We start from the raw sequence: 113568 nt of genomic DNA, 5'->3' as shown, positions 1-113568 counted from the left end.
ATCGCGCGGATTTCGCCTTCGCGAATATCCAATGAAATATCCTTGATCGCCTCGACGCCGCCGAACCGCAGGGTGATGTTTTTCATCTCCATCACCACCGGGCCGATCTGGCGACCATCCGCTGTGACGTAGCCGTCAGCCTGATCCTTCATGCTACACCCTCTTTCCAAATGGTCTTAAAATCCACTGCGCAGCCATTGCGTCCAAACACGCCGCTCATGATGTTCATGCCGCAGCCTTCTTGCGATTGTCTGCAAATACCTTGGCATCACGCACCTCCAACGTAGCCGCAATCGACCCTTTGCGCCCGTCCTCATAGGTCACTTCCGTAACCGTGCTGACCGACGTCGATCCATCGTAAAGTGCCGTGATAATGTCGTCGTATTTCTCGCCAATCACCTTGCGGCGCACCTTGCGGGTGCGGGTCAGCTCTCCATCATCCGCGTCCAGCTCTTTATGCAGCACGACAAAGCGGTGCACCTGACACCCGGACAGCATCTCGTCCTCAGCGATCGAGGCGTTAACTTCTTCCACGTGGCCTTGGATCTGATCCATCACCAGCGGGTGCCGGGCCAGTTCCTGATAGGATGCATAGCCGATGTTATTGCGTTCGGCCCAGTTGCCCACCGCCGTCAGGTCGATGTTGATGAAAGCGGTGCATTCCGTCCGACCATTTCCAAAGACCACAGCCTCCAGAATATTCGGGAAGAACTTCAGCTTGTTTTCCACGTATTTCGGCGCGAACAGGCTGCCGTCGGCCATCTTGCCCACGTCCTTGGCCCTGTCGATGATGCGCAGATGGCCTGTGCTTTCCTCGATAAAGCCCGCGTCGCCAGTCGCAACCCAGCCTTCGGCATCCTTGGTATCTTTGGTGCTTTCGGGGTTCTTGTAATACTCGACGAACACGCCGGGGGAGCGGTAAAATACCTCACCATTGTCGGCGATCTTCAACTCTACACCCGGGCATGTCACGCCCACCGTATCACTACGCACTTCGCCATCGGGCTGCGCTGTGATGAACACGGTCGCTTCGGTCTGGCCGTATAGCTGTTTCAGGTTGATCCCCAGCGAGCGATAGAAATCGAAAATCTCGGGGCCAATCGCCTCACCCGCCGTATAGCCCACGCGCACGCGGCTTAAACCAAGCGTGTTTTTCAGCGGGCCGTAAATCATCAGCTCGCCCAGACCGTATTTCAGACGGTCCATCAGCCCCACGGGTTTGCCATCCAAGATGGCCGGACCAACCTTGCGTGCGACCTTCATAAAGCGGTCGAACAACCACTTCTTGAAACGGCTCGCGTCTTCCATGCGGATCATCACGCTGGTCAGTTGCGTTTCAAATACCCGTGGTGGGGCAAAGTAATATGTCGGCCCGATTTCGCGCAGATCGACATGCATGGTATCGGCAGATTCAGGGCAGTTTGTGCAAAACCCTGTCCACATCGCCTGTCCCACGGAAAAGATGAAATCACCAACCCATGCCATCGGCAGATAGGCTAGGATGTCATCGGTCTGGCGCAGATCATCAAATTCAGAGGACGACTTGGCCGTCTCGATGATATTGCGGTTGCTGAGCACAACGCCCTTGGGCTTGCCTGTTGTGCCGGATGTATACAGCATGACGCCGGTGCTGTCGTAATTCAGCTTGGCCTGACGCGCCTCAAGCTCTTTGACGTGCTTGTCTTTTGCTTTGCGACCCATATCTTGCACGGCGCTGTATTGGCTCAATGCGCTGTGGTCGTATTTGCGCAGGCCGCGCGGATCAAGATAGATGATGCGTTCGAATTGGGTCAGTTGGTCTTGAACCTCAAGCACCTTGTCGACCTGTTCTTGATCGCCAGCGATGACAAATCGTGCACCGCAATGGTCCAGCACATAGGCCATTTCTTCGGCGTTGGCGTCTTGGTACAGCGGCACCGGCACAGCCCCGACCATCTCGGCGGCCATCATCGCCCAATAAAGATAGGGGCGGTTGCGGCCGATGATGGCGATGAAATCACCTTCCTTGGCACCCAGCTCAAGCAAGCCAAGGGCAAGCGCTTCGACCTCGTCACGCGTTTGAGACCAGGTCCAGCTTTGCCAAATACCAAATTCCTTTTCGCGATACGCAGGCGCGTTCGCGAATTGCTCTGCATTGCGATGCAGCAGCGCCGGCACGGACTGTGGTCCGTCGGCGCTTACAAGCTTGTAAGCCAAATATCTTCCTCCCAAGTCCTGCTCTTTATCGGCAGGTCGATCGCTGGTGCGATTCTGATGTCGCACCATGATGTTGATGATAGTTTGTGCGTCAACTTATTCTTAATGATTTCCCAAACCTTACGAATTGTTACAAGGCTGATTTTACCTGCGCGGGCTTTGCGCAGCCCCAAGGATGGTGATAGCCATTGACCGACGAAAGGGGGATCAGATGCAGTTCAACGACACGCAAACAAGCGCGATGACCGCTGCCGGGCTGAACCTGATCGCCCAAGCGTTAACCATTTACGACGCGGATTTACGGCTGGTCCTGTGCAATGCGCCGTTCCAGCAAATGTTCAATCTGCCGTCCGCCTTTGTGACACCCGGCGCGACGTTTCAAGAAACAATCACCCATCTGGCAAAGGCCGGTGAATATGGTGATGTGCCCGACGTCGACGCGTTTGTGGCGGAACGCGTTGTTCAGGCCCGCGCGTTTGAGCCGCATTATATGGAACGCACCCGCGCCAATGGCCGCACCATTTCCGTCGAAGGATCACCCCTGCCCCAAGGCGGTTGGGTCACCGTCTATACCGATATTTCACGCACCAAGCAGCAAGAAGCGTTGCTGCGCGCCCGCTCGGACGCGCTGTCTGGTCAGGTCATCGCCCATGCCGAAGAACTGGCCGCTACCAACCGCGAACTGGCCGCGATGAACAGCGCGTTGGAAGAGGCCAAGCGCCAGTTGACCCTGTCAGAGGCGCGCACCCGCCTGACCACCGAAATGATGCCCGCGCATATCGCGCATGTGGATGCCCAAGGCCGCTATACCTATTCAAACCGCCGCTTGTCTGCGGTGATGCCGGGGCGGCCCACCGAACTAGTCGGACACACAATTCGCGAGATTCTGGGCCCCCAAGCCCACGATAGCATCACCCCGTCTTTGACCCAGGCCTATGCGGGCAAGCAATCAATTGTCGAGTTCACGGACGAGGCAAGCGCCCGCCGTATCCGCGGGGCCTTTACCCCCGATCACAACGGCGGCGTCTATATTCTGTCGATGGATGTAACCGAAGAAACGCAAAACCGGACCGCCCTGCAACAGACACGGCGGCGCGAATCCGCAGCGCAGGTTATTTCCGGCCTCGCGCATGATTTCTCGAACCTGCTGACCATTATTCTGGGGCTGCAATCCCGGCTGGGCCGTATCGATGCCTTGCCCGCCGCCGCCGGCCCCCTGATCGAAGGCACCTTGGCAGCCGCCCGGCGTGGCGGCACATTGCTTAGCACGATTGCAGATATGACCGGTGCCCGCCCGCTGCGCCCTACCGCCACAATGATCGATTGCATGCTATCCGACCTTAGCCTGTTGGCCAAACCCACCCTGCCCAAAGCCGTCGAATTGCGCATCAATAATCGCATGCCCGATCACCCTGTGTTGCTGGACAGCGGGTTGCTCCAAGACGGATTGCTGAACCTGATCCTGAACGCCCGCGACGCCTGTGGCATGGCCGGTGTGATTACGCTTGAGGTCCGGCTGGTGCATGACACGTGGATCGAATTCATCCTACAGGACGACGGCCCGGGGTTTTCACCCTCTGCACTGGAACATGGCTTTGCGCCCTTTTTCACCACCAAAGGGGCCGAAGGGTCGGGCCTTGGGCTGCCTATGGTCTATGACATGACCAAATCAGCCGGCGGAGATTTGCGGCTCTCGAACACCCCCACGGGGGCGCAGGTTACCATGCGGCTCCCCTACCGCATTGCGGTGCCTGCGACGACAGGTTTGGTGCTACTTGTCGAAGACGCCGACGATCTGCGCGCCTTGGTCCGTGACATGCTGATGGGCATGGGCCACTCCGTGATCGAGGCCTCCAGCGCGGACGAGGCAACTGCCCTGCTCGCTGATCTGTCCGATATATCGCTGGTGCTGTCCGACATCCAATTGGTGGGCGAGGCAACCGGCCTTGACCTCGCCCAACGGCTCGGCCCTGATGCACCACCCATGGTATTGATGACATCGCTTCCCGCAGATGACCCGTTGTTTCTAAAGGCGCAAACCCTTGCCCCCGTCTTGCGCAAACCGTTTGATGTTAAAGATTTGACCGCGCTGATCACGCCCGAAGGAATGGCCGCCCAATGACCCGCCCCCTTGTCACCATTCTGGACGATGAACCAGAAATCCGCAGCCTCCTGGCCGACGTGCTGGAAGAGGCAGGTTTCGACACCCTCAGCTTTGGCCGCGCCCGCGCGTTCGAGGCCGCATTGGCGACCCATACGCCCGATGTCTGCCTTGTCGATTTGTCCTTACCCGATACCGATGGGCTAACGCTGGTGCACCGCTTGGCGTTAGAACGCGGCGCAATTGTCATCATTATCTCGGGCCGCGCGCAGGTGCAGGACCGCGTGACGGGGCTCGAACTCGGGGCCGACGACTATATCATCAAACCCTTCGATCCGGCCGAGGTTGTCGCGCGCATCCGTGCCCGCATGCGCAGCGTCAAACCCGCAACAAAGACAGGCAATGTCGCGACGTTCAACGGCTGGACCGCCCATTTCGAACGCTACACACTGGAAGACGAGGCCGGCACCGAAACCACATTCTCTCACGCCGAAGGTGAAGTGTTACGCCTGTTTCTAGACGCACCCAAGCGCCTGATCAGCCGCGCGCAAATGCAATCCAGCCTCGGCGGCGTGGCGTCAGAAAGCTTTGATCGCGCCATGGATGTCCGCATTTCCCGCCTACGCACCAAGCTGCGCGAAGATCCCAAAAACCCGCAACTGATCAAAACAATTTACGGCGCCGGGTACATCTTTTTAGGTGACGTGACATGGATCTGACCCCCTATCAAATGGGCCCTGATGATCCGGCCTTGGCCGATCTTCTGACCCTCATGCGCGACTGTTTTGCTTATATGGAAGGGCGGATCGACCCGCCCAGTTCTCTTGGAAAAGTCACCCAAACCGCCTTGCAAAAGACCGCATCCGAGGCCGAGATTTGGTGCATCGGCACCCCGCCCATTGCCTGTATGATCCTGACACCCAAACGCAGCAGCCTGTATCTGGGCAAGGTGTGCGTCGCACCGACCCACCAACGCCTTGGCCTCGCGCGCCATTTGATCGATCACGCAAATACCCGCGCCCGCGCAATGCGGCTTACCACGCTAAAGCTTGAGACACGCGTCGAACTGACGAACAATCACGCGACCTTCAAGGCGCTAGGGTTCCGCGAACACGCCCGTACTGCACATCCCGGATATGATCACCCAACCAGCATCACCATGCGTAAACCCGTGGTCTAAAGGCCCACAACATTACAATTTCCCATTGCATTTTCAGCGATATAACAGCTAGATTCATAAGATGATCGAATGCCTTCTTTACCGGACCAGCGCCGCAGAACGGCGATTATTCTACCGCGTTGAAATCGCGATGAACCTGTTCAGCGAAGTATCCGTCATGCGGGAATGGGGATTGGCCGGCGGACGGCCCAAAGCGGTGGTGCAATGCTTTAGCAACCTACGCGACGCATCCCGCGCCGCCGACCGCCACCGCAACCTTGCAGAAAGACGCGGATACCTGCGCGCCTGACCGCCACAATTTGCGGCAATCTGCATCTTCTCTGGCTCTAAAATATCCTAGGGAGTTTGAGGGACAACGTCCCTCATTCCCAAAAACAGATCGCATGTGCCCAAAGGGCACGCATTCAAATGGCCCCGCTACTGGGCCGCGACAACATCGGTAACGGCCTCTACCTTCACAGCCGAGTATTTGAACTCAGGGATTTTCCCGTAAGGATCCACAGCCGGGTTTGTCAGGATATTTGCCGCCGCTTCGACATAGGCAAAAGGCAGGAACACCATATCAGGCGACACCGCCCGATCTTCACGCGCCATGATTTCAATCGCCCCGCGTTTCGTCGACAATCGTACATACTCACCCGCCGTCACGCCAAGCTTGCGCAAGGTCGATGGGTGCAGGGAACAGTTCGCCTCGGGCTCCAACCCGTCCAGCACATGCGACCGGCGGGTCATTGATCCGGTGTGCCAATGCTCCAACTGGCGCCCCGTCGTCAGGATCATCGGATAGTTCTCGTCCGGCACATCATCGGGTGCAATGATGCTTGCCGGTGTGAAACGCGCCCGTCCGTCCTGGCGCGGAAAACCATCGCCAAAAACAATATCCTGACCCGGGTCCACCGGGCTCAACGACGGATAGGTCACCGCGCCCTCGCTCTGCAACCGGTCCCATGTAATGTTGTTCAGCGACGACATGTTCAGCTTCATTTCGGCAAACACCTCGCTGGGGTGCGTATAGGTCCAGTCCAGCCCCAAACGTTTTGCCAACTCGACCTCGATCCACCAATCTTCTTTGGCCTCACCGGGCGGCGTCACGGCAGGTCGGCCCATTTGTACCTGACGGTTGGTGTTCGTTACGGTTCCCGTCTTCTCGGCAAAGGCCGATGCGGGCAAAATCACATCTGCGAAATTTGCGGTTTCCGTCAGGAAAATATCCTGCACGACCAGATGGTCCAACTGCGCCAAAGCATCGCGGGCGTGGTCCACGTCCGGGTCCGACATCGCGGGGTTTTCGCCCAACACATACAGGCTGCGGATGTCACCATCATGGACCGCATCCATGATTTCCGTCACCGTCAGCCCTTTTTGATTGCTGAAATCGCCGCTTTTCCAAACCTCGGTAAAGGCCGACCGCACACCATCATCCGAAACCGGTTGATAATCCGGCAAAAACATCGGGATCAAACCCGCATCCGACGCCCCTTGCACGTTGTTTTGCCCGCGCAACGGATGAAGCCCTGTACCCGGCCGCCCAATTTGCCCCGTCATCAGCGCAAGACTGATCAGGCAACGCGAATTATCCGTCCCATGAATGTGCTGCGACACCCCCATACCCCAAAAGATCATCGCCCCTTTAGCTCCGGCAAAGGTCCGCGCGACATCGCGCAGCACATCCGCCTCAATCCCGCAAATCTTGGCCATCTTTTCGGTGGTAAAGGTCTTGAGATGCGCCTTCTCGATCTCCCAATTCTCGGTGTAGGCTTCGATATATTGCTGATCAAACAGCTTTTCTTCGACGATGACATGCATGATTGCGTTCAACATCGACACATCGGTGCCAGGGCGAAATTGCAGCATATGCGAAGCGTGCCGCTTCAAGGCTTGCCCGCGCGGGTCCATCACAATCAACTTGCCGCCGCGTTTGGCGAACTGCTTGAAAAACGTTGCTGCAACCGGGTGGTTTTCGGTCGGGTTCGCCCCGATCACAATCGCCACATCGGCGTTATCGATCTGGTTGAACGTGGCCGTCACGGCCCCCGATCCGACATTCTCCATCAACGCAGCAACGGATGACGCATGGCACAGCCGCGTACAGTGATCGACGTTGTTATGACCAAACCCTTGGCGGATGATCTTTTGGAACAGATAGGCTTCCTCGTTGGTGCATTTCGCCGACCCGAACCCGGCAACACCGCGCCCGCCGATCTTCTTCATGCCATTGGCCGCAAAGTCCAACGCCTCATCCCATGACGCCTCGCGGAAATGGGTGTGCCAATTGCCGGGGTCCACATTCAGCCCCTTGGCTGGCGCATCATCGCGGCGGATCAATGGCTTGGTCAGCCGGTGCTGGTGGTGAATATAGTCAAACCCGAACCGCCCCTTGACGCACAAGCGGCCCTCGTTTGCCGGGCCATTGATGCCCTCGACATATTTGATTTTGCCGCCTTTTACCTTCAACGATACCTGACAGCCCACCCCGCAAAACGGGCAAATACTGTCAACTTCACTGTCAAAATCCGCGCGATCCCCAACCTGATCAGCATCGACAACAGTGGCCTCCATCAGGGCCCCCGTCGGACAGGCCTGAACACATTCGCCGCACGCCACACAAGACGACGCCCCCATGGGATCGGCCATATCAAAGGTGGGATAGCTGTCATGGCCACGCCCTGACATGCCAATCACGTCATTCACCTGAACCTCGCGGCAAGCGCGGACACATAGGTTGCACTGAATGCAGGCATCCAGATTGACCCGCATCGCCACGTGGCTGTCATCCAGCAGCGGAATACGCCCCTCTTCCAACTTGGGAAACCGACTCGTCTCAACCCCTTCAAGGGCCGCCATATCCCACAAATGGCTCGACTTATCATGGGCAATATCTTGCGACGGCTGATCCGTCACCAGCAATTCCATCACCATCTTACGCGCATTCTCGGCCCGTGCGTTGTTGGTCGTCACCACCATCCCCTCGGCCGGCTCGCGCAGGCACGACGCCGCCAAGACACGCTCCCCCTCAATCTCGACCATACAGGCGCGGCAATTGCCATCGGGACGATACCCCGGCTCTGGCGTGTAACACAGATGGGGTATTTTCAGACCACGCCCGTTGGCAACTTCCCAAATGGTCATCCCGGCCTCGGCCTCAACGTTTTCGCCGTCCAGCACAAATGAAATTGTTTCAGCCATTTAGAGTTCCTCCTCCTACGCGCCTGCATATCATAGACCGCATCGAAAAACGACGGCAGTCACAATCCCGACGCCCCGCCCCGATTTTGCGCCACGGGCGTTTCCGATACGCGTCCACCTGTTTCTCTGGCTAAAAAATATCCTCGCCGAAGGCTCCGGCCCTTTCAACCGGTGTCAGCCTTGCCTATCAAAGCGGTAACAGCAAAAGGCGCACAAATGTCCCACATCACCCTTATCCGCCACGGCCAAGCCAATTCAGGGGCCACAGACGAAGCCGACTATGACAAGCTTAGCCCGCTGGGTCATCAGCAAGCCGCATGGCTGGGAGACCATCTGCGCCATTCTCAAACCCATCATACCCGGCTTTATACCGGAACCTTGCGCCGCCACATTGAGACGGCCGAGGGAATGAACACAGCGCTGGAACCGGTGCGCGACGCACGCCTGAACGAGCTTGAGTATTTCACCCTTGCAACGCTGTTGGAGCAACAACACGGCGTGCCGATCCCTGAAGATCAACACGGGTTCAGCATCCACCTACCGCTGGTTTTCGAAACATGGAAAAATGATGCCTTCGAGAATCCTCCCGAAAGCTACGCAAGCTTTGAAAACCGCATTCAATCCGTCCTTGAGGAAATCGCCGAAGGCGACGGGCCCGCGCTTGTGGTCACCTCCGGGGGGCTGATCTCTATGGCGATGGCTCAGGCGATGGGACTTGGCGTACCCGCTATGGCGCGCATGGCACTGGCCATCATGAACACCTCAATGCACCGGCTTTTCCCGATTGGTGGACACTGGTCGCCGGTGCTGTTCAACGCGGTGCCGCATCTCGACACACCGGATCGGCGCACCGCGCAAACCCATATTTAAAAGGTCGCACGATGCTAACACTCTATTATGCGCCGGGCACGATTTCGATCGCCGTCGCCCTCACGTTGGAAGAGGCCGGGCTGCCGTATGAGGCGGTAAAGGTCGATTTCAAATCGGCCGAGCAAACCCTGCCCGATTATCTGGCGATCAATGCCAAGGGGCGCGTCCCCGCATTGGTGCTTTCGGATGGCACTGTTCTGACTGAAACCGGGGCCTTGCTGGAATATATCGCAGATGTGGCCCCGTCAGCAGGGTTGATCCCAACGGACTCCACCCTTGCCGCGCATATGCGCAGCGCGATGTATTATCTGGCCTCGACGATGCATGTGGCCCATGCCCATAAAATGCGCGGGTCCAGATGGGCCAGCCAGAAATCCAGCTTTGACGACATGACTGCTATGGTTCCTCAGACCATGGCCGCCTGCGCATCCTATGTGGAAACACATCTGCTGCGTGGTGACAGCGTATTGGGGCAAAACTTTAGTATCGCCGACCCCTATCTGTTTGTCGTGTGCACCTGGCTGGAAGGTGACGGTGTTCGCATCGCAGACTACCCGAAAATTCAAAACTTCATGACCAAGATGGAAGGGCGGCAAAGCGTCAAAATCATCCGAGAAAAGGCAATGCTATGACACATCTTTGGGTCCGCGCCGAACAGCGCGACAATGAAACCCGTGTTGGCATCACCCCCGAAGGTGCGGCAAGCCTGCTAGAACGCGGCTTTGAGGTCACGGTTGAGGCATCAGATACCCGCGTGATCCCCACCGACGCCTATGCGCAGATCGGGTGCACAATTTCACCGCAGTTCAGCTGGCCTGACGCGCCATCCGACGCGATTATCTTTGGGCTCAAAGAGCTCCCCGCCGACGGCCATCCCCTGACGCATCAGCACATCATGTTCGGCCATGCCTACAAGGGACAATCTGCGGGCCGTGTCCTGCTTGAGCGGTTCAAAGCCGGCGGTGGGACGCTGTATGATCTTGAATACCTGACAGATGACACAGGCCGCCGCGTCGCCGCCTTTGGCTATTGGGCGGGGTTTGCAGGGGCTGCTGTTGCCGTCAAATGCTGGGCTGCTCAGATACGTGGCGAAGTCGCCACCCCCATCACGCCATCCGCCAATGCCGACGAGCTGACGCAAGATCTGCGCGGCGCGCTTGCCCCGTTAGATAGGAACCATCTGGACGCATTGGTGATCGGCGCGCTTGGCCGGGTCGGCACGGGTGCCTCGGATCTATGCAAGCGGTTGGATATTCCTGTGACCAGTTGGGATATGGCGGAAACCGCCAGCGGCGGGCCCTTTCCGGAAATCCTGAACCATACGCTGTTCTTTAACTGTATCCTCGCCGGTCCGAACACGCCGGTCTTTGTTCCCAAATCAGCGCTCACCGCAGAACGCCAGCTGCACGTGGTCGGGGATATCGCTTGTGATCCCGACAGCACATTCAATCCCGTGCCAATCTATAGCGAAGCAACCAGCTGGGAAACGCCTGCCCTGCGGGTTCATGAACACCCGCCATTGGATGTCACCGCGATTGATAATCTGCCGTCCATGCTGCCCTTGGAAAGCTCGGAAGACTACGCCGCGCAACTGCTTCCCACGTTGCAGGGGCTTGCGGAGAACACAGCGGTTTGGCAGCGGGCGAAGCGGCTTTTCGATGAACATCTTTTGGATATTTAAGAGCCAGAGAAGCAGGGTACCCGCTAAACATGTAATGTCGACGCAAGACGACACCTTGGGATCAGGGCTGCCTAGCCGAACAGGCGGAAATAGATGGCATCGGGCAGCAACCTTGAAAAGCGGAACAGTAGCGAAAAGACAAAGGGGAAGCTTTTCTTGAACTTGTCGCTGTCCATATGATCAAAAGTCTGTTGTGCGGCCTCTTCCGGTGTCATCAGGAACGGCATCTTGAAGTCGTTTTTATCCGTCAGTTGAGTTTTGATAAAACCCGGGTTGATCACCTGAACCTGAACGCCGGTCTTGCGCAGATCTGCATACATGCATTCGGCCAGCGACATTGTTCCAGCTTTGGACGCCGTATATCCGATTGATTTTGGCAATCCTCGAAATGCGGTCAGGCTTGATGTAATGACAATGTGACCGGCATCTTTCTCGACCATGCCGGGCACGACTTCGCCCATCACGCGCACGAGACCGGTTAAGTTGACGTCGATCATTGTCGTCGCGTGGTCTGCTTCCCATTCCTGCGCACCAAACGGCCAATAGGCACCGGCCAGATAGATGATGCCGTCAAGGTTGCCCACGTTTCGGACGGCTGCGCGCACGCTGTCGATGTCTTGCACATCCATCGTCTCAAATCGGGCTTTGCCCGGCAGCGCTTTGACCAGCTCGGAAAGCTTGTCTTCTGAGCGCGCCGATACAATCACCTCAGCCCCGGCGTGGCTAAGCTTGTGGGCCAAGGCCTCGCCGAGGCCCGCGCTTGCGCCGACCAGCCAATACCGTTTGCCCTGCCAGGATTTCATTGGGGGTCTCTTTTACGGATGGTCGCGACCAGCTCTGCGACCTTGATGCCGAACTTGCGGAACTGGCTGCGGTTGATCAGCGTGCCTTCGGGCGTCAGGTACATCCAATCCACCGTTTGCAGGGTGTGGCCGCCGACGTCCTCGGGCAGTGTAATCGGGTATCGGATTTGTATCGTCGCGCCCGAGTTACAGCCCTTTCCGACACCGGGCACATCGGGTGCGGTTGCGGTAAACTTGCCGCCCTCACCCATTTGGATGGTCCAAACCCGGTCTTGAGTGGATTTATCATCGTAGATAAAATGTTCGTTGATCGTCGCGACATCGCCGTCCCAGTGCACATTGAAATCTGCAACGAATGTGCTGGTGACCCGTCCCATCGGCCCAAAGATAACACCTTCGCAAACCATCTCTCCGTCCAGATCTTTGCGCATGTCCAGCACTTTAAGATCGTCGGCGTAATCCTCCGGCCCCTGTGCCGGGAAGCCGGCAATGAAGTGGCGGGCCAGCATGACGCATATAACGCATCCGGCCCCGATCAAGAAGAACACTAAATCCATTACCTCTTGCCCTTTTCAAGTTCGGTTCCGGCCAACAGCCCAATTGCAAGCAGCTTGAGGATGCAGGGAAGCCCGGCATAAAGCCACATCAATGTCCTAATTGCCGATTGTGAATGAACTGTGGCATCGCTGCTAAATCCGGACATCTGCAGTATTGGAAGTAGCGTCACAGCGGCAAAGGCAAGTGTGAATTTCGACACAAGGGACCAAAGTCCGAAACCTTCGGCCGCAGAGGGTGAAATTGCTGCCATGCGTGCGGCAAACATCGCCGGCAGGAGCGTCAGATCGGCCCCAAGCGCCGCGCCAGAGCCGATGCACACCAATGCAAACAGCGCAACATCGCCCGCGCTGAGGAACAATGCGCCCCCGAATGCCAAGATCGCAAGGACCATTGCGGCCAGAAGGACAGGCTTGGCGCCAAGCCGTTCTGCCAGATACCCCCACAGCGGGGCAGCAGCGGCAGCCGCCAAAAAGAACAGCAGCAAAAGCGGCCCTTCCCAGCCCGGTGCCTGCAAAGCGCTTTCCACGTAGAACAGGAATAAAGTCGAGGATACCGCCACGGGTGCGGCGTTCAAAAGCGCGATCAGCAATAGCATTCGGGCAGTAGGATCGCGCAAGACGACAGAAAAACCAGGTGCCGCAGGCGCATCAACCTGTTGCCATTCGTTGCGCATCATCATGACTGACGCCAGTGCCAACACGCCAAACCCGATGGCAAAGCCGGCAAATGGCGCGCCCATAACGGCACCCAAACCCACCGGCGCAACCGAAGCCGCGCAGACCCCCAGCAATCCACCGGTTTCCCGCCAGCGGGCCAAAGATAGATGGCCCGCACCGGGCAAAGTTGCGGCCTTAGCCACACCTTGAGCGTAGAAACAGATCGTCAGGAAGCTAAACGATGAAAATACGCCTGTCAGGGTGATCGCGAACCACAGCAATGGCGGCACCGGAGGGGACAGCGCGAACAACGCGTACATCGACATGGCCATCACCCCGCAGGCAATGGCGACTGAAAACCGCCGATGGTCCCTAAGCCGTTCAGAGAGCCGCCCCAGCAAGGGGTCTTGGACCACGTCCAGCAGACGAAGGCCAAATAAAACAGAGCCTAATGCCGCGAGAGACACGCCGTATTCGTCTACAAAGAACTTCGGCGCATGAATGTAGATCGGCAGCCCCGCTGACGCCAGAAGCGCCGCGAACAGCGCATAGCCGGCCAAGTTATGCGGGGCGGCCTGCGTCAACGTGATACGTCCTGTCGGGGCGGTTCGGGGCGCGGTCTGTATCCGCCGCCCTTCCACCACAGTTTGACCGCTTGCCAGTGGATCAACGCCAACACACGCCGCGCGCCAAAGGGTCTGCGCAACATGGCCCACATGATGCCCGCATTGGTCAGCGGCTTGCGCTTGCCTGTCAGGGTCGCGATCAGCCCACCCTCGGACTGCGTGTAGTCAATCCAGATGCCCACGCGATCCTCGCGGATGTCAAAGCGAAAGACATAACTCCCCTCGACCGGTTGAAACGGCGACACGTGAAAAACCTTGGTCGCGTGCAGATGATCATCGGGTTTAATTTCAGACAGGTCGTCGTGATGGCAAAGATAGCTGTGCCGGTCGCCAAATGTATTCGACACCTCGGCAATAACAGTGATCAGCGCGCCGTCTTGCCTGCGGCAAAGCCAAAAGCTGACGGGGTTAAATACGTGCCCCAAAACTCGTGGTTGGGCCAATAGTTCGATCTTGGCGACACCCGTAATCTGATGTTGCGCCAGGACATCGCGCACCCATGCAGCACCGCGCCCTGCGCCCTTATCCCCGCCATGGTCGATATCTTGCAGCGAGGTTACCCCACGACCATTTCGAGAGAACAACAGCGGCGTTTCCAACCTCGCTTCGGCATCGACCAAGACATAGTCAACCGAATAGCGGAACGCGTTTTCAACGCGGCCTTTGCGCCCGTGATAGGTGAACCCCGCTATATGATCGACGCCAGCCGTCACTCTGCCGCCAGCGGCACCTGAACCTCGCCGCGGATCGCGCGCACGACATCGACCGCGCTCGAGAGTCCATCCTCGTGAAAACCGTTTTTCATCCATGCCCCGCAGAACCATGTGTTGTTCGTCCCGTTGAAGCCGCGCACCTGCTCTTGGGCGTTTAGGGCTGCAATATCATAAACCGGGTGGCGCAGGGTAACCTGATCATAGATCAACTCTTCGCGGATCAGGCGTTTGGTATTCAAGGTCACAAAATGTAAATCATCCATGGGGATCGGTTGCAGGGAATTCATCCAATAGGTCAGGTCAATTCGGTCCGATTGTTGGCCCTTATCCTCGCAATAGACCCATGACGCCCAAGTTTTGCGGCGCTTTGGCATGATGCTGGTATCTGCATGCAGCACGATATCATTGGGTTGATATTTGATCGCACCCAGTGCCGCGTTTTCTTGCGTGCTTGGGTCGGACAGCATGGCCAATGTGTCATCGGAATGGGTTGCGAATACCACCTCGTCAAAGGCTTCCCAATCGCCACCGTTCGATTTCACCTCGACCCCGGTGGGAGTGCGGCGCACGGACTGCACAGCGGCGCTTAGGCGGATATCGACACCCTTAGCGGTGAGGGACGCGCCCAAACGGCTAACATATTCATGCGATCCGCCCTTTACGGTGTACCATTGGTGCTGGCCTGTGTGGCTAAGCAATGCATGATTTTCAAAGAAGTCGATCATCGAATAGGCCGGGAAATCCATGATCTTTTCAACCGGCGTTGACCAGATCGCACCGGACAAGGGCGCAAGGTAGTATTTGCGGAAATAAGGACCTGCGCGCAGTGCATTCAAAAACCCATCGATGGTCAAAGACCGGTCTTGGGCAATCTTGGTGGCGCTGTTGTTGAACCGCAAAATATCGCTGAGCATGCGCAGGAATTTAGGATTAGCCAGATTACGGCGCTGCGCAAAGATCGCGTCCATTGTCGTCAGCGCATATTCAAGCCGCCCGCCATCAATCGACGCGCCAAAGCTCATGTTGGATTTCACAACAGGCACATCCAGTTCGTCAAACAGCGCGGCCAGATGCGGATAATTGGCATAGTTAAAGACGATAAAGCCGGTATCGACAGGCTGATCGCCATTTTTACCAGCCATCTTTGTGCGCGCATGACCGCCCAGCCGTGCTTCGGTCTCAAAGATCGTGACGTGATGATCATCTGCCAACATATGCGCCGCCCCCATCCCGGAAATCCCGGCACCGATAACAGCGATTTTACGTGGTCGTGTCAGGGTGCCGTGGCGTGGCGGGTCGATGGCTTCAAACGGCATGATGAGGCAAAATCCAATATATTAGGTAACGTGCATGTAGTCCGAAAAAGACCAAGGCCAACACATAAATGGATTCCCGCTCAATTATATTAATGGATATCCTTATAAAGGGGCCAACACAAAGCTAGGGCGCACCATCGTGGCCTGGCTTGGCTAATGGCACAATCGTGCTGTCCTGTTCGGAAACTTCTTCAAAATCAAAGTTATCCAAGCGGGCGGCACGCTTGCCAGCACGTTCCGCCGCAGTTCCCAACCCTTCCAGGTCGGCCCGTGCTTGCCCGAAATGTGTGTTCAGCTTGCCAACGCGTTCCACGACAATCTCGACGTCGCGATGCAGCATTTTCAACGTTTTGCGAATGGCACCCGCCTGTTCACGCATACGCGCATCTTTCAGGATGGCCCGCATCGTGTTCAGCGTCGCCATGCAGGTGGTCGGCGACACGATCCAGACTCGCGAGGCAAAGCCTTCACGTACCAGATCGGGGAAATTCGCATGCAACTCGGCATAGACGGCCTCGGACGGCAGAAACATCAGCGCGCCATCAGCGGTTTCGCCTTCGATGATATACTTGCTGCTGATCGCGTTGATATGCGTTTTGACGGCAACCCGCATCGCCCGCGCTGCGTCTTTGACCTCGTAATCCGACTTGGCTTTGCGCAAGGCCTCATAGGCTTCCAGCGGGAATTTGCTGTCGATCACGATGGGGCCGGGCGGGTTTGGCAGATGGATCAGGCAATCGGCACGCTTGCCCGATGAAAGCGTCGCTTGCATCGTATAGCTGTCGCTTGGCAAGGCCTTGGACACGATATCGTTCAGCTGAATTTCCCCAAACGCCCCGCGCGTCTGTTTGTTGCTCAGAATGTCTTGGAGCGACAGCACATCACCGGACAGTTTGGTAATGTTGTCCTGCGCCTTGTCGATCGCGGCCAGCCGTTCTTGCAGCTGGGTCAAACTTGTCGTGGTTTGCTTGGATGACCCATGCAGGGTTTCGGCCATACGTTCCTGCATTTCCGCCAGACTGCGGGCCGACCGCGCGGCGTTTTCCGCCAGCCGGTCCTGCATCTGCTGCTGCACATGGGCCATCCGTGCCTCAATGCTTTGCACCATTTGGGTTTGCGCATTTGCCTGTGTATCCGACACCGTTTGCAAGCCGCCGCGCAATTGTTCCTGCCCCATGCCAAGCTGCTGCACGTGGCCGCCCATGGCCTGCATCTGCCGCGCCAAAGGTTCGACCATGCGCGCCGACCTACCCGCTGCGCGCACGGCCATGATGAGCAGGATCAGAACCAACACGCCAAGCGTTGCCGCCCCAATTACCATCAAAACGCGCGGATCATCTAACGCGTAGCTCTGTGCGCCGATCTGGATCATGTGCGCCCGAACAACCGTTCAATATCGCTCAGCTTCAGCTCCACATAGGTGGGCCGCCCGTGATTGCATTGGCCGGAATGCGGGGTTGCTTCCATCTCTCGCAGCAGCGCGTTCATCTCTTCGCCGCGCATCCAGCGACCCGACCGGATCGACCCGTGACAGGCCACACGGCTTAGGATCGCCTCGATCCGGGCCTGAACCGTGTTGCTTTCGTTTTGATCGGCAAGTTCATCTAATACGTCGAGGATCATCGCCTTGGCATCCACCGTACCTAGGATCGCGGGGGTTTCGCGCACAGCGATGGCGCTGCCGCCAAAGGCCTCGATGCTCAGGCCCAGCTTGGCCAGTTCCTCCGTGATATCCAGCAGACGCGCGCAATCCGATGCCGACAAATCAACAATCTCGGGGATCAGCAACGCCTGTGCGGCGACGCCGTTTTCGGCCATCTGCCGTTTCAGTTTTTCATAGACCAAACGTTCATGCGCCGCGTGTTGATCGACGATGACCATGCCCGTCGCGGTTTGGGCGATGATGTAGTTTTCATGCACCTGACCACGCGCCGTGCCCAGCGGATAATCGGGGGGCTCTTGCGGTTCTTCGGTCACGGGGTCCGCTGGCGCTTCCACCCTGCCCCACATGCCGGCAGTCTCAGCAAATCCGGGGGATTGCGCCTGATATGCCGCGGTGCGCGCGCCCAGCGAAGGCCGGTCCATCTGATAGACACGCGCGCCTGTTTGCTCGGGCCGCATTGCCCCCAATGTCGCATCTGCCACGGTGGTCGACGCGCGGTGCCCTGCCTCTGCCAAGGCATGGCGAAGGGCCGATACGATCAACCCGCGCGCAAGGCCGGGATCGCGAAAACGTACCTCTGATTTAGCGGGGTGCACATTCACATCCACCAACGTGGGATCACAATCGATAAACAGCGCCGCCGCCGGATGCCGGTCGCGGCTGAGAAAATCAAAATACGCCCCGCGCAAAGCGCCGACCAGCAGCTTGTCCCGCACCGGACGTCCGTTCACGAACAGATACTGCGCCACCGCAGTGCCGCGCGAATAGGTGGGCAATGCAGTAAAGCCGGTCAGATGCAGCCCCTCGCGTTCCGCATCAATGGGCAGGGAATTATCGGCGAACTCGCGCCCCAAGACCTGCGCCAGACGCCCATGAAGTGCGGCAAACATATCGCCTTGCTCGGCCTCGGCACGAAAGACTTCGCGGCCCGGCCTGTCGCCTGACACATCGCGTAACGTGAAACGCACGAACGGTTCGGCCATGGCCAGACGTTTGATGATGTCGGCAATGGCCTGCGCCTCGGCCCGGTCGGTGCGCAGGAATTTCAATCGCGCGGGTGTGGCGAAAAACAAATCGCACAGGGTGACGACAGTGCCCCCGTTCAGCGCGGCGGGGCGAACGGGGCCGGTTTGCCCACCATTCACCGTAATTTCGGCCCCGTCTTGGCCCGCAACGCGGCTGGTGATGGTCAAACGGCCCACAGCACCCAGCGAGGGCAATGCCTCGCCCCGGAATCCGAAGGTGTGGATGTTCAACAGGTCCGAGCCGTCGATTTTGGAGGTCGCGTGGCGGGACAGGGCAAGGGTTAAATCCCCCGCCGCAATGCCGCAGCCATCATCGGTCACGCGGATCAGCGTCTTGCCGCCATCGGCATATTCCACAGTGATCTGACGCGCGCCCGCATCGATGGCGTTCTCGACCAGTTCCTTGACCGCCGAGGCAGGGCGTTCGACCACCTCGCCCGCTGCGATGCGATTGATTGCCGATTCATCAAGCTGCCGGATTACCGGTGCTACATCGCGTATATTGGGGTTTGGGTGTGCCATAACGCTAGAACTAGCATAGTCGCACGCGATTCTGAAAGTGGCAAAGGAGGCCAGCATGGGTTGTCACCCACCCTACGGGCGCATTGCCGCCTGATACCACGCAACGATCTGCGCACGTTCTTCGGCGCGCATATAGCTCAGGTTTGCGGGAGGCATCGCATGGGTCACGCCCGCTTGCAGATATATCTGTTTTGCCGCTTTGGCGATCTGGTGTTCCGTCTCAAGACGCACACCTTTGGGGGCCCAAAGTAGACCATCCCAAGACGGCTCTGCCGCGTGGCACATGCTGCACCGACCCATTACAATGTCATGAACTTCGTCAAACCCCTCAGCGGCGGCAAAGCGCAGCGCAGGACCTGATGCTTCCTCGGGTTCAGTGATGCGGAACATGGGGGCTGTGGACAGCCATATGATCGTGATGAACAACAGCGCTGTGGCCAGCCATGTCCATGTGGGATTGCCTGCGCGTGAATGCAGGCTGTTGAAATAATGACGGATCGTTACGCCCATCAAAAACACCAACGCTGCGATCAGCCAGTTCATTTCAGACGCGAAGGCCAGCGGGTAGTGATTGGACAGCATCAAGAAAATCACCGGCAGCGTGAGGTAGTTGTTATGCGTGCTGCGTTGCTTGGCGATCTTGCCGTATTTCGCGTCCGGCGTACGTCCGGCCTTGAGATCGGCCACAACGATACGCTGGTTCGGCATGATGATGAAAAACACATTGGCCGACATGATCGTGGCGGTAAACGCCCCCAGATGCAGCAGCGCGGCACGGCCGGAAAACACCGAAGTGTAGAAATACGCCATTCCGACAAGGATCACATAGAGGCCGATCATCAGCCGGGTGTTATTATCGCCGAATTTGCTTTTGCAGATCAGGTCATAGACGATCCAGCCGAATGCGAGCGACAGCATCGAAATGCCCACCGCTTGCCAAATGGCCAGATCGGCCACCGCCGGATCGACAAGGTAAAATTCAGCGCCCAGATAGTAGACGAGGATCAGCAGCGCGAAGCCCGAGAGCCATGTTGAATAGCTTTCCCATTTGAACCAGACCAGATCATCGGGCATCTGCGCCGGGGCGACGAGGTATTTTTGCACGTGGTAGAACCCACCGCCGTGCACCTGCCATTCCTCTCCATCCGCGCCGGATTTCAAATTCCGGTCCCGGTGCAGCCCCAGATCAAGAGCAATAAAATAAAATGAGGACCCGATCCACGCGATGGCCGTGATGACATGCACCCAGCGGACAGCAAATTCAATCCAAGCGCCCATGGCGGCCATATCGTACATTTCGGGGTCCTTGCGTTGATAATCGTAATAGGGCCGCCGGGGACGCGCGTGGTCGAGAACGCGGATGCCTCCGGCGGGGATATTAAGAGCCAGAGAAGACAGGGGCCCCTCTGGCTGGTTTCTTAGTGTGGCAAGCTGCCTTTGGAACTGCCTGACATCCCGCCCGAGACTTCTTCGGTCGATTCCTCGGCCAGCTCGTTGGGAAGCAGAAGGTTCAGAACGATGGCGATCAGGGCTGCGGGAAGCAAGCCGCTGGTCATCAGGATTTTAAGCGTTGCTGGTAGGTGTTGAACAGCACCCGGTTCCAATTGCAAGCCCAGACCGATGGAGATGGAAATCGCAAAGATCACCATGTTGCGCCGGTTCCAGTTTACGTCCGACAGCATCGACATACCTGCCGCGACCACCATGCCAAACATGACGATCACGCCGCCGCCCAGAACCTCGATCGGGATTGTGCGGATGATCGCGCCTACCTTGGGCACAAGGCCGCAGATGATCAGGAAGATGGCACCGATTGTCACGACGTGGCGGCTCATGACGCCCGTCATCGCGATCAGGCCGACGTTCTGGCTGAACGAGGTATTTGGCAGACCGCCAAAGATGCCTGCAACGGCAGTACCCACACCATCAGCATAGGTCGCCCCCTGGATTTCTTTATCCGTTGCCTCGCGACCCGCGCCACCTTTGGTGACGCCAGATACGTCGCCCACGGTTTCAATGGCCGAGATGAAGGCCATTAGGCAGAAGCCGATGATCGCTGCCGCAGAGAATTCAAACCCGTATTTAAAGGGGTTCGGCAGGGCGAAGGACGCAGAGCGGCCCCAAGAGCCGGTAATCGCATCAACGGTCAGCATCCCCACGCCCAGCGCGTAAAGGTAGCCCACGATCAGGCCGATCAGTACCGCCGAGATGGACAGCATGCCCTTGGTGAAAAACTTGATCCCCAAGGTAACGACAATCACCACCAGCGCGGCAGACCAATTCAGCAGGCTGCCATATTCCGGCGTGCCAATCGCAGGAACACCACCTGCAGCGTATTGGATACCGACCTTGACCAAGGCAAGACCGATCATTGTGACCACGAGGCCCGTCACCAGCGGTGGCAGGGCAAAGCGGATTTTACCGATGAACAAGCCCAACAAGGCGTGGAAGATACCGCCGATGATAACGCCACCGAACAACGCGGCAAGGCCATCAACGCCCTTGCCCGCGACCAGCGGGATCATGATCGGAATGAAGGCGAACGATGTGCCCTGAACGATAGGCAGACCTGCGCCGATGGGCCCAAGTGTAAACGTCTGCAGCAAGGTCGCGACGCCCGCAAACAGCATCGACATCTGGATCAGATACAGCAGTTCCGGAAAATCAGGTGAGTTGGACCCAAATCCGAAACCGGCGGCCCCCGCAACAATAATCGCAGGCGTCACATTGGACACAAACATCGCCAGAACATGCTGGATCCCCAGCGGAATGGCACGGCTGAGTGGCGGGGTGTAATTTGGATCGCGCAGCTGTTCTGGCGTCCCGATGGCGTTACTAGTCATAAGTATTTCCCTCGTTGATAAGTGGCCGCAATTTTGCGCGGTCCGTGTTTTTCTACCTTAGGTCGTGACCATATAGGGACGATCCAGCACGAATTCGTCAAGGTTTGCCGTATTTCCGATACGGTCGATCACAGCAAATATTCCCGGCGTTGCCAATGGCGTAAGCACGCCATGCCACGTACCGCGAAAGAAATTAATGCCCTGATATGGGGCCGTTAGAAAGGCCCGAGGAGTACCCGGAGCATCACCTTCGTCTGGGGCCACGATGACTAGGAACGGGGCTGCCGACATGGGAATGAATGCTTGTGATCCGTCAGGATGCCGTTCGAGAAGGTCAAGCGTATAGGGCAAACTGCGCGCTTGGGCGTTAAAGACGCTGATGCCCGCGCGCCCCTCCGGTCCGAAATCAAGCGTCGCAATATCGTGGTACCGGCCGCACATCCCGCCGTTGATCATTTTGTCAGGATCGCCTGACGCATCCACAATGTCCCCGAACGGGGCAAAGGCATCCGCCGTCAGTGGTTCAGCTTTGATAACGCGGCTCATAAGGACAGCGGCATGTGGCGGTTCACATCCTTGTACAGAAGATAACGGAACGGTTCGCTCCCAGTCGCGACACAAGCTTGGGGGCAGAACGCGCGCAGCCACATGAAATCGCCCGGGGTCACCGGCACCCAGTCGCGGTTCAGTAGATAGTCCGCGGTCCCTTGCAGCACGTATAATCCGTGCTCCATCACATGGGTTTCGGCAAAGGGGATCAGCCCACCCGGCTGAAAGGTCACTATGTTCACATGCATGTCGTGGCGCAAATCTGATGGATCGACAAAGCGTTGCGTGGCCCAAGCGTCGTTCGTATCTGGCATCGCGGTTTTGGGCGCGTCGTTGTCGTGGGTCACGAATGCTTGCGGTGGTTCCAACCCCTCGGCTGCGACATAACGTTTGCGTACCCAGTGAATACCGCAAGGCGCATCGGCAGTGTTCCACAGTGTCCAGTTCGCAGCAGGTGGCAGATAGGCATAGGAACCGGGGATCAGATCAAAGGCGTCTTGCCCGATGGTCAGACGTGCCGTGCCATGGGCCACAAATAGCACCGCCTGAGCATCGGGGTCAGGTTCGGGCGTATCGCTGCCGCCGCCGGGGGCCAGCTCAAGCGCGTATTGTGCGAATGTTTCCGCAAACCCGCTAAGCGGACGCGCCAGCACCCAGACCCGCGCATTCGTCCATCCGGGCAGAAAGCTGGTGACGATATCGCGCTGCACTGACGCGGGTATCACCGCATAGGCGTCTGTAAATACCGCCGTGCTTTCTGGTGATTGTGACTGATCCGGCAATCCACCGGGGGGAAAGGCATAGGTCATAGCATGGTTTCCAATCGCAGGCGTGCGATACGTTCGACCTGCGCACAGGCGGTTTCAAATTCGGTTTGCGTATCATTGGATATCCGCGCCTCAAAGTGGCGCAAGATACCATCCTTGTCGTGATCTTTCACAGCGATGATAAACGGAAAGCCGTGCTTGGCCACATATGCCGTGTTCAATTCAGTGAACTTTGCGCGTTCCGCATCGGTAAGCGCATCAAGCCCCGCGCTGCCCTGTTCCGCCGTGCTTTCCGCGGTAAGGCGTTTGGCTGCTGCCAGTTTGCCCGCCAGATCGGGGTGCGCGGTCAGCACACCCATGCGTTCCTCGGGGCTGGCCGACCGGAACATGCGCGCCAAGGCGTTGTGAATGCCCGCAACGCAGTTATGGGCGGGGCCAAGTTCCAGATCATGCGCACGTTCGGCGATCCACGCGGAATGTTCAAACACGCCACCGAACTTTTCTACAAACTCAGCGCGGTTCATTTGGTCGATCCGCAAGGGATGCTTGGGCGGGTGTGTCGCGCGCCAATGATCCGCAATGTCGATGCGGCGGGGCGCCCAGACCCCTTCGAAGCCTTTAATATAGTCGATAAACCGTTTCAGCGCTTGGATACGGCCCGGACGGCCAACAAGACGGCAATGCAGACCGACCGACATCATCTTGGCCGAGCCATCGCAGCCTTCGGCATAAAGCGCGTCGAATGTGTCGCGCAGATAGGTGTAAAACTGATCCCCGGAATTGAACCCCTGAGCCGTGGCAAACCGCATGTCGTTGCAATCCAGCGTGTAAGGAATGATCAACTGATCGCCGCCCGCAACCTGCATCCAATAGGGCAGATCGTCGTCATAGGTGTCCGAGATATAATCGAACACGCCCGTCTCTGCGGCCAAAGCAACCGTGTTGACCGAGCTGCGCCCCGTGTACCAACCACGGGGGGGCGCGCCGACGACTTCGTTATGCAAACGGATCGCCTCGGCGATGTCTGCGCGTTCGGCGTCAGCGCTGTGATCCTTGTAGTCGATCCACTTGAGGCCATGGCTCGCTATTTCCCAATCGGCATCTTTCATCGCCTCGACCTGCTGCGGCGACCGCCCCAGAGCACTGGCAACGCCATAAACCGTCGCGGGGATACCTGCACCGGTAAACAAACGATGCAACCGCCAAAAGCCTGCGCGGGCACCGTAGTCGTAAATAGATTCCATATTCCAATGACGCTGGCCCGGCCAAGGGGCGGCCCCGACGATCTCGGACAAAAACGCCTCGGATGCGGCGTCGCCGTGCAGGATATTATTCTCTCCGCCCTCTTCGTAATTCACCACGAACTGAACTGCGATGCGGGCACCGCCGGGCCATTGTGCATCGGGCGGTGTGGGGCCATAGCCATGAAAATCACGAGGGTAGCGGTTCATTGTGCTGTCCTTTATTCGACACCGCGCACAGTGCCTTGGCAATAGGACCAATTGCAAGAATCCAACCCGCAAAAATACGACAGACGGACCGGTTCAAAAGGTCAGCCTGTTGCCAGACCCGCGCGTCTTGGTCGTGATCGCTTGTTTTCCGGGAGTTCCTGAGTCGGGGTGGCGGTGTTGAACTTGGACAGGGGCCGCTGACAATACACATGGTATGTTCAGTCCTGCCGCCCCCTGTCCTAAAGTCGCCATTTTGACATGGCCTGCTCGAATATCGAAATTCTGTTCACCGGCGTGCAAGCCTCAGACTTGTTATTCCCGCTGGCAGGCGGTGCATCTGATCGCTTGTGACATCCATATAAGCCAAGGATGATTCGCGGGTCAAAACAAAAACGAATCAGTTTGCCATTTTCCTTGGGTAAAACGCGTAATTTCGGCGCAAGACAGCCATTGACCCTGTATCTGCCGCCCCTATCCTCCACCCCAAGCAATCAACGAAAGACCCACCCCATGGCAAATGGCTACCTAACGACCCACGTCCTTGATACCGCGCGCGGCATGCCTGCCAGCGGGCTTGCGATCACGCTATATCGTATTGAGGGGGAGGCGCGCGTACAGCTTTCCCGGATGGTGACTAACGCCGACGGCCGCACCGACGCGCCGATCCTGCCAAAAGATCAATTCGCCCCCGGCACATACGAGCTGGTATTCGAAGCCGGCGATTATCTGGATGCAATCGGAAGCCAGCCGGAAACACCACGGTTTCTGGATCAAATCCCGCTGCGTTTTGGCATCTCAGACCCCGACGCGCATTACCACGTGCCGCTTTTGCTTTCCCCTTTCGGTTATTCCACCTATCGCGGCAGCTAACAGCGGCGTGACGTCGGGGGCGTTGTGGTTGCAATACAAGCGTCCCCCATGTCATTTTACACTTCTGACCAAACAGGAAGACGCCCATGTCCACACATGTGACAACCCCGGCAGGCATCGCGCAAAGCCATCTGCCCCAAGTGACAGAACCGCGCAATCCGGGCATGCCCCTCGACATGGATTGGGTCCGATCCGTTCAGGTAAATACATCCGCCGTCGAACGACGCGCCAGCAGCATCGCCGCGCGCAGGTCTGTGAAGAAAGATCACCAAGCCGCGTGGCTGCTGCGGGCCATCACCTGTATCGATCTGACGACACTGTCCGGCGATGACACCGCGCGCAGAGTTGAGCGTCTGTGCGCCAAAGCGCGGCAACCTGTATCCCCAGATTTGATGAAAGCCTTGGGTATGGGGCCGATCACCGTCGGTGCCGTTTGCGTCTATCATGAAATGATTGCGCCGGCGAAAGCCGCCCTTACTGGCACCAACATCCCCATCGCCGCTGTTTCAACCGGGTTTCCAGCAGGGCTGTCCCCGTTCGAGCTGCGCATCAAAGAGATCGAGATGAGCGTGGCCGAAGGTGCTGCAGAAATCGACATCGTCATTTCACGCCGGCATGTACTGTCGGGTGACTGGCAGGCGTTGTATGACGAGATGCGCGCGTTTCGGACGGCCTGCGGCGATGCACATGTAAAGGCAATTCTGGCAACAGGCGAATTAGGCAGCCTGCGCAATGTCGCGCGCGCATCACTGGTGTGCATGATGGCAGGGGCGGATTTTATCAAAACCTCGACCGGCAAGGAAAGCGTAAACGCCACCTTGCCTGTCACGCTGGTGATGATCCGCGCCATTCGCGACTATTTTGACCGGACCGGTATCCGCGTCGGATACAAGCCTGCGGGCGGGATATCAAAGGCGAAAGATGCGATCACATATCTGGCCTTGATCAAGGAAGAATTAGGCGATCGCTGGCTGCGGCCCGATCTGTTCCGCTTTGGCGCGTCATCCCTACTGGGCGATATTGAACGGCAGCTAGAGCATCATGTGACAGGCAGTTATTCCGCAAGCTACCGCCACGCCATCAGCTAAACCGCATGTGGCGGGCGTAGAATTTGAGTATTTGAAAAAGGGTGAAGCCATGAGCGTTTCCGAAATCTATGAGACCATGGACTATGGGATGGCCCCGGAATCCGCTGCTGATGCCCTGGCATGGTTGGTCGATCAGGGCAGCCGCTTCGGCCATTTCATCGATGGTGCGTTCACAGAGCCCCGCGATGACTTTGAAAGCCGCAATCCGGCGAATGGCAACGTGTTGGCCAACCTTACCCAAGCTACCCAGGGCGAGATTGATACCGCCGTCGCCGCAGCCCGCAAGGCGCAGCCCAAATGGGCCAAGCTGTCAGGCCATGAACGTGCGAAATACCTCTATGCGATTGCGCGACTGCTGCAAAAACACAGCCGTCTGTTTGCAGTGCTTGAGACATTAGACAACGGCAAACCGATCCGCGAAGCCCGCGATGTTGATATCCCCTTGGCACAACGCCATTTCTATTATCACGCCGGGATGGCGCAACTGATGGAAAGTGAACTGCCGGACGCGCAGGCGCTAGGTGTGTGTGGCCAGGTTATTCCGTGGAATTTCCCGTTGCTGATGTTGGCGTGGAAGGTGGCACCGGCATTGGCCATGGGCAACACCGTGGTGTTGAAGCCTGCGGAATACACTTCCCTGACCGCGATGATGTTTGCCGATCTCTGCCAACAGGCAGGGTTGCCAAAAGGTGTCTTGAATATCGTGACCGGTGATGGCGCTGTTGGTGAGATGATCGTGAACGCCGATGTAGATAAAATAGCGTTTACCGGGTCGACAGCCGTAGGCCGCCGTATCCGCGAAACAACAGCAGGCAGCGGCAAGGCGCTAACCCTCGAGCTGGGAGGGAAATCCCCTTACATCGTGTTTGACGACGCTGATCTGGATTCCGCGGTCGAGGGGCTGGTGGATGCGATCTGGTTCAATCAGGGACAGGTCTGTTGCGCCGGTTCACGGCTTTTGGTTCACGAGCCCGTTGCCGACCGCTTTTACGCCAAGCTGCGCGCCCGGATGGCAAAACTGCGCCTTGGCAACCCGCTGGACAAATCCATTGACGTCGGCGCGCTGGTAGACCCTGTCCAAGTGCAACGGGTCACTGATTTGGTCGCGTCGAACACCGCTGGCGACGTCTTTACTGCAGGCGATATTCCAAGCAACGGTTGTTTCTACCCACCCACGCTTATCACGGGCCTCAACCCTGCCGACAGTTTGATGCAAGAGGAAATTTTTGGCCCCGTTCTTGTATCAACGACCTTCCGCACCCCAGAAGAGGCCGTTGCCGTCGCAAATAACACCCGTTACGGCCTTGCCGCGACGATCTGGTCCGAAAACATCAATCTTGCCCTTGATATTGCACCCAAGCTGGTTGCAGGTGTGGTCTGGATCAACGGCACCAATATGCTGGACGCCGCAGCCGGGTTCGGTGGCGTGCGCGAAAGCGGCTTTGGCCGCGAAGGCGGCTGGGAAGGTTTGGCCGCCTATACCAAGCCTAAAGCTGATCCGAAGCACCTGAAAACACCTGCGCCGATGCAGGGAAAGGGTAGCCCAGAAAGCGGCATAGATCGCACCGCAAAACTTTACATCGGCGGGAAACAGGCGCGCCCGGACGGCGGGCAATCCGCGCCGGTCTGGGGCAAATCCGGCGGGCTGTTGGGCCATGTATCCTTGGCCAGCCGCAAAGACGTGCGCAACGCAGTCGAAGCCGCCCATGCCGCAAAAGGATGGAGCAAAACAACAGGACACCTGCGGGCGCAAATCCTGTATTACATCGCGGAAAATCTCGCCGCCCGAAGCGACGAATTCGCGGGGAGGCTTGACGCCATGCAAGGCGGCAAATCCGGCGCAAAAGAGGTCGCCGCATCGATCAGCCGCCTATTCACCTATGCCGCATGGGCCGACAAATATGATGGGCAAGTACACGGTGTCCCCATTCGCGGCGTAGCGCTCGCCATGAAAGAACCGGTGGGCGTTATCGGCACCATCTGCCCGGACGAGGCCCCCTTGCTTGGCCTAATCTCGTGCATGGCCCCCGCCATCGCCATGGGCAACCGCGTCATTCTGGCCGCCAGCTCGCCATTCCCACTATCAGCAACCGATTTCGTGCAAGTGCTGGAAACTTCAGATGTCCCAGCAGGCGTGGTCAATATCCTGACGGGCCCGCACCCTGACCTTGCCGAAACCATGGCGCGTCATATGGATGTCGATGCGGTCTGGAGCTTTGGTGCCGAACCGCTCAGCCAGTTGATCGAACAGGCCTCGGCGCAAAACCTCAAACGGACATGGGTCAACAACGGCCAAGCCCGCGACTGGTACAGCACATCCGGCGAAGGACACGCATTCCTTCAGGCATCCACGGAAGTGAAAAACATCTGGATCCCCTACGGCGAATAAGTCCGAATATCTTCTCTGGCTTATAAATATCCTCGCCGAAGGCACGCCGGACCCACAGGGTCCGGCAAAACATCATGCGGCGCGTCAGCGCCTCATTTGGGTCGCGGCCTAGTTGGCGGCCGTCGTCTCAAGCCCCTCGGGCTGGCCGACAATGACAAACGCCAAACCATCGGGGTCCAGCAGCTCCCCCGCGACGCGGCGCACATCTTCTAGGGTGACTGCGTCAACTTTGTCGTTGCGGGTTGCGATGTAATCGATGGGCAGGCCCAGCATCTGCATCCCAACCAGAATACCCGCAATCTGCTGGTTTCCGTCAAAGCGCAGCGGATAAGATCCTGTGATGTAGGTCTTGGCGTCTTCCAGCTCTTGCACGGTGGCACCGTTTTCAGCCATCTTTTGCCATTCATCGCGGATCACGCTTATGGCATCTGCGATGCGATCATTGGCCGAGCTGACGGACCCTTGGTAGGTTGCAGCCAACTCCATCGGGACCAGATAGGAATAAACCCCATAGGTCAGCCCGCGTTTTTCGCGCACTTCGGTCATCATACGGCTTTCAAAAGATCCCCCGCCCAAGATCTGGTTCATAACGGTGGCGGCGAACCAATCGTCATCCTTCTGTTCGATCCCCTTTTGCGCAAATAGCGCCACAGATTGCGGCGTGGCGAAATCAACGACAGTGATCCCTGAGGGAATGCGCAGCTTTGCAACCGGCGGCATTGGGGCGCCTGTTTTTGGTAATCCGCCCAGCAACTCATCCAGCAGCAGGCCCAATGCTTGCGGGGTTATGTCGCCCGCTGCACCAATAAAAATACGATCGCGGGCCAGCACATCACGATGTGCGGTCACCAGATCATCGCGGGTCAAGGCCGTCACCGTCTCGACCGACCCACTTAAAGAAGTGCCATAGGGATGATCACCATAAAGCAATTCATCCATGGTTTTACGTGCGATGTCGCCTGGGTCTTTTGCGCTCGACCGGATGTTTGACAACACCTGATCACGCACCCGCTCAATCGCGTCTGCATTAAAGCTGGGGTTTTGCAGGGCTTCTTTTAGCAGTGCCACCGACGCATCCTGATTTTCGGTGAGGAACCGCGCCGATACGTTCAGTTCATCATCGCTGACGCTGAACCTGAAACTTGTGGCCAGCCCCTCCGCTGCGCGTGCGAATTCCCGCGAATCCATGCTGCCTGCGCCTTCTTCCAACAGGGCCGTCATCAGATTGATCGCGCCTCGTTTATCGGCTCCCTCAAGAGACGCACCACCGCGAAAAGAAATGTCCAGCGCGACAAAGGGAATCGATGGCTCTTGCACCAGCCACGCCGTCAAACCTCCGGGTGATGTCACCTCTTGAATGTTAACCTCGGCCCGGGCTGGCACGGCCAGCAGCACGGTCACAACAAATGCGTAAATCAGTCTCATTGGGTCACCTCTTCGCGCATCAGCCATCCGGTAACTGATGCCTCGCAGTCAAACACATCGCGGGCGGCTTGCATGATATCCTCGGCTGTGACGGCTTCAAGGATATCCGGCCAGTCTTGCACATCCTGTACGCTCAACCCGATCGCCAATGCACTGCCATAACGGTTGGCCACCTTCTCTGCACTGTCACGAGAGTATACCTGATCGGCCCGCAATTGCGCTTTAATACGCTCCAGTTGCTCGGGGTCAACGCCCTCTTCCAGAAAGGTCGAAACCGCAGCATCCATAGCGTCTTCTGCCGCTTCCAATGTCACGTCCAAGCGCGGCACAACCACCAAATTAAACGTTGTGTCATCCAAAGCCTGACCTCGGTAATAGGCCGAAGAATAGGTGGCGATCTGTGTATCAAACTGCAGCTTTTCCGCCAGATAGGACGTTGTACCACCGCCCAGAATTTCGGCAAGTATCGTCAAAGCGGCAGCTGTCTTTTGATTGCCCGGATCACGTTCCTGCGCCAGATAGGACCGGCTGATGTATTCCTGCGCAACACGCGAGTCCCGAAAAATGACGCGCCGTTCGGCGGTTTGTGGCGGCTCTTGGGTGCGCAGCCGCTCTGGCAGATCGGGGTTGGCCGGGATCACGCCGTAATATTGCTTGGCAAGGCGATGGACTTTCGCTGGCTCCACATCGCCAGACACCACCAAAATCGCGTTGTTGGGCGAATAATACAGCTCGTAAAAACCAAGCGCGTCTTCCAGATCAAGCGTTTGCATTTCGTGCATCCAGCCAATCACCGGCGCGCCATATTGATGGTTCAGATATTGCGCCGCGCTCATCTGTTCTTGAAACAGGGCACCTGGGCTATTTTCGGTACGTTGATTGCGCTCTTCGATGATAACGTCGCGCTCGGTTTCGATGTCGTCATGGGTCAGGCGGATGTTGCGCATCCGGTCCGATTCCATTTGCATCATCAACTCCAAACGGTCGGCGGCAACACGTTGGAAATAGGCCGTATAATCATAGCTGGTAAATGCGTTGTCACGGCCACCATTCTTGGCCACCGTTGCCGAGAATTCACCGGATTCCATTTTATCAGTGGCTTTGAACAAGAGATGTTCAAGGAAATGCGCGACGCCGGACGATCCTTTGGGCTCGTCCGCAGATCCTGCCCGATACCAGACCATTTGCTGAACCGAAGGGGAGCGGTGATCTTCGATGACCACAACTTCCATCCCGTTGTCCAAGGTGAAATGGGTTACGGCCTCATTCTGCGCCGCAAGGCCCGCCGAGGAGGGCAGCAAAAACGAAACGAACGCGGCGAGAGCCGGAAATCTGATCATGGTTGGTCCTTTAAGCAGGGTCCTGTGCGACCTTACTTACGCCTCCGTGGCGGGCGATCAAGAGACCTAACAGATTTGTAATGACGCAGGCCCCGCCAGACGCGGCAGGATGCGCAGAAACGATTACTCGGCCGGAGGGGCAGAAGGCGTGCGTGCGCCAGCCCGGCGCCAGCGCGCGGCCTCGGTTTCAGCATCTAGAGATTGACGGCGGTACACTTGATTGTAGCGATCCGTCGAGACGATTTTGAACTGCGTGAACCGCCCTCTGCGTTTGCGGAATGCCGCGTCCTCTTCGGCCAGTTCCTGGCGGATTGAAGGGGCGACGCCAAAGCGGCTGGCCTGCTGAACCAACGCGCCATCACTGGCCGGAATGCCGCCCGCTGTGGCCTCGGGGCGACCTCCAAAGGCTACGATACCTTCGGAAATCGCACTGCGGTCTGTCAGATTGGCCTGACCGGGTGTGGGCGGTGGTAAATCCGTGTAATTGGCGGGTTCAGCCAAGGGTTTCACAGGCTGAACCAGGAATTCGTCAGGGCCCATTGCCGATCCACGAATGTCGCGCAGGCCATCGTTGGCACAGCCCGCAAGCGCGAGCGATATCAAAACAAGAGCGGCGACAATGCGCATGACGGATCTCCTTGAGGTCTGCACATACCTAACGCAGGCAGATGGCTATTGTCACTGGCCTTTTTTGGCGGACTTACGAGGCGAAACCCTGGGATCTGGGGTCAAGAAAATCAACCCGATCGCGCCTGCAAAGATAAACACATCCGCGATGTTGAACACGAAAGGGTTGTTGATCCCGCAGCAGGACATATTCAGGAAATCGAGGACATAGCCATAGAGCAGCCGATCAACGACATTTGCCAATGCACCACCAATCAGCAAGCCCGCGCTGACCTTGGCCCAATAGCCCAAGGTATGGCGGTAGGCCCAAACCAGAATACCGACACATATCGCGCAGGCCAGCGCGATCAATATCCACCGGCTTGCGTCGGACCCATCGCCAAACAGACCGAAATTGATACCGCGGTTCTCGCCATAGCGGAAATTGATCAGGGGCGGCAGCACATCAATCACACGGATGCGGCTTAGCTCCATCATGTGGATCACGATGTATTTACTAAGCTGATCCAGAATGAAGGCGGCAAAACCCGCCCAGAAAATGATACGCATACCGACCCTTTTTGCTGTGCTTTGACCGTTAGTGCCGGAAATGGCGCATGCCGGTAAAGACCATAGCCAGCCCAGCCTCATCCGCCGCTGCAATCACTTCGTCGTCGCGCATGGATCCGCCCGGCTGAATAAGCGCAGTCGCGCCTGCTTCGGCCGCGGTGATCAAACCGTCCGCAAAGGGGAAGAACGCATCAGATGCCACAACCGACCCTTGCGTCAATGGCGCGGGCAAGCCCATGACTTCGGCCATATCTTGGGCCTTGCGGGCCGCGATGCGCGTGCTGTCGACGCGGCTCATCTGGCCGGCACCCACACCCACGGTTGCGCCGTCCTTGACATAGATGATCGCGTTGGATTTCACGTGTTTGGCAACCGTCCAGGCAAACATCATATCCGCCAGTTCCTGATCCGATGGTTGGCGCTTGGTCACGATTTTCAGATCATCCATGGCGATCCGGCCAACGTCCTTGTCCTGCACCAGATAGCCGCCCGACACTTGGCGAAACGCCAGCGCAGCCACCGAAGGGTCCGCCAGACCATTGGTGGTCAGCAGGCGCAGGTTCTTTTTCTTGGCAAAGATCGCTTTGGCATCGTCAGTCGCGCCAGGGGCGATCACCACTTCGGTAAATATTTCGCTGATCGCTTCGGCGGTTTCACCATCAAGCGTCTGGTTCAATGCGATAATACCACCAAAGGCCGATGTCCGGTCGCAATCGAATGCACGCGAATAGGCATCCACCATCGACGTACCGCGTGCCACACCGCAAGGGTTCGCGTGCTTGATGATCGCACAGGCCGGCCCTTGGGCCGGATCAAATTCGCTGACCAGCTCGTAAGCCGCGTCGGTGTCGTTGATGTTGTTATAGGACAGTTCTTTGCCCTGATGCTGTGTTGCTGTGGCAACGCCGGGGCGGTTCGATCCATCGGTGTAGAACGCCGCCAACTGATGCGGGTTTTCGCCATAGCGCAAGGTCTGCGCCAATGTGCCACCCACCGTGCGACGCCGGGGCGTGCCATCCACCTGTGCTGCCATCCATGTGCTAACGGCGGTGTCATAGGCCGCCGTGCGGGCATAGGCTGTTTGTGCCAAACGCTGACGCAGGGCGTAAGATGTCTGACCGTTGTTTTCGCCCAACTCCTTGATCACCACATCGTAATCTTCGACATCGACGATCACATTCACAAAGCCATGGTTTTTCGCGGCAGAGCGGATCATCGCAGGGCCACCGATATCGATGTTCTCGATCACCTCGTCGTATTCGGCCCCTTTGGCGACTGTTTCTTCGAACGGGTACAGATTGACCACGACCAAATCGATTGCGCCGATCCCGTGCTGATCCATCGCCGCGACATGTTCGTCATTATCGCGCAAGGCCAGCAATCCACCGTGTACCACCGGGTGCAGCGTCTTGACGCGGCCATCCATCATTTCAGGAAAGCCTGTAACCTCGGACACGTCTTTGACGGCCAACCCTGCATCGCGCAATGCTTTGGCGGTCCCGCCGGTGCTAAGCAGTTCGACCCCGTGGGACACCAACGCCTGCCCCAGTTCGACCAATCCGGTCTTGTCAGAAACAGAAAGAAGCGCGCGGGATACGGGGTGCAGATCGGGCATAATGGGGTTCCTTGGGTCAGTCTTGGTCATCATACGGATCGTCTAACGACAGATCTCGCACGCCAATCGCAGTTTCCTGCGCTTTGGACAAGGACCACCTGACCCGCGTTGCATATGTTGTCGCGTGCCCGGCAAGCACAATTTGCAATGATGCGCGGGGGCGCAGGCGATTGCGTTCAAGGTAAACGCTTGGTTCCAAAGACAGTTTATAGGTGCCGTCATGGCGGAATACCCAAATCTCTCCGCTTTTCTGCGCCATCGAAATTGCGGCACCGCCCAGATCAAGCGTGGCATCAACATCCGGATGCAAATGAAAACGAATCTCGAACGGGATGCCTTTCAGTTTTACCGCGTCCATTTCACGATCAAACCGACGCTTTTCGGGATCGTCCATGGCCAGCAGCATGTCTTCGCCAGCAACGGCGCGGCCATCATGGGTCAGCTCAATGGTACGGGCGTGGGTTAATCCAAACGCCGGGACATAGCCATTGTGGCCGCCCTGAAATTTGGTGCCGTCACCGACGGTCTCAATCTCGACTGGGACATATGTCGGCGCTTCAATCAGCGCCTCGTGGCCCGTGTGGCGATCCGGGTCCGCCAATCGTGCGCTGGAATACCCTCCCAGCGACAATGTGGAATGCGACGGCGTCGCGCGCCCCGCCCTGCGCCATTCAGCGCCAAAGGATGCGCCCGACCCGCAGTTCACGATCAAGGGCCTGCGCCCCGATGTCAGCTCAAACGCGAGGGCAGAGGCATGGGCGTTCATCGATTCCGCACCGCTGGGCGGTATGCTTGCATCAATGATGACACTGGTGCGGCCCGCAGAAAGCCGCGCATACCCCATCGACAGTCCGTCGGGCTGCCGCGTTTTGATCTTGGCTGTCGATAACGCGTGATCCAGCCACCCCTCGGCCCCGCGTCCGCCGCCGTGAAACCGTGCCAGACTGCCGTCCGAATGGCGCAGGGTCCGCAAGGTTGGCGCGATACGTTCGATCGCGGCCATATGCGCCTTGGGCGTGCCGCGCCCTGCATCACTTAGCGCCGCTGCAGCCCAGCTGAGCAACATAAATACCTGCAACAGTTCTTCGGGGTTGCGCGTGGGTAATCCGCCCTGTTCATCGATCCTCGCATCGCATTCCCGCGCCAAGGCTTTGATCGCCGGGTCGGCAAGGTTTTCCAGCCCCTCCAATGAAAGAGCCGCGTAAATCAACCCGGTTAACGCCTCAAAACGGGGCAATCCGGGGGCCGTAGCCTGCCAACGGCGCGACAGAAAATAGGTCTGTCTGGCCAACGACCGGTAAAAAGCATCGCTTTGATCCTGTTCCGTGCCACGCAGCACAAACAAGGCGTGGTTGATCCAGCGGATCAATCGCCGCCCAGTCAGATCGGGCGTCCAGCCAATACCGCGCCCTTCGCCGAACTGATCGATCCAGCCCCAAAGCCATCTTTGCGCCGTTTCGCGGGCTTTTTGATCACCGACAGCGGCCAGATCATCCAACCACGCGAACCCATGCATATCTTCGGCAAAATCGTGATCCGGGATGGCCACGTCCCATAACGACGCAGCATTGGGCGCTTGGATCAACGTGCCCGAAAATAGCAGATTGCCAGCAATAAGCTGTCTGCCACGGGCAAAAGAGCCAATCGTGCGCGGCTCGGGCGAGGATACGAATCCCTTCGCCTGAACGTTCATCTTGGCCGCTGAACGCGCGTGCCACCGATTCAAAAAACGCGTCTTTCGCGCGTGAAAACTGGTACTCATCATTACTGCTGTCCCTGTACGCTCTGGTGGCGTTTGAGAAACCATACGCGCAGATTTCCCCCAAGTCACCGCATTTTGACCGACAGTTTTTGCAGCCCAGCCTTTTCAGGCAAAACCATCAGCCCGCTTTGCGCAAACACGCAATATAAAAGCCGTCCATACCGCCACGATCCGCCCAATAATCAGGCCGCAACCGTAACCCCCCCTCGGAGCTTATCCAAGCAGGATCGACGCCGTCCACCTGCACCGCACTGCGATCAACCGACATATCAGGATGCCGCTCAAGCGCCTCGTCCACTTGAACTTCACCCTCGTCCGGCAATAGCGAACAGGTACAAAACACCAAACGCCCGCCAGGGTTAAGCAACGACCATGCATGGTCGATCATCTCGGATTGCAGCTCGATCAGCTCCGCAAATTCGGAACCGTCTTTGGCATGGGGCAGGTCCGGATGGCGGCGAATTGTTCCGGTTGCGGAACACGGCGCATCAAGCAAGATCGCATCAAACTGCCCCTCAAACCGGCGCGCATCAACGACGACGACCTTGGCGGGCAGATGCACACGGGCAAGGTTTTCACGCACACGCTGCATCCGTGGTTTTGAGCTGTCAACGGCCGTAACCTGCGCCCCTGCGGCCGCCAATTGCATCGTTTTGCCGCCGGGTGCCGCGCATAGATCCAGCACGGCCTCGCCTTTTTGCGGGGCGAGTATTTTCACGGGCAAGGCCGCAGCGGCGTCTTGAACCCACCAGTCGCCCTCGGCAAATCCGGGCATCGCGGTCACTTGGCCCGCCTCCTTTACGCGGACCGATCCGGTGGGCAACACCACGCCGCCCACAGCTTCGGCCAAGGCTGCCGGGTCTTTCTTGGCCGTCAGATCAAGTGGCGCACCTGCGAAATGGGCAGCTTCGATGCCAGCCATCGCCTCGGGTCCCCACGCTTCGGTTAATGGGCCGCGCAGCCATTTGGGTAAACGGGGGGAGCGCAATGCCACCCACGCTTCGGGTCCTTCGGTTGCGATCTTGCGCAGAACAGCGTTGGTCAGCCCCTTGAGGTGGCCCAGCTTTTTGTGACTGGCGACCAGTTCGACCATTGCGTTCACAACGCCATGGGCCGCACCGCCTTGGCATAGCTCTACCGTCCCGACACGCAGCGCATTGCGCACGGTCAGCGGCGGGTATTTCGACAGATGTTTTTGCAACAACCGATCCGCACGCTCCATCCCGCGCAAAGTATCCAATGCAAGCCGTTGTGCACGGGCACGATCATCGGGGGGCAGCTTGTCCAAGGCCCCCGCAGCGAGCAGTTCGGACATCAGGCTTTCTTCTCCTAAAATCATATCAAGAAGATAAACCGCACTTCTGCGGGCCTGAACGCCGGTATCTGACATGCGAAACGCCTTTTTGCTTGGACCGCCCGGGTTGTCTGAGCGCATGTACGGCGTATATCAAGGGGGCCGTAGCCTCAAGAGGATGAGATGATGACCAAAGCTGGCCAAAAACCGATGCCACGCCCGCCCCATGATCCCCAGCCCATGCCGGAACCCGGCCCCGATTTGCCGCCGCAGCCGACGCCGGGGCCAAATCCGATGGTAACCCAAGACCTGCCCGCCGCCGCGCAGCGCGCATTGGCCGAGGCGGCAGAGCGCCGCAAAAAAGCGCAAGAGATGGAACTGCCACCCGAATTGGGCGGTAGAGACGGGCCAGAGCCCGTACGCTATGGCGATTGGGAGAAAAAGGGAATCGCTGTCGATTTCTGATCAGCGGCTGTGGACGGCGAGCAGATTTTGGCGACAGACCGGCTACGTCAGCGCAGTGTGAATTCGGCCGACTCACCCGCCCCTTTGTTAGAGGTAAAGCGGATTTTACTGCCCTTTAATGCCACTTCCTGACAATTATAGCCCAAGTCATCGCCACCCCAGATAAGACGACGGCAAAAATAGCCATCTTTCCATGTCCAATTTCCTGAAACGTCCCAAACCGCGCCGGTGCCGCTGATAGCGCCTGCGGGCGTCACGTTTAATTCGACCAACATCCGGTTCAGGGTTTTCCCGTTCACTGCGGACACGAATTCGGCCTCGCTTTCAACCCGTTGAAACTCCGCCTGCGCCGATGTGGCAAGCACAGTCATGGCAATACAGGCGATAATGCGAACGTTTTTCATTCTAAGCTCCGAAACGGTTTCTTTGAGAGATACCTTCGAAACATTAAGCTAGTTTTGCCGCGCCCTAAGTAAAGCCGCAGGCGTCAGTCGTTCAGTCCCAAGACATCCAGCATGTCATATTGACCGGGTGTTTTGCCCTGCCCCCAAAGTGCGGCTTTGATCGCGCCGCGCGCAAATACCGCGCGATCCGATGCGACATGCCGCAATGTGATCCGTTCACCTGCCGCAGCAAATAGCACGTCATGTTCGCCGACGATGTCGCCACCGCGAATCGCTGTAAATCCGATATCGCCCCGTTTGCGCGCGCCCGTAATGCCGTCGCGACCGCGATCCGAGACATCTGCCAATGCAACGCCACGCCCTTCGGCCGCCGCTTCGCCCAACATCAGGGCCGTGCCGGAGGGTGCATCCACTTTCTGGTTATGATGCGCCTCGATGATCTCGATATCGAAATCCTCGTCCAGCGCGGCGGCGACACGTTTCGTGAGCTGCGTCAGCAAGTTGACGCCAAGGCTCATGTTACCAGCGCGCACAATGACCGCCTGATGCGATGCCGGTTCAAGCTGGGCGATCTGGGCGTCGGTCATACCCGTCGTGCCGATCACATGAACCGTACCCGCTTGCGCCGCAATCGCGGCAAATCCCAGCGTCGCCTCGGGCGCAGTAAAGTCGATGACCGCCTGCGCAGGCGCAATCGCGGCGTGCGCATCATCCGTCACGATCACACCCAAGGCAGCACCGCCCATGGCCACGCCAACGTCCTGGCCCACCCATGGGTGCCCCGTACGTTCCACCGCGCCCACCAAACGCACACGGTCATTGGCAAAAACCTGCCCAATCAACATCTGGCCCATTCGGCCCGAAGCGCCTGTAATCGCGATGCCTGGTGTATTGCTCATGCTGTGCTCCTTTTTCATGCTTGGTTTAGCGCGTGGCGACCTGCTTGGCAAAACCTCAGCGACCCCTTAGATGAAGCATATGGCAAAGAACAGAACACATGAGGGCTCCGGCCCCACTCAACGGCAACTCCGCGTCGGCGAAACCATTCGCCGCGCTTTGTCCGATGTATTGGCGCGCGGCGATGTCCACGACCCAGAACTCAACCGGTTGTCAATCACGGTAGGCGAGGTCCGCGCCTCGTCCGACCTAAAGGTTGCGACGGCATTCGTTTTGCCATTGGGCGGCGAAGGACGCGAAGATGTTCTAAAGCTGTTGGCCCGCAACAAAGGCGAACTGCGGCGGTTGCTATCAAAGAAACTGGTGCTGAAATTTGCGCCCGATCTGCGCTTTCAACTGGACGAGACATTTGACCGGATGGACGACACCCGGCGGATGCTGGCGCAAGACGTGGTTCGCCGCGATGCTGAAGCACCCGATACGGACCCAAACGACACGATCCCCGACGCGTCATGAAACGGCTGCTGGCCATTGCTGTATTGCTGGGCTGGACGGCATGCCAAGCTGGCGCTGAAACATGCAGCAATGAGATTTACGAGAACAACAGGTATAGTGTCTGCGAGGTCGATCTGACCCGTGATACGCTGGGGTTGTTTCTCTATGCCGCCGACGGCAACCCCTATGGGTATTTCAGCAGCTTGGACAAAGCGCTGAAAGAACAGGGCAAACGTCTGGGCTTTGCGATGAATGCGGGCATGTATCACGACAATCGCGCGCCGGTTGGCTATTACCTTGAGAACGGCAAGCAAGTGCAACGGGTGATCAGCAGCGCCGGGCCAGGCAATTTCGGCCTGGTTCCCAATGGGGTTCTATGCCTGCGTGCGGGCCGCGCCGATGTGTTTGAGACCAAACGTTTCATCCACCAAGCCCCCGAATGCACAAGCGCCACACAATCCGGCCCCATGCTGGTAATCGACGGCAAGCTACATCCAAAGTTTCTGAAAGACAGCACCTCGCGCTATGTGCGCAATGGTGTCGGGACCAGCACGGACGGCAAAACGGCGTATTTCGTGATCTCGAACGGGGTGGTGAACTTTTATGATTTCGGCGTGTACTTCCGCGATCGGCTAAAACTATCCAACGCGCTGTATTTTGACGGTAATATCTCGCGGATGCGTGCACCCGAACTGGGGCGCAGCGATATCGGGTTTAGCCCGTTGGGGCCGATTATCGGCGTTGTGGTCGACCAATAGGGTCGCAAAACAAGAACTTTTATGCCTTCGGCGAGGATTTTTTTCCATTTGGAACTAAGTCGGTCTGGGCAAAGCCAACTGCGCTTTGATAGGACGCAGCCAAATCAGATAGGGTTGAAAACATGGCGCGCAGACGCAAGGGACGGGATATTTCAGGTTGGCTGGTGGTGGATAAGCCCGCCGGGCCAACATCGACCACTGTGGTGAACAAGGTCCGCTGGGCGCTGAATGCCAACAAGGCCGGGCATGCCGGCACGTTGGACCCCGATGCCACAGGCGTGTTGGCTGTTGCCGTGGGGGAGGCGACGAAAACCGTTCCCTTCATCACGGACGCGTTGAAAGCATACGAATTCACCGTTCGTCTGGGCGTGTCGACCAATACCGATGACGCGGAGGGTGAAGTGTTGGACACCAGCGACCTGCGCCCCGATGACGAAGCGATCAAGGCGGCACTAGCGGCATTCATAGGTGATATTGAACAGGTCCCGCCGCAGTTTTCAGCCGTAAAGGTCGACGGGCAACGCGCCTATAAGCTTGCCCGTGAGGGCGAGGCAATGGAGCTGGCGGCGCGGCCCTTATGGGTGGAGAGCCTTTTGCTGATTGACCGCCCCGACGCCGATCATGTCACGTTGGAAATGATCTGCGGCAAAGGCGGCTATGTCCGGTCGATCGCGCGTGATTTGGGGCAGGCATTGGGATGTCTGGGCCATGTCCGCGAACTGCGCCGCATTTGGTCGGGACCCTTCGATGCCAGTGATGGCCTGACAATGGACCAAATCGAAGAAATGGCCCGCACGGATGCATTGGATGCGCATCTTTTGCCTTTGGAAAAGGGGCTGCAAGATTTGCCCGAGGTAAAAGCAACGCCGGAAGGTGCGGTGCGGCTGCGCAACGGCAACCCCGGCATGGTGATCGCCCATGACGTGGAATATGGCGACGAGGTTTGGGCGTCCTTTGAGGGACGCGCGGTGGCTGTTGGCCGCTTCAAAGCGGGCGAGTTGCATCCATCGCGTGTGTTCAACCAACCCCAACAACCCCAAGAGCCGTGATTACCCGCCGCCACACAAAAGGCGACGCGCCATCGGTCGCGGTCTATTCGGACTGTGAAAAATACCGCTACAGCCTAAGCCGGGTTTGGGATCCCGCAGGGACCAAGGTGTTGTTCGTGATGCTGAACCCGTCCAAGGCCACCGAGGAAGCGAATGACCCCACCGTGGAGCGGTGCGAGCGCCGTGCACGCGCGTTGGGTTTTGGCGGGTTTCAGGTGACCAATATTTTTGCGTGGCGCGAAACCAGCCCGAACTTGATGCGCAAAGCCAAAGACCCGGTGGGGACCGAGAATGATGCGATATTGCTGAAAGCTGCGGCTTGGGCGGATACGGTGATTGCCGCCTGGGGCACCCATGGCGCACATCAGGGCCGGGGCCCGGCGGTTAAGGCATTGCTACAAAATCAGCGCATACCGATGTACCATTTGGGCCTGTCCAAAGACGGACACCCGAAACACCCTTTATATATTTCCTATGCACAGCAACCGGTTGCCTGGCTGGATTAGGGCGGGGTTAACCGTAAAGTCATTCTGGTTTTGACCTGAGGTCATGAATTTGGGATTTTCAGCTTGGTGCAATGCGTCTTGCGCGGGTCAGTAAAGTTGGAATTCTGTAATGTTGCTATTAGCGGGTTTGATGGGTTTGGCGGCAGTTGGTGCCGCGGCCTTTGTTGATCTCAGTCCAGATGACGAGGAAAGCGAAGAGTCCCTACCCGAGGACGCGAATGCCGCCAACGGGCTGATACTCTCAGGGGGGAGCGGGACCGATCTGCTAAGTGGCGACGCTGGCGATGACCAAATCGGTGGAAACGACGGGGACGATCAGATCGCAGGTCAAGACGGTGACGATTATGCACGCGGTGACGCGGGCAATGACACCGTGAGCGGCGGCGCGGGAAATGACGATCTGCACGGCAATGATGGTGCCGATGTAATCGAGGGCGGCATCGGTGATGACATTCTGACAGGCCATAACGGCGATGATGTTCTGCGCGGCGGCGCAGGAAACGATTCCCTAGCGGGCTCGGCGGGTGGGGACGTGCTATTTGGCGACGACGGTGACGATACCCTGCTTGGTGGTCTGGACGACGATACATTAACCGGCGGGCAAGGGGTGGATGCCCTGTTCGGTGGCTGGGGGAATGATCTGATCAACGGGGTTGAGGACGACCCGGATGTTGACGGCATTACTGACGAGGACACAGGCGATTTTCTGAATGGCGGCGGGGGTGACGACACGATTATCTCGGGACAAAATGATATTGTGACAGCCGGCGACGGTGCAGATAGCATCATCATCGGCGATTGGATAACCGATGGGAATGCCCCGACGATTGAGGATTTCGAGTCCGAAGATGACAGTCTATTATTGGTTTGGGACGATCGTAGCCCTTACAATGATGAGCCCGACGTGTCGGTTGATCCTGACCCCGATCAGCTGGATCAGGCATTGGTACGCATGAATGGGGTGATCGTGGCTTCCGTGAAAAGCGCAGATGTGCTGACGGCGGCAGATGTCTCAATTATCCCGCTAAGCTCGGCCATTGCAGCCGGGCTGGCCCCCAGCTGATTGGTATGACCCGCTGGCCCAAATCGGGATCTAGGCCTGCTTCGAAAGGGGCATCGCAATAAAGTCTTTGCCAAGCATCAAAAACTTTCCTATACGCGCCCATCGCCCGCTGATTCAAAACAGTGGGGGATACTCCATGGGCCTGTGCTGGACGACATCCCGGCCTGCGCCATTAATTTAACCTTTTGAAAAGGAGACCCCGATGTCGATTACGCTAGAAGAAAAAGCACGCGTCATGAAAGAATTCGGCACCAAAGAAGGCGACACAGGTTCGCCCGAAGTACAGGTTGCCATTCTGTCCTCGCGCATTGCAACGCTGACCGAGCACTTCAAAACCCACAAAAAAGACAACCACGGTCGCCGTGGCCTTTTGAAAATGGTTGCGACACGCCGGAAGCTTTTGGATTACGTTAAAGGTAAAGATGACGCACGTTATCAAGACCTGATCAAACGTCTGGGTCTGCGCCGCTAACTCAGCGCTGCATTCCTATTACGAATTGAACCGCACCTTGGAGACAAGGAGCGGTTTTTTCGTTAGTGGGGGTCGTACGGAAAATCACGTTCCATTGCCCATCACCACCCTATGCAGTAGCCAAAATGACCCCGAACATTGTCAGCATCCGGCCTTTGAAGCCAACAGACAGCACCCAAGCCGTGCAGGTGTTTTTTGACGCCATTCACCGCGGAACGGCAGATGTGTATTCTGCGGAACAACGCCAAGCCTGGGCGGGTACCAGCCCCGACATAGACGGTTGGCGCAACCGGTTCGTCGGTGTGCAGGGTTTTGCGGCAGAAACCGCCGGGCAATTGGCGGGGTTCATGACAATTGATGAAAAGGGCTACATCGATCTGGCTTTTGTCGGCCCCGATGCCATGGGGCAGGGCATCGGCCGCAAACTATATGAGGCCGTTGAAACCCGCGCACGAGAGTTTCGCGTGAAGGCCCTGAGCACCCATGCCAGCGAAAAGGCGCGGCCGTTTTTCGAACGCATGGGCTGGTCGGTTGACCGTGCACAGACCGTGGAAAAGCGCGGCGTTACGCTGACAAATTACAAAATGTCCAAGCCACTGGCATAGGTGCTGCTACACTCGCGCGCGACACTGAACCTGTCCCATTTTCCGATCAGTAAGGCGGTAAAAGCGGCATTTCTGCCCATATACCCCTCTAATCAACGCTTCTCTTCCCATCGCATGCAAACTCCTGTATGGCCGCACAATCTGAAAGCCGGCGCCCGGACTCCAGCGCCCGACAAAGAAGATACCGGAGTCAGGGGGAATATGCCCCCTACGCAAATGGCCCAACGCGGGCCGAAACAGGAAACGTAGATGTTTAATGTAACGACAAAATCCATGCAGTGGGGCGAAGAAACGCTGACACTGGAAACAGGCAAAGTGGCACGTCAGGCAGACGGCTCGGTTATCGCGACACTTGGCGAAACCAGCGTTATGGCCAACGTCACTTTTGCACGTCAGCAAAAGCCCGGTCAGGACTTTTTCCCGCTGACCGTCCACTACCAAGAGAAATACTATGCCGCCGGTAAAGTACCGGGTGGCTTTTTCAAGCGTGAGGCCCGCCCCACCGAGAAAGAAACACTGACAGCCCGTTTGATCGACCGTCCGATCCGTCCGCTGTTCGTTCCCGGCTTCAAAAACGAAGTTCTGGTGATGTGTACCGTTCTGTCGCACGATCTGGTGAACGACCCCGATATGGTTGCGATGATCGCGGCTTCCGCTGCGCTGACCATTTCCGGCGCGCCGTTCCGTGGCCCGATTGCCGCGTGCCGCGTAGGTTATGAAGATGGCGATTACATCCTGAACCCAACCGTTGACGACATGCAGGACCTGCGCCTGAAGCCGGAACAACGTCTTGATCTGGTTGTTGCCGGCACCAAAGAAGCCGTGATGATGGTTGAATCCGAAGCCTACGAGCTGTCGGAAGAAGAAATGCTCGGCGCGGTTAAATTCGCCCACGAGCAGATCCAGCCTGTTATCGACCTAATCATTGATCTGGCCGAAGACACCGCGAAAGAGCCGTTTGATTTCCAGCCTGTTGACTATTCGGACCTGTCCGCTGCCGTCAAAGCCGCTGGTGAAAAAGAAATGCGCGCTGCCTTCGCAATTGCTGACAAGCAAGAGCGCACAACTGCAGTTGCCGCGGCCCGTGAAACGATCAAAGCAGCCCTGACAGACGAGCAAAAAGAAGATGCGAATCTGGGTTCTGCGATGAAGGGCCTCGAAGCGTCGATCCTGCGTGGTGACGTTGTTAAGACAGGCACACGTATCGATGGTCGTAAGACTGACGAAATTCGTGACATCGTGTCCGAGACAGGTATCCTGTCGCGGACCCATGGTTCGGCCCTGTTCACACGTGGCGAAACCCAAGGTCTGGTTGTGACCACATTGGGCACCGGCGACGACGAACAGTTCATCGATGCGCTGCACGGGAACTTCAAATCCAACTTCCTGCTGCACTATAACTTCCCCCCCTACTCGGTTGGTGAAGTTGGTCGCGTGTCTGGCCCAGGCCGTCGCGAAATCGGTCACGGCAAGCTGGCTTGGCGTGCGTTGCAGGCGGTTCTGCCAGCCTCCACCGACTTCCCTTACACCATCCGCGTTGTGTCCGAGATCACTGAATCGAACGGCTCGTCCTCGATGGCGTCGGTTTGTGGTGGCTCCTTGTCCATGATGGACGCAGGCGTGCCTTTGAAAGCACCAGTCGCTGGTGTGGCCATGGGTCTGATCCTCGAAGAAGACGGCTCCTATGCGATCCTGTCCGACATCTTGGGTGACGAAGACCACCTTGGCGACATGGACTTTAAAGTGGCCGGTACCGAAGCAGGTATCACGTCGTTGCAAATGGACATCAAGATCGCAGGCATCACGCCAGAGATCATGGAAAAAGCCTTGGCCCAAGCCAAAGCTGGCCGCGTTCACATCCTTGGTGAGATGAACAAAGCACTGTCCGGCGCGGGTGAATTCTCGGTCCACGCACCACGCATTGAAACGATGCAGGTCCCAACCGACAAGATCCGTGAAGTTATCGGTTCCGGTGGTAAAGTGATCCGCGAAATCGTTGAAGTGTCCGGTGCCAAGGTCGACATCAACGACGAAGGCATCATCAAAATCGCATCGCCGAACGGTGACTCGATCAAGAAAGCCTACGACATGATCTGGTCCATCGTGGCCGAGCCTGAAGAAGGTGCAGTTTACACCGGTACTGTCGTCAAGATCGTCGATTTCGGTGCATTCGTGAACTTCTTTGGCAAGCGCGACGGTCTGGTCCACGTATCCCAGATCGAAAACCGTCGCCTGAACCACCCTTCGGATGTTCTGAAGGAAGGTCAGGAAGTCAAAGTCAAACTCTTGGGCTTTGACGACCGCGGCAAAGTTCGTTTGTCGATGAAAGTCGTCGATCAGGAAACTGGCGAAGAAATCAAAAAAGAAGAAGCTGAAGGCTAATCCGCTTTCTCGCTTTCTTCAGGACAGGCCCCGACAGCAATTGTCGGGGCCTTCTTGTTCCCAACCACTGCTTGTGGTTTTATATTTTCATTCTGAATGACAAGGCTTTTAATGCCCACGCTTGCCGATATTCAAATTGTCACGGTTGCCTATAATAGTACGCAAGTGATCGGCGATATGCTCGCTTCTGTTCCGTCGGGTGTACGGGTTGTAATCGTCGACAATGCCAGTACGGATGCGCAGGCGCTTCATACCCTCGCCCAAACACATGGTGCGACCGTCATCACCAACACTGTCAATCGCGGCTTCGGCGCGGCGTGTAACATTGGCGCGCTTGAGGGCGAGAGCGAGCTGCTGTTATTCTTAAATCCCGACGCCACGTTGCAACAAGGTTGCCTAGAGGCGCTTTTGGCCGCCTATACCGCGCATCCTGATGCCTGTGCGTTCTCGCCACGGGTGCTGGACGGACGCGGCAGACCTGCCTTTCGCCGCAGGTCCCGCCTGTTGCCGAAATCCGCGCATTGGTCTGGCCCGTCCCCACAAAGTGATGCCGAAGTGCCGCTTTTGAACGGCGCGGCCATTTTTGTGTCTCGCAGCAATTTCAACGGCGTGGGCGGCTTCGATGAACAAATTTTTTTGTATCACGAAGACGACGACCTGAGCCTGCGCCTGCATGTGAAATTTGGACCAATCAGGCATGCACATGATGCTATCGTGAACCATGCCGAAGGCCACAGCTCCGCCCGCACACCGGACACGGCGGCCTTCAAAGGACGTCATATGGCGCAATCTGCCGTTTACGCCATGCGCAAACACCACCGCCCTTTCGCACGCACGCGGGTCGTTAGTTGGGCCGCATTGCAAATGCTATCGCCGCTGAATCTGTTTTCTACGCGTATACGGGCCAAAAATTTTGGTTTCCTGACCGGAGCACTGCATGCTATCGGGACGCAGTAAATAAGGGTATGTTATGAAGTTACCGCCATTTTGGAAGGTGAAGCGGGAGATTACTAGACTGATCCGCGACGTGGTGATGTTCCCGCTATTTGTCATCAACTTTTTTCTGTCGACACCCTATTACGATCTATTTCTATCCAGAAAGCGAAACTCATGGGACGGCCAGAAAGCATGGTCAGACCGGATTGCGGTGTTCGTAATTTACCCATCGGGTGGCCTACTTGAGAGCCACTTGGTGACACTACGCCACCTTGTCGAAAACGGCTATTCGACGGTTGTGGTTTCCAACCTGCCATTACCTGATGCTGATCGTGCGCAAGTGTTACGCTTGTGCGCGAATTACATCGAACGTCCGAACTACGGCTATGATTTCGGGGCCTATCGGGACGGCGTTTTGTCGGTTAAGGACCGCCTTTCACAATTACACCGCCTTGTTCTGGTCAACGACTCGGTTTGGTACCCCCTGCCTGGCAAACGCAACTGGCTACGCGAGGCGGAACAGATGGGTTTCGACTTTGTGGGAGCATCGACCCACTTGGGTACAAAGCGTGGGGACCTACGAAATTTCAGGGAATTTGAGTGGCAATACTCTCCGCACCTAAAAGCATTCCACTATACGTCCTTCGCGCTTAGCTTTGGGCAAAATATTCTAAAAAACCCTGCATTCCTGACGTTTTGGAAAAAATTCCGGCTCGCAAACAAGAAAAATCAGGTCGTGCGCAGAGGCGAGATCGGGACCACGAAATGGGTTTTGGCCCAAGGATTTTCACACGGGTGCATGTACAACCCCAACGACCTGCCCAACGACCTTAATGACCTTGACGATGACCGATTGTCTGAACTGGTGGCTAATGTCGTCATTCTGGACAACGTTGAATACCTCGCAGTGAAAAAAGAGGTCGAGAGTATTCCACGCTCGGATCCCGATTGGCGCAGGACAATGCAGAAGTTTGTGTTGTTGGCCACCGCGATCCAGGGGTCCAGCTATGCGGTTGCGGACTTCCTGATCCGAGATCGCGAATATCCATTTATGAAAAAAGCCTCTCTTCGTTACAGCCGCGACGCAGCCGATGCATCCATCCGATTGCTGGACAAGCTGTCGATGCAGGAAATTGACCACGTCAAAAAAGAAGCCCAAAAACTTTACGGATAGACGGACGCATCGCAACTGCTGCCCGGGCAAATATCAACAATGTACAACGTGCATTTGTTTAGCAGCAAAAACCCTCAATGCGCTTGAGAAATTCCGTGCGCGCCAGATCAGGGCCGTTACGCCAGTTGCATATCACGGACTGACGGTGCCTGTCTCCGGCCACATGCAGGGCCAAACTGAATGCCGATTCTCGCATACGACTGTGAGCGTCTCGAACTACTGACCGCAGCACGCATGATCTGGGGCAGCGACCCTTTGGGTTTGCGCACATTGGTTCTCGAATTGCATCCCAATGTCATTTCGCGCGCCGCTATGAAACGCATCTCCGAGGCCTGCGTGACTCCAAATCTATATCCGCGTGTGGAACTATCGACGCGACAGGTCATTGCCTTCAAACGCATCGGTGCCTGAAAACGACACCGATGCGATTTTTGATAGCCCTTAGCTGGGCGCTTTGGTCGTGCGCAGGTAGGGCAGCACGGTTGTGAATTCGCCAAACTTGGTCTTGGCATCCGCGTCAGACACCGATGTTGGAATAATGACGTCATCCCCCACATTCCAGTTGGCAGGCGTCGCGACACCCTTGCCGGTCGACATTTGCAAACCGTCCAAGGCGCGCAGCACTTCGGCAAAGTTGCGGCCCACGGTCATTGGATAGGTCATCGACAGCTTTAGCTGTTTGTCCGGCCCGACGATGAACACCGCGCGTACGGTCGCGCTGTCGTTGGGCGTGCGGCCATCGGGCATATAGGCTTCGGCCGGCAGCATGTCGAACGCCTTGGCCACTTTCAAATCTTCGTCAGCGATGATCGGAAAACCCGCCGTCGCTTTGGCGAAACCTTCAATGTCATTTTTCCATTTCTTGTGCTCTTCGGCACTATCCACGGAAATACCCATCACCTTGGTGTCGCGCTTGGCCCATTCATCCGCCAGTTGCGCCACGGCACCGAATTCGGTCGTGCACACAGGCGTAAAGTCTTTGGGGTGCGAGAAAAGGATCGCCCAACTGTCGCCGACCCATTCATGCAGATTGATCGTTCCCTGATCGGTTTCAACAGTCATATCCGGGATTGTATCATTGATACGCAAAGCCATTTTGAAGTCTCCTGTCGTTGTTAAATTTCATATTCCATATTGTATATATGTCTTTTTCAGACCTGCGAAAGGCCTCACTTGCAGGTGCGACACTGTGGTGACATGGTGTGCGCAAATGGCAAGGGCAACCCCAAGCCTAAAGATCATAAAAGGAGCTCTCGAATGTTAGAGAAACGCGAATTCTACATCAATGGCGAATGGGTTTCCCCAGCAAAGCCAAATGATTACCATGTGATCGACCCCTCTACTGAAGAACCCTGTGCGGTTATTTCCTTGGGTGATCAAACAGACACAGATGCAGCCGTTGCCGCGGCCAAAGACGCCCTGCCCGGCTGGATGGCGACACCCGCCGCAGATCGCATCGCGTTGCTGGAAAAACTGCTAGAGGTATATCAAGCCCGCGCTGAAGAAATGGCAACCGCGATCAGCACCGAAATGGGCGCGCCGATGGAACTGGCCCGCACATCGCAAATCGGTGCTGGCACATGGCACCTCAGCAACTTCATCAAGGCCGCGAAAGAGTTCAAGTTTGAACAGCCCCTTGGAGACCACGCCCCGAACGACCGCATCATCCGCGAAGCGGTTGGCGTTGCCGGTCTGATCACCCCTTGGAACTGGCCAATGAACCAGGTCACTCTCAAGGTCGGTGCCGCCGTCGTTGCGGGCTGCACCATGGTTCTAAAGCCGTCCGAGGAAAGCCCGCTAGACGCGATGATCTTTGCTGAAATGATGGACGAGGCCGGTTTCCCAAAAGGCGTGTTTAACCTTGTGAACGGCGACGGCGTGGGCGTGGGCAGCCAGCTGTCCTGCCACAAAGATGTCGACATGATCAGCTTTACCGGTTCCACCCGCGCGGGCACGCTGATTTCGAAAGCCGCTGCAGATACACTGAAGAAAGTGCACCTAGAGCTGGGCGGCAAAGGCGCGAACCTGATCTTTAACGATGCCGATGATAAAGCCGTCAAACGCGGCGTTCTGCACATGATGAACAACACCGGCCAGTCGTGCAACGCGCCTAGCCGTATGTTGGTGCAGTCCGATGTCTATGACAAAGCCGTTGAAGAAGCGGGCAAAGTGGCCGCACAAGTCACCGTCGGCCCTGCCTCCCAAGAAGGCCGCCACATCGGGCCCGTCGTCAACGAGACTCAATTCAACAAGATTCAGGACCTGATCCAAAAAGGCATCGACGAAGGTGCACGCTTAGTCGCCGGTGGTACCGGTCGCCCTGATGGGCTGAACCGTGGTTTCTTTGTTAAACCCACAGTCTTTGCTGATGTGACCCCCGACATGACCATCGCCCGCGAGGAAATCTTTGGCCCGGTTCTATCGATCATGAAGTTCGACACTGAAGAGCAAGCCGTTCAGATCGCGAATGACACAGTGTATGGCCTGACCAACTATGTCCAAAGCCAGGACGGCGCACGCCGCAACCGTTTGGCCCGCCAGTTGCGGTCCGGCATGGTTGAAATGAACGGCCAAAGCCGCGCTGCTGGGTCGCCATTTGGCGGCATGAAACAGTCCGGCAACGGTCGCGAAGGCGGCATGTACGGGATCGAGGATTTCACCGAAATCAAAGCGGTCTCTGGCTGGGCTGCCGAGTAACACGCGTACCTTTTTAGGGGGCCACCTGTAGCGGGTGGCCCCTTTTCTATTGGCCGTCGTTTGAAAAGTAGGGGTCGGTTTCAACAGCCCCGATGCCGGGTACGAAAACCCGCTACTAGATCAAAATCTGATCACGATATATGGCTAGAACGGTGCCTTTGATCTGATCTTGGTCGAATGGCCGCCTTGCGGATGATTAAACCGCAGCTCTTCCGAATGCAGCATCAAGCGCGGGAAATCCAACGCATCCCCTGTCGCATAGAACGGATCGCCCAGTATCGGGTGCCCCATGCTAAGCATGTGAACACGCAGCTGGTGACTGCGGCCTGTCTTGGGTGACAGGCGAATGCGCGATGTATCACCTTCGTTTTTCAACAGCCGCCAATCGGTTTGCGCGGATTTGCCGGTGTCATGGCACACCATTTGACGGGGACGGTTCGGCCAATCTACGATCAACGGCAGATCAATCGTGCCGGACTTTTCCTCGGGCACGCCCCACACCCGCGCAACATAGGTTTTTCGCGTCATACGTTTTTCAAACTGCAACCCCAGATGCCGCTGCGCATAGGGAGTTAGCGCAAAGATCATCACACCAGACGTGTCACGATCAAGCCGGTGCACCAGCAGAGCATCAGGAAACACCGCCTGCACCCGTGTGATCAGACAATCCGCCAGATGCGGCCCTTTGCCGGGGACCGACAACAGCCCTGCGGGTTTGTCGACCAACAACACTTCGGCGTCTTCGTGCAAAATGACCAAGGGATCTTGCGGCGGGTTATATTCTGTTTCCATACCTGTCCGTCTCAGATGTAGGGTGGGTTTTCAACCCACCTGTCACAAAGGACCCGCAATGCACCCTACAATTACCAACATGATCGACGTGGTCGCCAAGGGAGAGGCCGATAAAATCGCCCCCTTGCTGGCCGAGGATGTCACATTCATGCCGCCCACCTATTATAAAACATGGACAGGCCGCGCGCCTGTGGCCGCCGTTCTTGGGCATGTGGGGCAAGTGTTCAGCGATTTCAAATACCGCCGCATCATGGGCGAAGGCAACGATTGGGCACTGGAGTTTCAATGCAAGATTGGCGATTTGGATGCCGTGGGTGTCGATCTGATCACGCTGGGCGACGATGGTCTGATCGCGAAGTTCGAGGTCGCCATGCGCCCGCATAAATCCATCGGCGCGCTGCGCGATGCGATGAATGCACGGGTGATGAAAGACCCCAGTTTCCTCGTCTTCAAAGACGCGTTGTCATAACCGCGTGGGGGGCAGTGATCTGCCCCCTTAGGCCCGCCGCATCTGGCGAAACAACGAGATCGAATAGATCACCAGCGCCGCCCAGATCATTGGAAAGGCAATCATCCGCGCGCGGCCAAAGGGTTCATCGAACACCAGCACGGCGCAAAGGAAAATCATCGTCGGCGCGATGTATTGCAAGATGCCGATTGTGGACAGGCGCAAGCGCTTGGCCCCGTTGGCATATAGGATCAACGGCACCGCCGTGACCAGACCGCAGCCAAACAACATCCATGTGTCATATGGCGTCCCTTGAAAGAAATGCGTTTGCCCCGTGGCGCTGAGATAGCCCATATAGATCAATGCAGGGATCAACAGGATCAACACCTCAAGCAGGAACCCTTGGTTCGGGCCGATTGGCAGCCGTTTCTTTGCCAAAGCATATAGCCCGAAAGTCAGGGTCAGACTAAGCGCAACCCAAGGGAATTTACCTGACTCGATTGTCAAAATCGCGACCGCAACGGTGGCTAATGCAATAGCGGCCATTTGCAATTTGGAAAGGCGTTCGCCCAGCAATACCGCCGCCAACAAGATACTGAACAATGGGTTGATGTAATAGCCCAACGACGCATCCAGCGCGTGCCCCGAATTGACCGCCCAGATGTAGATGCCCCAGTTCAGAGAAATCAAACCCGCCGTGACGCATGCCATTAACAAAGTGCGCGGCGACCGGAACGCCTCGCGCAGTGTTTGCGTGCGGCCCAGTAGAATCAACACCAAGGCCCCTACAGGAACAGACCAGATGATCCTGTGCACCACGATTTCAGCCGCAGGAATATGCGCAATCGCCTTCATATACAGCGGCAAAAACCCCCACAACACATAGGCCCCCATGGCAAAGCCAAGCCCTTGGGGTGTGTCTTCTGACATCGGTTTGTGATCGGCGGAAAGCGTATCTGGATTGCGCATTTTGGTCTCCTACGGGCCTTGCTTACGCGCCAAGGCCCCAGACCGCCACCCTCAAACTTTGACGCGCTCCGACGATGGATCATACATCGGTTTTAGCGACACCTCGGCCTTGACCCGTGTTCCTGCAATGTCGATCTCATAGCTTGATGCCAACACCTGCGCCGGTGTCTCAGCCGGACAAGGCACATAGCCCAGACCGACGGCAGCACCCAGATGGTGACCATAGGCACCCGACGATAGATATCCGACAATCTGGCCATCCCGCAAAACCGGCTCGTTATGATACAGCAGCGGTTCGGGGTCGGTCAGTTTGAACTGCAGCAATCGCTGTTCCAGCCCGCTTTCCTTTTTGCGCAAGACCGCATCGCGCCCGATGAACGCAGGCTTGTCGGTTTTCACCGCAAAGCCAAGTCCGGCCTCCAGCACGTGATCCTCGCTGGTGATGTCATGGCCGAAATGGCGAAACCCTTTTTCGATCCGCGCGCTGTCCATCATATGCATCCCGCACAGCTTTGCCCCGATATCCTGCCCCGCAGCCATCACTGTCTCGAACGCATGGGCGGCCATGTCGGCACTGACGTAAACCTCCCAGCCCAGTTCCCCCACATAGGTCACGCGGTGGACGCGCGCAGTGCCCATCCCCAGCTCGATCTCTTGAGCAGTACCGAAAGGATTCACCGCATTGGTAAAATCATTCGGACTGACCGCCTGCATCAGCTTGCGCGCGTTTGGGCCCATCACGGCCAGCACGGCCTCGCCCGCCGTCACATCCGTGATCACCACATTAAAGTCACCCTGATGGCGACGCATCCACGTCTCGTCAGCCAGCCGCGTCGCCGCTGGGGTCACCACCAGATAGGCCGTTGCCGACAGACGCGTGATTGTAACATCCGCCTCGATCCCGGCGCGGTCATTCAGGAATTGCGTATAAACGATCTTGCCCACCGGCACGTCATATTGACCGCCGCCGATATGGTTCAGGAACGCCGTCGCATCGCGCCCTTCGACACGGATTTTGCCAAAGGACGACATGTCGTAGAGACCGACATTACTGCGCACGGCAGCCACTTCATCTGCGACGTTGCCAAAGAAGTTTTGGCGTTTCCAGCTGTATTCATAGGCGGGCGTCTGTCCGGGGTTTGCAAACCAATTGGCACGTTCCCACCCCGCGAGTTCACCCATGACGGCACCGTGCTCCAACAGTTGCGCATGAAACGGCGTGCGCCTGATCCCCCGCGCCGTCACCTTTTGCCGGTAGGGGTAGTGGTCGGCATATAGCAGGCCCAGCGTTTCCTTTGCACGTTCCACCAGATAGGTTTTGTTGCCCTGAAACGGTTGCATCCGCGCGATATCGACATCACCCAAATCAAAGGGTTTTGCGCCCTCGTCCATCCATTGCGCCAGCGCCATGCCCGCGCCACCTGCGGATTGAATACCGATTGAATTGAACCCTGCGGCGACCCAGACATTGTCCATCTCGGGAGCCAGCCCCAGATGATATGCATCGTCGGGGGTAAAACTTTCCGGCCCATTAAAGAACGTATGGATCCCCGCTTCTGCCAGCATCGGCATACGGTCTACCGCAGCCTCTAGGATCGGTTCAAAGTGATCAAAATCCTCAGGCAGTTGGTCGAATTCGAAACTGTCGGGAATGCCCTGCATCCCCCATGGTTTCGACACAGGCTCAAACGCGCCCAGCATAATCTTGCCCGCGTCATATTTGTAATACGCGCATTCATCCGGCACCCGCAGCACCGGTAGTTGCTCTAGCCCTTTGATCGGCTCGGACACGATATAAAAGTGTTCGCAGGCTTGCAGCGGAATACTGGTGCCCAACATGCGGCCAACCTCGTGGCCCCACATGCCCGCGCAATTGACTACATGATCGCAGGTGATCTGACCCTGGGTGCCGTCATCGGTTATGTATTCCACGCCCGTCACACGCCGCCCGTCGCGCAGCGCCTTGGTCGCTTTGACCCGCTCAAATATCTGGGCACCGCGTTGCCGTGCGCCTTTGGCCAGCGCCAGCGCGATGTTGCCCGGATCGCCCTGCCCGTCCTTATCCAGATACACACCGCCCGTCACGCCATCCGTGTTCAGATGCGGATAGCGGGCTTTGACATCGTCAGGTCCGATTTCTTCGACATCCACACCGAAAGCGCGCGCCATGGCGGCAGAGCGATAGATTTCCTCGCGCCGTTCATCCGTCAGCGCCACGGTAATCGAACCGCAACGCTTGAACCCCGTCGCGACGCCGGTCTCCGCTTCCAAACCGCCGTACAGCTCTTGGCTGTGATTGGCCAAGCGCGTCATATTCGCGCTGGCCCTAAGCTGCGCAATCAGCCCCGCAGCATGCCACGTCGTGCCCGAGGTAAGCTGCTTACGTTCCAGCAGCACCACATCTTTCCACCCAAGCTTGGTCAGGTGATAGGCGACAGAGCATCCAATGACTCCCCCCCCGATGATAACAACGCGCGCATGTGAGGGAGGTGCCATAAGATTATCTCCTTAGACGATTGTATGACCCGCCGCGCGCAGCCGCTCGGCGATTTCTTTGATGTGGGCAGGGCCGACTTCGCAGCAGCCCCCAACGATCGCAGCCCCTTGATCGACCCAGCCCATGACATGATCCGCATAAACTTCCGGCATCAGATCGCGCCGGGCACTCAGGGCATCTACGGTGGGTTTGTCACCCAGGAATTCTAGGGTGATCTTCTCGAACCCGTTGGCGTAGGCACCGAATGGCAGACCGGAAGTTTTCAGGATATCCAAAGCAGGCTTGATCGCTTCGGGCGCGGAACAGTTGATCAGCAGTGCGGCGGCCTTGCCCACATGCGGCAGCACATCGGCCAAATGTTCGCCCGAACGCAGCCGCGTGCCGTCTTGATCATCGACCGACAGGGCCACCCAAACTGGCAGACCTGTTTCCAGCGACGCATCCAGAATGCTGCGTGCATGCGACACCGACACAACCGTTTCGCACAAGATCAGGTCCGACATCGGTGCCATCATCAGCGCTTTCTCACGGTAAATTTTGACCGCCTCGTCATAGTCCGGGTGCAGGTCTGGGCGATAGCTGGCCTTGATCGGGCCAATCGCACCAGCAACGCGCGCACCTTTGAAATCTGCGGCAGCGGCCTTTGCTTCGGCCATGGCTGCGTCGTTTAATTCGGCAAAGCGGCTCTCGTACGGGGTGCCCTCCAGCCGATCACGATAAATCGCGTAGGTGTTGGTGGTCGCAACGGTTGCGCCCGCTGCGAAATAGTCGCGGTGCACGGCCTCGACCATACCGGGGTGGTCGATCATGACCTGCGTGCCCCACAGCGGCGTTGCCTTGCCAGCAGCGCGGTGCACCAATTCCTGCCCCATGCCACCATCAAGAAGGGTGATTTCTGTCATATCGTCTCCTCACGGCGCGGAATATTTCAAAAATTCCAGCCCGTTTTCTTGGAAAAAAAACGTTTACGCCCGGAGGCGTTCGTTTTCTGGATCCCACAGCGGTTGATCCGCCTGAACAACTGCACGGCACTTGGTGCCGAAGATATCCACGTAAACCTCTGTTCCGGGCACGGCCAAATCAGCCCGCAGCATCCCGAAGGCAATCGATTTATTCACGCGGTATCCCCAATCGCCTGATGTGGTTTCACCCACGACCTCGTCGTTGTGCCATAGCGTCGACATATAGGGCGCGTCCTGATCACCGGCCTCGACCACCATTGTGACAAAGCGTTTTGAAACGCCTTGCTGATGCTCATTTTGCAAAGCGGCTTTGCCCGGGAAGTCTTGCGGTTTGTCCAGCTTCACGAACCGGTCCAGTCCGCCTTGAAGCAGTGTATAGTCCGTGGACAAATCGCCCTTCCATGCGCGATAGCCTTTTTCCATCCGCAGTGAATTCAGCGCCCACATGCCAAACGGCTTTGCCCCCGCAATAATCACAGCTTCGTAAATTGCGGGTATATCAGCGTTGGCGGCGTGGATTTCCCAGCCCAATTCGCCTGCAAAGCTGACCCGCACCAAGGTGCACTGCGCCCCTGCGACTTCAGCGGATTGATGGGACAGCCACGGTGCAGACAGATCGGCCTGCGCTTGCAATCCTTCAAACAAACTGCGCGATTGCGGGCCAGTGACAATCAAGGTCGAATAATCCCGCGTGTGATCAGCCAAGGTCAGACCGGCATCCCTCGCCGGGCGCAGAACGTCGAAATCATGCCACTGTGCCGACGCCGCTGTGATCAGCGTAAAGTCATCATCGCCGTGGCGCAGGCAGGACATCTCGGTCAAGACGCGGCCACGATCATCGGCAAAATACGCAAGGTTCATCCGCCCTACCTTGGGCAGACCCCCGGTGATACGCCCCCGCAGCCATTCAGCGGCCCCAACCCCTGATAAGCTGAAGCGCGAGAACCCCGGCAGGTCTAACACCCCGACATGGTCGCGCACCGCCTCGCATTCCTCGCGAATGCGCGGCACCCATGGCCCGTTGCGGTCCCAAGTCTGCGTCGCCTCTTCGGATACGTCATCGCCGGGCTGGGCGAACCAATTGGCGCGCTCCCACCCGTTATAGGGACCCATTTGCCCGCCGAGGGCGATGATCCTGTCATGCACCGGCGACAGTTTCTTGTCGCGGCCCGCGGGCCATGTGTGGTGCGGGAAATGCATCGCATATTCGTGACCATAGACCTCCATCGCTTTTTGGTTCGCGTAATCCTGATCGGTGTAATCGGTATAACGGCGCGGATCGGTCGCCCACATATCCCATTCGGTCTGCCCTTGGGTGATCCATTCGGCCAACACCTTGCCCGCGCCACCACCTTGGGTGATGCCAAAGGTGAACACGCAAGCCTCGAACGCATTGGGTACGCCGGGCATAGGCCCAATCAGGGGCAAGCCATCCGGCGCATAAGGGATCGGCCCATTGATCACACGCGACACGCCAGCAGTTCCCAACATCGGCACGCGGGCCATCGCGTCTTCAATATACCATTCCAGCCGCTCCATATCGTCGGGGTAGAGTTGGAATGAGAAATCATCAGGCATCGGATCATCAGGCTGCATCCAATGGCCTTTGCAGTTCCGCTCGTAAGGGCCGAGGTTCAGGCCGTATTTGTCCTGCCGCAGATAGTAAGAACTATCCACGTCGCGCAACAGCGGCACCTTATGGCCGTGCGCTTGGCTCCATTCCTTAAGCTCGGGTATGTCATCGGTCAGGAAATACTGGTGGCTCATCGTCGCCATGGGGACCGTACGCCCGCCATATGGTTTGAACCATTCACCAACGCGCTGCGCGTAATACCCCGCGGCGTTCACCACCTTTTCGCAGCGGATATCCCCCTTCGCCGTGTGCACGATCCATTCACCGTTTTCGCGACTGACGCCCGTCGCGGGGCAGAACCGTTCGATCCGCGCGCCCATATCGCGGGCACCCTTGGCCAAGGCTTGGGTCAGTTGCGCCGGATCGATATCGCCATCATCGGGGTCGTATAACCCGCCAGCCAGATCGTGGGTTTCGATAAAGGGATATCGTTCCTTGATGGTGGCAAGGTCCATCATCTCTAGGTTTAGACCCTGATAATTGCCCATCGAACAGGCGCGCTCAAACTCCATCATCCGGTTTTTACCATGGGCCAGCCGGACCGAACCCGTGACGTGGTAGTTCATCGGATAATCAACTTCTTCCGCCAAGTCTTTGTACAGCTCCAGCGAATAGCGCTGCATGTTCATTACCGCCCATGAAGTGCTGAAACTGGGGCAATTGCCCGCCGCGTGCCACGTCGACCCAGCGGTCAATTCGTTCTTCTCCAGCAAAACGCAATCTGTCCAGCCCAGCTTGGCCAGATGATAGAGCGACGAAACGCCGACAACGCCGCCGCCAATAATGACAACCCGTGCTGTGGTGGGAAACTCAGCCATCTGTCTTCTCCTCTTGATTGGTTTCACGCGGGATGTCGTAGTAATCCCCCTTATCCGCGACAAAGATGTTCCGGGTCAGGTGCATGCCAGTAGAACCATCAATCGCACCAAGCGAGACACCAGTGTCGGGGTCCTTATCCGATTTCCAAAACAGGAAGCTGCCGCATGTCGGGCAGAACCCGCGCCGCGCGCCGGGGGATGATGTGTACCATTTTGGCACACCTGTTACTTTCAATCCCTCATCCATCACCTGCACAGATGCCCAATGATGGCCGGATTGTTTGCGGCATTGGCTGCAATGACATGCAGCAGGATCGCGCGCGGCTGCGTCCGCTTCGAAAGTGATTGCCCCGCACAGGCAGCTTCCTTTTAACATGTTCATCCCCTTCCCGCAGGTGCTGAGGCGGCCCCAAACAAGACGCCGTAAATGACAAAGCTCGCGGCCATGACACGCCGCACCCAGACATTGAACACGGCCCCCATCGCAGCACGACCCAGCCCCGCACCAAGGGCGGTAAAGCCGGTATAGCTCAGCGCGGTAAGCGTAAGAGCCGTTGGCACAATCACCACCATCTGTTCCCAGATTGGCACATCCGGTTGAACAAATTGGCTGAACGCGGCCAGATACCCGGCCACGGACTTGGGGTTGATTGTGGCAATGGCAAAGGCGCGCAAATAGATGGACCGCGTCGGGCGGTCTGCCACCGTGACCGGCCTATTCGCGTTTATCCATCCGCGTACGCCTAGATAGATCAGAAACCCAGCGCCAATGAATTTCGCAATTATGAAAGCGGTTTCAAAGGTGGCGATCAGGGCCGTGATGCCAAAGGCCGACAGAACCAGAAACAGACTGGCTTGGGTCAGAATGCCCAGCACGCCGATCATCGCGCGGCTAAACCCCAAATTCATACCATTGTTAATGCAATTGACCGCATTCGGCCCCGGGGTGGTCACGAAGACCACCCAAAACAGCGCAAATATGATCCATGCTTCAAAGCTCATTAATACACCGGTGGGGCAATGACCCAGATCGCTATCGCGGGGTCAGGGTTTGGGTTGGCCCAGCGAAACGGCTCTCCCCGAACTCGGAAACTGTCGCCGGGGTTTAGGGTATGGGTCGTGCCGTCAATCTCGAACTCAAGACTGCCAGAGATCAGGTATCCGACTTCTTGGGTGGGGCGTGTGACCAGATCTTTGATCCGGCTAAAGGGCTGAAACGTCGAATGGACCATTTCAAAGTCATCGGTCAGGTCCGGAGACAGCAATTCTTCGACCAGACCTGCCACAGAGGACCCGATGGGTCTGCGCGCGCCTTTGCGCACGATGAACCCGGCCTCATGTGCCGGGGCCGCCGCGTGGCGAAACAGAATTGAGACGGATACCCCCAACGCCTGTGCAATATGACGAAGGTCGGTGATCGAAGGCTCGGACAGGTCGCGCTCAACCTGGCTCATCCAGCCGACAGACCGGTTCAGCACCTCTGCAAGATCGTGCAGGGTCAGCCCGCGCGCCTTGCGCAAGGCACGTAGATCGGCACCGAGCGTTTGAGGGTTAGAGAGAGGCGCATGTTGCACTGGGTTGCATCCGTGAAATTGTCGCTGATTTTTTCACGCTGCATCAGGTTTGTGAAAAAATCCAGAACTATTTCACGGCTGCAAAGCAGTTTTTCAAGATAATTTGAAACTGATCCGCATCTTCTTGGGTAAAGGCATCCGGTTGGTTGCTGTCGATATCAAACACCCCGATCAAATCACCCGCACCATTCCAAACCGGCAACACCAGTTCGGAACGGGTGGAGCTTGCACAGGCGATATGCCCCGGAAAGGCATCCACGTCGGCGACCAACTGGGTTTCCCCCGTGCGTGCCGCCGCACCGCAGACACCCCGTGAAAACGGAATAACCAAACAGCCATGCCCACCCTGATACGGCCCGATTTTCATCAACTCAGGTTCCGTCACCCGGTAAAACCCTGTCCAATCGAACCGATCATCGGCGTGGTGAACCTCGCAGGCGACGGTGGCCATCAGGGCAACCGCATCGGTTTCGCCATGGGTCAGCGATTGCAGCGTTTCGGCGAGGGTAGCGTAGTCGATTGTCATGTGACACCTTTTGAAACAACGGTTGAAGGGGGGCTGTCTGCCCCCCAATCCCCCCGAGGATTTTGATCCATTTGGAATTTAGGGACGTTCGATCGCGATGGCGGTACCTTCGCCGCCCCCGATACAAATCGCGGCGATTCCGCGTTTCAAGCCGCGTTTTTCCAACGCATTCAGAAGCGTGACCATAATGCGGGCACCCGACGCGCCGATGGGGTGGCCCAAAGCGCAGGCCCCACCGTTCACGTTCACGATATCATGGGACAGCCCCATCTCGTGCATGAAGGCAAGCGGAACAACGGCAAAGGCTTCGTTGACCTCCCACAGGTCGACGTCCTCTTTTTGCCAGCCCAGCCGGTCGAGCAGTTTTTGGGCGGCAGGCACAGGGGCCGTGGTGAAAAGACCGGGGGCCTGGGCGTGGCTGGCGTGGCCCATGATATGGGCGCGCACGGTCAAACCTTGGTCAGCGGCGGCTTGTTCGGAGGCCAGCACCAGAGCAGCCGCACCATCGGAGATCGACGAAGAGTTGGCCGCCGTGACTGTGCCGCCATCGCGAAACGCTGGTTTGAGGTTCGGTATCTTTTCGGGCCGTGCATTTGCTGGCTGTTCGTCTGTGGTGACCGTCGAGCTGCTCTTGCGGGTGGTCAGTTCCATCTGTGCGATCTCGCCGTCGAACGCGCCAGAGGACTGCGCGTCCAGCGCGCGCGACAGGGACGCGAGGGCGTAGTCGTCTTGAATGGCACGGGTGAATTGGAAGGTCTCGGCGCAGTCTTCTGCGAAAGTACCCATAAGGCGGCCTTTGTCATAGGCGTCTTCGAGGCCGTCGAGGAACATATGGTCCACGACCTGAGCATGCCCCAAACGGGCCCCGCCACGCATCTTGGGCAAGACGTAGGGCGCGTTTGTCATGCTCTCCATGCCCCCTGCGACCACCACATTCGTTTGACCCAATGCAATCTGATCAAAAGCAATCATCGCCGCTTTCATCCCAGAGCCGCACATCTTGTTCAGGGTCGTTGCAGGGACCTCTTCACCAAGGCCCGCCTTGAAACCGGCCTGACGCGCAGGTGCCTGACCTTGACCGGCAGGCAATACGCAGCCCATCAAAACCTCGTCCACGGTTTTGGCACCGGCACCGTCTAATGCCGCCTTTATGGCGTGGCCGCCAAGATCTGCCGCGGTCATATCCGCGAACACACCCTGAAACCCGCCCATTGGCGTGCGCGACGCACCTACAATGACAACTTTTTGCATTTTGAACTCCCCCCAGAGGACTAAAAACCGAATCGTAAGACATCTGCCTTATCCCATTGCGATACTGCATTATCTTTGGGACCAGAATATGAGACTTTCAGCCACAACAGAAGAGCTAGTGCAAGTCGTAACAGTCCTTGATGATCGCATCGATGCGGCTGTCGCCTTGGAGTTTAAGGAAAACGTACGGCAGATCACAGAAACCGCGCCCGAAACGGTCATCCTGGACCTCAGCGCCGTGGTCTTTATTGATTCTAGCGGCTTGGGTGCGATCGTCGCCACGATGAAGTATCTGGCACCCGAACGCACCCTTGTGCTTGCGGGTCTGACTGCACCCGTGGACCGTGTCTTTCGTTTGACACGCATGGATAGTGTGTTTTCGCTTTACCCGACCCTAAGCCACGCTCTGCACGATCAACTGTAACAATGGCCACGCAGAACAAGCGGGACAAAGTGAAACAGGGCGGCGCGCCTGAAGTCGTGTTTGACCTGTCCCTTGTTGGCACAATGCAGGACGTCAGGGATGCCCTGAAGGCATGCCGCGCACAGCTTTACCCGATCTGCAAAACCGCGCAAAAGCTGGATGACATCGAACTGGTGATGGCTGAGACGTTCAACAATATTGTTGAGCATGCTTTGGCAGGCCAAACGGGAAATTCGCCTATTCACGTTTCTTGCACCAAAGATGGCGATCTAATCTCGCTTGTCTTTAGGGATGTGGGCACCCCGTTTGCCAACAATGTGGCGCCCGGTCGGGGGCAAGTTGGAACAGCTGCGCATGCACAATCACTGCCCGAAGGGGGCTTTGGCTGGGGGTTGATCCACCATTTAGCTCAGGATATTTCCTATGTCAGGGTCAAGCAGCACAATGTCTTGACCATTGTGATTGATGTGGCCACGCCGCCCGCCAGCGTGCCAAATAAACCATCGCAATAATATCCGGCCCCGCCACAAATGGCGGCCGCATTTCACGATTTCACCTCAAAAGTGCCGCAGCGTCATCACAGTTCCGCCCAGCTTTGACATCATACCGTAGCGCGTAGCTGCAACAAAGCTTCCCTCAGCATCGTGTTTTTACAGCCCCCACCCAGTACGCGATGCTGAGGACTTACCCCCCAGAAAAAATTGGTTTTCTGCCGTGCTGCGCGCTAGGTTCCGTGAAAAGAACAATCGCAACAGGAACAGTTTGATCATGCGCGACTTTCAACTTCCCGGACGGTCCCCCGTTCTGGCGACAAATGGCATGTGTGCCACGTCCCACCCCCTGGCCGCCAAAACCGCGATCAATATTCTGGAGCAAGGCGGCAATGCCATGGACGCCGCCATTGCCGGTGCTGTTTTGTTGGGGATTTGCGAACCGCAAATGACGGGGATCGGCGGTGATTGTTTTGTGCTTTATTCCCCTGCGGGCAGCGACGAAGTGCATGCATTGAACGGTTCGGGCCGCGCACCACAGGCGTTGAACGCAGCGGTCCTGCGCGACGCAGGCGAAACCGCAGTGCCGTTGACCAGCCCCCATGCTGTATCAATCCCCGGCGCGATGGATACGTTTTGCACGCTTTCGAACGACGTGGGCAAGCTGGGCCTGGATACGCTGCTGGCACCTGCAATCCACTATGCGGAAACTGGTGTGCCCGTGGCCGCGCGCGTAGCGTTCGATTGGGCCAATGACGCAGGCACATTGCAAGGCAAGGCGCGCGACGTTTACCTGATGAATGGCCGCGCTCCGCAATCAGGTGAAACCTTCCGCGCACCCGGTCAGGCCGAAGTGTTGCGCCGCGTCGCCAAGCAGGGCCGCGACGCATTCTATACCGGCGAGATCGCAGAGGACATGGTGGCAGCGCTTGGCAAGCTTGGCGGTCTTCACACAATCGAAGATTTTGCCAACACTGCCTGCACCTACGGCGACCCTATCGCAGCGACATACAAAGACCTTGAAGTGTTGGAACACGCGCCAAATGGCCAAGGGGCAACCGCGCTTTTGATGATGAACATGCTGAGCCATTTCGACATCGCGTCGATGGATCCGCTGGGGGCAGAACGTGTCCACATCGAGGCAGAAGCCGCCAAGCTGGCCTATGATTCGCGCAACCGGTTCCTTGCTGATCCCGATCACACCGCGCGCCTTGAGCATATGCTTGACCCCGCAACGGCGCAAAAGCTGGCCGCGCTGATCGACCCGACCAAGGCAATGGGCACCCCTGCCCCGCTGTCCGAAGCGGTTCACAAGGACACGATTTATATCACAGTGGTCGACAAGGACGGCATGGCGGTTTCACTGATCTATTCGATCTTCCACGGCTTTGGCTCCGGCATCGCGTCTGACAAATTCGGCATCCTGCTGCAAAACCGCGGCGCGGGCTTTACCCTTGAGGAAGGTCACGTGAACGAGTTGCAAGGTGGCAAGCGCCCGATGCACACGATCATACCCGGGATGATCCGCCAGAATGGCAAAGTAATGATGCCCTTCGGCGTGATGGGCGGGGCCTATCAGCCCAATGGCCACGCGCGTCTGGTTTCAAATCTGATCGACTTTGGCATGGACCCCCAAACGGCCATCGATGCACCCCGCGCCTTTACCGATAAAGGCGTGCTGAACGTCGAGCGCGGATACAGCGACGGCGTGCGCGCTAAGCTGTCGGAGATGGGCCATAAGGTCGAAATACCGCGAACTGCAATTGGCGGGGCGCAAGCAATCAAGCTACGCAGAGATGGCGTTTTGGAAGGTGCAAGTGACCCGCGCAAAGACGGCTGCGCCTTGGGGTACTAAGAAAATCGGGGGGCTTTAAATTGCGCCTTCCGGCTTAGTTCAGCTGGAAATGCAGGGGGTATGCGCCATCGGTCAGCGGGCCGAACAAATCGGAGATGTCGGGATGTTCAACTGGTTCGCCAGAATAATCCGCCACAAGGTTCTGTTCAGATACATAAGCCACGTAATAGCTTTGGTCATTTTCGGCCAACAGGTGGTAATACGGCTGATCTTTCAGCGGGCGGCTGTCCTCTGGAATCGCTTCGTACCATTCATCGGTGTTGGCAAATTCAGGATCGACATCAAAAATAACACCGCGGAACGGGTGTTTTTTGTGGCAAACGATCTGGCCCAGATGATATTTTGCGCGTGTTCTAATCATAACAATGATGCACCTACCTTTCGTTACTAGTCCCTTCAAGGGGCATTTGTCCAATCCCAGAACCCAAAGATAAGGAAACTCTGTGTGAACCTGACACTGACAGTGCTTGAGATCGTCGCCCCGGTATTCCTGCTTGCAGGGGTTGGATTTGCGTGGGTGAAGCTTGGATTTGAATACCGCATCCAGTTTGTCACCCAACTGGCGATGACCCTATCGGTGCCCTGCCTGATTTTCGTGTCCTTGATGAACACACAGATCGCCCCCGCCGCGCTGACGGCTTTGTCCTTGGCGACAGTGGTGGCATACGGCGGTGTCACATTAGCGGCGGCGGCAGTTGTTTGGGGAATGGGTCTGAACCGCCGAACCTATCTGGCACCGCTGATTTTTGGCAATACCGGCAATCTGGGCCTACCTTTGGCGCTGTTTGCCTTTGGCGACGCGGGACTAAGCTATGCGGTGGTTGTGTTCGCGGTCATGGCGATATGGTCGTTTACCTTTGGCATCTGGCTGGTCGCCGGCGCGGGGTCGTTTGGCAAGGTCATGCGCGAACCGCTGGTCTGGGGCACCCTGCTGGGCGCGCTGTTTCTCGTCCAAGGCTGGCAAACACCCAAGTTTTTGACAAACACGCTCAGCCTTTTGGGGCAAATGGCGATTCCGATGATGCTGATCACCCTTGGCGTAGCCGTGGCACGCTTGACCCCCGGCGGCGTTGGCCGTGCTGTCATCCTCTCAGCAATCAAGCTGGTAATTTGCGTTGCCATTGCGTGGGCGGCTGGGGCCTATTTTGCGCTCGACCGGACAGCCTTGGGTGTTCTGGTGTTACAAGTCGCCACCCCCGTCGCCGTCACCTCATACTTGCTGGCCGAAAAATATGGGGCCGACGCACAATCGGTGGCCGGGCTGGTGGTCGTGTCGACTTTGATGTCGGTCGCCGCTTTGCCAATTCTTCTGGCGTTTTTGGTATAAATTTTCGGTGGGCGCATCAGCGGAAATCTGGTAAACTGGCCACAATAATAAAACGACAAAAAGCGAGAGGCAAATGAGCAGAACCTTTTGCGCCCTAATAATCGCTGTGTTTTTAGCGTCTTGTGGTGGAGGTGGCCCCTCTCATGCCCCAAGACAGTTGGATAACGCCTGTGCGATTCTTAAGGAGCGCCCAAAATACTACAAAGCTTTCAGAAAAACTGAACGCCGTTGGGGCGTTCCGATACATGTGCAGATGGCCACCATCCACCAAGAAAGCAAATTCATCGCCGACGCGCGCACACCGTACCGCTATGTGATCGGCGTCATCCCCATGGGCCGCCAATCCAGCGCATATGGGTATAGTCAAGCGCTGGATGCCACGTGGGACGAATATCTAAGGGAATCCGGACGGCGCTTTGCCAAGCGTGACCGGATCGACGATGCGTCTGATTTTGTCGGCTGGTACATGACCAAAAGCCAAACCAAGAACGGCATCCCTCTTTATGACGCCCAAAACCAGTACCTTGCCTATCACGAGGGCAATACCGGCTACGCGCGCCGCTCTTATACGTCAAAGCCATGGTTGATCGACGTTGCGCGCAAGGTGCAAATGCGGGCCGATATGTATCAAAATCAGATCGCGGGCTGCCGCCTCAGCCGCTGGTAAAAGACACGGCCCGAGGGAATATCCCTCGGGCCTTATTCATTAGCGGTTTACGGCGGGGGCCTTGCCGCTGACATCAAAGATACTGTTCGCCAAAACGCCGCCGGTCTCCAGCTCGCCGAGGACAACAGTTGTCTGGCTGCCATTCCCGTTATTGATCACCCATTGACGCAACTCGACCGGGTTTGCTGTGAACTTCAGTTCAATATTTCCGTATTCAGGGTGTTCAGGATCTTGGGCGCGCACGGTGGTCGATGTGCCATCATAGCTATGGCCGGTGACCATTCGGGCCTGCCCCAAGTTCACGTTTTCGGCCAGAATGATCGACAGCGGTGTCTTAGACAGCGGGTATGTTTCCGCCGGTTGGTTCGACTTTTTATCGTAGATCACAACGGTGTTGCTGCCCGCGATCACGATCCCTGTATCGGGCGCATTATATTCGAAACGCGCCTTGCCGGGACGTTTGATATAAATCGTGCCCGTGCTGATCGATCCGTCATCATTGATCTGGGTGAAGTCGCCCTGCGCGGTTTTCATCGCGTTGAGATAGCTGGAAATCGCGTTCAAAGGCAGCTTGTCTGCAGCGGCGGGCAATGCTGCCGCCAGACCAAGGCCGAACGCCAGAACAGTGGTGGTAACAAAACGCATCTAAGTATTCCTATTGTTATTCAGGTGCCTCGACCCCAGACATAGGGTTTCAGACGATGATATGCGATATCACGCGGCATGATATCGCCTAACACCCCACAAAACGAAACGGGGTCGGCGTGTTTCCAAGCCAACCCCGCGTCTAGATCATTCGTTCCCGTTAGCCTTGTTCAGGTACCAGAATTTCGCGTTTACCAACATGGTTAGCCGGGGAAACAAGGCCCTGCTCTTCCATCTGTTCGACCAGACGCGCGGCCTTGTTATAGCCGATCGCCAGTTTGCGTTGGATATACGAGGTCGAACATTTGCGGTCCTTGATCACGATGGCAACAGCTGTGTCATACAGCGCGTCTTCGCCATCGGTATTACCACCCAGCCCCAAGACGGCGTCAATGCTGCCCTCTTGATCATCCGCCGGACCTTCAACCACACCTGAAACATAGTCCGGTTCGCCGTAAGCCTTAAGATGGTTAACGATTTCCTCGACTTCCTCATCGGATACAAACGGCCCGTGGCACCGAACGATTTTCGATCCGCCCGCCATATACAGCATGTCACCCATACCCAGCAGTTGCTCTGCGCCCATTTCACCCAGAATGGTACGCGAGTCGATTTTCGACGTTACCTGAAACGAAATCCGCGTCGGGAAGTTCGCTTTGATCGTGCCGGTAATAACGTCAACCGACGGGCGTTGCGTCGCCATGATCAGGTGGATACCCGAAGCACGCGCCATCTGTGCAAGCCGCTGAATACAGGCTTCGATCTCTTTACCCGCAACCATCATCAGATCGGCCATCTCGTCGACGATCACCACAATATAGGGCAATGTCTCGGGCTTGAATTCATCCGTTTCAAAGATTGGCTCGCCGGTGTCTTCGTCAAACCCGGTTTGTACCGTGCGGCTGAACATCTCGCCCTTGGCCAGCGCTTCGCGCACGCGGCCATTATAGCCTTCGATGTTGCGCACGCCCATCTTGGACATCTTGCGATAGCGTTCTTCCATCTCGCCCACTGTCCATTTCAGCGCGACAACCGCCTTTTTCGGGTCGGTCACAACAGGGGACAGCAAATGCGGGATGCCGTCATAGACCGACAGTTCCAGCATCTTGGGGTCGATCATGATCATCCGGCATTCTTCCGGTGTCAGCTTGTAGAGCAGTGACAAAATCATCGTATTGATCGCCACAGATTTACCCGAACCCGTGGTCCCCGCAATCAGCAGGTGGGGCATCTTGGCAAGGTTGGCGACAACAGGATCGCCGCCGATATCCTTGCCCAAGGCAAGCGGCAGGCGCATGGTGCTGTCGCCAAAATCACGGGCCGACAGGATCTCGCGCAGGACGACCTTCTCGCGGTTTTCATTTGGCAGTTCAATCCCGATGACGCTGCGGCCGGGCACCGTTGACACGCGCGCCGAAAGCGCTGCCATCGACCGGGCGATATCATCGGCCAAGCCAATCACGCGGCTGGCTTTCAAGCCCGGCGCGGGTTCAAGCTCGTACATCGTGACGACGGGGCCGGGACGCACGGCGACGATTTCGCCCTTAACACCATAATCATCCAGCACGCTTTCCAACATGCGCGCATTTTCTTCCAGCGCATCGTCGCTCAGGTGCAGTCTTTCAACCACATCGGGGCTTTCAAGCAGGTTCAGTGGAGGCAGTTCAAAACCGGGATGGGTATCCTCAAACGTCAGGCCGGGCTGCGCCTCGGCTTGGGCTTTCTTGCTGGGCTGAATCACCTTGCGCGCCGGTTGTTGGACGACCTTTCGCGGGGTCGCGACGGGAAGGGTAATCGCGTCATCTTGCAACGGCAAAACCTCGGTTCCATCGCCAGTAAAATCAGCGGCAATATCGGTTTCCTGCTGAAAATGCGCATGTGGCAAACCCGATTCCGTCAGTGGTGGCTCAACGCGGGACGCACCTGTCAGCGGCGGCTCTTCACGCAGATGATTGCGCACAGTTGCATCAAGAACCAGCGGATCAGGTCCGCGGCCACGACCACGGGTCAGCGGTGCCGTTGTCGGCGTGTGGACAGCATTGCCTGTGCGCACGCGGCTTTTGATCACATCTGCAATCTTTGATTTGATCCGGTCATCGCTGGGGGCCAAGTCGATTTCAACATCAGACCAATCTTCGACCAGCTCTGGTTCGGGCATAGGCTCACTGCGTTTCACCAGCGCTGGCATTTTGGCCAGAAGCCCCTTCTTAGGGGCTGCAACCAGGGCTGGCTCGGTGTTGCATTGTCCCTGGGTGGCCGCAAAATCCGCGTTGTCTTCGGCCTCGATCCGGCTGCGTTCGCGGCGCTCGGATTGACGTGCTTGAACCTTCTGCGCGGCCGCAACCGCGCCAGACGCACCACGGCCCAATAGGTTCATCAAGCCCGCATATACCATGATAACACCCACCAGCATAAAGCGGAAAATGCGGCTCAGCTCGGCGCGGGTAAAGCCCATGACAAAAGCACCAAGCGCCACGATCGCCACGCCCATCAACACCGACATCATCTTGATCGTAAAGATCGACCCGATCGGCAAGATCGTCAGAATCGCGCCCATTACCGTATCGCCAAACAACCCGCCCAAACCAAAGCTATGGGTCTGAAGCCACTGCGCATCGGGGGTCAAAGTCGCCCCATAAATCGAACAGAGTGCGACCGCGATCGGCGCAAATATCAAACGACCCATCGCGCGCTCAGCGCCACGGTGCAGCGCAAACCGCACGCCCCAAGCCAGCAGAATTGCCGCAACAGCCCAAGCGCCCCAGCCCACAATCATAAACAACGGGGCCGCCAGTGATGCGCCCATCCGGCCCAGCCAGTTTTCTGCAGGGGCATCGGTGGACACCATCCAGTTGGGATCATCCGGCGTATAGCTGCCGATCATCATGGCCGCCATCAGACCCAGCGCAATAAGCCCCACGCCCAGCAATTCCTTGCCGCGTTTTTCAATCGCCTCGGCCATTTTACTGTCTAACAGGGGATCGCGTCCGCGTGTCTGATATGCCATTGCTCTGTTCCCTCGTCTTATTTCGGATAGAGACAGTCGCGGATCGCTTCGATCCCGCGCGTTGTCTCTTGTATTGGGGCGACCATGGCCACCCGTATATATGTCTTGCTGGGGTTTTCCCCGTTCACGGTTTGCGCCAGATAACTGCCAGGCAATACCCGCACACCAGTCTCACGCCACAGCTTTAGCGCCGCGGTCTCATCATCTTGAACCGGCAGCCACAAAAAGAACCCCGCCGCTGGGCTGGCATATCCCGGCACATTGCCCAGGATTCGGTCCGCAACCTCGTATTTCTCAACGTATAGTGCACGGTTCTGCGCCACGTGTTCCTCATCTCCCCAGACGGCAGCGGCGGCGGCTTGCAATGGCAACGGCAACGGCGCACCTGCATAATTGCGAAGCTGCTTGATCTCGCGCATCGTGTTCGGCCCGCTCGCGACAAAGCCTGAGCGCAGGCCTGGCAGGTTCGACCGTTTTGAAAGCGAATGAAAAATCACAACGCGGTCGGGGTCAGCACCGATTTCTTGGGCAACCTGCAAGGCACCGACGGGCGGCGTATCGCGGTAAATCTCGGAATAGCATTCATCGGCGAAAATTTTAAAATCGTATTTTTCTGCCAACGCCAGCAATTCCGTCCAATATTCACGGGTCGCCACCGCGCCCTGCGGGTTCGCGGGCGAACAGATGTAAGCCGCCGTGGTCCGGTTCAGCACCTCGGCCGGCAGGCTGGCGAAATCTGGTAGATGACCGGTTTCCAACGTGGCCGGCACCATGATCGGATCAGCCGCAGCCGAAATCGCAGCGATCATGTAAACCTGATAAAACGGGTTCGGCATCAAGATCGCAGGCTTTTGGCCATTTTTGGTTTCGGGGCAAGCCGCCATCACGGCGTTGTACAGGCCCTCGCGTGTGCCGTTCAGCGCCATCACTTGCGTATCCGCATCCACCGTCACATCATAACGGCGCTTGATCCAATCGCGGATGGCACCGCGCAATTCCGGCGATCCGTCATTAGGCGGATAGCTGTTAAACCCGGCAGCGTTCTGCGCAATCACATCCGTCACCCACGCTGGAAACGCATGTTTCGGCTCGCCGATGGTCATGTGAATGGGCACACCGCCGCCTTCATGCGCATCAAGCAATGCACGTAGACGCGGCCACGCATGGGCCGGAAGGTTCGAAAACCGCTCAGGGTACAACATCAAAACTGCCTCGGGTTCGGGATCATTATCGCCCCGTTTCTTCCAAACTACCCAAGGGCTTGCCTCACGTCCAGAGAATCTCGGACATCTGACGGCTTTTGTGTCTTTTAGGCCAATGCCTCTTGCGCGGCGGCTGCAAGGCGCAACAAACGTTCTTCGCATCCCGGCGCGCCCATCAGCGTAATTCCGCAAGACGCAGTTCCAGTTGGTAATGTGATGGCGCAGCCGCCCATCAGATTGCCAATGCGCGTATTGCGCAATGTCATGAGGTTGGAGGAAACATAGTAATCGTGATCGCTCTCGAGCCGCTCAAGCTGGGGCGGCACGATCGGTGCCGTGGGCAATATGACCGCGTCAAATCCCGCGGTGGCGCGGGTGTAGCGTTCGCGTATCCCCTCAAGCTGTGCCCACGCGGCGATGTAGTCCGGGCCAGAATGGCTTTTGCCTAACCGGAATCGTTCAAGGATTTCCGAGTACATCGCGGTTGGGTTATCCTCGATCACGTCGCGCCACAGGCCATAAGCTTCGGCCGTGTATAAACAGCCGCTTAGCGGCACCGCGTCTTCTAACTCTGGAAACTCAAGGATTTCGACGGTGGCACCGGCGTCTTTTAGCCGTTCAACAGCCGCGTCGAATGCACCTGCCGGGGTATCCTGAATTTCATCCATCGCAACTGTGCGCAAAACGGCCAATCGACGCCCGGTAAGGTCAAAACCGGATAGATCGGCAGATTTTCCGCCCTCAAGTGCGGCCAGCAATAAGCCCGCGTCCTCCACCGACCGGCACAGCGGGCCCACGGTATCAAACTGCTTGGCCAGTGGCACGACGCCGTCCAATGACACGCGCCCCGCCGTGGTTTTCAGCCCCACCAGATCGTTCCACGCCGCAGGAATACGAACAGAACCGCCAGTGTCAGACCCAATCGCAGCAGCGGCTAAACCGAAGGCAACAGATGCCGCTGCGCCCGAAGAAGACCCCCCCGAAACAGCGCCGTGATCGTTCACACAAGGGGGCGTTGCGGTAGACGGATTATAACCCAGGCCGGAAAACGCCAGCTCGCTCATGTGGGTTTTGCCAAGACATACCAACCCCATGGCCGTCGCGTTTTTCAGCACCTGTGCGTCATCCTGCGGCATCCGTCCTTTCAGCAGTAATGACCCCGCTTCGGTCCCGACCCCGGCGGTATCGAACAGGTCTTTCCAACTGATCGGAACACCGTCCAAACGTGACAAACGCTGCCCAGTTTTTGCGCGATCAGATGCGGCGCGGGCCTCGGACATGGCGCGATCTGCGGTGACACGGGCATAGATGCGATCGCGCAGCGGGTGCGCGTCGATGGCATCCAGATATGTTGTGCACAGTGCAACCGGATCGATTTGCCCGTCCTCAATGCCCCGTCCCAGATCTGCCGCAGTCATTGTCAGCCAGTCTTGCATATCGTTCCCTCGTTAATGTGCCGAAAGGAACGGTAGCGACGGTTGCACGCATGGACAATCCCTGACGCAAGCCCATATTGAAGCACATGGATTTTGATACAGATATCGTGATCGTTGGTGGCGGGCTGAACGGCCCCGCCTTGGGTTTGGCGCTGGCGCAGATCGGCCTGCGTGTGACCATCATTGACCGGTTGAAAAGCGACGTCCGCAAGGATGCAGGTTTCGATGGGCGGTCCTATGCGCTGGCGCTGACATCGACACGGCTGCTGCAAGGTATCGGCGTGTGGAACGATGTGGCGGAAAACGCGCAACCCATGCTCGAGATCAAAGTAACGGACGGACGCGCTGGCGAAGGGCCATCGCCGTTTTTCATGCATTTCGACCACACCGAGATCGAAGAAGGCCCGATGGGCCACATGGTCGAAGACCGCCATTTGCGCCGCGCATTGATCAATGCGACGCAAGCCGCAGACAATATTACACTGCTGAATGGCGAAGACGTCATAGCGCAGACAGTGGACGCATCGGGCGTCACCCTGACATTGGCAAGCGGCAAAACCCTGCGTGCGAAACTGCTGGTTGGCGCGGATGGGCGCGGTTCTGGTACGGCAATGCGCGCGGACATCAAAAGAATCGGCTGGGGCTACGGCCAAACGGCGCTGGTCTGCGCGATTTCCCATGAAAAACCCCATGGCGGTGTGGCGCATCAGTTCTTTATGCCCCCCGGCCCGCTCGCAATTTTACCGCTGACCGAAAACCGTTCGTCTATCGTTTGGAGCGAAACGACAGAAAACGCGGCTCGGATCAATGCATTGACCGACGATGCCTATCTGGACGTTTTGCGCCCGAGGTTTGGCGATTTTCTGGGTGAAATTTCCCTCGCTGGCGCGCGCTATACCTATCCGCTGAGCCTGTCACTGGCGCATTCCATGATTGCCGACCGCGTGGCACTTGTGGGTGATGCGGCACATGGCGTGCACCCCATCGCGGGCCAAGGGTTGAATGCGGGAATGCGTGACGTCGCAGCATTGGCTGAAGTCATTGCTGATGCACTGCGCCGTGGTCAGGACGTGGGAAGTGCGACGGTTTTGGATCAGTATCAAATCTGGAGACGCTTTGATAACACTGCGTTGGCGTTGGCGACCGACAGCTTTAACCGTTTATTCTCAAACGATAGTTCCCTGCTGCGGATTGCGCGTGACATGGGAATGGCAGCCATCAATGCCCTGCCCGGCACCCGGCGCGGATTTATCCGCGAAGCTGCGGGACTGACGGGTGATCTGCCCCGTCTGATGCGGGGCAAACCACTGTAATCAATTAGTCCAACACCCGCGCTTCGTCGACCAACATAACCGGGATGCCGTTGCGGATCGGATAAGCAAGCCCTGCGGCCTTGGACACCAACTCCTGCTTTTCGGCATCATAGCTCAGCGTGGTTTGCGTACGCGGACAAATCAGCGCGTCCAGCATACGGCGGTCGAATTGTACTTCTTCACTGCTCAATTCATCATCTCCCCTTCATGGCCACCACGCAGGGTGTATTCTATCAATGTCAGCAGCGTCTCGCGACGTGTCGACAGCGATGGCGCCTCAAGCAGGGCCTGCTTGTCCTCGGATTCAAGGTCCAGCATCATCGATAGCGAATTGATCAGCAATTCATCATCTGCTTCCTTTAATGTATCCCAATCCGCCGACAGATTGCGCGCATCGAAATAGCGGCCGAGCGTATCAAGAAAGTGCGCGCGGTCGAAATCGACGTCTTCTTCGTCTTTGCCCAGATCCCGCTCAAACCCGTCCCAACTGACATCGCAACGACGGTAGGGCGCAAAACCTTCGACCTCTTGCACAACGCGGAAACGCGACACACCGCCCAGCGTAATCATGTAACGGCCGTCTTCCGTTTCTGAGAACTGGGTAATCCGGCCCGCACAGCCAATGGCGTGCAAACCCGGACCCTCGCGCCCGGGCACGACATTTGGCTGAACCATCCCGATCAAACGGCCAGAGGTCTTTAGGCTGTCCTCGATCATTTGCAGATATCGGGGTTCAAAAATGTGCAGAGGCAATCGCGAACGTGGCAACAATAATGCCCCGCCCAGCGGAAAAATCGCGATTGTATCTGGTAGCTCTGATTGCTGTATCATGAGGCTCTATCTAGTGCGTGAAACACCTTAAGCAAATATCATTGAGCTAAGCTTGCGACGACCATTCAGCGCTATTGGGTCATTTGCCTTGAGCGCATCGAATATGGTGAACAGCTGGGTTTTGGCGGCTCCGTCATTCCATTCGCGGTCCTTGCCGAACAACGCGAGCAAGTGGTCAACGGCACCCTGAGTTTCGCCATGCGCGTAAAGCGCGGTGGCCAGATCAAACCGCGCTTGCAGATCATCGGGGTTGGCATCCACAGCCGCCTGCAATTCGGCAACCGGGCCGGTGCCAGCAGCTTGACGGGCCAGTTCCAGCTGCGCATGCGCCGCTTCAAGCTCGGCTGATTTTGAGATTTCAATCGGTGCGCCGTTCAAATGCGCCTCGGCTTCGTCCAGCTTGTCCAGCGCGATATAGGCACGCACCATGCCGCCGTAGGCACCTGCATGGTTCGGGTCTTCGCCCAGAATGGCGGCAAAGGTATCAGCAGCGTCCTGCGCTGCGCCCTCGGTCAACATGTCTTCAGCGGCGGCAACGGCCTCGTCCAGCGCGGCACCGGGGGCCTCCCCGCCGCTGGCCTTGATCACACGTTCGATAAAGGCCGCGATCTCGGACTGCGGTTGCGCGCCTTGAAAGCCGTCAACGGGCTGGCCTTTGTAGAATGCATAGACCGTTGGCAGCGATTGGATCTGCATTTGCCCAACGATCTGCTGTGCCTCGTCGGCGTTGATCTTGACCATCTTGACCGCGCCCTTGGCCGCGCGCACGGCGTCCTCCAGCATCGGGCCAAGCGTCTTGCAGGGGCCGCACCACGGTGCCCAGAAATCAACGATCACCGGAACGTCTTGCGATGCTTCGACCACATCGGCCATGAACGTCGCTTCGGTCGTGTCTTTAATCAGGTTTGCGTCTTGCGCAGACGAAAGGTTCAAATCCATCATATCAATATCCTCACTTGGGGTTGCCCTCTATATGTGAGCACGCCCCGCTATTTCAAAGGTCAAATGTCGCAAAGACCGGCACGTGGTCGCTGGGTTTTTCCCAACCGCGCACGTCACGCAAGATTTTGCTGGAATGTGCCGCGTTGGAGATATCCGGCGTTGCCCAAACATGGTCAAGGCGGCGGCCTTTGTCTGCCGCATCCCAATCTTTGGCGCGATACGACCACCAGCTGTACAAATTGCCCTCGGGGATATCTTGGCGCGTGATGTCAACAAAACCGCCCGCGTTTTGGGTTTCGGCCAGCTTTTCCACCTCAATCGGGGTGTGGCTGACGACCTTAAGAAGCTGTTTATGCCCCCATACGTCATCCTCGCGCGGGGCGATGTTCAGGTCACCCACAAGGATGGATTTCTGCGGCTTGTCGCTGTGAAACCAATCCCGCATATCGGCCAGATAATCCAGCTTTTGACCGAATTTTTCGTTCACTTCGCGGTCAGGCACATCCCCACCAGCGGGAACATAAAAGTTGTGGATTGTCACACCATTTTCCAGCTTGGCCGCGACGTGGCGCGCATGACCCAACGTCGCAAAGTCCTGATCACCGGCATCCTCAAGCGGCAAACGCGATAGAATGGCGACGCCATTATACCCCTTTTGACCGCGGGCAACCATGTGGGTGTAACCCGCTGCATGGAACGCTTCGGTCGGGATTTTATCAACCGGGCTTTTGCATTCCTGCAAGCACAACACGTCCGGTCCGTGGTCTTGCAGCAGCTTCAGCACAAGCGGCTCGCGCAGCCGAACCGAGTTAATATTCCAAGTCGCTAGCGTAAATGGCAAAGAACCGTCCCCCAAATCAGATCGCGCGCACCCTAGCGCGAAACGGGACGTGGCCACCATGGCGAATTGATCGAGACGTTAGACAAAAAAAGACCGGGCACAAAGGCCCGGCCTAGTCCAACAGGGAGGTATGTATCATATCCCGGATACAATAGTCGGGTTCAAACCGATTGGCGGGTCATGAAAACCCCGCCACTCGGGATTATAACGACCCCAAGGCCGCTTTGGTTCCGCCATCAGGAAATTAATCTGTAACCACCTGATTCAGTTACCAAAATTCGTGCATTCGAGGGGTCAGGCTCGATCTTCTGACGCAAGCGATAAATGTGAGTTTCAAGCGTGTGCGTAGTGACGCCAGCGTTATAGCCCCATACCTCGTGCAGCAAGGTATCGCGCGGCACGACGCCCGCCGCAGAGCGATATAGAAACTTTAAGATATTGGTTTCTTTCTCGGTCAGGCGAATTTTCTTATCGTCCTCAGTCACCAACAGTTTCGCAGAAGGTTTGAAAGTATAAGGCCCAAGCTGAAAAATCGCCTCTTCGGATTGTTCATGTTGGCGCAATTGCGCGCGAATGCGGGCCAGCAGAACCGGAAACTTGAACGGCTTGGTGACGTAATCGTTGGCACCCGCGTCCAGCCCCATGATCGTATCCGCGTCGCTGTCATGTCCAGTCAGCATCAGGATCGGGCTTTTCACCCCTTGGGTACGCAGATCGCGACACAAATCGCGCCCGTCAATATCGGGCAACCCAACATCAAGGATCACCAGATCATATAGCGCCTCTGCCGCCCGTGATTTGGCATCAGCCCCATTTGCAGCTTCGAAAACGTCAAAGTCTTCGGTCAGCAACAATTGCTCGCTCAGCGCGTCGCGCAGATCGTCGTCGTCATCCACAAGCAGGATTTTCTTCAACTGGGCCATATTCGCGTATCCTCTTTAACTTATCTAAAGGTGTGTTCACAAACCTGTGTGACAAGGGGCGGGGGCGATTTTTCACAGGACCGTGCACAAAACACGGCAAATGTTTCAATTTCAGCGCAACTCACTTAAGTATCGTAAAATAACCGGCGTGAAAGATTACAAGAAGATGACATTTAGCCCCGACATCACCGAACAGCTGGCCCGGGCACGGGCGGACCTGCGCATGGGCGTGCCCGTTGTGTTTCTGGGCGACGCACCCGTTTTGGTAATCGCCGCCGAAACGCTGACACCACAGCGTCTGTCGGGCCTTCTTGCATTGGGCGGGGAGCCGGTTCTGGCCATCACAGCCCGCCGCGCCGAAACGCTTAAGGCGCGCGCCTATGACGGCACGCTGGCCCGTGTGTTGTTGCCATCAGACGCAACGACAAGATGGGTGCAGGGGGTCGCAGATCCTGCTGATGACCTGCGCAACCCTATGAAAGGGCCAATGAAATGCGCACGCGGCGGGGATGCCACAGCCCATGGTGCCGCGCTGCAGCTCGTAAAATCGGCGCGCCTGTTGCCCGCTGCAATCGTACTAGACTTGCCCAATGCAGCCAAATTCGCAGCTGAACACGGGCTGACAACGCTATTATTGCAAGCCTCCCTGCCCGTGCTGGCCGTGCGCAGCCCATTGCATCCGGTGGTTAACGCGCGGCTCCCGATGGAGGCGTCAGAGGCAGGCCGCCTGCATATTTTCCGCCCCGATGATGGCGGCGAAGAACATTACGCCATCGAAGTCGGTCGCCCCGATCGCGCCAAACCGGTACTGGCACGGTTGCATTCGGCCTGCTTTACCGGCGATGTAATGGGCAGTCTGAAATGCGATTGCGGGCCTCAACTGCACGCAGCACTTGCGCAAATGGGATCCGAGGGGCATGGCGTCTTGCTATACCTGAACCAAGAGGGCCGTGGCATCGGTCTCGCGAACAAGATGCGCGCCTATTCTTTGCAAGACCAAGGATTTGACACCGTTGAGGCAAACCACCGCTTGGGCTTTGAAGACGACGAACGTGATTTTCGCATCGGGTCTGACATCTTGAAGTCATTAGGATTTTCCGCCGTTCGACTTTTGACAAACAACCCCCGCAAAGTCGAAATGATGGAGGCAAGCGGTGTCAAAGTTGCCGAACGCGTTGGTCTGAAAGTTGGGGAAAACCGCCATAACACCGCATATCTTGCGACCAAGGCAGCCAAGTCCGGGCATCTTTTGTGACTCCAGACGACATGGTTTTAACCCCTATGGGGTTGCGGTTTCAGGGCACGGTTTATCCCTGTACCATAGGCAAAACCGGCATCACCTCGCATAAAATGGAAGGGGACGGTGCAACCCCGCGCGGCACCCACAGGATCGTTGGTATGCTGTACCGTCCTGATCGCATGGCACGGCCCACTGATTGGGCAAAGCCGATTGGACCGCTCGACCTATGGTCGGATGATGTTAATGATCGCGACTATAACAAGCTGGTGCGTGCGCCCTACCCGCACCGACATGAACAACTACGCCGCGCTGGTCCACTGTATGACCTGATCATCCTGACCGATTGGAACTGGCCCTACGCCGTAAAGGGACGCGGCTCAGCGATCTTTATACACCAGTACCGCAGGCCGGGCTTCCCGACCGAAGGGTGTATCGGGCTATCACGCAGGCATCTGCACCGTATCGCGCCACGTATCAAACATCACACCCGGTTGATTATTGCGTAGGCTGGGTGCCAACCCACAACCGCCTTAATCCACCAAGGCCCCTTAACTAGCCACCCGTTCACCAAATATTGCCGATCCCACACGCACATGCGTCGCGCCCAGTGCAATCGCTTTCTCAAAATCGCTGCTCATCCCCATCGATAGACCGTCCAGCCCGTTGCGTGCGGCAATCTTGGCCAGCAGTGCGAAATGCAACGCCGCTTCCTCATCTACCGGCGGGATGCACATCAAGCCACGCACCGGCAGATCAAGCCCCTGACATTCCTTGATGAACGCATCCGCTTGCGCTGGCATGACGCCAGCCTTTTGATCTTCTTCGCCCGTATTCACTTGGATAAACATATCGGGACAACGCCCTAGCTCTTGCGCCAATCGGGCAAGGGTTGTGGCCAGTTTCGGACGATCCACGGTGTGAATAGCATCAAACAGCGCCATCGCGGCGCGCGCTTTGTTAGATTGCAGCGGCCCGATCAGATGCAGATTAATACCGTTAAAATGCTGCTTGAAGTCCGGCCACTTGCCTTCGGCTTCTTGCACCCGGTTCTCACCAAAGCAGCGATGGCCCTGTTCCAGCACGGCCTGAACCCGCGCATTTGGCTGAACTTTGCTGACAGCGATCAATGTGACGCTGCCCGGCGCGCGGCCTGCGTCCTGTTCTGCGTTTGAAATGCGTGTGGTGATGTCGTGCAAGCTCATATGTCGCCCTCTGTATCTGGGCGCACAAAACAACAGCTTTGCACAAAAGAAAAGGGGCAGACCAAAGGCCTGCCCCAAATCGATAAGTATTCAAGTCAACTTAGAAGTTGAAGCGAACACCCAAGTCAGCGCTTGTGTCGCCGTTCAGACGCTTGGCAACACCACCACGCAGCGATGTACCACCGCCCATGCTGTGGTTAAAGTCGATGCCGTAGCCTGTGTCATCTTGAGAATCATCGTCAGCAACATAAGCTTGAACGTTTGTGGCTGCGCCAACGTCAAAGGTTGCTGCCAGAACAGTCCGTTTACCGGTTGTACCGTTGTCAGCATAGGCCAGTGTCAGGTCTGCTGGACCCATTGTACCGCTTGCGGAAACGGCAAACTCTGTGTCTGCATCGCTATCGGAGTCTTGGCCACCCAGAGCAAAGGTATAACCAGCAACGGAGTAGGACACGTGAGCAGCAACACGATCGTTGGTGTCAGAAGCGGACAGGTGCATACCGAAGTCGCCCATGGAGTACATCACTTCAACACCGTTGGAACCGGCTGCACCGCTAGAACCGGACTGATACGCGTCAGCTTTAAAGGCGTATGCAGTGTAGTCATAACCCAGACCAGTCAGGCCCAGATCGATTGGGTACATGCCAGGCATAAATTCGATAGCACCGTAGATGTTACCAACGCCGACTTCCAGACCACCGCTGCGCGCGAAGAAGCGAGCACCGTTCATTTTTGTACCAGCTGGACCGCCGGTTTTGACGTCATCGTCGGTGCCGAATTCGTCATCAGCGCCTGCATCTACGGTGCCTTCATCTGAGTTGTTTTGCTGAAAGCGAACGCGTGCACCGAATGTGACGCCTGCGTCAGATTCTGCTGTTGCGTCGATGTTCAAGCGGAAGCGGCTTGTCACGTCTGTGGAGTTAGTGTCCGCAGAAACGTCGTCTGTATATGCTACACCAAAACGGGCGTAGCCGCCAAATGTTACGTCTGCTGCTGCTACGCCGGCGGTCGCGACCAGGGCTGTTGTAGCGAAGAGAACTTTTTTCATGAGTTATCCCTCGGTTTGAATTCATATGCCCAGACCGGGGAATCCGGAAAGGGTATGAGGGGTCTTTTCCGCCTTTGCCCCTGTTTTGGCAAGGATCGTGCTTGGCTTTGAGGCAATGTTGGAGACTCTGATGCAGCTTTGCCACAGTACATGGATCACAGTGCGCGCTCGAGCCGCGCCGCCTCACCGCGCCAATCCGCGCTGAACGCCTTATGCTATTGACGTGATTACATTGCGCTTGCCGATACTACCTTGCTTGTTTAGACCAGTGTCCAAATAGGCAAAGGACGGCTGGAATGGCGCACGCTTCGGTATTTAAATGCACAATCGCCTTTATGGCGCTAGCAACGCTAGGCGCCTGTGGCAGCTTCGGCTTTGGCCCACCAACTGGTCCTTCCGCAGAGGAACGAGCAGGCCCAAACGTCCCTGGTAACATCGAAACAGACCAAGAGAATACGATTTGGTCGATCTTCAACCGAAAGAACACCGACACCAGCGTATCTGTAAACAAATACCTGTGGTCTGCATCCCTCGAAGTGCTGAACTTTTTGCCAATCCAGTCGATTGATCCTTATACTGGCGTGATTGTCACAGGATATGGCACGCCTCCCGGCGGCAGCCAGTCCTACCGCGCGACCGTATTGATTGACGACCCTGCACTTGATGGGCGGTCTTTGAACATTGCGCTGCAAACGCGCGGCGGCCGCATGGCGAACAAGGCAACATCCCGCGCCGTTGAAGATGCCATTCTAAGCCGCGCCCGCGAGATGCGGATTGCCGATAACAAGTACTAAGCCCGCACTTAACACATTCTCCATTCCAACGCCGGGCCACGCGCTAGTCGCTCGCTCGGCGTTTTTCGTTTGATAAGGTCTGCCAAGATGTCCCGCTATTCCCCCGCCGAAATCGAATCCCGCTGGCAAGCCGCCTGGGAAAAAGACGACATATTCAAAGCTGTCCGTTCCGCCGACAAGCCAAAGTATTACGTGCTTGAGATGTTCCCCTATCCGTCGGGGCGCATCCACATGGGCCACGTGCGCAATTATACGATGGGTGACGTGATCGCGCGCTACAAGATCGCGACAGGGCACAACGTATTGCATCCCATGGGTTGGGACGCCTTTGGGATGCCAGCGGAAAACGCGGCTATGGCCATCGGCGGCCACCCAAAAGACTGGACATATGGCAACATCGCCGACATGCGCGGCCAGATGAAACCGCTGGGCCTGTCTATTGACTGGTCCCGCGAATTCGCCACCTGCGATCCAGAATACTATGGCCAGCAACAGGCGCTCTTCCTTGATTTCCTTGACGAAGGTTTGGTCTATCGCAAGAACGCCATCGTGAACTGGGATCCGGTAGATATGACCGTTCTGGCCAACGAACAGGTCGAGGCAGGTCGCGGCTGGCGGTCTGGCGCGTTGGTTGAACGCCGCGAACTGACGCAGTGGTTCTTTAAAATCTCGGACCACTCCGAAGAATTGCTGAACGCGCTCGACAGTCTTGATAACTGGCCCGCCAAGGTCAAACTGATGCAAGCCAACTGGATCGGCAAATCACGCGGTCTTCAATTTGCCTTCTCGACCATTGATGCGCCTGATGGTTTTGACCGGATCGAAGTGTACACAACCCGCCCCGATACGTTGCTTGGTGCCAGCTTTGTCGGTATTTCGCCCGATCACCCGCTGGCCAAAACGCTCGAGAGAGATAACCCAGAGATCGCCGCGTTCTGCGCCGAATGCCGCAAGGGGGGCACCACCGAGGAAGCCATCGAGACAGCTGAAAAGCTGGGGCTAGATACCGGCCTGCGCGTGCGCCACCCCTTTGACACATCGTGGGAACTGCCGATCTATATCGCCAACTTCATCCTCATGGATTATGGTACCGGTGCTATTTTCGGCTGCCCGGCCCATGACCAGCGCGATTTTGAATTCGCAACGAAATATGGCCTGCCGATTACATCGACCTTCCTGCCATCCGAAGACGCTGACCCAAAAGTAACCGAAGCCTACGTTCCGGCAAAATCCGAGCGTGTGTATTACAATGGCGGTTTTGCAGGCGAGAAATGGCAGACCGGCGACGAGGCCATCGCCGCCGCGATTGAAGCATGCGAGACCCAAGGCGTCGGCCAAGGCGTGACCAAATATCGCCTGCGCGATTGGGGTCTGTCCCGCCAGCGTTACTGGGGTTGCCCTATTCCTGTGGTACATTGCGAGGCATGCGGTGTGGTTCCCGAAAAGAAAGAAAACCTGCCCATCGAGCTGCCCTATGATGTCAGTTTTGACACGCCCGGCAACCCGCTGGACCGTCACCCGACATGGCGCGACTGTGCCTGCCCGTCCTGCGGTGCGCCCGCACAGCGTGAAACCGACACGATGGACACTTTCGTTGATTCGTCGTGGTATTTCGCCCGCTTTACCGCGCCCCATGCCGATACACCGACCGTCATGGAGGACGCTGAATACTGGATGAACGTCGATCAGTATATCGGTGGCATTGAGCACGCGATCCTGCATCTGCTGTATTCGCGCTTCTTTGCCCGTGCGATGCAGATTACGGGGCATCTGCCTAAAAAGGCGATTGAGCCTTTTGACGCGCTATTCACCCAAGGCATGGTGACGCACGAGATTTACCAAACTGAGGGCGAGAACGGCCGCCCCGTCTATCATCTGCCCGAAGACGTCACCGACGGCAAACTTGCCGATGGCACAGCGGTCGAAATCATTCCCTCCGCCAAAATGTCGAAGTCGAAAAAGAACGTTGTCGATCCGCTAGGCATTATTGCCAGCTATGGCGCGGATACGGCGCGTTGGTTTGTTCTGTCTGATTCCCCGCCCGAGCGGGACGTGGAATGGACAGCATCGGGGGCCGAAGCGGCCTATAAACACCTTGGCCGCGTTTGGAATATCTCGAACCGCATTACCGAGATGGTGAAAGATGCCAGTGGCGACGGCGATGACGACCTGCTGCGCGCCATGCACAAAACCATTCACGATGTGACAATGGGCGTCGAATCCTTTGGCTTTAACGCAGCCATTGCCAAGCTTTACGCATTCACTGCGACGCTGCATAAATCCAAAGCCGGGCACGCAGCGCAGCGCGAGGCGATCATGACCCTTGCGCAGCTTATGGCCCCGATGACCCCGCATCTGTCCGAAGAAATCTGGGCAGCCCAAGGCGGTGCGGGTCTGGTCACCACTGCGCCTTGGCCAAAAGCGTCCGAAAAGATGTTGGTCGATGACACCGTGACGCTACCGATCCAGATCAACGGCAAACGGCGCGCCGAAATTCAGGTGCCCGCCGATATGTCGAAAGAAGAGGTTGAAAAGATCGCGCTAAGCCACGAAGCTGTAATTCGTACCCTAGATGGTGCCACCCCGAAAAAGGTGATCGTAGTGCCAGGACGGATCGTCAATGTCGTTGCCTAACCGCCGCTTCTTGCTGGCGTTGCCTTTGCTGGGGTTGGCCGCGTGCGGATTCCAACCCGTCTATGGCCCCAGCGGCACCGGTACGGTCTTGCAAAACAGCGTTGCAGTGGACCCGCCCGGCGACGTGTACACCTATATCCTGGTTCGCGAGGTCGAGACACGGCTGGGACGCCCTGCTCCGGCCAAATACGGCTTGGCCCTGACTGTTTCCGCCAGCACGGAAGGCCTGGCGGTTGATACGGCAAACAGCACCAGACGGTATAACTTGATCGCCAAGGCCGGATTTACGCTGCGCGATCTGGAGACGGGGCAAATCGTGTCCTCTGGCAATGTCGAGAATTTTACCGGGTACTCTGCGACCGGGTCGACTGTCGCGACATTTGCCGCTGAACGTGATGCGCGAAAACGCCTGATAACAATGCTGGCCGATCAGATCGTGAACCGGCTTTATGCTGTCGATCTGAACCCATGAAACTACCGCCCCGCGACGCCACCGCCTATTTCAAAAAACCTGATCCAAACAAGACAGGTTTGCTGATCTATGGCAGTGACGCGATGCGCGTGGCCCTGAAACGCCAAGAATTCCTGAAGGCGCTGCTGGGGGCCAACGCAGAAGAAGAAATGCGGCTGACCCGTATCCAAGCGGCCGATCTGCGTCGCGATCCGCCGATGCTGCTGGATGCGTTAAAGGCGGTGGGCTTTTTCCCCGGCCCCCGCGCCGCTTTTGTCGAAGATGCGAACGACAATATTGCCAAAATTCTGATCGACGCGCTGGCCGATTGGCAGCCCGGCGATGCGCAGATCGTTGTGACAGCTGGCGATCTCAAGAAAACATCAAAGGTGCTCAAGGCGTTCGAGGCCCATAAAACCGCCTTTGCCACACCGATCTATGACAATCCCCCCGACCGCGCCGAGATCGAGCGTATTCTATCCGAGGCCAAGCTAAGCCCCGAACCTGATGTCATGGGATCGCTGAGCGAGCTTGCCCGCGTGCTGGACCCCGGCGATTTTCGCCAGATGGTCGAAAAGATCACCTTGTACAAAATCGGTGACACCGGTCCGCTGACCGCCGAAGACGTTGGCAATTGCGCACCCACGTCGACCGAGGCCGAAGTTGACGATATCCTGCATGTCGTTGCCGAAGCCCGTGCCGGCGATATCGGGCCTGTGATGGCCAAGCTGCAAGCCCAAGGCGTGAATGCAGTGACCTTGATCATCATGGCCACGCGTCATTTTCGCACGCTCTACCGCATCGCCAGCAATCCTGGCGGTCAGATTTGGGGTGTGCGTGACCGTGACCGCGCCATGCGCCAGGCCAAAAACTGGGGCGCGGCCAAGCTGGAAACCGCATTGACCGTGCTAACAGATACCGACCTGACGCTGCGATCAGCAGGCCAACATGCGCCGACCATGGCGCTGGTAGAACGGGCGTTTATCCGGCTGGCAATGCTGGGATCAAAACGCTAGCGTGCCCCGAAAACCTTGGGAGAGACACTTAAATGTACAAAGTCATCGGATCCACCAAATCCCGCGCGCTGCGCGTCATGTGGATGCTGGAAGAGCTGGGCCAACCCTACGAACATGTCGCCTGTGGCCCACGGTCGGACGAGGCTAAAAAATACAACCCGTCTGGTAAAATCCCGGCATTGGTTGATGGCGACGAGATACTGACAGATTCCGTGGCGATCATGCAATATCTGGCTGACAAACACGGCAAGCTGACCGCCCCCGCCGGAACGCCTGCGCGCGCGCATCAGGACGCTATGACCCTGTGGTTGATTGACGAAATGGATGCGATCCTGTGGGCCGCGGCCAAGCACAGCTTTGTCTTTCCCGAAGAACACCGCGTCCCCGAGATCAAGCCAAGCCTAAAAGCTGAATTCGCACGTTCCGCCAAGATTTTGTCAGATCGGCTGGACGGGCCGTTTCTGATGGGCGACGAGATCAGCGTACCTGATCTTCTGGCCACGCATTGCATCAACTGGTCCATCGGCGCGGGGTTTGACCGCGTGGATGACAAACTGGGCGCTTGGGCGAAATCCATGCGCGACCGTCCGGCGTTCAAGGCGGCCGCAACCAAAGAAGGCTAGCCCTTTTGCGCCCATGCGGCGGCATGTTGCCCCGCCCAACGGCCTGTCGCAAGGCAGGCCGAAATAAGATAGCCGCCTGTCGGTGCTTCCCAATCCAGCATCTCGCCCGCGACGAAAACACCGGGGCGATTGCGCAGCATCAGCGCATCGTCCACGGCGTCGAATTTCACCCCACCCGCCGTCGAAATCGCCTGATCCATCGGACGCAATCCACCATGCTTGACTGGCAGCGCCTTCAGCAGCTTCGCCAGCGCCTTACTATCTTGCGGCAACGGTCGCGCCATTTCTTGAAATACAGCGATCTTGACCGGATCAAGCTTGAGCGCTTTGCGCATGAAATTTGCCATGCTCATCTTGCCGCGCGGCTGATCCAGCTTTGCCGCAAGCGCCTCGGCCGATTGATCGGGCAACAGGTCCAGCATCAAAGGATGCCCCTCACGCAGGCCACGCGACACTGTATAGACGCCGCCACCCTCAAACCCGTCACGCGAAATCATCGCCTCGCCGCGCGAGCGATAGGTGCCCGATTTCAGCGCGATCCCCTTGAGCGCCTTACCGAAATGCGCTGCCATATGCGGTGACCAGTCCATCGCGATGCCAGCGTTAGCGGGCGCAAATGGGGTGAAGGGCGTATCGCCGGCCAGAACCTTGGCCCATTCACCGGTCGACCCAAGCCGCGCCCAGCTGGCCCCGCCCATGGCCAAGACAGTGACATCGGGTTGCACCATCTGCGTGCCCTCGGGCGTCTCGAACACCAACTTGCTGCCGTCCCACCCGGTCCAGCACCATCGCGTGTTGATCTGAACCCCAGCTTCGGACAGACGCACCAGCCAGGCCCGCAACAGTGGCGAGGCCTTCATCACCGTTGGGAAAACACGTCCCGTTGAGCCTGTGAACACCTCTTGCCCCAGCCCCGTGGCCCATGCCTGAACGGCATCCCCGTCAAACGCTGAAATGATCGGCATCAGCGGGTCTTTGGCATCGGTAAACGCGTTCATAAACCTATCATGAGGCTCGACTTTGGTCAGGTTCAGTCCTGATTTTCCCGCCATCAGAAACTTGCGCCCGACCGAGGGTTTGTGATCGCAAACCGTGACAGACATCCCTGCATCCGACAGCATTTCAGCGGCCATCAGCCCGGCAGGGCCCGCACCAATCACGACAGCGTGCTTTTGTGTCTGCGCTTCAGTGGTCATAAGGATACCTTTGCGGGAGATACGGATTTAGAGACTTGCCTTAACCCCAATGAAAGTGGATTGCACCATGGTCCGGCTAAAAGAGCCCAAGCAAGAGAGAGACTGAATGCGACTTTTGATTATTCTGGCGTCCCTGATCGCCCTAACTGCATGTGGCGTGCCCTTCGTACCGCTTGTCTAAGGCGGCCCCCTAGCCGTCTGATAATCCCGATTGCAGGGCGCACATCGCTTTGATACCCGCCGCGATTTCGGGCGTGGCCGCGACGGTGTCTGCCACGATCTGCTGGGCCGTCTCCAGCAACGCTTCGGGTGCGGTAATCCGGTCGATCAAACCAAACATCAGCGCGTCCTCTGCGGTGATCTTTTGTCCGCCCATCAGGATCAGCTTGGTCCGTGCAGGCCCGATCAGCGCGGCCATCCGCGCCGGATCGCTGGGTTGCGGCAAAAAGCCCAGCTTCATCACCGGATAGAAGAACTTGGCCGTGGGCACTGCAATGCGCAGATCGCTGGCCAGCGCCATCCCCATCGCCCCGCCCGCAAGCGTGCCGTTCATCGCGCAAATGCTTAGCCCCGGCAGCGCAGCAATGGCCCCCGATAGCCGTTCCCAAATGTCTGACGTGGCAAGGCCCGCGCGAGCTTCGTCCAGATCAGCACCTGCGCTAAAAACCTTGCCTTGGCCGGTCAGTATCACGGCCCGTGCCGCCTGCGCGTCCTCCATAAACTCGGCCAGTGAGACCAGCATTTCATGGGTGAGGGAGTTGGCCTTTTCGGGCCGGTTCAGTGTCGCCATCCAGATGTCACCTGCGCGGGAAAAATCGATCATATCAGCCCGATCTCTTTGCGCAGGTTCTCGTCACGAAGAGATATTTCCTCGCCACAGAAACGATCTGCTGCAGAGCTGCACATCCAAAGCAATGCACGCGCAGGCCAATCGGCGGGAATATGATCTTCCCACGCCAGTTCGCTCACGGGGTTGATGCCGCTTGCCTTGATCTCGCGCTGCATCTGGGTGGCCACGGTGCCCGGCGACAAACCGATGACGCGAATGCCGTTGGCGCTTTCCTCAAGATGGGCAGACCGTCCCAGCATATTCACCGCCGCTTTCGAGGCGCAATAGGCGCTCCATGCCTCTATCGCGTTATGCGCGGCACCTGAACTGACGGTCAGGATCGTCCCGTTGCCAGCGTTTTTCATCACAGGCAACGCGGCGCGCATCCCGTTATAAACACCCTTGAGGTTGATATCGATCGCTTGCCCCCATTGATCAGGGTCAGAACTGGCCAAATGCGTGATCGGATCAATCACACCCGCATTGTTGATCAAAACGTCAAGGCGGCCAAACGCCTGCATGGTTTTATCAACTGCCGACGCCATTTCGCCAAAGCGTGCCACATTGCAAGGGATCGCGATGGCCTGCTGGCCGATTTCGCCCGCCAGATCCGCAATTGCATCTTGGGATCGGGCCAAAAGCACAACATTTGCACCCGCTTTGGCGAAACTGCGTGCAGCTTCCGCACCGATGCCGCGACTGGCCCCCGTGATCATGACTGTCTTGCCTGTCATTTCCATGTCGATACTCCCGAATTTCGGCCATTCATGGCGCGTAGATTTACCAATCAAATATATTCAGTCGATACTTAGCACCTGCATAAACCGATACCAGCCTAAAGCCCAACCTTGGCCAAAAGCCGCCTTGCCTTGTATCGTGAGCAAGGCCTAATTATCTACTTGGCGTAGCCAAACCGGCGCAAGTAACCATCCGACAAAGGAATTTTCATGATTATCCGATTTAACACTATTTTGGGCGGCTCCGCCCTTGCTCTTTTGTCGGCCGTACAGAGCGTATCCGCAGATATTACACCCAAAGACGTCTGGCAGGACTGGCGCAGCTATATGCAAGGTACGGGGTATCAGCTGACCGGGAACGAGAACATAGCCGGTGACACGCTGACTGTCACCGACATCCGGCTGGAATCGGGTGCCCAAGGCGGGCAAGGGGAAACGGTCATATCCATGAACACCCTCAGCTTTGAGCAGAACCCTGATGGCAGTGTCGCTGTCATTTTCCCCGCCCTGATGCCGGTATCCGTGGAAGCCGCCTCAGGTGTCGGGGATACTGACACCGTCCGTTTGTCGGTAACGCTCACTCAATCGGGTCATGAAATGCTTGTCCGTGGCACGCCCACCAATATGAGCAACACCTATAGTGCCGAAACCGTCGGTCTGAGCATTGATCAGCTGACTGTGGGCGATGAAACGCTGGACGCGAACACGCTGCAGATGACCATAGCGATGCAGGATGTTGAAAGCGAAACAAACAGCACGTTGGGCGCGATGCGCACGTATACGCAAACTGCGTCGGTCGGTGCTATCACCTATGACCTAAACTTCAAGAACCCCGACGAACCCGCAACCTTTGCCATACAAGGCAAATCGGCCGACTTGACCGTTAAAGGCAAAAGCCTTTTGCCGCTCACCCTGGGGCAGGTCACCGATGTGGCGGAGCTTTTGCGCGCGGGTATGGATGCGTCCGCTACGATCACAGTGGGCAACGCCACCATGACCGCAAACATCAAGGACCCCAATAGCGGGGATATGGCAATTGCAATCGCCGCCGAAGACGGCACGCTGACAGTTGAAACCAGCGCCGATGGGATCAGCTATGCCGGTACGCGCGAAGGCATGACCGTCTCGGTGCAGCCGCCGGAATTTCCGTTCTTGCTGTCCTTTGCCATGGAAAATTCCGCGTTCAACCTGACCGCCCCTGCGATAAAATCAGACACACCGCAACATTTTGCTTTGGGTCTGAACCTGAGCGGTTTCACCATGTCGGATATGGTTTGGGGCATGCTAAACCCCCAAGGCAGCTTGCCGCGCGATCCCGCCTCGATCTCGCTGGATATGACAGGGACTGCGACGATGTTGACCGATTATATGAATATGCAAAACGCCGGGCAAATGGCGGGCGCGATGGAAATGCCCGCCCGCCCCGAAAGCATTAAGCTGAATTCGCTGATCATCGACGCCCTTGGCGCGCGGCTGACAGGCTTGGGCGCGGCGACCTTTGAAAACGCAGATCCCACGGCGCAGCATAGCACGCTGAAACCCGCGGGGGCTGTCGATTTCAAACTGGTTGGCGGCAATACCCTTTTGAATACACTCGTAGATTCCGGACTGTTGCCCGCGCAAACAGCAATGGGTGCGCGTATGGTGATGGCGATGTTTGCTGTACCCGGCGACGGGGATGACACGCTTGAAACAAAGCTCGAATTCACGAGATCCGGCGCAATTTTGGCGAATGGCCAGCGGATTAAATAGACCGCTTGCCCCAACTGCGCGCGCCGGTCCCTTGCGAACAGGGATCGGGGCAGCTAGCTACATTTTGAAAACTCAAGGAACATTTACATGTCGCACTCCATTGATGCGCTGACCAAAGCGCTCTTGCACGCTGCCAAGACCGCTGGTGCCGACAGCGCTGATGCCATGGCCGTGCGCGGCACGTCGGTCAGTGTCGACGTGCGCGGCGGCGCATTGGAACAGGCCGAACGGGCCGAAGGGGTCGACATCGGCCTGCGTGTCTTTGTGGGCAAACGGTCGGCCAATGTGTCGGCATCCGATACATCCCCTCGCACGATCGAAGAAATGGCCGCCCGCGCCGTGGCTATGGCGAAAGAGGCCCCGGAAGACCCGTACGCGGGTCTGGCAGACCCCGATCAATTGTCCACAAACTGGGACGTTGATGCGTTGGAGCTGTGCGATCCGACCCCCGAACCGTCGCCACAAACGTTGCAAGATGACGCAGCACGGGCCGAGGCCGCAGGTTTAGCCGTCAAGGGCATCTCGCAGATACAATCGGCCAGTGCAGCCTATGGCGAACAACAGGTTCACCTCGCAGCCAGCAATGGCTTTGAGGGTGGATATACCCGCACGGACCGGGGGCTGTCCTGCGTCGCGATTGCCGGCAGCGGCACCGCGATGGAGCGTGATTATGATGGCGACAGCCGTATTTTTCAGGCCGATCTGCGCAGCCCCGAAGCCATCGGGACCCTAGCTGCGCAGCGTACGCTCGAACGGATGGATGCGCGCAAACCGCCGACGGGTGCGTATCCGGTTTTGTTTGACGAACGCATTTCCTCGACCCTGATCGGGCATCTATTGGCCGCCATCAACGGGTCCGCAATCGCGCGCGGTGCATCGTGGTTGCGTGATGCAATGGGCGAACAGGTGTTGCCTGACGGTCTTTCGATTATCGAAAACCCGCACCGCCCCCGCACATCGGGATCGCGGCCCTTTGATGGGGAGGGCCTGCCCACAAACCGGCGCATCATCGTTGAAAACGGCACATTGAAAGGCTGGACGCTGGATCTGGCCACAGCACGCAAGCTGGACATGTCCCCAACGGGCAATGCCGCGCGCGGCCCCGGATCAAACCCCAGCCCTGCTGTTTGGAACATCGCATTGACCCAAGGCGATGCCACACGGGACGACCTGATCAAACAGATGGGAACCGGGCTGCTCGTCACCTCGATGATCGGATCGACGATCAACCCGAATACGGGCGATTATTCGCGCGGCGCATCCGGCCTGTGGGTCGAGAACGGCGAAATCACCCATGCAATCAATGAATGCACCATCGCAGGTAATTTGCGTGACATGCTGGGCAGCATTATCCCCGCAAATGACGCGCGCACGCATCTAAGCCGCGTTGTGCCATCGCTTTTGGTTCCGAGAATGACCCTTGCCGGTGCGTGATCTTGACCTTTTGATAGATTGCGCCCGTAAGGCCGGGCAGATCGCCACGTCCTATGCCGGGCAAACGGCGCAACGCTGGGACAAGCCCGACGATGCGGGCCCCGTCACCGAGGCCGATCTGGCGGTGAACGCAATGATGCATGAAACGCTTACGGCCGCACGCCCCGACTATGGCTGGCTGTCCGAGGAAAGCGAAGATGGCACAGGGCGATTGGACCAGTCGCAAGTCTTTATCGTAGACCCTATAGACGGCACGCGCAGCTTTATCGAGGGGGCCGATACTTGGTCGCATTCCCTTGCCATCGCGCGGAACGGCGAAATCACCGCGGCTGTGGTGTTTCTGCCCAAGCTCGACAGGCTTTATGCCGCGTCATTGGGCGGCGGGGCCACGTTGAATGAGCAACCCATCATAGCATCCCAGACCCAAGGCCTTGAAAACGCGACGATACTTGCCACGAAACCCGTCATGGCCGAACAACATTGGATCGCGGGCGATCCCGGCTTTAAACGCGCGCATCGCCCATCATTGGCCTACCGGCTAGGGCTGGTGGGGCAAGGGCGGTTCGACGGCATGGTAACATTGCGCAAAAGCTGGGAATGGGACATTGCCGCCGGAGCGTTGATCGTCACCGAAGCGGGCGGCCACTGCACCGATAAATCCGGCGCGTCTTTACGTTTTAACAACCCCGATCCACGACTAAATGGCGTATTGGCGGCCGGTGCGTCGATCCATGCGGATTTGCTTGCCAGCCTTGCCCAGACATGACCCATTGCCTTAGATAACGGCATCGGTATTCATCCGAGAACAAAGGACTGCACTATGACCCAACGCCTACACCTCGTCTTTGGCGGAGAATTGGTTTCGCCAACCGGAACAGCGTTTAAAAATGTAGATGACATTCACGTGGTCGGCATTTTCCCGAATTATGCCACCGCCTATGATGCTTGGAAAAACGAGGCGCAGCGGACCGTGGACAATGCACATATGCGGTATTTCATCGCGCATCTGCATCGTTTGCGCGATGAAGAAGCCGCGGCATCCTCGACCGAAGAACTGGGCTAAGCCCTTATGGCGCGGTCGCTTGGACTGACAGCGTATCGCGCCTATTCGGGGCGGGGGTCCCCGGCACCCTTCACCCCTGTGGCGGATCGCCCGGAGGATGAACTGGTGTGGTGCCATGCGCCCGAACCCGGCAGTTTGCTAGCCATTCAAGACCTTGCCGCGCGCCTGTGCCGCAGCCGGTCTGGACTGCGCGTGTTGATCACATTGCCCAAAACGGGCAGCACAGCAGACCGGCCAATCTCCACACATGCTGACGTGCTCATTGATTTCCTGCCCGAGGATCACCCTGCGCTGGTTGCGGCGTTTATTGATCACTGGGAACCCAACGCATGTATCTGGGCGTGGGGGCAACTGCGTCCGAACCTTGTTCTCGCAGCCGCCAAACGGCACTGCCCGTTGTTTCTGATTGATGCAGACAGCGGCGGTTTCGACGGGCGGCGTGACAGGTGGATGGGGGACCTCACCTTTGATCTTCTTTCGCATTTCTCGGCAATTTTTGCCCGCTCCGAGGCCGGTTTTACACGGTTAATCCGTCTTGGGCTGTCGCGCGAGAGCATTGAAATGACCTCTGCGCTGCAGCCGGGGGGGCAGGCGCTGCCTTGTATCGATTCCGACATGGCGGACCTGTCTGCCGCTTTGGTCGGGCGGCCGGTTTGGTTTGCCAATAAAATCTTACAAGACGAACTGTCCACCGTCCTGCGGGCACATCGTCAGGCGCTGCAGCTCTCCCATCGGCTCTTGTTGATTGTGATGCCCGCGGACGCGGCTCAGGCTGACAGTTTTGCCAATACCATGACCGAACAAGGGTTCCGGGTATTCCGGTGGGGCGATCAGGGCTATCCGGACAGCTCAACCCAGATCATGCTTGCAGATGACCCGGCTGAGATCGGGCTTTTTTACCGCTTGGCACCGGTGTCTTTTCTCGGCAGCTCGCTACACAGTGGCCCCGGCGGCTGTGACCCGTTCGAAGCCGCTGCCCTTGGGTCGGCGGTATTATATGGCCCCAAGGTTCGGCGGTTCTTACCATCCTACACCCGCCTTGCGGCAGAGGGTGCAGCGCGGATCGTGAATGATGCCACGGCCCTTGCCACCGCCGTCAGCCGGTTGATCGCGCCAGATCAGGCTGCGGTGATGGCACACGCCGGGTGGGACGTGATCAGCCGAGGCGCGGCCCTGACCGACAAGGTGATCGACCTGGTCCAAGAAACCCTAGATCAGCAAGAGGCCCACAGATGAAACGCGCGCCATCCTTTTGGCATCAGCCCAAACCCGATTGGCGCGCGCGCCTGTTGCAGCCTCTTGGTGCTTTATACGCCAAAGCCACCGCGCGACGTCTGGCGAATGGGTCGCCTGTGCAGCTGGATATTCCCGTGGTTTGCGTTGGCAACATCAATGCAGGTGGTACGGGCAAGACACCGACCGTGATGGCGGTGGTCGAACATCTGCGCAATATCTACCACACCCCGCATGTGGTATCGCGCGGTTTTGGCGGCACCGAAAAAGGGCCGCTGTTGGTTGATCCGTCAAAACATACTGCGGCCCAAGTCGGGGATGAACCGCTGCTGCTGGCCGCCTTTGCCGATGTCTGGGTCGCCCGTGACCGCGCGGCGGGTGCACGTGCTGCCGCGGCGGCAGGGGCAAGCGTTATTGTGCTGGATGATGGGTTTCAAAATCCCGCATTGAAACAGGATCTAAGCATCGTTGTGGTTGATGCCGCCAAGGGCTTCGGAAACGGTTTGTGCCTGCCCGCAGGCCCCCTGCGCGAACCTGTGCAAACGGGATTGGCACGGGCCGATGTGCTGCTTTCCATTGGCAGGCCAGCGGATCAGGCCGCGTTTGAAAACACCCCGCTGCCCGCTGGCCTGCCGCATGTGCAGGCAGAGCTGGCACCGTTGCAAACCGGCATGGATTGGTCCGATACTCGCGCCTTGGCCTTTGCCGGAATTGGCCACCCTGAGAAGTTTTTCGCCACCTTGCGCGCGCTTGGCGCTGACATTGTCCACGCCGAGGCGCTGGATGATCACCAGCCGCTAACGCGCGCGTTGATGACACGGTTGGAAGCAGATGCCGCGGCAAGGGGTGCACAATTGGTGACCACGGAAAAAGATGCCGTGCGCCTGCCTGCGGCCTTCAGGATGAAGGTGATCACCCTGCCTGTGCGGCTACAGATGGACGACGATAACGCGATTACCCAAGCGTTGAACGCACTTCCCAAGCCCGTGTAGGGAGCCGGAATTTTTCAAAAATTCCGACCCGTTTTCTTTTAAAGAAAACGCCCGTGCTAGCTGGCGTCATCTTCGCCTAGTTTGGGGGCCGCGCGATGCAGCGCCAGCTCGGCCCCTGAAAACACAAAGGGTGATCTGATTCCCGGTACGCCATCCAGCTCGACTTTCATACCGCGCGCGATGACCTGAGGATCGTTGAACATATCCTCCATGTCGTTGATCGGCCCCGCAGGCACGCCTTGATCCTCGCAGGCCGCCAGCAGATCGTCGCGGGTCCGTTTGCGTGTTGCATCATTCAATCGGCGGATCATCTCGGGCCGGTTGGCGACGCGATCGGCGTTCTTGGCGTAATCCGCAGAAACCGCCATGTCATCCAGCCCAAACATCCGGCACAGACGTTGGAACTGACCGTCATTCCCTGTCGCGATAATCAGATGACCATCCGAGGATTCGAACACCTCATACGGGGTCAGGTTCGGGTGCGCGTTGCCCATGCGATGCGGTGCCTTGCCGGTCGTCAGATAGTTCATCGCCTGATTGCCAGTGACGGCCACGGCGCAATCCAGCAACGCCATATCGATGTGCTGCCCAACGCCGGTTTGACTGCGCTGATGCACTGCCGCAAGGATCGCGGTCGTCGCGTAGATTCCTGTGAAAATATCCGTGATCGCCATGCCGTGTTTCTGAGGCTGGCCGTCCGCTTCGCCAGTGATCGACATCAGGCCGGACATCCCTTGGATGATAAAATCATAGCCCGCGCGATGCGCATAGGGGCCGTCTTGGCCGAAACCCGTGATCGAACAATAGATAAGTTTGGGGAACTGTTCGGACAGGCTGGCGTAGTCCATGCCGTATTTCGCCAACCCACCGGTTTTGAAATTCTCGATCAGAATATCAGCATCGGCCAAAAGCTCTTTCATCTTGGCCTGACCCGCGTCTGTGGTCAGATCAACGACAACCGAGGATTTGCCCCGGTTTGCCGAATGGAAATAGGACGCTGATTTATCCTCGCCCCGCTCGATGAAAGGGGGCCCCCACTGCCGGGTGTCATCGCCCGCCGGGCTTTCCACTTTGATGACGTCGCAGCCCAGATCAGACAAAGTTTGACCGGCCCAAGGGCCCGCCAGAATCCGCGCCAGCTCAATCACCTTGAGCCCTGCCAGTGGGGCCGCCATCAGTCAGCCAAAGCCGCGTCGATGATCTCTTTCATCTCGGCGTAGGGCATGTTCGAATATTTCTTGCCGTTGATGATAAAGCTTGGCGTGCTGGAAATATCGTCGGCCTTTTGGTTTTCTTCCCACCAAGCGACCAGCGTTTGTGCTTTTTCGCCGTCCTGCAGGCAGGCCTCAAGCGTATCGTTTTCGATCCCAGCAAGGCGGCCAATTTTGCGCAGCTCTTCTACGATGGCAGCGGGTTCGCCCGCACGCACCCATTCGGACTGACCTTTGTAGATCAGGTCGGCAATGCCGTGGAATTTTTCCTCGCCACCGCAGCGCGCGACCATGGATGCCCACAAGCCGTAGCGGTCAAAATATACTTCGCGGTAGGTAAAGCCGATTTTATTGGTATCGATATAATCCGCCTTCAACTGCTTGTACGGTCCTTGATCGAACGCGGCACAATGCGGGCAGGTGAACGACGCGTATTCCACGATCTGAACGGCTGCGTCCGGGTTGCCCAGGCTCATTTCCTGAATTGTTGAGGTATCAACATCAGCTGCGTCTGCTGACTGTGCATTTGCGGCCCCCGCAATGGGGTTAAGCTGGGTGCTGTTCGTCGCGTCTGTACCGCTAAATACAAACCAGCCGCCTACGGCAACAGCAGCCACAGCTGCAATAATTGGAAAAGTGCGTTTCATCTGATTTCCTTTGTCAGCGTTTTGTCTTGTTCAATATGTTCTCGCCCAGACGTGCAAGGGCATCGCGCAGGCTTTCGTCGCCCAATACGCCAACCGCTTCGGTCGCGCGTTGGCGAATGACTGGGTCATCCTTTTGGTCTGCGGTTCTTTTGGGTTTCACTTCGAACGCGACTTGCCCCTCGGCAAAGCCTGTCGCCGCCGTTTGCGTGATCCGCACGCGGGCGATCGCGTTATAGCCATACACCGCGTTCACCTTGGCGCGCAGTTGTTCCTTTTGCATTTCCAGCATCGGGGCATTCGACCCTGTCGTAAGCAAAGTCAGCGTCGCCCCCATGCCCGCACGCCCGTAGCTCACCTCGACCGGTCTTGAGATAGACGAGATATCCTCGCCCACGATCTCGGCCCATTGGGTCAATAAACGCGATTGCGCGAATCCACGGGTTTCGCTGGCCTGACGGATCTTGGCCGAAAGCAGGCTATCTGTGCGTTTAAACCCTTTTGTACTGGAACGCCGCGGCGGCATGACTATCTTTCTTTCGTGACTAACGGCTAACATCATAGCGATGTGCCACAACATAACGATACTGCGCTGCATCGCCAGCCCATCCCCACCGCAAAGGCCATAAAGATTGCGTGACACGACCGAAACAAGCGACCTGCCGCATATCTTGCTGGAATGGTATGATGTTCATGCCCGCACAATGCCGTGGCGCGTCGCACCCGCAGACCGAAAAGCAGGCCAGACGCCCGATCCCTATCGCATATGGCTAAGCGAGGTGATGTTGCAGCAAACCACCGTGGCCACGGTACGCGACTATTTCCAACGGTTTATCGCCCGATGGCCCACTGTTGCGGATCTGGCCGCGGCACAAGACGCCGATGTGATGGGGGAATGGGCCGGGCTGGGCTATTACGCCCGTGCGCGAAACCTGCTGAAATGCGCCCGCGCTGTGGTCGCCGATCATGGCGGCCAGTTTCCCGCCGATCACGCCCAGCTGCTTAAGCTACCGGGGATTGGCCCCTATACCGCCGCCGCCATTTCATCGATTGCGTTTGATCTGCCCCACGCCGTGCTTGATGGCAACGTCGAACGCGTGCTGGCGCGCATCTACGACATTCACACCCCGCTGCCCGCTGCCAAGCCCGAGCTGATGGACCGCGCCATCGCCCTGACCCCAATAGACCGTCCCGGCGACTATGCCCAAGCGGTGATGGATTTGGGGGCCACCATTTGCACCCCGAAATCCCCCGCCTGCGGCATATGCCCGTGGCGCGACCCTTGTCTTGCGCGGCAACGCGGTACTGCGCCGGAACTGCCGAAAAAGACCCCGAAAAAGCCCAAGCCCATCCGCCATGGCACGGTGTATCTAACCCAGCGCGATGATGGCGCGTGGTTACTGGAAACCCGCCCCGACAAGGGTTTGCTAGGTGGTATGCTGGGATGGCCGGGGTCTGACTGGATCGACGCGGGCGAGGCCCGACCCCGAGGCACGCCGCCCGCCGCCGCAGATTGGCAGATCGTGCCCGGCGAGGTGCGCCACACCTTTACCCATTTCCATCTAATGCTGACCGTCATGTATGCCGCGAATCCGCAAGACATCCTGCATCCAGATGCACAATTCATCGCCCCCGATCAATTCCGCCCTTCCGATCTGCCCACCGTTATGCGGAAGGCATTTGATCTGATCCGGTAGCGGCAGCAAGCCACAGTGACAGGGCCTGATTAAATACGTTAGGATAAGATAGCGATTTTAAAGGCTACAGCAGCATGACCTCGACAATCCCAGACATCAGCCCCGCGCAATTAGCTCATATCAAACGCGCCCTGCCCTTTGCATTGTCCTTTTTGCTGATACCCTTGGTATGGATGACCGCCTTTATTGGCGGGTGGACGGTCGTGCTGTTGCCGCTTGTTACGTGGTATCTGTTTTCGATCATCGACAGCCTACTGGGGCTGAACCTGGATAACGCCGACCCCAACGCAACGGATGACGATCTTTTTTGGTACCGCATGATCACCCTGCTTTGGATGCCCGCGCAATTTCTGACGCTGTTCGGGCTGATTTGGTACGTGCCGCAGGCCGATCATTTGGGCGGTTGGGAAAAGTTCTTTGTGTTCTTTGGGGTCGGTGTGATGACCGGAACTGTTGGCATAAACTATGCCCATGAGTTGATGCATCAAAAGAACAAGATTGAACGTTTCTGGGCAGATGCACTGTTGGCGATGGTTCTATATTCGCATTTCCGGTCCGAACATTTGCTGGTGCATCACCGCTATGTCGCCACCCCCCGCGATCCGGTCACCGCGCGTTACAACGAAGGGTTTCATCGTTTTTTCCCCCGCGTATTGCGGCAAAGCCTGCGATCCTCATTCCGCGCCGAAAAGGCGTTGCTGGCGCGCAAAGATCTACCGTGGACAGATCGGCGCAACCCGTTCTTCAGATACTGGGCGCTGCAAGCGGCGTTCTTGTTCTTGGCGGTCCTGTTGGGCGGCTGGGTTGGGCTGTTACTGTTCTTGGTGCAGGCTGGCACCGCCATCTGGCAGCTTGAGCTGGTGAACTACGTTGAACATTATGGCCTGACCCGCAAACATCTGGACGACGGAAAATACGAACATGTCCACCCCCGTCATTCGTGGAACGCCGCCCACCGCGCATCAAACTGGCTGCTGATCAACTTGCAGCGCCATTCCGATCACCACTACAAACCCGACCGCCGCTTTCCTGTGCTGCAAAATTACGGCCAAGAGGCCGCGCCGCAACTGCCCTATGGCTATCCTGTGATGACAGTCATGGCGATGATGCCACGGGTCTGGCGGCGGGTGATGAACCCACGCGTGCAAAAATGGCGCGAGATGTATTACCCCGAGATCACAGATTGGGCGCGCTACAACAAGGGCACGACCCCCTACCCTCGTTGACGCCATTTTAATCCGCATCTGCCATAGCTGATCCCGTTCTAGCCATGGTGAGGGGTCTCATGCCACGTCAGCAAAATGCGAATATTGCCGAGGCGAACAAAACGCCGCTTGCCTGTTTGATCATCGAAGACAGCACATTTGATCAGGTCAAAATGACCCGCATCATCCACAGAAACATGTCAGACACACAAATCTATGTGGCCACAACACTGCGCGAGGCCCGGCAAACCTTGGCCAAATATCCGGTGTCTGTGATCCTGCTCGACAATCACTTGCCTGATGGATTGGGCGCAGATTTTGCGGTCGAATTGGCCGAGCTCAAGATTTTTTCACATATCGCGGTGGTCATGGTCAGCGATTGGCCGACCCCCTTTATGTGGGCCAAGGCGGCGACAGCAGGCGTTCTGCATGTGATCAACAAATCAGAGTTTGACCAGCAATACATACTGGACGCCTTTAAACATGCGCAAAAAATGGGAAAGCCGCGTTTGCATTAGCGTACCCCAGCACGAAAAAGACCCCGCCAAACAGGCGGGGCCAAGGTGAGTGCTCCCTTAGGCGTACCTTTATGTAGAAGGACGCGGGGCACCGGCGGTGTTCATAAAACTTGTGTGAAAAGGCGTGGCCTAGTTGGCCATTTCCGCCCTGATTTGCTGGCGCAAAATATCGATCGGCACGCGTTTGCCATCTTTCTTGTAGCACCAGTAGGTCCATCCGTTACAGCTGGGTGCCTTTTCATAGGCCGCCCCCACCTGATGGATGGAGCCTTTGACTTCGTTGCCGATCAACGTACCATCAGCACGCACCTTGGCCGAATAGCGACCGTTCAACGAATACAGCTCTTCGCCAGGGCGCAGCATGCCGCGTTCAACCAACTGGCCAAACGGCACACGCGGTTCTGCCCGCTTTGATGTGGTCGTCTGCAATGCTTCTTTGTCGAACTTGCGCACAGATTTGATACGTTTTTCGGCAACCTTGCGGTAAGATTCTTCACGTTCAATGCCGATGAAATCACGGCCCAACATCTTGGCGACAGCGCCAGTGGTCCCCGTGCCAAAGAACGGGTCCAGCACCACGTCACCCGGGTTGGTCGAACCGACCAAGATACGGTGCAGCAAGCTTTCGGGTTTTTGCGTTGGATGCGCTTTGTCGCCCGCGTCGTCTTTCAGACGCTCATGGCCGTTGCAGATCGGCAAAACCCAATCGCTGCGCATCTGGATACCTTCGTTCAGCGCTTTCAACGCCTCATAGTTAAACGTGTATTTCGCGTTCTCGTCTTTGCCAGCCCAGATCATCGTTTCATGTGCATTGGTAAAGCGTTTGCCGCGAAAGTTCGGCATCGGGTTGGATTTGCGCCAAACCACATCGTTCAAGATCCAGTACCCTTGATCTTGAAGGGCGGCACCGACGCGGAAAATATTATGGTAGCTGCCAATAACCCAGATCGCACCATTGGGCTTGAGCAACCGGCGCGCGGCCTTTAGCCAGGCCCGGGTAAATTCGTCATATACGGCAAAGCTCGAAAATTGATCCCAAGCGTCATCAACGGCATCAACCTTTGAGTTATCCGGACGGTGCAAATCACCCCGCAATTGCAGGTTATACGGTGGGTCCGCAAAGATCAGGTCGACTGATCCCTCGGGCAGCGCATTCATCGCATCAATGCAATCGCCCGCAATAATTGTATTCAAGGGAAGTGCGTCCGCACCCTTTGTCATCGTCTTCATAATATCTGCCTCTGCCCCGGCACATTGTGTGCTCTTGGTTGAGACTAAGATGCCCTGACAGATGATTCGTGGTCAATTTCTTTTTTGAATCAACAAGTTAGTTATTTTTCTTGATACAACATATTGTGTACAGGCTTGAACAAACGTCTATGGTGTGGGGTTACCCCAAGATTTCGAAGCGCCTCTATGTGTCTTTTTGACCCGTATCCCATGTTGGTTTCCCACCCATAGCCCGGGTGCTGTTGCGCCAATGACAACATGACATAATCTCGACATATTTTAGCCATGATTGACGCCGCCGAAATCGACTGAGACCGCGCATCCCCTTTGATGACGGTCTGTGCTTTGATCTTCAGATCGCGCGGCAGCATATTGCCATCGACCAGCGCAAAATCAGCGGGCTGTTTCAGCCCGTCCAACGCACGCACCATCGCAAGATGGCTGGCTCGCAAAATGTTAAGCTCTTCAATTTCCGCAACCGATGCATGGGCAATGCTCACATCGGCCACTTGCATGATCTCCTCATACAAACGTTCGCGTGCCTTTTTGCTCAGCTTTTTTGAATCGTTCAACCCATCGGGGATACGCGACGGGTCCAACACAACAGCCGCTGCCGTAACCGGCCCGGCCAATGGCCCGCGGCCCACTTCGTCTACCCCCGCAACGCGCATATATCCGCGCGCATAGGCGTCACGCTCAAATTCAAAATCTGGTCCCATCCCGCCCTGAAACCCCAGACGTCACCGATTCTCAACCCCTAGGGCTTCTCTGGCTCAACAATATCCTCGCCGAAGGCGTACATCCGCGCCACGCGGTAACATCAAAAAGGGAGAAGTGCCCGAACACCTCTCCCTTCAATCCGGATGAACGCAATGTCCCCCGGCTTTAGCGCGCGGATTTATCCCCGCGCCAAACTGTACCCCGCGCCGCGCAGGCAGCGGGCATCATAACCACTGCGCTTTCCCTGAGACGTCCGGATCGTCTGCGCACAATGCTGCGGCAAACGGTTTGCGTGGCGAAAATTCTTTTGCAGACAACGGCTGCCGAACATCACCACCTGCCCGCGGCGGGTGTCATAGCTGCGGAAACAGTTCTGCGGCAAAAGCTTGCGCCCCTGTCGCCGCTGATGTGTGCGATATTTTTGCGGCAACGGACGCGGCTGAACCCTCTCGCGCGTCACGACATGACCACGATTTACGTGACCTTGGTTTACGCGCTTCTGCTCGTGGCGGTCTTTGTTACTGTCGTGAATAATCTTGCCAACAATGGCCACCCCCAACACGCCCGCCGCAATCCGCGCCAGATCACGGTTCCGTTCCCCGGCCGAAGCGGAGCTTGCGCTTAAACCCGTGATCGTGACTGAGAGCACGGTAATGATTGCGATAAACTTTTGATACATGGTCTGATCCTTTCAAAACGGGCACGGGTCCAGACCCATGCAAAGCCAAAACTGTTTTCGACTTCCGGGATCAAACTGGCCTCCCCCACATCAGACAGGCAATAACGCCCCAATGTTATCGGATATCACTGCGGCCAATCACACCGGATATTGAATAGCCACGTATAAAAGCGCAGAGTTCCAAGCATGAAACACGCACTACATATCTTTGTGATCACCGCCGCTCTCAACCTCACCGCTTTGCCGGTGCAGGCCGCCGGATGCTATGCCGATTATAAGGCGAAACAAGAAAGCCCGCTGCGGCTGCACTACGGTGTTGCGCAAATCTCAGGGGAGTGCAGCAAAAGCTCCGCCCGCACCCAACTGTCACAGCGCCTTGCGGCCCAGGGCTGGACACTATTGAATATCGTCTCGGTTTTCGGCGATGACGGACTTGCCCAAAGGAAAGACAGTGCCGGACCAAACTTCCTCCGCTTCTAAGATGCGCCGCACCGGTGGCCGGTTTGTTGGTGGTGGCATTGCCGCCGTTGTGCTGATCTTACTGATCGGTGTCGGCCTGTTGCTATGGGCGCTGCCCGAAGCAGACGCCTTTAATGCTCAGGTCGAACGCATCTTTGTCGAGAACGATGACCTGACCACCCAAGCCGAAATTAAACTGCTTGAAATCCTCGCACAATCGGGCACCGCGTTTTCAGAAACACTGGCCAGCTACCGCGTTGTCATCATCGTCTTGCTTGTGTTTGCCACGGCAATGCTGATCGCAGCACTCGTTTTTCTCATCATGCTCATCGGCTTCAACCGCCGCATGGCCCAGATCGAACGCGTTGGTATTCAGGTAAACTCCCTGCTCATCAGCCGCGAGGAAAACACCGTCTACCTCAACAACCTTGGCTTCAAACTGACAGCCGCAGCAATGGAAACAATGTCCGTGTTGGCCGAGGCGCGGATGGATGATGACGTTCTGTCAGGCTCGGAAATCGAAGGGGTGATATCGGGCCGCAACGCCTCGGACTGCGACGAAGCGGCAGGTGCCACCCGGATCAAGCGGCTGCGCGACACCCTTGGCAATCAGATCGTTTCGGAACTGCTGGTCAAAAATATCGCCCGCCGTGGCTATATGCTGGCCATCGACAAGGACGTGATCAAGGTTCTTTAAGCCTGTTCATTTTGCCAAATAAACTCCGGGGGAGCCGCCAAAAGGCGGCGGGGGCAGCGCCCCCACTGGACAGTAGTCAGTTCATCCCCCTAGGGTGCGCGTGAAACAGTGCCAAGGAACACGACCATGCCAGCCCCTCACAACCCTTTCAAGCAAGCGCTCAAAGATGGCGAAACGGTTTTCGGCTGCTGGCTTGCGCTTGCCGATCCCTATAGCGCGGAGCTGATGGGAACAGCGGGCTTTGACTGGCTGGTGATCGATGGCGAACACTCCCCCAACGATCTGCGGTCCATCCTCGCGCAGCTTCAGGTGCTCGAAGCGTCGTCCAGCCATCCGGTCGTGCGCGTCCCGATTGGCGAGACATATCTGATCAAACAAATCCTTGATGCCGGGTCGCAGACAGTCTTGGTACCCATGGTCGATACTGCCGATCACGCCAGACAGCTCGTGCGTGACGTCACCTATCCGCCGCACGGTGATCGCGGTGTCGGCTATGCTATATCCCGCGCAGCACGGTTTTCGCAGATCGCTGATTACGGGCTGACCGCAAACGAACAGATTTGCCTGCTGGTACAGGTGGAGAACCGCAAAGGCCTTGAGAATCTCGATGATATCCTTGCAGTCGACGGGATCGACGGCGTGTTCATCGGTCCCGCTGATCTCGCCGCCGATATGGGGCATATGGGCAACGCCGCGCATCCAGATGTGCTGGCTGCAATTACCGGGGCCATTGCCAAGATTGATGCCACTGGCAAAGCGGCTGGCATCCTGTCGACAGATGATGAAATGACCCAAGCCGCGATCCAGGCTGGCGCGCGTTTTGTTGCCGTTGGGGCTGACATCCTAATGCTCAGCCACGCCGCGCAGTCTCTGGCCACCAAATGGAAAAATACCCTCAAATGAAACGCGGCATCGCCCTGCTGGGCCTCGGCTATGTGCTTAGCCAGTTTTTTCGCGCCTTTCTGGCCGTCCTGACACCCGCGCTCAGATCAGATATCGGCGCAGGGCCAGAGGATCTCGCCTTTGCCTCGGGGCTATGGTTCTTTGCTTTTGCGGCCATGCAGCTTCCCGTCGGCTGGGCGCTGGATACCGTCGGGCCACGCCGGACGGCGGCTGCCCTTTTGCTGGTGGGTGGTGGTGGCGGCGCGGCAGTATTTGCGCTGGCGACGGTGCCCCTGCATATCCATATTGCGATGGCGTTGATCGGCATCGGCTGTGCGCCGGTTCTGATGGCGTCTTACTATATCTTTGCCCGCGAATACCCGCCTGCGCGTTTCGTAGTTCTCGCGTCTGTCATGGTCGGCATCGGGACATTTGGTAATCTTGTCGCCTCGTATCCGATGGCCATTGCCGCTGAAACAATCGGCTGGCGCGCGTCGCTTTGGGGGCTGTGCGCGATCACCAGCCTGACCGCGATTGGCATTTGGGCCGTCGTGCGCGACCCCGCCACCCCCGAGGGCGAGGCGCGCGGCAGCCTTTTGGCGGTTTTCAAGATCAAGGCGTTGTGGTTCATTTTTCCGATCATGTCGGTCAGCTATGCCCAAGTGGGCGCGCTGCGCGGGCTTTGGATCGGTCCCTATTTCGAAGACGTCTTTGGCGCAGATGCGCATCAAATTGGTTTGGCGACGTTACTAATGGGCGCGGCCATGGTCGCGGGCACCTTTGCCTATGGCCCGCTTGACCGGATAATGGGCAGCACCAAATGGGTCGTGATCGGGGGGACCAGCCTGAACCTATTGGCGTTGTTGGGACTGATTTTTTTCCCGGCAAGCGGTTTGATACTAGCAACGTTGCTGATGGCAGCAATCGGCTTTTTCGGCGCAACCTATGCCGTAATCATCGCGCACGGGCGCAGCTTTCTGCCGCCTCAGTTGATCGGGCGGGGCATGACGCTGTTGAACCTGTGCAGCATTGGCGGCGTCGGTGTCGCGCAGTTCCTGTCGGGGCGCGCCTTTGCGGCCAGCCAACCCGCGGTCACGGCCCAAGCACCCTATGTCGTGATTTTCACCTTGTTCGCAGGGATGATGGCCGCAGGGTTGTTGGTCTATCTGTTTTCACGCGATACGGCCCATTAACGCGCACCCCCTTTCCCCGCAGCCCCAAGCGGTATAAGAGGCGCGCACCATCACATTTTAGTATTGGAGTTTTAAGATGGGTTATCGCGTCGTCATCGCGGGTGCCACTGGTAATGTGGGCCGTGAAATGCTGAACATTCTGGCCGAGCGCCACTTCCCTGTGGATGAGATCGTGGCACTTGCCTCGCGCAAATCTATGGGATCCGAAGTCAGCTTTGGCGATAAGACACTCAAGACGAAAGACCTTGATGCGTTCGATTTTACGGGCTGGGATATGGCGCTGTTCGCCGTCGGGTCCGAGGCGACCAAAAAATACGCTCCCAAGGCTGCGAAAGCGGGCTGCGTGGTCATCGATAACTCATCGCTGTACCGCTATGATGCGGATATTCCGCTGATCGTGCCTGAGGTAAACCCGCAGGCAATTCACGATTATTCCAAGAAAAACATCATTGCGAACCCCAATTGTTCGACCGCGCAGATGGTTGTAGCCCTCAAGCCGCTCCATGACCGCGCCACGATCAAACGCGTTGTCGTGTCCACCTATCAGTCGGTGTCCGGTGCCGGTAAAGACGGCATGGACGAGCTGTGGGATCAGACCAAATCGATCTACAACCCGACCGATGACAAGCCTGCAACCAAGTTCACCAAGCAGATTGCATTCAACGTGATCCCGCATATCGACGTCTTCATGGACAGCGGTGACACGAAAGAAGAATGGAAGATGGTGGTCGAGACGAAGAAAATCGTCGACCCTAAAATCAAAGTGACCGCCACTTGCGTGCGCGTTCCTGTCTTTGTGGGCCACGCCGAATCGATCAACATCGAATTCGAAGATCACTTGGATGAAAACGAGGCCCGCGACATCCTGCGCGAATCCCCCGGCATCATGGTGATCGACAAGCGCGAAGACGGTGGATATGTCACACCCGTCGAATGTGCAGGCGATTTCGCCACGTTCATCAGCCGCATCCGCCAAGACAGCACAATCGATAACGGCATCAACCTGTGGTGCGTTAGCGACAACCTGCGCAAGGGTGCCGCACTGAACGCGGTACAGATCGCCGAACTGCTGGGCCGCGAAGTGCTGAAAAAAGGCTAAGCGCCAAAGCTATCTATTGATCAAGGGCTCGCATCTCTCGCGGGCCCTTTTTCATGTCGTGAACGCGTGGTCGCGTCATCCGCTTTGCGATCAGAACTATGCTGCCTGTTGGCCGGCTTCATCAACGGTGAGGTCAAGCCAAACTTCACCCCGTCTGTATTTGCCTTTGATAAGATGTCCGGCTTCGTGCACTTCGGGGAAATCTTTCACCCAGTCACGAAACCGGTCGTTCGTGACAATATCAGCGCCCATCTCTCGAGCGGCAACAAGGATAAATGGGTCTGCGGGCTTGCCTTTTGGCACAACCATGATGTTTACGACGGGCAGACGTAGAAATTTACTCATCGCCCTGTCGTCACAATGTTTCCCTGAAAACAGATAGCCAGCATTCGCATCAAAAATCACTTTGGGCCTGAACCCCAAATCGGTCAAATGACATACGACTTCTTTCACGCATTCGATGCGCGGTGTGCCATCTTGCCAATACATCACGTTTGAGCCGTCAATCACAATGGATCTGGCCCTCGAAGCAGCCTGCCGCGCGGCCCATTTCCACATTTCGACAAACAAGATGACGATACTGGCGACGCAACAGGGCCCTGCTATCAGAATAAGGTCTGACAACGCTGTGGACGACATCGATACTGCGATGCCGCCCAAGGAGGCGAGAAACAATACAATCGATACAATCATAACGCGAGAAAATCACCCTGCGCGTTTTCACACAAGTGTAAAAATATGTACCGGTTACTTCTTGCCGATCGCCGTTAGACTGGCAGGAAGAGCTCCTTGTCCGCGCTGTAACACTCAAGCCCGCCTTCGCCGATATCGGTCCACAACCCGTGCAGCGTCAGCTTGCCTTCCTTGACCTTGTCCGCGACCCACGGAAAGGTCATCAAGTTCTCAAGCGACGTCATAACAGCTTGTTTTTCAAGCTGGCGCGCCTGCTCTTCGCGGTCCTTGATGTCGGCGACAATCTCGTATTTCGGGCGCAGGATATCCATCCAACGGCCAACGAAACTGCTTTTTTCATCCAGTTGCGGCGCTTTGCCCTGACACATGTCAATGCAGCCTTGCACACCGCCGCAGCTGGAATGCCCCAACACAATCAGATGTGCCACCTTGAGGGATTGTACAGCATATTCCACGGCCGCGGACGTCCCGTGCTGCTGGCCATCGGGGCTGAATGCAGGCACCAGGTTCGCGATATTACGATGAATAAAGAATTCGCCCTGATCCGCACCAAAAATCGAGGTGACATGAACGCGGCTATCACAACAGGAAATAACCATCGCACGCGGATGCTGACCGTCGCTGGCAAGACGGCGGTACCACGCCTGGTTTTCCGCATAAGTGGTTGCTTTCCAACCATGATATCTTTGCGCCAGATAAGACGGCAGGGGTTTCGCGTTGTCCATAATACAGCTCAATCCTTTTTAGTCTTGCCGTAACTACACTGAATTTGCATCACATTCGAGCAAAAACGCGCTTCGGCCTCAACCATTTGAACACAGGTTATCACATACAACTGGCCCGTCGTGGGGACATTTTTACGGGGTGATAAAATGCAAGTTCTGCAAATGCGGCCGACCGAACAGGTCTGCGTAGACCAAGAAAGGCTAGGCACGCTTTACAAGCAACTGGGCGAAGCCGACGCTGAAGACGTGGTGTGCCGCGCGATGGAGGAGCTGGCGCTGCGTATCTCGCATTGTGATCGCCTGTACCGCACATCCGATTGGCTGGAACTGCGCAAAAACAGCCGATCCTTGATCGCCATTGCCGAACAGGTGGGTTTGCAAAAACTTGCAGCCGTTGCCACCGATGTCATGCAATCAATCGACCAGAATGACGAAGTGGCCATTGCCGCGACGCTGACGCGGCTTGTTCGCGTGGGCGAACGTTCATTGACTGCCATCTGGGATACGCAGGATATGTCAATCTGACGGGCTTGCGGCTGGCCGCGATACGACTAGGCTGCAGCCCATGCTGCATGTCCAAGAAAGTACCCCTATGCCCGCAAAATTCGCTGATCCGAAATCTCATGCCGTTCCGCTGCACCTCGTGGCCGAGGACCAGCTTGACGCTTGGCTGAGCGGCCAAGCTGCGCCTGTATCCAAGTGGGTTGAAGCAAATAATTTCACCGGCGCGTTGGGCCAGGCGTTGGTTGTTCCGGCCATTGATGGAGCCGCCCAGATGGCTATTGCCGGATATGGCAATGAAACATCGCGACAACGGGGGCGCTTTCACCTTGCTGGTGCCGCCGCGAAACTGCCCAAAGGCACCTATCGGCTAAAAACAAATTTGCCGGCAACCACATTGGCAAACGAAACCTTAGGCTGGTTGCTTTCGTCCTATCGCTTTGACCGCTATAAGACGTCCCCCCCTATGAAGGCTGAACTGATCGCCCCGGATGGGGTGAATGCCGATCTGCTGACCACGATTGCAGACGGCGAAATGCTGACCCGCGATCTGATCAACACACCCGCCTCCGACATGGGGCCTCCGGACCTTGAACAAGCGGCGCGTGATCTCGCGAAAACCCATGGCGCAGATATCAATGTCATCACCGGCGAGGAACTGCTGACGCAAAACCTGCCGATGATCCACGCGGTCGGCCGCGCCGCAAACCGTGCGCCGCGCCTGATTGACATGCGTTGGGGAAAAACCGGCAAGAAAGTCACCTTGGTCGGAAAGGGCGTTTGCTTTGACACCGGCGGGCTGAACCTGAAACCAGCCGCGTCCATGGGCCTGATGAAAAAGGACATGGGCGGTGCCGCCACTGTCTTGGGCTTGGCCCATATGATCATGGCCAGTGGCATGAAAATCCAACTGCGGGTTTTGATCCCCGCCGTGGAAAATTCCGTCTCGTCCAATTCGTTCCGGCCGCAGGATATCCTGACATCGCGCAAGGGGCTCACGGTCGAGATTAACAATACCGATGCCGAAGGCCGTTTGGTTTTAGCCGATGCCCTTGCCCTCGCGGACGAGGAAAAACCGGATCAGATCATTTCAATGGCAACCCTGACGGGGGCGGCTCGCGTTGCCGTAGGCCCCGACCTTGCGCCCTATTTCAGTGACAGCCAGACCTTTGTTTCAACTCTGGAGAGCACCGCGGAAACCCACGCAGATCCCGTTTGGCGCATGCCCTTTCACACGCCCTATGAAGCGATGATTGAACCGGGTGTTGCGGACCTTGATAATGCGCCTTCGGGCGGTTTCGCTGGCTGTATCACTGCCGCGTTATTCTTGCGCCGCTTTGTGACAGACAGCCCTTACGCGCATTTTGATATCTATGGCTGGCAGCCCACCGCGGCCCCCGCGCGCCCCAAAGGCGGGGTAGGCCAAGCCAACCGCGCCATATTCTCAGCTATTGAAACACTCTTCCACCAATGACCGACTTTCGCCTGACCCCTGATCCCTCTCTTGTTAGCCAAGACGAACCCGGCCAGATCATCACCCCTGTCACCGATCTATGCCGTGTCCCGGGCGGGCAGCGCGATCGTCAGGCGATTTACGGCGACCATCTTACCGTTCTGGCCAAGATGGACGGTTGGTCTTATGTCCAACTCGGCAAAGACGGCTATTGCGGGTATGTTTCCACCCGCTCAATCGGGGCGCAGGTGCAGCCCACGCATACGGTGAGCGCGCCCGCCACCCACGCGTATCTTAAACCCGATTTCAAATCCCCCGATCAAATATCGCTTAGCTTTGGCAGCCAGATCAGGGTTCTGGGATACCAAGACAATTTTGCGCGGACCGCACTGGGCTATATCCCCATGCAACATCTCAACCCGGTCGGAACTGTTGCATCCGATTTAGGCAATGTTGCCGAGCAGTTTCTGGGCACGCCCTATCTTTGGGGCGGAAACAGCCGCTGGGGGATTGATTGCTCGGGTCTTGTGCAGGCGGCCTGCCTTGCCTGCAGAATCGCTTGCCCCGGCGATAGCGATCATCAATTACAGCAACTTGGCACACATCTACCGCCGGGAAACGATTTCAAACGGGGCGATTTTCTGTGCTGGAAAGGCCATATCGCGCTGGTGCTAGAGCCTGATCTGTTGATCCACGCAAACGCGCATAAGATGGCCGTAACACTGGAACCAATCTCGGCAGCGATTGAACGGATCGCCAAAACGGACGGTGCCATG

At 57.3% G+C, this 113568-nt stretch carries 112 protein-coding genes (2 of these 112 only partly in view); 54 read left to right on the top strand and 58 right to left on the bottom strand.

The features are described from left to right. Together BM347_RS11345 and BM347_RS11340 are read right to left on the bottom strand one after the other, a co-directional pair. A protein-coding gene (locus BM347_RS11345; RefSeq protein WP_093916569.1) for an ABC transporter ATP-binding protein crosses the window boundary here: on the bottom strand, window positions 1-152 show its start. The gene continues 670 nt to the left of window position 1, outside the view; 152 of the gene's 822 nt are visible here — the first part of the coding sequence; its start codon is at window positions 150-152; the stop codon falls past the left edge of the window. Between the two features lie 73 nt (window positions 153-225). Beyond that, window positions 226-2196 carry an AMP-binding protein gene (locus BM347_RS11340; protein ID WP_093916636.1) on the bottom strand — a complete coding sequence of 657 codons (1971 nt, stop codon included), beginning with the start codon at window positions 2194-2196 and terminating at the stop codon, window positions 226-228. A 211-nt stretch (window positions 2197-2407) separates the two neighbouring features. Between BM347_RS11340 and BM347_RS11335 the strand changes: the two genes are divergently transcribed. From BM347_RS11335 to BM347_RS11320, 4 genes are all read left to right on the top strand, one after another. Further along, window positions 2408-4318, top strand: a complete 1911-nt coding sequence (locus BM347_RS11335; RefSeq protein WP_093916635.1) for a hybrid sensor histidine kinase/response regulator — start codon at window positions 2408-2410, stop codon at window positions 4316-4318. Continuing rightward, window positions 4315-5016: a response regulator transcription factor gene (locus tag BM347_RS11330; protein WP_093916568.1), complete on the top strand. Its 702-nt coding sequence runs from the start codon at window positions 4315-4317 to the stop codon at window positions 5014-5016. The genes BM347_RS11335 and BM347_RS11330 overlap by 4 nt, the downstream gene beginning before the upstream one ends. Then, window positions 5007-5477, top strand: a complete 471-nt coding sequence (locus BM347_RS11325; protein ID WP_245764249.1) for a GNAT family N-acetyltransferase — start codon at window positions 5007-5009, stop codon at window positions 5475-5477. Before BM347_RS11330 ends, BM347_RS11325 begins: the two co-directional genes overlap by 10 nt. Window positions 5478-5538: 61 nt before the next feature. Then, a complete protein-coding gene (locus BM347_RS11320) occupies window positions 5539-5766 on the top strand; it encodes a WGR domain-containing protein (RefSeq protein ID WP_093916567.1) in 228 nt (75 codons plus the stop codon). Between the two features lie 128 nt (window positions 5767-5894). On the opposite strand, the gene fdhF is transcribed toward BM347_RS11320, so the two are convergent. Next, the gene (fdhF, locus tag BM347_RS11315) at window positions 5895-8663 is read right to left on the bottom strand and encodes a formate dehydrogenase subunit alpha (protein WP_093916566.1); all 2769 of its coding nucleotides are present in this window, start codon (window positions 8661-8663) and stop codon (window positions 5895-5897) included. Window positions 8664-8879: 216 nt separating this feature from the next. Between fdhF and BM347_RS11310 the strand changes: the two genes are divergently transcribed. The 3 genes from BM347_RS11310 to BM347_RS11300 are packed head-to-tail and all read left to right on the top strand — an operon-like array spanning window position 8880 to window position 11214. Next, window positions 8880-9533 carry a histidine phosphatase family protein gene (locus BM347_RS11310; RefSeq protein ID WP_093916565.1) on the top strand — a complete coding sequence of 218 codons (654 nt, stop codon included), beginning with the start codon at window positions 8880-8882 and terminating at the stop codon, window positions 9531-9533. 11 nt (window positions 9534-9544) lie between these two features. Beyond that, window positions 9545-10165, top strand: coding sequence for a glutathione S-transferase family protein (locus BM347_RS11305; RefSeq protein WP_093916564.1), 621 nt, complete (start codon window positions 9545-9547; stop codon window positions 10163-10165). Continuing rightward, on the top strand, window positions 10162-11214 hold the full coding sequence (locus BM347_RS11300) for a saccharopine dehydrogenase (RefSeq protein WP_093916563.1): 1053 nt from the start codon (window positions 10162-10164) through the stop codon (window positions 11212-11214). Before BM347_RS11305 ends, BM347_RS11300 begins: the two co-directional genes overlap by 4 nt. 71 nt (window positions 11215-11285) lie before the next feature. On the opposite strand, the gene BM347_RS11295 is transcribed toward BM347_RS11300, so the two are convergent. From BM347_RS11295 to puuE, 12 genes are all read right to left on the bottom strand, one after another. Beyond that, window positions 11286-12017 carry an SDR family NAD(P)-dependent oxidoreductase gene (locus tag BM347_RS11295; RefSeq protein WP_093916562.1) on the bottom strand — a complete coding sequence of 244 codons (732 nt, stop codon included), beginning with the start codon at window positions 12015-12017 and terminating at the stop codon, window positions 11286-11288. Next, the gene (locus BM347_RS11290) at window positions 12014-12574 is read right to left on the bottom strand and encodes a DUF3833 family protein (RefSeq protein WP_093916561.1); all 561 of its coding nucleotides are present in this window, start codon (window positions 12572-12574) and stop codon (window positions 12014-12016) included. Before BM347_RS11290 ends, BM347_RS11295 begins: the two co-directional genes overlap by 4 nt. Then, a complete protein-coding gene (locus BM347_RS11285) occupies window positions 12574-13815 on the bottom strand; it encodes an MFS transporter (RefSeq protein WP_093916560.1) in 1242 nt (413 codons plus the stop codon). Before BM347_RS11285 ends, BM347_RS11290 begins: the two co-directional genes overlap by 1 nt. After that, window positions 13812-14570 carry a DUF1365 domain-containing protein gene (locus BM347_RS11280; RefSeq protein ID WP_093916559.1) on the bottom strand — a complete coding sequence of 253 codons (759 nt, stop codon included), beginning with the start codon at window positions 14568-14570 and terminating at the stop codon, window positions 13812-13814. The genes BM347_RS11285 and BM347_RS11280 overlap by 4 nt, the downstream gene beginning before the upstream one ends. Next, window positions 14567-15886: an NAD(P)/FAD-dependent oxidoreductase gene (locus BM347_RS11275; RefSeq protein WP_093916558.1), complete on the bottom strand. Its 1320-nt coding sequence runs from the start codon at window positions 15884-15886 to the stop codon at window positions 14567-14569. Before BM347_RS11275 ends, BM347_RS11280 begins: the two co-directional genes overlap by 4 nt. Before the next feature lie 124 nt (window positions 15887-16010). Next, the gene (locus BM347_RS11270) at window positions 16011-17258 is read right to left on the bottom strand and encodes a DNA recombination protein RmuC (RefSeq protein ID WP_093916557.1); all 1248 of its coding nucleotides are present in this window, start codon (window positions 17256-17258) and stop codon (window positions 16011-16013) included. Continuing rightward, complete coding sequence (gene mutL, locus BM347_RS11265; RefSeq protein ID WP_093916556.1) at window positions 17255-19096, bottom strand: DNA mismatch repair endonuclease MutL; 1842 nt, start codon at window positions 19094-19096, stop codon at window positions 17255-17257. The genes BM347_RS11270 and mutL overlap by 4 nt, the downstream gene beginning before the upstream one ends. Before the next feature lie 72 nt (window positions 19097-19168). Next, window positions 19169-20392, bottom strand: a complete 1224-nt coding sequence (locus BM347_RS11260; protein ID WP_093916555.1) for a urate hydroxylase PuuD — start codon at window positions 20390-20392, stop codon at window positions 19169-19171. A 122-nt stretch (window positions 20393-20514) separates the two neighbouring features. After that, window positions 20515-21939, bottom strand: coding sequence for a uracil-xanthine permease family protein (locus BM347_RS11255; RefSeq protein WP_093916554.1), 1425 nt, complete (start codon window positions 21937-21939; stop codon window positions 20515-20517). 57 nt (window positions 21940-21996) lie between these two features. Beyond that, window positions 21997-22485, bottom strand: a complete 489-nt coding sequence (locus tag BM347_RS11250) for an ureidoglycolate lyase (protein WP_093916553.1) — start codon at window positions 22483-22485, stop codon at window positions 21997-21999. Beyond that, the gene (locus BM347_RS11245; protein WP_093916552.1) at window positions 22482-23297 is read right to left on the bottom strand and encodes a bifunctional allantoicase/(S)-ureidoglycine aminohydrolase; all 816 of its coding nucleotides are present in this window, start codon (window positions 23295-23297) and stop codon (window positions 22482-22484) included. The genes BM347_RS11250 and BM347_RS11245 overlap by 4 nt, the downstream gene beginning before the upstream one ends. Then, window positions 23294-24706: an allantoinase PuuE gene (puuE, locus tag BM347_RS11240; RefSeq protein ID WP_093916551.1), complete on the bottom strand. Its 1413-nt coding sequence runs from the start codon at window positions 24704-24706 to the stop codon at window positions 23294-23296. The genes BM347_RS11245 and puuE overlap by 4 nt, the downstream gene beginning before the upstream one ends. A 510-nt stretch (window positions 24707-25216) precedes the next feature. Between puuE and uraH the strand changes: the two genes are divergently transcribed. From uraH to BM347_RS11225, 3 genes are all read left to right on the top strand, one after another. Continuing rightward, entirely contained in the window at window positions 25217-25576 is a 360-nt protein-coding gene (gene uraH, locus BM347_RS11235; RefSeq protein ID WP_093916550.1) for a hydroxyisourate hydrolase, read from the top strand. 86 nt (window positions 25577-25662) lie between these two features. Continuing rightward, complete coding sequence (deoC, locus tag BM347_RS11230) at window positions 25663-26664, top strand: deoxyribose-phosphate aldolase (RefSeq protein WP_093916549.1); 1002 nt, start codon at window positions 25663-25665, stop codon at window positions 26662-26664. A gap of 49 nt (window positions 26665-26713) precedes the next feature. Next, the gene (locus BM347_RS11225; protein ID WP_093916548.1) at window positions 26714-29053 is read left to right on the top strand and encodes an aldehyde dehydrogenase family protein; all 2340 of its coding nucleotides are present in this window, start codon (window positions 26714-26716) and stop codon (window positions 29051-29053) included. Between the two features lie 108 nt (window positions 29054-29161). Here BM347_RS11225 and BM347_RS11220 read toward each other — a convergent pair whose 3' ends face one another. The 7 genes from BM347_RS11220 to BM347_RS11190 form a co-directional block, all read right to left on the bottom strand. Continuing rightward, entirely contained in the window at window positions 29162-30478 is a 1317-nt protein-coding gene (locus BM347_RS11220) for a M16 family metallopeptidase (RefSeq protein ID WP_093916547.1), read from the bottom strand. Beyond that, entirely contained in the window at window positions 30475-31818 is a 1344-nt protein-coding gene (locus BM347_RS11215; protein WP_093916546.1) for a M16 family metallopeptidase, read from the bottom strand. Before BM347_RS11215 ends, BM347_RS11220 begins: the two co-directional genes overlap by 4 nt. 123 nt (window positions 31819-31941) lie before the next feature. Then, the gene (locus BM347_RS11210) at window positions 31942-32445 is read right to left on the bottom strand and encodes a DUF3035 domain-containing protein (protein WP_093916545.1); all 504 of its coding nucleotides are present in this window, start codon (window positions 32443-32445) and stop codon (window positions 31942-31944) included. Window positions 32446-32496: 51 nt separating this feature from the next. Continuing rightward, window positions 32497-32994: a signal peptidase II gene (gene lspA / locus BM347_RS11205; RefSeq protein WP_093916544.1), complete on the bottom strand. Its 498-nt coding sequence runs from the start codon at window positions 32992-32994 to the stop codon at window positions 32497-32499. Window positions 32995-33022: 28 nt separating this feature from the next. Then, complete coding sequence (gene purH, locus BM347_RS11200) at window positions 33023-34609, bottom strand: bifunctional phosphoribosylaminoimidazolecarboxamide formyltransferase/IMP cyclohydrolase (RefSeq protein ID WP_093916543.1); 1587 nt, start codon at window positions 34607-34609, stop codon at window positions 33023-33025. Between the two features lie 16 nt (window positions 34610-34625). Beyond that, a complete protein-coding gene (locus BM347_RS11195; protein ID WP_093916542.1) occupies window positions 34626-36374 on the bottom strand; it encodes a heparinase II/III family protein in 1749 nt (582 codons plus the stop codon). Between the two features lie 115 nt (window positions 36375-36489). Beyond that, a complete protein-coding gene (locus BM347_RS11190; RefSeq protein ID WP_093916633.1) occupies window positions 36490-37761 on the bottom strand; it encodes an RsmB/NOP family class I SAM-dependent RNA methyltransferase in 1272 nt (423 codons plus the stop codon). 198 nt (window positions 37762-37959) lie between these two features. Between BM347_RS11190 and BM347_RS17690 the strand changes: the two genes are divergently transcribed. Then, a complete protein-coding gene (locus BM347_RS17690) occupies window positions 37960-38130 on the top strand; it encodes a DUF1674 domain-containing protein (protein WP_245764254.1) in 171 nt (56 codons plus the stop codon). A 47-nt stretch (window positions 38131-38177) separates the two neighbouring features. On the opposite strand, the gene BM347_RS11180 is transcribed toward BM347_RS17690, so the two are convergent. Then, a complete protein-coding gene (locus tag BM347_RS11180) occupies window positions 38178-38534 on the bottom strand; it encodes a dihydrodipicolinate reductase (protein WP_093916541.1) in 357 nt (118 codons plus the stop codon). 83 nt (window positions 38535-38617) lie between these two features. After that, on the bottom strand, window positions 38618-39433 hold the full coding sequence (gene dapB / locus BM347_RS11175; protein WP_093916631.1) for a 4-hydroxy-tetrahydrodipicolinate reductase: 816 nt from the start codon (window positions 39431-39433) through the stop codon (window positions 38618-38620). A gap of 79 nt (window positions 39434-39512) precedes the next feature. Between dapB and rbfA the strand changes: the two genes are divergently transcribed. From rbfA to BM347_RS11120, 11 genes are all read left to right on the top strand, one after another. Beyond that, a complete protein-coding gene (rbfA, locus tag BM347_RS11170) occupies window positions 39513-39947 on the top strand; it encodes a 30S ribosome-binding factor RbfA (protein ID WP_093916630.1) in 435 nt (144 codons plus the stop codon). Then, complete coding sequence (locus BM347_RS11165; protein ID WP_093916540.1) at window positions 39944-40684, top strand: phosphodiester glycosidase family protein; 741 nt, start codon at window positions 39944-39946, stop codon at window positions 40682-40684. Before rbfA ends, BM347_RS11165 begins: the two co-directional genes overlap by 4 nt. 122 nt (window positions 40685-40806) lie before the next feature. Further along, complete coding sequence (gene truB / locus BM347_RS11160) at window positions 40807-41733, top strand: tRNA pseudouridine(55) synthase TruB (RefSeq protein WP_093916539.1); 927 nt, start codon at window positions 40807-40809, stop codon at window positions 41731-41733. Then, window positions 41730-42239, top strand: coding sequence for a DUF1643 domain-containing protein (locus tag BM347_RS11155; RefSeq protein ID WP_093916538.1), 510 nt, complete (start codon window positions 41730-41732; stop codon window positions 42237-42239). The genes truB and BM347_RS11155 overlap by 4 nt, the downstream gene beginning before the upstream one ends. Before the next feature lie 109 nt (window positions 42240-42348). Continuing rightward, window positions 42349-43302 (top strand): calcium-binding protein, encoded by a 954-nt coding sequence (locus BM347_RS11150; protein ID WP_093916537.1) that lies wholly within the window; start codon window positions 42349-42351, stop codon window positions 43300-43302. A 202-nt stretch (window positions 43303-43504) separates the two neighbouring features. Next, window positions 43505-43774, top strand: a complete 270-nt coding sequence (rpsO, locus tag BM347_RS11145) for a 30S ribosomal protein S15 (protein WP_093916536.1) — start codon at window positions 43505-43507, stop codon at window positions 43772-43774. Between the two features lie 125 nt (window positions 43775-43899). Next, window positions 43900-44379: a GNAT family N-acetyltransferase gene (locus BM347_RS11140; protein WP_093916535.1), complete on the top strand. Its 480-nt coding sequence runs from the start codon at window positions 43900-43902 to the stop codon at window positions 44377-44379. Between the two features lie 249 nt (window positions 44380-44628). After that, window positions 44629-46761, top strand: a complete 2133-nt coding sequence (gene pnp, locus BM347_RS11135) for a polyribonucleotide nucleotidyltransferase (protein WP_093916534.1) — start codon at window positions 44629-44631, stop codon at window positions 46759-46761. Between the two features lie 111 nt (window positions 46762-46872). Beyond that, on the top strand, window positions 46873-47718 hold the full coding sequence (locus BM347_RS11130; protein WP_093916533.1) for a glycosyltransferase family 2 protein: 846 nt from the start codon (window positions 46873-46875) through the stop codon (window positions 47716-47718). Window positions 47719-47731: 13 nt separating this feature from the next. After that, entirely contained in the window at window positions 47732-48871 is a 1140-nt protein-coding gene (locus BM347_RS11125; RefSeq protein ID WP_093916532.1) for a rhamnan synthesis F family protein, read from the top strand. Window positions 48872-49051: 180 nt separating this feature from the next. Next, window positions 49052-49282: a hypothetical protein gene (locus tag BM347_RS11120; RefSeq protein WP_093916531.1), complete on the top strand. Its 231-nt coding sequence runs from the start codon at window positions 49052-49054 to the stop codon at window positions 49280-49282. Between the two features lie 30 nt (window positions 49283-49312). On the opposite strand, the gene BM347_RS11115 is transcribed toward BM347_RS11120, so the two are convergent. Next, complete coding sequence (locus tag BM347_RS11115) at window positions 49313-49966, bottom strand: peroxiredoxin (RefSeq protein WP_093916530.1); 654 nt, start codon at window positions 49964-49966, stop codon at window positions 49313-49315. 162 nt (window positions 49967-50128) lie between these two features. On the opposite strand from BM347_RS11115, the gene BM347_RS11110 reads away from it, so the two are divergent. Continuing rightward, a complete protein-coding gene (locus BM347_RS11110; protein ID WP_093916529.1) occupies window positions 50129-51568 on the top strand; it encodes an aldehyde dehydrogenase family protein in 1440 nt (479 codons plus the stop codon). 144 nt (window positions 51569-51712) lie between these two features. Here the strand turns inward: BM347_RS11110 and BM347_RS11105 are convergent, their stop codons facing one another. Then, a complete protein-coding gene (locus tag BM347_RS11105) occupies window positions 51713-52360 on the bottom strand; it encodes a pseudouridine synthase (protein WP_093916528.1) in 648 nt (215 codons plus the stop codon). 58 nt (window positions 52361-52418) lie between these two features. On the opposite strand from BM347_RS11105, the gene BM347_RS11100 reads away from it, so the two are divergent. Next, window positions 52419-52829, top strand: coding sequence for a nuclear transport factor 2 family protein (locus BM347_RS11100; protein WP_093916527.1), 411 nt, complete (start codon window positions 52419-52421; stop codon window positions 52827-52829). A gap of 27 nt (window positions 52830-52856) precedes the next feature. Here BM347_RS11100 and rarD read toward each other — a convergent pair whose 3' ends face one another. The 9 genes from rarD to BM347_RS11055 form a co-directional block, all read right to left on the bottom strand. Continuing rightward, on the bottom strand, window positions 52857-53777 hold the full coding sequence (rarD, locus tag BM347_RS11095) for an EamA family transporter RarD (RefSeq protein ID WP_093916526.1): 921 nt from the start codon (window positions 53775-53777) through the stop codon (window positions 52857-52859). 51 nt (window positions 53778-53828) lie between these two features. Continuing rightward, window positions 53829-56273 carry a GcvT family protein gene (locus BM347_RS11090; RefSeq protein WP_093916525.1) on the bottom strand — a complete coding sequence of 815 codons (2445 nt, stop codon included), beginning with the start codon at window positions 56271-56273 and terminating at the stop codon, window positions 53829-53831. A 12-nt stretch (window positions 56274-56285) separates the two neighbouring features. Continuing rightward, a complete protein-coding gene (locus BM347_RS11085) occupies window positions 56286-57176 on the bottom strand; it encodes a homocysteine S-methyltransferase family protein (protein ID WP_093916524.1) in 891 nt (296 codons plus the stop codon). Window positions 57177-57239: 63 nt separating this feature from the next. Beyond that, window positions 57240-59687, bottom strand: a complete 2448-nt coding sequence (locus BM347_RS11080; RefSeq protein WP_093916523.1) for a GcvT family protein — start codon at window positions 59685-59687, stop codon at window positions 57240-57242. Then, window positions 59680-60063, bottom strand: a complete 384-nt coding sequence (locus BM347_RS11075) for a GFA family protein (RefSeq protein WP_093916629.1) — start codon at window positions 60061-60063, stop codon at window positions 59680-59682. The genes BM347_RS11080 and BM347_RS11075 overlap by 8 nt, the downstream gene beginning before the upstream one ends. Before the next feature lie 2 nt (window positions 60064-60065). Next, on the bottom strand, window positions 60066-60689 hold the full coding sequence (locus tag BM347_RS11070; protein WP_093916522.1) for a LysE family translocator: 624 nt from the start codon (window positions 60687-60689) through the stop codon (window positions 60066-60068). Next, complete coding sequence (locus BM347_RS11065; protein WP_093916521.1) at window positions 60689-61261, bottom strand: helix-turn-helix domain-containing protein; 573 nt, start codon at window positions 61259-61261, stop codon at window positions 60689-60691. Before BM347_RS11065 ends, BM347_RS11070 begins: the two co-directional genes overlap by 1 nt. 67 nt (window positions 61262-61328) lie before the next feature. After that, window positions 61329-61787, bottom strand: a complete 459-nt coding sequence (locus tag BM347_RS11060) for a GAF domain-containing protein (protein WP_093916520.1) — start codon at window positions 61785-61787, stop codon at window positions 61329-61331. 78 nt (window positions 61788-61865) lie between these two features. Then, complete coding sequence (locus BM347_RS11055; RefSeq protein ID WP_093916519.1) at window positions 61866-63038, bottom strand: thiolase family protein; 1173 nt, start codon at window positions 63036-63038, stop codon at window positions 61866-61868. 88 nt (window positions 63039-63126) lie between these two features. Here BM347_RS11055 and BM347_RS11050 point away from each other — a divergent pair, with 88 nt between their 5' ends. The 3 genes from BM347_RS11050 to ggt all read left to right on the top strand — a co-directional run bounded on the left by BM347_RS11050 (window position 63127) and on the right by ggt (window position 65808). Continuing rightward, entirely contained in the window at window positions 63127-63462 is a 336-nt protein-coding gene (locus BM347_RS11050; RefSeq protein ID WP_093916518.1) for an STAS domain-containing protein, read from the top strand. Between the two features lie 2 nt (window positions 63463-63464). After that, window positions 63465-63974, top strand: a complete 510-nt coding sequence (locus BM347_RS11045) for an ATP-binding protein (RefSeq protein ID WP_093916517.1) — start codon at window positions 63465-63467, stop codon at window positions 63972-63974. Between the two features lie 256 nt (window positions 63975-64230). After that, complete coding sequence (ggt, locus tag BM347_RS11040) at window positions 64231-65808, top strand: gamma-glutamyltransferase (protein WP_093916516.1); 1578 nt, start codon at window positions 64231-64233, stop codon at window positions 65806-65808. Window positions 65809-65842: 34 nt separating this feature from the next. Here the strand turns inward: ggt and hspQ are convergent, their stop codons facing one another. Next, window positions 65843-66169, bottom strand: a complete 327-nt coding sequence (hspQ, locus tag BM347_RS11035; protein WP_093916515.1) for a heat shock protein HspQ — start codon at window positions 66167-66169, stop codon at window positions 65843-65845. An 84-nt stretch (window positions 66170-66253) separates the two neighbouring features. Here hspQ and BM347_RS11030 point away from each other — a divergent pair, with 84 nt between their 5' ends. Both BM347_RS11030 and BM347_RS11025 read left to right on the top strand, forming a co-directional pair. Next, a complete protein-coding gene (locus BM347_RS11030; RefSeq protein ID WP_093916514.1) occupies window positions 66254-67135 on the top strand; it encodes an AEC family transporter in 882 nt (293 codons plus the stop codon). A gap of 73 nt (window positions 67136-67208) precedes the next feature. Continuing rightward, complete coding sequence (locus BM347_RS11025) at window positions 67209-67802, top strand: transglycosylase SLT domain-containing protein (protein WP_093916513.1); 594 nt, start codon at window positions 67209-67211, stop codon at window positions 67800-67802. Window positions 67803-67841: 39 nt separating this feature from the next. On the opposite strand, the gene BM347_RS11020 is transcribed toward BM347_RS11025, so the two are convergent. The 4 genes from BM347_RS11020 to BM347_RS11005 form a co-directional block, all read right to left on the bottom strand. Beyond that, window positions 67842-68447 (bottom strand): LolA family protein, encoded by a 606-nt coding sequence (locus tag BM347_RS11020; RefSeq protein ID WP_093916512.1) that lies wholly within the window; start codon window positions 68445-68447, stop codon window positions 67842-67844. A gap of 160 nt (window positions 68448-68607) precedes the next feature. Continuing rightward, a complete protein-coding gene (locus BM347_RS11015; RefSeq protein WP_093916511.1) occupies window positions 68608-71454 on the bottom strand; it encodes a DNA translocase FtsK in 2847 nt (948 codons plus the stop codon). Between the two features lie 17 nt (window positions 71455-71471). Further along, complete coding sequence (locus tag BM347_RS11010) at window positions 71472-72656, bottom strand: aminotransferase class I/II-fold pyridoxal phosphate-dependent enzyme (protein WP_093916510.1); 1185 nt, start codon at window positions 72654-72656, stop codon at window positions 71472-71474. Window positions 72657-72763: 107 nt separating this feature from the next. Next, on the bottom strand, window positions 72764-74092 hold the full coding sequence (locus BM347_RS11005) for an amidase (protein ID WP_093916509.1): 1329 nt from the start codon (window positions 74090-74092) through the stop codon (window positions 72764-72766). 86 nt (window positions 74093-74178) lie between these two features. On the opposite strand from BM347_RS11005, the gene BM347_RS11000 reads away from it, so the two are divergent. Beyond that, complete coding sequence (locus tag BM347_RS11000; protein ID WP_093916508.1) at window positions 74179-75405, top strand: FAD-dependent monooxygenase; 1227 nt, start codon at window positions 74179-74181, stop codon at window positions 75403-75405. Window positions 75406-75409: 4 nt separating this feature from the next. On the opposite strand, the gene BM347_RS10995 is transcribed toward BM347_RS11000, so the two are convergent. The 5 genes from BM347_RS10995 to BM347_RS10975 form a co-directional block, all read right to left on the bottom strand. Beyond that, window positions 75410-75562: a Trm112 family protein gene (locus BM347_RS10995; protein WP_175498551.1), complete on the bottom strand. Its 153-nt coding sequence runs from the start codon at window positions 75560-75562 to the stop codon at window positions 75410-75412. A gap of 29 nt (window positions 75563-75591) precedes the next feature. After that, window positions 75592-76236: an LON peptidase substrate-binding domain-containing protein gene (locus BM347_RS10990; protein WP_093916506.1), complete on the bottom strand. Its 645-nt coding sequence runs from the start codon at window positions 76234-76236 to the stop codon at window positions 75592-75594. A gap of 27 nt (window positions 76237-76263) precedes the next feature. Next, window positions 76264-77178 carry a thioredoxin gene (gene trxA / locus BM347_RS10985; protein ID WP_093916505.1) on the bottom strand — a complete coding sequence of 305 codons (915 nt, stop codon included), beginning with the start codon at window positions 77176-77178 and terminating at the stop codon, window positions 76264-76266. 52 nt (window positions 77179-77230) lie between these two features. Next, the gene (locus BM347_RS10980; protein ID WP_093916628.1) at window positions 77231-78019 is read right to left on the bottom strand and encodes an exodeoxyribonuclease III; all 789 of its coding nucleotides are present in this window, start codon (window positions 78017-78019) and stop codon (window positions 77231-77233) included. 236 nt (window positions 78020-78255) lie between these two features. Then, entirely contained in the window at window positions 78256-78942 is a 687-nt protein-coding gene (locus BM347_RS10975) for a response regulator transcription factor (RefSeq protein ID WP_093916504.1), read from the bottom strand. A gap of 166 nt (window positions 78943-79108) precedes the next feature. Between BM347_RS10975 and ribA the strand changes: the two genes are divergently transcribed. Beyond that, window positions 79109-80197, top strand: a complete 1089-nt coding sequence (ribA, locus tag BM347_RS10970) for a GTP cyclohydrolase II (RefSeq protein ID WP_093916627.1) — start codon at window positions 79109-79111, stop codon at window positions 80195-80197. Continuing rightward, entirely contained in the window at window positions 80194-80688 is a 495-nt protein-coding gene (locus BM347_RS10965) for a L,D-transpeptidase family protein (protein WP_093916503.1), read from the top strand. The genes ribA and BM347_RS10965 overlap by 4 nt, the downstream gene beginning before the upstream one ends. Before the next feature lie 42 nt (window positions 80689-80730). Here BM347_RS10965 and BM347_RS10960 read toward each other — a convergent pair whose 3' ends face one another. Both BM347_RS10960 and BM347_RS10955 read right to left on the bottom strand, forming a co-directional pair. Beyond that, window positions 80731-81384, bottom strand: coding sequence for a YggS family pyridoxal phosphate-dependent enzyme (locus BM347_RS10960; RefSeq protein WP_093916502.1), 654 nt, complete (start codon window positions 81382-81384; stop codon window positions 80731-80733). 100 nt (window positions 81385-81484) lie between these two features. Further along, the gene (locus tag BM347_RS10955; RefSeq protein WP_093916501.1) at window positions 81485-82432 is read right to left on the bottom strand and encodes a porin; all 948 of its coding nucleotides are present in this window, start codon (window positions 82430-82432) and stop codon (window positions 81485-81487) included. Window positions 82433-82767: 335 nt separating this feature from the next. Between BM347_RS10955 and BM347_RS10950 the strand changes: the two genes are divergently transcribed. From BM347_RS10950 to BM347_RS10930, 5 genes are all read left to right on the top strand, one after another. Further along, the gene (locus tag BM347_RS10950; protein ID WP_245764248.1) at window positions 82768-83226 is read left to right on the top strand and encodes a DUF3576 domain-containing protein; all 459 of its coding nucleotides are present in this window, start codon (window positions 82768-82770) and stop codon (window positions 83224-83226) included. Window positions 83227-83313: 87 nt separating this feature from the next. After that, window positions 83314-85860 carry a leucine--tRNA ligase gene (gene leuS / locus BM347_RS10945; RefSeq protein WP_093916499.1) on the top strand — a complete coding sequence of 849 codons (2547 nt, stop codon included), beginning with the start codon at window positions 83314-83316 and terminating at the stop codon, window positions 85858-85860. Beyond that, window positions 85847-86332: an LPS assembly lipoprotein LptE gene (gene lptE / locus BM347_RS10940; protein WP_093916498.1), complete on the top strand. Its 486-nt coding sequence runs from the start codon at window positions 85847-85849 to the stop codon at window positions 86330-86332. Before leuS ends, lptE begins: the two co-directional genes overlap by 14 nt. After that, window positions 86329-87327 (top strand): DNA polymerase III subunit delta, encoded by a 999-nt coding sequence (gene holA, locus BM347_RS10935; RefSeq protein WP_093916497.1) that lies wholly within the window; start codon window positions 86329-86331, stop codon window positions 87325-87327. The genes lptE and holA overlap by 4 nt, the downstream gene beginning before the upstream one ends. A 32-nt stretch (window positions 87328-87359) precedes the next feature. Next, on the top strand, window positions 87360-87950 hold the full coding sequence (locus tag BM347_RS10930) for a glutathione S-transferase family protein (RefSeq protein WP_093916496.1): 591 nt from the start codon (window positions 87360-87362) through the stop codon (window positions 87948-87950). Here the strand turns inward: BM347_RS10930 and BM347_RS10925 are convergent. From BM347_RS10925 to BM347_RS10915, 3 genes are all read right to left on the bottom strand, one after another. Then, complete coding sequence (locus tag BM347_RS10925; protein ID WP_093916495.1) at window positions 87947-89146, bottom strand: TIGR03862 family flavoprotein; 1200 nt, start codon at window positions 89144-89146, stop codon at window positions 87947-87949. The genes BM347_RS10930 and BM347_RS10925 overlap by 4 nt on opposite strands. Window positions 89147-89336: 190 nt before the next feature. After that, window positions 89337-89969: an enoyl-CoA hydratase/isomerase family protein gene (locus BM347_RS10920; protein ID WP_093916494.1), complete on the bottom strand. Its 633-nt coding sequence runs from the start codon at window positions 89967-89969 to the stop codon at window positions 89337-89339. Further along, window positions 89966-90715, bottom strand: coding sequence for an SDR family oxidoreductase (locus tag BM347_RS10915; RefSeq protein WP_093916493.1), 750 nt, complete (start codon window positions 90713-90715; stop codon window positions 89966-89968). Before BM347_RS10915 ends, BM347_RS10920 begins: the two co-directional genes overlap by 4 nt. Window positions 90716-90922: 207 nt before the next feature. On the opposite strand from BM347_RS10915, the gene BM347_RS10910 reads away from it, so the two are divergent. From BM347_RS10910 to lpxK, 6 genes are all read left to right on the top strand, one after another. Next, the gene (locus BM347_RS10910; RefSeq protein WP_093916492.1) at window positions 90923-92464 is read left to right on the top strand and encodes a DUF2125 domain-containing protein; all 1542 of its coding nucleotides are present in this window, start codon (window positions 90923-90925) and stop codon (window positions 92462-92464) included. An 87-nt stretch (window positions 92465-92551) separates the two neighbouring features. Then, window positions 92552-93898 carry a TldD/PmbA family protein gene (locus BM347_RS10905; protein WP_093916491.1) on the top strand — a complete coding sequence of 449 codons (1347 nt, stop codon included), beginning with the start codon at window positions 92552-92554 and terminating at the stop codon, window positions 93896-93898. Next, window positions 93885-94664: a 3'(2'),5'-bisphosphate nucleotidase CysQ gene (locus BM347_RS10900; RefSeq protein ID WP_093916490.1), complete on the top strand. Its 780-nt coding sequence runs from the start codon at window positions 93885-93887 to the stop codon at window positions 94662-94664. The genes BM347_RS10905 and BM347_RS10900 overlap by 14 nt, the downstream gene beginning before the upstream one ends. 54 nt (window positions 94665-94718) lie before the next feature. After that, window positions 94719-94961: a DUF4170 domain-containing protein gene (locus tag BM347_RS10895; RefSeq protein WP_093916489.1), complete on the top strand. Its 243-nt coding sequence runs from the start codon at window positions 94719-94721 to the stop codon at window positions 94959-94961. Between the two features lie 6 nt (window positions 94962-94967). Continuing rightward, window positions 94968-96197 (top strand): 3-deoxy-D-manno-octulosonic acid transferase, encoded by a 1230-nt coding sequence (locus BM347_RS10890; protein WP_093916488.1) that lies wholly within the window; start codon window positions 94968-94970, stop codon window positions 96195-96197. Then, entirely contained in the window at window positions 96194-97186 is a 993-nt protein-coding gene (gene lpxK / locus BM347_RS10885) for a tetraacyldisaccharide 4'-kinase (RefSeq protein WP_093916487.1), read from the top strand. The genes BM347_RS10890 and lpxK overlap by 4 nt, the downstream gene beginning before the upstream one ends. A 56-nt stretch (window positions 97187-97242) precedes the next feature. On the opposite strand, the gene BM347_RS10880 is transcribed toward lpxK, so the two are convergent. Genes BM347_RS10880 through BM347_RS10870 form a run of 3 tightly spaced genes read right to left on the bottom strand, consistent with a single transcriptional unit; the run spans window position 97243 to window position 99567 of the window. Beyond that, on the bottom strand, window positions 97243-98361 hold the full coding sequence (locus BM347_RS10880) for a CaiB/BaiF CoA transferase family protein (RefSeq protein WP_093916486.1): 1119 nt from the start codon (window positions 98359-98361) through the stop codon (window positions 97243-97245). Beyond that, window positions 98361-99044 carry a DsbA family protein gene (locus BM347_RS10875; protein WP_093916485.1) on the bottom strand — a complete coding sequence of 228 codons (684 nt, stop codon included), beginning with the start codon at window positions 99042-99044 and terminating at the stop codon, window positions 98361-98363. The genes BM347_RS10880 and BM347_RS10875 overlap by 1 nt, the downstream gene beginning before the upstream one ends. A gap of 13 nt (window positions 99045-99057) precedes the next feature. Further along, window positions 99058-99567, bottom strand: coding sequence for a DUF721 domain-containing protein (locus BM347_RS10870; RefSeq protein ID WP_093916484.1), 510 nt, complete (start codon window positions 99565-99567; stop codon window positions 99058-99060). Between the two features lie 106 nt (window positions 99568-99673). Between BM347_RS10870 and mutY the strand changes: the two genes are divergently transcribed. The 3 genes from mutY to BM347_RS10855 all read left to right on the top strand — a co-directional run bounded on the left by mutY (window position 99674) and on the right by BM347_RS10855 (window position 102461). Further along, complete coding sequence (gene mutY, locus BM347_RS10865) at window positions 99674-100738, top strand: A/G-specific adenine glycosylase (RefSeq protein WP_093916483.1); 1065 nt, start codon at window positions 99674-99676, stop codon at window positions 100736-100738. 74 nt (window positions 100739-100812) lie between these two features. Continuing rightward, window positions 100813-101964 carry an alkane 1-monooxygenase gene (locus BM347_RS10860; RefSeq protein ID WP_093916482.1) on the top strand — a complete coding sequence of 384 codons (1152 nt, stop codon included), beginning with the start codon at window positions 100813-100815 and terminating at the stop codon, window positions 101962-101964. Between the two features lie 59 nt (window positions 101965-102023). Next, complete coding sequence (locus BM347_RS10855; protein ID WP_093916481.1) at window positions 102024-102461, top strand: response regulator; 438 nt, start codon at window positions 102024-102026, stop codon at window positions 102459-102461. A gap of 129 nt (window positions 102462-102590) precedes the next feature. On the opposite strand, the gene BM347_RS10850 is transcribed toward BM347_RS10855, so the two are convergent. The 3 genes from BM347_RS10850 to BM347_RS10840 form a co-directional block, all read right to left on the bottom strand. Beyond that, window positions 102591-103691 (bottom strand): site-specific DNA-methyltransferase, encoded by a 1101-nt coding sequence (locus BM347_RS10850; protein ID WP_093916480.1) that lies wholly within the window; start codon window positions 103689-103691, stop codon window positions 102591-102593. Window positions 103692-103792: 101 nt separating this feature from the next. After that, the gene (locus BM347_RS10845; protein WP_093916479.1) at window positions 103793-104410 is read right to left on the bottom strand and encodes a ribonuclease HII; all 618 of its coding nucleotides are present in this window, start codon (window positions 104408-104410) and stop codon (window positions 103793-103795) included. A gap of 179 nt (window positions 104411-104589) precedes the next feature. After that, window positions 104590-105090 carry a hypothetical protein gene (locus BM347_RS10840; RefSeq protein ID WP_093916478.1) on the bottom strand — a complete coding sequence of 167 codons (501 nt, stop codon included), beginning with the start codon at window positions 105088-105090 and terminating at the stop codon, window positions 104590-104592. A gap of 186 nt (window positions 105091-105276) precedes the next feature. Between BM347_RS10840 and BM347_RS10835 the strand changes: the two genes are divergently transcribed. The 5 genes from BM347_RS10835 (at window position 105277) to BM347_RS10815 (ending at window position 109420) form a co-directional block, all read left to right on the top strand. Then, complete coding sequence (locus BM347_RS10835; RefSeq protein ID WP_093916477.1) at window positions 105277-105570, top strand: hypothetical protein; 294 nt, start codon at window positions 105277-105279, stop codon at window positions 105568-105570. Between the two features lies 1 nt (window position 105571). Beyond that, window positions 105572-106246, top strand: coding sequence for a winged helix-turn-helix domain-containing protein (locus BM347_RS10830; protein WP_093916476.1), 675 nt, complete (start codon window positions 105572-105574; stop codon window positions 106244-106246). A gap of 126 nt (window positions 106247-106372) precedes the next feature. Next, window positions 106373-107149 (top strand): aldolase/citrate lyase family protein, encoded by a 777-nt coding sequence (locus tag BM347_RS10825; protein WP_093916475.1) that lies wholly within the window; start codon window positions 106373-106375, stop codon window positions 107147-107149. Then, entirely contained in the window at window positions 107146-108321 is a 1176-nt protein-coding gene (locus BM347_RS10820; RefSeq protein WP_093916474.1) for an MFS transporter, read from the top strand. The genes BM347_RS10825 and BM347_RS10820 overlap by 4 nt, the downstream gene beginning before the upstream one ends. Window positions 108322-108397: 76 nt before the next feature. Further along, the gene (locus BM347_RS10815; RefSeq protein WP_093916473.1) at window positions 108398-109420 is read left to right on the top strand and encodes an aspartate-semialdehyde dehydrogenase; all 1023 of its coding nucleotides are present in this window, start codon (window positions 108398-108400) and stop codon (window positions 109418-109420) included. Between the two features lie 96 nt (window positions 109421-109516). Here BM347_RS10815 and BM347_RS10810 read toward each other — a convergent pair whose 3' ends face one another. Continuing rightward, window positions 109517-110113 (bottom strand): NYN domain-containing protein, encoded by a 597-nt coding sequence (locus BM347_RS10810; RefSeq protein WP_093916472.1) that lies wholly within the window; start codon window positions 110111-110113, stop codon window positions 109517-109519. Between the two features lie 74 nt (window positions 110114-110187). Further along, a complete protein-coding gene (locus BM347_RS10805) occupies window positions 110188-110838 on the bottom strand; it encodes a carbonic anhydrase (RefSeq protein ID WP_093916471.1) in 651 nt (216 codons plus the stop codon). A gap of 147 nt (window positions 110839-110985) precedes the next feature. On the opposite strand from BM347_RS10805, the gene BM347_RS10800 reads away from it, so the two are divergent. From BM347_RS10800 to BM347_RS10790, 3 genes are all read left to right on the top strand, one after another. Then, window positions 110986-111363 carry a hypothetical protein gene (locus tag BM347_RS10800; protein WP_245764247.1) on the top strand — a complete coding sequence of 126 codons (378 nt, stop codon included), beginning with the start codon at window positions 110986-110988 and terminating at the stop codon, window positions 111361-111363. A gap of 67 nt (window positions 111364-111430) precedes the next feature. Then, entirely contained in the window at window positions 111431-112813 is a 1383-nt protein-coding gene (locus BM347_RS10795) for a leucyl aminopeptidase family protein (RefSeq protein ID WP_093916625.1), read from the top strand. Further along, window positions 112810-113568, top strand: partial view of a C40 family peptidase gene (locus tag BM347_RS10790; protein ID WP_093916470.1) — the 5' portion only. The gene runs 39 nt beyond the window's last position; 759 of the gene's 798 nt are visible here — the first part of the coding sequence; the start codon lies at window positions 112810-112812; its stop codon lies beyond the right edge, outside the window. The genes BM347_RS10795 and BM347_RS10790 overlap by 4 nt, the downstream gene beginning before the upstream one ends.

The sequence above is a fragment of the Sulfitobacter marinus genome (assembly GCF_900116285.1).
Taxonomy (GTDB): Bacteria; Pseudomonadota; Alphaproteobacteria; order Rhodobacterales; family Rhodobacteraceae; genus Sulfitobacter; species Sulfitobacter marinus.
The sequence above is the reverse complement of the archived record's forward strand: the minus strand, read 5'-3'. Positions and strand labels throughout refer to the sequence as shown.

What these genes read in the sequence shown, in the direction of transcription:
- BM347_RS10840 (WP_093916478.1), bottom strand. Translation starts at nt 105,090, where the DNA reads ATGTATCAAAAGTTTATCGCAATCATTACCGTGCTCTCAGTCACGATC.
- BM347_RS11015 (WP_093916511.1), bottom strand. Translation starts at nt 71,454, where the DNA reads ATGGCATATCAGACACGCGGACGCGATCCCCTGTTAGACAGTAAAATG.
- rarD (WP_093916526.1), bottom strand. Translation starts at nt 53,777, where the DNA reads ATGCGCAATCCAGATACGCTTTCCGCCGATCACAAACCGATGTCAGAA.
- BM347_RS10810 (WP_093916472.1), bottom strand. Translation starts at nt 110,113, where the DNA reads ATGATTGTATCGATTGTATTGTTTCTCGCCTCCTTGGGCGGCATCGCA.
- puuE (WP_093916551.1), bottom strand. Translation starts at nt 24,706, where the DNA reads ATGAACCGCTACCCTCGTGATTTTCATGGCTATGGCCCCACACCGCCC.
- BM347_RS10920 (WP_093916494.1), bottom strand. Translation starts at nt 89,969, where the DNA reads ATGATCGATTTTTCCCGCGCAGGTGACATCTGGATGGCGACACTGAAC.
- BM347_RS11220 (WP_093916547.1), bottom strand. Translation starts at nt 30,478, where the DNA reads ATGAGACTGATTTACGCATTTGTTGTGACCGTGCTGCTGGCCGTGCCA.
- BM347_RS11255 (WP_093916554.1), bottom strand. Translation starts at nt 21,939, where the DNA reads ATGACTAGTAACGCCATCGGGACGCCAGAACAGCTGCGCGATCCAAAT.
- BM347_RS11090 (WP_093916525.1), bottom strand. Translation starts at nt 56,273, where the DNA reads ATGGCACCTCCCTCACATGCGCGCGTTGTTATCATCGGGGGGGGAGTC.
- BM347_RS11125 (WP_093916532.1), top strand. Translation starts at nt 47,732, where the DNA reads ATGAAGTTACCGCCATTTTGGAAGGTGAAGCGGGAGATTACTAGACTG.
- BM347_RS11260 (WP_093916555.1), bottom strand. Translation starts at nt 20,392, where the DNA reads ATGTACGATATGGCCGCCATGGGCGCTTGGATTGAATTTGCTGTCCGC.
- lspA (WP_093916544.1), bottom strand. Translation starts at nt 32,994, where the DNA reads ATGCGTATCATTTTCTGGGCGGGTTTTGCCGCCTTCATTCTGGATCAG.
- BM347_RS10815 (WP_093916473.1), top strand. Translation starts at nt 108,398, where the DNA reads ATGGGTTATCGCGTCGTCATCGCGGGTGCCACTGGTAATGTGGGCCGT.
- BM347_RS11110 (WP_093916529.1), top strand. Translation starts at nt 50,129, where the DNA reads ATGTTAGAGAAACGCGAATTCTACATCAATGGCGAATGGGTTTCCCCA.
- BM347_RS10950 (WP_245764248.1), top strand. Translation starts at nt 82,768, where the DNA reads ATGGCGCTAGCAACGCTAGGCGCCTGTGGCAGCTTCGGCTTTGGCCCA.
- rbfA (WP_093916630.1), top strand. Translation starts at nt 39,513, where the DNA reads ATGGCAAAGAACAGAACACATGAGGGCTCCGGCCCCACTCAACGGCAA.
- BM347_RS10800 (WP_245764247.1), top strand. Translation starts at nt 110,986, where the DNA reads ATGCAAGTTCTGCAAATGCGGCCGACCGAACAGGTCTGCGTAGACCAA.
- BM347_RS11320 (WP_093916567.1), top strand. Translation starts at nt 5,539, where the DNA reads ATGATCGAATGCCTTCTTTACCGGACCAGCGCCGCAGAACGGCGATTA.
- BM347_RS11195 (WP_093916542.1), bottom strand. Translation starts at nt 36,374, where the DNA reads ATGATGAGTACCAGTTTTCACGCGCGAAAGACGCGTTTTTTGAATCGG.
- BM347_RS10845 (WP_093916479.1), bottom strand. Translation starts at nt 104,410, where the DNA reads ATGGGACCAGATTTTGAATTTGAGCGTGACGCCTATGCGCGCGGATAT.
- BM347_RS11275 (WP_093916558.1), bottom strand. Translation starts at nt 15,886, where the DNA reads ATGCCGTTTGAAGCCATCGACCCGCCACGCCACGGCACCCTGACACGA.
- BM347_RS11210 (WP_093916545.1), bottom strand. Translation starts at nt 32,445, where the DNA reads ATGCGCATTGTCGCCGCTCTTGTTTTGATATCGCTCGCGCTTGCGGGC.
- BM347_RS10855 (WP_093916481.1), top strand. Translation starts at nt 102,024, where the DNA reads ATGCCACGTCAGCAAAATGCGAATATTGCCGAGGCGAACAAAACGCCG.
- dapB (WP_093916631.1), bottom strand. Translation starts at nt 39,433, where the DNA reads ATGAGCAATACACCAGGCATCGCGATTACAGGCGCTTCGGGCCGAATG.
- BM347_RS11115 (WP_093916530.1), bottom strand. Translation starts at nt 49,966, where the DNA reads ATGGCTTTGCGTATCAATGATACAATCCCGGATATGACTGTTGAAACC.
- fdhF (WP_093916566.1), bottom strand. Translation starts at nt 8,663, where the DNA reads ATGGCTGAAACAATTTCATTTGTGCTGGACGGCGAAAACGTTGAGGCC.
- BM347_RS11025 (WP_093916513.1), top strand. Translation starts at nt 67,209, where the DNA reads ATGAGCAGAACCTTTTGCGCCCTAATAATCGCTGTGTTTTTAGCGTCT.
- BM347_RS11085 (WP_093916524.1), bottom strand. Translation starts at nt 57,176, where the DNA reads ATGACAGAAATCACCCTTCTTGATGGTGGCATGGGGCAGGAATTGGTG.
- BM347_RS11180 (WP_093916541.1), bottom strand. Translation starts at nt 38,534, where the DNA reads ATGAAAAACGTTCGCATTATCGCCTGTATTGCCATGACTGTGCTTGCC.
- BM347_RS11190 (WP_093916633.1), bottom strand. Translation starts at nt 37,761, where the DNA reads ATGTCAGATACCGGCGTTCAGGCCCGCAGAAGTGCGGTTTATCTTCTT.
- BM347_RS10860 (WP_093916482.1), top strand. Translation starts at nt 100,813, where the DNA reads ATGACCTCGACAATCCCAGACATCAGCCCCGCGCAATTAGCTCATATC.
- pnp (WP_093916534.1), top strand. Translation starts at nt 44,629, where the DNA reads ATGTTTAATGTAACGACAAAATCCATGCAGTGGGGCGAAGAAACGCTG.
- BM347_RS10880 (WP_093916486.1), bottom strand. Translation starts at nt 98,361, where the DNA reads ATGGCGGCCCCACTGGCAGGGCTCAAGGTGATTGAGCTGGCGCGGATT.
- BM347_RS10825 (WP_093916475.1), top strand. Translation starts at nt 106,373, where the DNA reads ATGCCAGCCCCTCACAACCCTTTCAAGCAAGCGCTCAAAGATGGCGAA.
- BM347_RS11225 (WP_093916548.1), top strand. Translation starts at nt 26,714, where the DNA reads ATGAGCGTTTCCGAAATCTATGAGACCATGGACTATGGGATGGCCCCG.
- BM347_RS10975 (WP_093916504.1), bottom strand. Translation starts at nt 78,942, where the DNA reads ATGGCCCAGTTGAAGAAAATCCTGCTTGTGGATGACGACGACGATCTG.
- BM347_RS11140 (WP_093916535.1), top strand. Translation starts at nt 43,900, where the DNA reads ATGACCCCGAACATTGTCAGCATCCGGCCTTTGAAGCCAACAGACAGC.
- deoC (WP_093916549.1), top strand. Translation starts at nt 25,663, where the DNA reads ATGTCCACACATGTGACAACCCCGGCAGGCATCGCGCAAAGCCATCTG.
- BM347_RS10850 (WP_093916480.1), bottom strand. Translation starts at nt 103,691, where the DNA reads ATGAAGACGATGACAAAGGGTGCGGACGCACTTCCCTTGAATACAATT.
- lptE (WP_093916498.1), top strand. Translation starts at nt 85,847, where the DNA reads ATGTCGTTGCCTAACCGCCGCTTCTTGCTGGCGTTGCCTTTGCTGGGG.
- BM347_RS10955 (WP_093916501.1), bottom strand. Translation starts at nt 82,432, where the DNA reads ATGAAAAAAGTTCTCTTCGCTACAACAGCCCTGGTCGCGACCGCCGGC.
- BM347_RS11070 (WP_093916522.1), bottom strand. Translation starts at nt 60,689, where the DNA reads ATGAGCTTTGAAGCATGGATCATATTTGCGCTGTTTTGGGTGGTCTTC.
- BM347_RS11215 (WP_093916546.1), bottom strand. Translation starts at nt 31,818, where the DNA reads ATGATCAGATTTCCGGCTCTCGCCGCGTTCGTTTCGTTTTTGCTGCCC.
- BM347_RS10910 (WP_093916492.1), top strand. Translation starts at nt 90,923, where the DNA reads ATGATTATCCGATTTAACACTATTTTGGGCGGCTCCGCCCTTGCTCTT.
- leuS (WP_093916499.1), top strand. Translation starts at nt 83,314, where the DNA reads ATGTCCCGCTATTCCCCCGCCGAAATCGAATCCCGCTGGCAAGCCGCC.
- BM347_RS10820 (WP_093916474.1), top strand. Translation starts at nt 107,146, where the DNA reads ATGAAACGCGGCATCGCCCTGCTGGGCCTCGGCTATGTGCTTAGCCAG.
- BM347_RS10830 (WP_093916476.1), top strand. Translation starts at nt 105,572, where the DNA reads ATGCGCCGCACCGGTGGCCGGTTTGTTGGTGGTGGCATTGCCGCCGTT.
- BM347_RS10875 (WP_093916485.1), bottom strand. Translation starts at nt 99,044, where the DNA reads ATGAAACGCACTTTTCCAATTATTGCAGCTGTGGCTGCTGTTGCCGTA.
- rpsO (WP_093916536.1), top strand. Translation starts at nt 43,505, where the DNA reads ATGTCGATTACGCTAGAAGAAAAAGCACGCGTCATGAAAGAATTCGGC.
- BM347_RS10870 (WP_093916484.1), bottom strand. Translation starts at nt 99,567, where the DNA reads ATGCCGCCGCGGCGTTCCAGTACAAAAGGGTTTAAACGCACAGATAGC.
- BM347_RS11310 (WP_093916565.1), top strand. Translation starts at nt 8,880, where the DNA reads ATGTCCCACATCACCCTTATCCGCCACGGCCAAGCCAATTCAGGGGCC.
- BM347_RS11250 (WP_093916553.1), bottom strand. Translation starts at nt 22,485, where the DNA reads ATGAGCCGCGTTATCAAAGCTGAACCACTGACGGCGGATGCCTTTGCC.
- BM347_RS11005 (WP_093916509.1), bottom strand. Translation starts at nt 74,092, where the DNA reads ATGCAAGACTGGCTGACAATGACTGCGGCAGATCTGGGACGGGGCATT.
- lpxK (WP_093916487.1), top strand. Translation starts at nt 96,194, where the DNA reads ATGAAACGCGCGCCATCCTTTTGGCATCAGCCCAAACCCGATTGGCGC.
- BM347_RS10915 (WP_093916493.1), bottom strand. Translation starts at nt 90,715, where the DNA reads ATGGAAATGACAGGCAAGACAGTCATGATCACGGGGGCCAGTCGCGGC.
- ribA (WP_093916627.1), top strand. Translation starts at nt 79,109, where the DNA reads ATGACATTTAGCCCCGACATCACCGAACAGCTGGCCCGGGCACGGGCG.
- BM347_RS10895 (WP_093916489.1), top strand. Translation starts at nt 94,719, where the DNA reads ATGACCCAACGCCTACACCTCGTCTTTGGCGGAGAATTGGTTTCGCCA.
- BM347_RS10905 (WP_093916491.1), top strand. Translation starts at nt 92,552, where the DNA reads ATGTCGCACTCCATTGATGCGCTGACCAAAGCGCTCTTGCACGCTGCC.
- truB (WP_093916539.1), top strand. Translation starts at nt 40,807, where the DNA reads ATGGCGCGCAGACGCAAGGGACGGGATATTTCAGGTTGGCTGGTGGTG.
- mutL (WP_093916556.1), bottom strand. Translation starts at nt 19,096, where the DNA reads ATGGCACACCCAAACCCCAATATACGCGATGTAGCACCGGTAATCCGG.
- BM347_RS11295 (WP_093916562.1), bottom strand. Translation starts at nt 12,017, where the DNA reads ATGAAATCCTGGCAGGGCAAACGGTATTGGCTGGTCGGCGCAAGCGCG.
- BM347_RS11335 (WP_093916635.1), top strand. Translation starts at nt 2,408, where the DNA reads ATGCAGTTCAACGACACGCAAACAAGCGCGATGACCGCTGCCGGGCTG.
- BM347_RS11060 (WP_093916520.1), bottom strand. Translation starts at nt 61,787, where the DNA reads ATGACAATCGACTACGCTACCCTCGCCGAAACGCTGCAATCGCTGACC.
- BM347_RS10795 (WP_093916625.1), top strand. Translation starts at nt 111,431, where the DNA reads ATGCCCGCAAAATTCGCTGATCCGAAATCTCATGCCGTTCCGCTGCAC.
- BM347_RS11075 (WP_093916629.1), bottom strand. Translation starts at nt 60,063, where the DNA reads ATGTTAAAAGGAAGCTGCCTGTGCGGGGCAATCACTTTCGAAGCGGAC.
- BM347_RS11165 (WP_093916540.1), top strand. Translation starts at nt 39,944, where the DNA reads ATGAAACGGCTGCTGGCCATTGCTGTATTGCTGGGCTGGACGGCATGC.
- BM347_RS11245 (WP_093916552.1), bottom strand. Translation starts at nt 23,297, where the DNA reads ATGACCTATGCCTTTCCCCCCGGTGGATTGCCGGATCAGTCACAATCA.
- uraH (WP_093916550.1), top strand. Translation starts at nt 25,217, where the DNA reads ATGGCAAATGGCTACCTAACGACCCACGTCCTTGATACCGCGCGCGGC.
- BM347_RS17690 (WP_245764254.1), top strand. Translation starts at nt 37,960, where the DNA reads ATGGTAACCCAAGACCTGCCCGCCGCCGCGCAGCGCGCATTGGCCGAG.
- BM347_RS11325 (WP_245764249.1), top strand. Translation starts at nt 5,007, where the DNA reads ATGGATCTGACCCCCTATCAAATGGGCCCTGATGATCCGGCCTTGGCC.
- BM347_RS10925 (WP_093916495.1), bottom strand. Translation starts at nt 89,146, where the DNA reads ATGACCACTGAAGCGCAGACACAAAAGCACGCTGTCGTGATTGGTGCG.
- purH (WP_093916543.1), bottom strand. Translation starts at nt 34,609, where the DNA reads ATGCCCGATCTGCACCCCGTATCCCGCGCGCTTCTTTCTGTTTCTGAC.
- BM347_RS10835 (WP_093916477.1), top strand. Translation starts at nt 105,277, where the DNA reads ATGAAACACGCACTACATATCTTTGTGATCACCGCCGCTCTCAACCTC.
- trxA (WP_093916505.1), bottom strand. Translation starts at nt 77,178, where the DNA reads ATGATGGATTTGAACCTTTCGTCTGCGCAAGACGCAAACCTGATTAAA.
- BM347_RS10930 (WP_093916496.1), top strand. Translation starts at nt 87,360, where the DNA reads ATGTACAAAGTCATCGGATCCACCAAATCCCGCGCGCTGCGCGTCATG.
- BM347_RS11055 (WP_093916519.1), bottom strand. Translation starts at nt 63,038, where the DNA reads ATGCAAAAAGTTGTCATTGTAGGTGCGTCGCGCACGCCAATGGGCGGG.
- BM347_RS11080 (WP_093916523.1), bottom strand. Translation starts at nt 59,687, where the DNA reads ATGGCTGAGTTTCCCACCACAGCACGGGTTGTCATTATTGGCGGCGGC.
- BM347_RS11000 (WP_093916508.1), top strand. Translation starts at nt 74,179, where the DNA reads ATGGATTTTGATACAGATATCGTGATCGTTGGTGGCGGGCTGAACGGC.
- ggt (WP_093916516.1), top strand. Translation starts at nt 64,231, where the DNA reads ATGCGCGACTTTCAACTTCCCGGACGGTCCCCCGTTCTGGCGACAAAT.
- BM347_RS10890 (WP_093916488.1), top strand. Translation starts at nt 94,968, where the DNA reads ATGGCGCGGTCGCTTGGACTGACAGCGTATCGCGCCTATTCGGGGCGG.
- BM347_RS11105 (WP_093916528.1), bottom strand. Translation starts at nt 52,360, where the DNA reads ATGGAAACAGAATATAACCCGCCGCAAGATCCCTTGGTCATTTTGCAC.
- BM347_RS11270 (WP_093916557.1), bottom strand. Translation starts at nt 17,258, where the DNA reads ATGATCCAGATCGGCGCACAGAGCTACGCGTTAGATGATCCGCGCGTT.
- BM347_RS11300 (WP_093916563.1), top strand. Translation starts at nt 10,162, where the DNA reads ATGACACATCTTTGGGTCCGCGCCGAACAGCGCGACAATGAAACCCGT.
- BM347_RS11130 (WP_093916533.1), top strand. Translation starts at nt 46,873, where the DNA reads ATGCCCACGCTTGCCGATATTCAAATTGTCACGGTTGCCTATAATAGT.
- BM347_RS11020 (WP_093916512.1), bottom strand. Translation starts at nt 68,447, where the DNA reads ATGCGTTTTGTTACCACCACTGTTCTGGCGTTCGGCCTTGGTCTGGCG.
- holA (WP_093916497.1), top strand. Translation starts at nt 86,329, where the DNA reads ATGAAACTACCGCCCCGCGACGCCACCGCCTATTTCAAAAAACCTGAT.
- BM347_RS10805 (WP_093916471.1), bottom strand. Translation starts at nt 110,838, where the DNA reads ATGGACAACGCGAAACCCCTGCCGTCTTATCTGGCGCAAAGATATCAT.
- hspQ (WP_093916515.1), bottom strand. Translation starts at nt 66,169, where the DNA reads ATGATTAGAACACGCGCAAAATATCATCTGGGCCAGATCGTTTGCCAC.
- BM347_RS10995 (WP_175498551.1), bottom strand. Translation starts at nt 75,562, where the DNA reads ATGCTGGACGCGCTGATTTGTCCGCGTACGCAAACCACGCTGAGCTAT.
- BM347_RS11330 (WP_093916568.1), top strand. Translation starts at nt 4,315, where the DNA reads ATGACCCGCCCCCTTGTCACCATTCTGGACGATGAACCAGAAATCCGC.
- BM347_RS11150 (WP_093916537.1), top strand. Translation starts at nt 42,349, where the DNA reads ATGTTGCTATTAGCGGGTTTGATGGGTTTGGCGGCAGTTGGTGCCGCG.
- BM347_RS11120 (WP_093916531.1), top strand. Translation starts at nt 49,052, where the DNA reads ATGCCGATTCTCGCATACGACTGTGAGCGTCTCGAACTACTGACCGCA.
- BM347_RS11050 (WP_093916518.1), top strand. Translation starts at nt 63,127, where the DNA reads ATGAGACTTTCAGCCACAACAGAAGAGCTAGTGCAAGTCGTAACAGTC.
- BM347_RS11305 (WP_093916564.1), top strand. Translation starts at nt 9,545, where the DNA reads ATGCTAACACTCTATTATGCGCCGGGCACGATTTCGATCGCCGTCGCC.
- BM347_RS11100 (WP_093916527.1), top strand. Translation starts at nt 52,419, where the DNA reads ATGCACCCTACAATTACCAACATGATCGACGTGGTCGCCAAGGGAGAG.
- BM347_RS11290 (WP_093916561.1), bottom strand. Translation starts at nt 12,574, where the DNA reads ATGGATTTAGTGTTCTTCTTGATCGGGGCCGGATGCGTTATATGCGTC.
- BM347_RS11045 (WP_093916517.1), top strand. Translation starts at nt 63,465, where the DNA reads ATGGCCACGCAGAACAAGCGGGACAAAGTGAAACAGGGCGGCGCGCCT.
- BM347_RS10990 (WP_093916506.1), bottom strand. Translation starts at nt 76,236, where the DNA reads ATGATACAGCAATCAGAGCTACCAGATACAATCGCGATTTTTCCGCTG.
- BM347_RS11010 (WP_093916510.1), bottom strand. Translation starts at nt 72,656, where the DNA reads ATGTTGTACCCTGAGCGGTTTTCGAACCTTCCGGCCCATGCGTGGCCG.
- BM347_RS10960 (WP_093916502.1), bottom strand. Translation starts at nt 81,384, where the DNA reads ATGAGCTTGCACGACATCACCACACGCATTTCAAACGCAGAACAGGAC.